Source organism: Mucilaginibacter aquaedulcis (assembly GCF_030409325.1).
Taxonomy (GTDB): domain Bacteria; phylum Bacteroidota; class Bacteroidia; order Sphingobacteriales; family Sphingobacteriaceae; genus Mucilaginibacter; species Mucilaginibacter aquaedulcis.
Window position 1 is genome coordinate 115,343 of record NZ_JAUFPR010000004.1, and the last position, 115,343, is coordinate 230,685.

Sequence of the window (115,343 nt, forward strand, 5' to 3'; positions counted from 1 at the left end):
TCCGTATTTTTTCCAGTTAATAAGGTCGGTAGATGTAGCTATGAGCAAACGGGCAACCTTGCCATCAAAAGCAGTATAGGTCATGTAATAAGTTCCCTTATCATCCTGCACTACACGTGGATCTTCGCAACCACCCTGCCATTCCAACTTTTTAAAATCGTCGTTATCGGGATATAAAACCGGTGTTGGCTTACGTACAAAATGCATGGCATCGGTACTTACGGCCAAACCAATACGCGATGTGCCGTCGGGTTTTCCGGTTTTATCCTGGGCGCGATAAAGCATCCATATTTTACCGCCCCGGTTCACTATAGCCGGGTTAAAAACATCTTTAGCTTCCCACAAAACCTGTGTTTTCAGAATGGGGTCAATAAACTTACCTCTCCCAGGCCCTAAAATAGGGTTAACACTGTCAATCTTGGTAAATGGCAAAATAGCCCAGTTATTGGCAGTATCCTTTAATGAATCGGCCTTAGCATTTGCATTGTTTTGATTGCCTTTGCAACCGCTAACCGTTGCGGCAATAGCAAAAGCGAGAGGAAAGATAAAGTTCAATTTCATGGCAGGGTACTTTATAGGGTGATTATTTCTTCATGACCAATTTTATAGCGATGGAATCGCCGACAATTTTACCATAATGGTTTGATACGATGCAGGAATTATGAAAGTGTATACCTCCATAAAACCGGGCCCAAACATTTTCATTGGCAGCTGCCCGGAACGATTTATACGAGCGGTTTTTCACCCCAAACTCCAGCTCAGATGTATCGGTATAAGCTACATTATCACCAAGCGCGCTGGTGAGCGCTTCGGCAGCGGCAGCAGATATGGTACAATGGCCACAAGTATATTCAGGGAAGGGCGGTGTTTGCAGATGCGGCCTCCACTCGGCATCAATATATTTGTTGATCACGGTTTCGGGGCGGGCGGTATCATAGGTATATTTGGCTGTCCATGATTCAATAAAGGCATCAAACAAGGCTATAGCGGTTTTGGCATAGGCATAAACGGTGGTATTAAAATCGGCCTTTACCTGTTTAGCACCGATACCTACAATACTTAGCCAGTGCCCCGGCGGTGAAAACTTTTTGGTAATAAACTGTACGTGCCCGCTTACATTGAGCTTGCCGGGGTTGTCATCCCAGAAATCGGCCATGTGAGCCTGGTCATGGGTAAGGCTATCAACCGCGTTTTTGATGTACATGACCTCTTTGTAATATTTGCTGTTCTTATCGGTCACGTTAAATGGCGGCGGCGGCGGTATGCTGTATTCTTTAGCGTCATGCATCACCATGGTACGGATCTCGCCCCAGTGAGGTTCTACGGCTTCGCCATACAGCGGGGGTGTTGGTGTCCACCGGCCGGGTACATCATTAATGGCAAACTTGGTGGCGCTGCGGGTTTTAAGGTACTTATCCTTTTTGCTCCAGGCCATGATAGAACCGGCCACGGCTTTAGCAAAAGCTTCTGAATTACTGATCTCTTCGGCGGGCATACCATGCTGTGTGGCTATGTTGTGCAAACTATCGGTATAGTATTTCAAGCTGCCTTCGGGAAAGGTAACTGCCTCGCCCACTTTACAAAAAGCCAGCAGTGCAGCATATTCATAATCGATGACTTTATCAGCAGGTGCCTTGGCTACCGTTTTTAGCCCATTTAATTGTCCAACTAACGAGTTATATTGTTTAGGATATCCGGCAGCTATCACCTCATAGGCTGCTACAGAAGCATAGGCATAATTACGAGAGGCTACCACCGGCGAAAAATTATTGCCCATTACTACGCGGTTAAGCTCATAAACCGTACTGCTGTATAAAGCCGGGTTATGCAGTATGGTTTTATAATCTGATTTTTTGCAGGAGGTGAAAAGTAATAAAGCAGTGGCAAAAATCAGTAAAGGTTTCATAGGTGTAATTTAGCAAGTTAGATGATATGTATTATAAAGAATGTCATTTCGACGAATCATTGATTGAGCATAGTCTGAGGGGAAACCTTATATAATTTGCATCTGCTAATTTCGCTCGTACAAGATTTCTCTTCGCTCCTATTCGCATTCCCTTACCGGCTCATCGAAATGACATCATTTTTGTTTAATTTATATTATTTTACAACATAAGTCTTTTTATCAACACCTACGCCGGTAATAGTTAATGATTTCCAGTTTTTGGGCAATTTACTTTTAAGTTGAGTTATACCTTCAGGTGTTATATCCAAACCGCCAAAACCCATTAGTAAACTTTGAATGATCCCTCCCGCCCCAGTAGCGAAATAAGGATTGGTACCGCCTTTGGTTTCGGCAATAACCCGGAAAGGAGGCAGCAGGTTTGGCTCATACGCATCCTTAAAAAAGTGATAAGCCTTATCACCATTACCTAAACGAGCATACAACAGGGTGAATATCCCTTGGGTCATGGCTGGTGTTCCTTCGTTGGGGACACGGGTTTCGTAATATTCCAGGTCTTTTTTTATTTGTGCCGGATCAGTTATGGTTTTCAGCGGATAGGCCAGCAAATTTACATCGGCCTGTTTAATACCTTCACCTTTGTACGTTGCAAACTCACGGGTTACCCCATCCGGAAATTTTAATATCGGGATATTCTGCTCTACCACCTGCCAGTCGGGATCAGCAGTTAAGCCTAAAATTTTCGCGGTGGCAATGGCATTTTGCAGGTTTGCCTTTGCTGCGGCATTGGTAAAGGCATTGTTATCCACGTTCTCGGCCCATTCATCGGCAGCTACTACATCCTTAATATCATAATGACCATCGCCGTTGCGTTCTACACGACTTGCCCAAAAATCGGCAGTGGCCGATAGTATGGGCCAGCCTTTCTCCAACAGCCATTGTTTATCCTGTGTAACACAGTAATAGCTCCACGCTGCCAAAGCAACATCGGCAGTAATGTGATGTTCAAAGGGGCCGCTCAATGCCCAAACAGGGGTTTCTTCTACTCCGCTATCGGCACTTTCCCAAGGGAACATTGCCCCTTTGTAGCCATGCGAAAACGCATTCTGTTTTGCGGCTGTTAAGCGCTGAAACCTGTACTCTACCAATGATTTGGCTATCTCAGGGTGTAACACTAAAAGCGCCGGATACATCCAGATATCAGCGTCCCAAAAAACGTGCCCGTTATAACCCAAACCAGATAAGCCCATCGGCGATGGTGAGTAAGCCGTACCCGCCCTTGAAAATGAGTACAGATGATACAACATGCTATGCACATCCTGCTGGGCCTGGGCATCGCCTTCAATTTTGATGTCGCTTTTCCATAGTTCATCCCAGGCTTGTTCGTGATATTTTATCAGGCGGTCGCGGCCTTCCAGCTTGGCAAACATGGTGAGGCGTTCGGCCTGGTTCAGCGGATCGGCATCATGGGCCGAGGTAATGGATGAGCCGGCTAAAGCATAGCTGTAGGTTTGTCCGGCAGCCAGGGCTTTGCTAAATTTCATGAGGTGCATGTTGTTATCCCACATCTCATGAATTACTCTTGGTTCCTGGCCATGCCGCTCGTTAAATAAAAAAGTATTGGAGGCGCAAAGCTGCAACTTGCCAGTAGGGCTTTTGGCTGTAGATGTAAGCAGACTGATGGTTACGTGGGGCCTGTCAATCTCGTTATAATAATTCTGTACGTCTTTTAATGCATCAGGAGCTTCCATTACGCTGGCCGCAGTAATGTTGATGGCTTTTTTAGCTGTGATGCTAATGTCCATTAACACGGTGAAAGGCAGCTGCCTTAACGAGTAATAAGTATATTTAATAGATGCTGCATCGCCATAATCAAATGTGGTGGTAAAGGCAGCGTGCTGCATATCAAGCTCCTGTTTAAAGTTGCTGATATTTTTGGCCTCAATACGCTTTCCTCCTATTTCCAGATAGCTGTTAAGCAGGTTAAAACTATTTAAAAAGTTACTCACCCGGCCGCGGCCATACAGATCATAAGCACCGGCAAGCACCACGTTTTTTACCTTAAAAGGCTCTGGCGATGATACAATACCGATCATGCCGTTGGCTACCGTGATGCCGTAATAGTTGGCGGCATCAATTTTATCGGCTTTTATTTGCCAGGCGTTTTGTGCCTGCAGCGTGCTGCCCCAAAAACACAGGCCAGTTAACAACGTGCATACTTTGTTCATATCAATTATTTAATTTAAAAAACCTGATCGGTTTATTATTGAAAGCTACAGCATAAATTACCCCTGTGGCGGTTTTAATTGTTTTGATATCCCTCACTTGTCCGCGTAACAAAAACCCGGATGATACCGGCGAAATGCTTTTCAAATTCCTGTTGTTATCCAGCAACATCATATCACCATAGTCGGCATCATACTTGCCCTCGTAAGGCAGTACACCATTAAAGTTACCGCCACTCAGAATACCCTTGTTATTCCCAGCCGAAAATATATTTAAACCAAAAAGCGGAGCCATTTGTGCCGATGCAGGAAATGCCCTGAACTCGAAATTACCTTCTCCTTTATTATAAAATACACCCGACTGAAATGACGCGGCCTTTAATGGTTTATTATCGTTTAACGAATCGCCAAATAACTGTTCAACAGTTTTACCGGCAAAGTCATGATAATATAGAAATTTCTTTTTAATAAGCGGAACCTGGCGCTCAATATCGCCCTTGCCCAAAAATGTATAATATTCTTTGTTAACACAATATGCCACTATAGGATCAATGGTACCGTTCTTGTCCAGATCGGCCAGGTACAGTTTCAGCGGGGCATCAATAGTTGGTTTAAGTTTTGAATTACAGCCATAATTGCCTGCCAGTATATCTGTTTTACCATCACCATCTACATCGGCCAGTACTATACGCTGCCACCATCCACTTAGTTTATCCATGGAGTTTTGCTGCCGCGTTACTAATTTGCCTTTTTTGTTCAAAAAAAGCTTTACAGGCATCCACTCGCCGGCCACTACGAGATCGGGCCATCCGTCGTTATCCAAATCGGCAAAAGCGGCAGAGCGCAGCATACCTGCATGTTTCAGCTCTTCGGGGATAGCTGCCTGATGGTACACACCATGACCATCATTCATTAATAAATATGATTCAGGAATTTTGCCAAATGCCAGATTATCCGGCGCGCCGCCTACAAAAATATCGGGATAGCCATCATGGTTAATATCAGCAACGGCAACTGCAGATTTATTTGACCTGATGACCGGAATATTGGCCGACCGGGTAAAGTTGCCCTTACCATCGTTCATGTACAGCCTGTCGGCCAAATCAGGTTCGCCGTTTCTCAATTCGTTACCACCGCTTGCCACGTATAGGTCGGGAAAACCATCATGATTGGCATCAAGGAAAACAGCGTCTACATCTTCACTGGCCGAATCGGTTACAAAAGCCGGCTGAGCAGATGGCTTAAAATCGCCTGATTGGGTTTGGATGAAAAGCGCACCGGGCTGGTTGCGTGCACCGCAAACATACAGGTCTTCCAAACCGTCGTGATTTACATCGGCAACTGCCATTCGTGGGCCTTCGGCCGATAGCATATGCGGGATAAGTGGCTGCTGGTTAAAATCTACGAAATCATTTTCCCGGTGTTTCCAGTTGATGTGTATATCACTGGTGATCTCTTTAACAAGCGGTTTTGCCGCAGGGAAAAATTGCTGGTAGTTGAATTTGCCGCCCGCATTCCGTTGATCGATAGTTAATTGTTGATTTACCTTTACGTTTTTTAATACCTGGTACTTTTGGTTGGGCCAAACAATAAGTACGCTATCTATTTGCTGCTTTTTATCTAAACCAAAATGCAGCCGCGGTTCCACCGATGATTGAAAGCCACGGGTCAGCATCAACTGTTCGTACTGTAGTTGTCCGCCGCAAAAAACGTAAGCCTTGGTACCAATGCCAAAACCATTATCCTCATGCCCCGTAAATTTGAGGGTTAAGTAATTAGTTTTAGGAGAGTTATTTTTGTAGATGCCGGCTTCATGGTTTACGTTATTGGTTACCAGATCAAGCCGGCCATCGTTATTCAGATCAGCATAAACTGCGCCATTGGCCAGGTTGGTATTACCAAAGCCCCAGTCAGCGCTTTTATCGGTAAATTTTTCGCTGGCATTGCCTTTAAATAAATAGCTGTGCACATCGCCCAAAGGCATTTTATCAAGTACGGTACTGTCATACCCTGCTCCGCTATTCAGCATACCCTGTACCCTATCGTTTGATACATAAACCACATAGTCCATATCCAAGGCCCTGCGTTTAATGCCGTTGGCTATGAATAGATCTTTGATACCGTCGTTATCAAAATCGGCCAGTAAGGGGCTCCAGCTCCAATCGGTAGCAGCAACGCCATCCATCAGGGCTACATCGCTGAAAGCCTCGCCATTACCCAGGTTTTTTTGCAGAGCATTGCGCGAGTACTGATCCTGAAAACCGTTACGGGTTATTTTAAATTTATACTGATCATATGATTCATCCCCTCCATAACTTTTAAGTGTGGTTTCCTCGCCCGGTAACATATCGGCAGTTACAACATCCAGCTGACCGTCATTATTAAAATCGGCCATATCGTTACCCATACTAAAGCGGCTGTAATGGTTGAAATGTTTAATACCCGATTCGGTAAATGTGCCGTTATGATTGTTGATGTAGTAATAATCGTTTTCATGAAAATCATTCCCCACATAAATATCTTCCCAACCATCGTTATTTACATCACCAACCGCCACACCAAGGCCATAACCCAGCGCGCTGCTATAAATACCTGCTTGTTTGGTTACTTCGGTAAAATGATTGTTTTTGTTGATATAGAGCCTGCTGCCTGCCAGCTTGTTATCCGTTTTGCGCATAACGGTATCGCCGTAAACTGCCACGGAATGGTCTGACTGGTTAAGCAGGAAACAATCCAGTTTGCCATCATGGTCATAATCAAAAAATACAGCCTGGGTAGAGTAGCCCGAAAAGTTAAGCCCATACTCGGCAGACCGTTCTGTGAATGTACCATTATGATTGTTGATATAGAGCATATTATGCCCTTTCAGATTGAGCTTTCCGGCCACTGCACATACGTAAATATCCAGGTAACCATCATTATTAACATCGGCCATGGTTACTCCGGTGCTCCAATCGGCGGTACCGGCAATACCTGCTTTGGATGTAATATCCTCAAACTGATAATTGCCTTTGTTGAGGTAAAGTTTATTGCAGCCCTTTTGATTGGCGGTAAAAAACAGATCGGGCAGGCCATCATTGTTAATATCGCCAACGGCTACGCCCCCTCCGTTATAATAATACAGGTAATCCAAAATACCTGGACGATCTTTATCACTGATCCGGTTTACAAAATGGATGTTGGTTTTTGCTGAAGGTAGTTGCTCAAAAAGCGGTGGTACAACAGTTTTTTGCTTACATGAAGTTATGCCTAAAAACAGTATTCCTAAGGCGGCGAATAGTTTGTGCTGCATTTGATAAGCTGTATTAAAGTACGGGGTAATTGATCTGCATATTTACTGAATCTGTGTCGCTTGCCGGTATCCTGTTATCGAGGTACCGTTCAAACGGAGCTATCTGCTTTGACAGGGAATGATCCTGAATATATTTTTCCATAGCGTTGTAAAGTTTTTGCCTGTCGCTGTATTTCCCATTAAAATCACCTACCAGCATTTTACCACCGGGCATACGCATACAAGTAATGTTAGCAGTGGGCTGTATTTGTTTGTTTACGGGAATACCGACCAATACCTGTACGGAATCGGCCTGATGCGGATAATAAGAACAGGATAAGGGATGAATGGCTTTGGCATTGTTTTGCGCTATAAAAGAATTCAAATCTTTTACAGCCCTATTGATTTCCGGAAATTTATTTTGGATAGGAACTGTTTCCTTTTTAACGGCGATGTAATTTTCGGCAACATCTTTTTCAATGATGTTAAAACCATAATATATACGTGCATTCTCCATAAAAGCTTTCAGGTTCAGGACCAGCGCGTCGGGTTTTACAGATGGTTGTACCTGAGAGATAAGCCATTTAAATACATTGGTTGGGGCGTCAATAGCAATGATGGCATAATTATTTTTGATGCCGGGAGCAACCGTGTAGAAACAATTATAACTCATGGGGCCACAGATTGTAGCTGCACTAAAAACATTCGCGCTAATAGCAGTAATATTAAAATCTTTGCCAGGATTGAATTTTGGAGTTTTCGTTTGATTGCCACCAGCCAATTGCTGGCATACATCAAAGTAGTTTGATTTGATATCAACACTGTTGTGTTGTTGAAATGGGATAAAGCCTATAATTATGAATAATATGAAAACAATTATTGCTTTTTTCATGGTGTAACTAAGAACTGAAATTTTATTAGGTTATAAATATTTGATTACTTGCATTGCCCACATTAAACAAAAAACAATGGAACAGTTATTAGCTGTTCCATTGTCCTTAATTGGTTTATATCAAATATATTAATTAATAACCCGGATTCTGTTTTAACAGAGGGTTAGCAATAATTTGCAGATTAGGAATAGGGAATATAAAAGTATGGGTATCCGGATCCTGAGTTTTACCCGGTAAGCGGGCACCAGTCCAATATTTAGTTCCGGTTGCTACCTCAAACCTGATTAAATCATTTCTTCTCCAACCTTCCCAAGCCATTTCGCGGCCACGTTCAGCTAATAAATTATCGAAGGTCAAATCAGCTGAAGTCCATTCAGGCACTCCGGCTCTTCTTCTGATAGCATTAACCAGCGTAAGTGCAGTATTGGTGTTGCCAAGATGCATATCAGCTTCAGCCTTCATTAAATAAGCATCGCCCAAACGGAACCTTACGCCATCATTACTTGAATTTGGAAATGAACCAGCCTCTGGCGCATATTTAATGCTACGTGCTCCAGCAAACTTAAAGCTATCGGCAGGGTTTGATAATTCGTTAATATACGGGCTCAGGAAAACTTTCAAGCCGGTTCCTTTATCTGTTAAAGGTGCCCCTGCCGAACTATACTGCTGCCCTACAATGAACATTTTTTTACGTGCATCAGCATCTGTGAATGAAGTATAGAATGCCCTTGGAGCAGAAAAGCCATTATAAGGCTGGCCTAAAAGGTCAAAGGTAAACTGGCTGTTGTAGTTTAATGAATAAGCTTCTATCTGGTTACCGGTGATATTAACCTTATCAAAAGGAATAACAAAGATATTTTCAACCGATCCTTCATTAACAACTGCAAAGTTATCCAGAAAGCTTGGTTGTAAACTGTACAGACCTGAACTAATTACAGAATCGGCCGCAGCGCTTGCATTTGCCCAATCAGCTGTGCCTGTGTAAACCTGCGCATTCAGGTAAAGCTTGGCTAACAACATAAAACCACCATGTCTGGTCATGTGACCATAATTGCTGGCTGCTTTTACTGACAAAAGCGGAACATTTGCTTTTAAATCATTTATCAAAAATGTATATACATCTTTACGTGCAACTGTGGTTACTTTGCTCGGGTCGGTATTAAAATCGGTTACCAAAGGCACATTGCCATACATATCCATTAAATAAAACAGATAATAATCGCGCATTACCTTAACCTCGGCATTGATATTATCAATATTGGCCGGCTTGGTAGGTAAACCATTTAATATGTTTAATATGAAGTTAGCTTTACTTATACCTGCGCTCAGGTTACCCCATGCATCGTTGAAGGTTAGCACATCAGCAGTAAAGGAGTGTTTCCATAAGGCCTGCCATTTGCCGCCATCAAACCAGTCGCCACCACGTGTCGGAACAATCATTTCATCAGACGAGGCTTCATTTGCCTGAAAAACACCTTCGGTTTGCAACGGTGTTAACGCGGTATATACCGGCGCCACACCTGCTGCTATCTGAGCTGGCGTTTGATAAAAGTTACTTGTCGGAACATCATTATATACGTTTTTTTCGAGTTTCTTACACGAAACTATAACGCTGCCCATAGCAATCATGGACATCGTAAATATTAAAGATCTATTTCTTTTCATCTCTTTTAAAGTTTTAATTACAAACAGTTTTTAACTATTTGAATGAAACATTAGTTCCAAAAGTAAATATGCGCGTTTTTGGATAGTAGCCATTACCGTTGTAGTTGGCATCAATATATGCCAGGCTACTGCCAGCAACAGTAACTTCAGGGTCAAGACCACGGTATTTGGTTATCACAAATACGTTATTTGCGGCAACATATACCTTTATGGCACTAAAGCCCTTTACATTTTTAAAGCTGTATCCTAACGATGCATTATCAAGACGCAGGAACGATGCACCCTCTAACCATCTGTCTGATGATACCGGAGCATCTGTTACACCGTTTGTTAAAGCCTGCTTGGTTGTATTTGTTCCGGGCAGGCGGGTTACGGTTTCAAAGTTCAACAAGGTGTTGTTAAATATTTTTTGGCCGTATTTACCTCTGAAAAAGAAACTTAAATTCCAGTTTTTGTAAGTAAAGTTGTTACTCAAACCATAATCAAACTTATTACTCGGATCAATATAGTACTTTTTAGGTGTACCGTTTTGAGCTAAAGTTTGTCCGTCAAACAATTGATTTCCGGCGGCATCATGTCCTGTATAATGTGTTAAGTAGAATAAGTTTGGTGCATAGCCCGGCCTTAAGTATGTAATAGGATCGGCACTTAAACCACGGCCTTGTGCATAACCAACCGGAATTTGATCAGTTGTGATTTGGTTACCATTATAAGTTCCGGATAAGCTGGTAATTTTGGTTTTGATGAATGCAATATTACCATTGGCTGTCCAGTTTAAGCCGCTACCAGTAAGTATTTGTGCAGTAAGAGCAATTTCAAGTCCTTTATTAGATAATGAACCTACGTTAGCTAAAGTAGTATTGTATACGTTTGGTGGCGTAGGCACTGCATAGCTGTACAAAAGGTTTTTAGTTTTATCATTATAATAGTTGATATCACCTGTTAAACGATCGTTAAAGAGCGAAAAATCAATCCCGATATTTCTACCATGTCTTTCTTCCCATCTCAAATCATTATTTGGATTTTGAATAGGAGAGTAACTTAACGGATAAGTTTTAGTTACCGGATCATAATAGTGTGTAGGGGTACCTCCTGGCGTTTGCGAGTTAACCAAACCTAATGTAGAATATGGTGAAATACCATCAGAGTTACCTACAACACCGTAGCCTCCTCTTAATTTTAAATCATTTATCCATTCAACATCCTGCAGGAAATCCTTTTTTACGCGCCATGAAAACGCAAATGAAGGGAAATAACCTACCTGGTTATTTGAACCAAATTTATTTGACTCATCTCGGCGAATAGAGGCTGTTAAGTAATACCTGCCATCGTAATTGTAATTGACACGAGCCAGATTTGATCTTAGTTTGTATTCACTTTTGTATGAACCAATATTGTTAAAAGCCGATATACCGCTGCCTAAGTTATTATCAAGGTTTTCAGGCACCAAAAACTGCTGGCCACCTGCCGAGAAATTACTGTAAAGGAAATCGTTATACTCACCAACTAATGTTGCTGATAAAGAGTGCTTACCAAAGGTTTTATCATAGTTAATATGCACATCACCTTTGTAAGAGTTGGTATTATAGTTGGTATCAGTTGCTAAGCTCACGTTGCCCTCATCTGGAAACTGCGGTTTGAAGTAGTGCGCCTGAACATTATTACGTGATGTTGCACCAAATACACCTATTTTAAGGCCTGGGGCTAAAGTATAATTGATACTTGCGTTTATCAGTGTAAGGTATTCATTTTTAGTATTCAGTATTTGGGTTAGGTGTTCAACCGGGTTGGCCTGGTTAAAACCGGTAAATGTGTAAAATGATCCGTCATCTTTATATACCGGGTAAGTTGGTGGTGCGTTAAACACATATCCAATACTGGTATAGTCAGTTAATTTACGAGTAGTATTTACGTTTGAAATACCGAATTGAATATCAAGCTTATCATTCAGTGCTTTTTGCTCAGCGCTAAAACGTACGCCAAGTTGTTTTTTGCCGCTGTTGATAATTACACCATCCTGGTTTTGATAGTTTAAAGATGCTCTGTAATTGAATCCGCCGGTGCCTCCTGATACAGCCAGATTATGGCTTTGTGTATAAGCTGTGCGGGTAATTGCCCTTTGCCAATCTGTATTGCCACCGCCTTCCAAGCTTGGTTGAAAAGTAGGTAAGGCCCTAACGTCCGCTGCGCTTAGCAAATCAAAATATTTGCTTTGTTTGGCCACACTTCCATAACCATTATAGTCAACCTGTGCTTTACCGGCGCTACCTTTTTTAGTAGTTACTATAATTACACCGTTTGCACCTCTTGAACCGTATATAGCTGTTGCTGATGCATCTTTCAAGATGTCATAAGTTGCTATATCACCCGGAGGAATATTTTGAAACTGGGCCGGATCATCTAACTGGATACCATCAACCACAAATAACGGCGATTGGTTTCCTGAAAGCGATGTTTGACCGCGCAAGCGTACAGTAGCAGTTTGGTTGGGGTCACCACCACCCTGGGTGATAACCACACCAGCTACTTTACCCTGAATCTGATCTAATGGGTTGATAATAGTACCCTGGTTAAAGTCCTTGGCCGAAATGTTTGAAACGGCACCTGTGAGGTCCTTTTTACGTGTAGAACCGTAACCAACGCTTACTATCTGCACTTCACTAAGTGCGGTAGCACTACCTACCAGTGAAATGTTTACTAAGGTTTTCCCGGTTATATCTACCTCTTGCTTGGCATAGCCAATAAATGATACTACTAATGTGGTTGTTGAAGCTGGTACCGATAATTTATAATCACCATTAGGCCCTGTATTAGTACCAACAGTTGAGCCTTTAACAACGACTGATACACCCGGCATTGGTGTACCATCGTGCGAGTCTGTAACTTTACCAGTCACTACTTTGTTTTGAGCCATAACGGGCACAACAAAGAAGCAGAAAATGGCAAAACAGCTTACTTTAAGTAAATTTTTTAGCTGCATAAATTTAGTTTTAGTGTTTACTTGGTTTGAATAAATGTACTTAATTAATTTATAATAATAAAATATTAATTATTATATCTCATTAACTATAAATTTAACATACTGGTAGTTAACCAATAGTTATTATAAAAGGTTTGATTTAAGGCGAATTGTAAGTATTTGTATATTTCAAATTCATATTTAGGTTATTTATTTCTCAAAAATTCATCACGCACAGGGCATTATTATGCTGTAGCAGCAAATACTTTCAAAACAAAAGATCAACTTCTTTTGCTATGTCAACGCAGCCAACAGGCGGCCTGCACGAAAATTTTATTATTAAGGGTTTATACGTTTGTGTTGGTATCGGTCATTAATCATGGTCAATAAACAATCTATTAACCTTGGTTTAGCATGATTATCTACAAAGTAATATGTAGTACGGGATATTACCTATTTTTTTTTACAAAATATAAATTTTTATAGGTTTTTAAAAATTCAAATAACTAAAAATCAGATAGTTAAAAAACAAACAAAGCTAAAAAATATAAATCAAATTTAACCCTTTTTAAGGCGTTTAATTTAAGCTGAATCATATTTTAGCCTTTTGCCGATTTTCATTCGGCTTTATTCAGAACGTCGATAGCTTTTATAGCCATTATCTTTTGGTCAAACTGATCACTTGAAAGTACAGATTTTGCCTTAATGCGCATCTTATACACGTATATGGTATTAACTGAGTATTCTAAGATATTGGCGATAGTTTCATTATCATTTATCCCCATTCTGATCAGGGCAAATATCCGCAGATCGGTGTTAAGCACTTCATGGTCCTTGGGCCATATCTGATCTTCTTCCTTAAACAATGAATTAAAAACGGTAATGAAATTGGGAAATATTTTCAGGAATATGTGGTCAAACGTGTAGAATAATAATTCGCGTTCCTTTTTTATGTTTATTTCATTAACTGATACCTGTATCTCGTCATATTTTTTGACTATGAGTCTTCTTTCTATGTTTCTTTTCAGTTTTTCCAGCTTTAAAATATATCCCGATATTACATTGAAGAAATAACCTATATACTCTTCTTTAATGCGCGTATCTTCAATCAACTTCTCATTGATGCTTTCTAACTCGAGGTTTTTTTCTTCAATGATCTTTTCCTTAACTTTTAGTCGTTTAAGCTGATTAAATATGATGAATGAAACCAACAATGCTAATATGGAAACGGCGGTTATTGATAATAAATAAACCAGGAATCTATTTTTCTCCTTTTCCATCAATATCAGTTTTTGGGCGGCTATAACGGGCAAAACAGCCGCGATCTTTATCTTCCGGAGCCGCGCACCATAATATTCAGCATCATTCATGGCCTGGTTTACAAATATGTAGGCATCAATCATATTACCAGATTTATACAGCTGTTCACCAAGCCTGAAACTTGCCGTCGTTTCTTTGGTTGATGATCTGATATCATTAATGGCGCCCTCTATTAGCAGATTAATGCGTTCCTCAGCTTGCGAGGGGTTTAAATAAAAAAAACTAAGACCGGTAGCCACCATAGCGCGCTGATGAGTGGTTAGTTCCTTACTTTTTAACAGCTGAATAAAATATTCTGAGGGTTTTCGGGTATCACCTGTTCTAAGTTGTTTATTGCCTTTCTGCATTAAAAAGTCAAAAGAACCAGACTTGCTGAGCATAATTGCCGAATCAAGATATTTGCTTGATTCGGCATTATCTAAAGGTGTATAATAGGCGTTATTATCATATTCGGCCAAATCAGAATAAGCCCGCCCTTTAAGGGCATAGTATTCAATTTTTAAATTTGTATTTAAAAGTTGTACGTTAATATCATTTAAACAATCAAAAGTCTCTTTAAACATTCCGGCCGAAAGTAAAATGAAACCAAGTTTCACTTTACACTCGTTTTGCTTAGCCCCATCCTTAAGTGTATTACTTATACCCTCCATTTTATGGATATACACATAAGCCGAATCAAATTGATATACCTTATATTCTTCGTAAAGATTGCTGCTGAGCTGGTATTTTGAATTATAATTTGATGCTGGTAATGCTGCCAGTGAGGCTTTCAGCTTTTTTATACGGGCCTCTTTCTGATCATCATACACATTTTTCCTGGCAAGTTCCCTTTTAAGGTCATTAAGCAAACTATCTGTTTTTGACGATGCTGAAGCTCTGTATCCAAAAATTACTAATAATAAAACAGGTAAAAAAAATCTCATAGTAAACCAATTAACTTTTGATGAGGCACTGCAACTCCTTAAATCTATCAAAAAGATACTTGTTGCACTTCAACTTCATCAGCAGTAAAAGAATAAAATTGTTTCAAATAAATGTTATAACTGATCAACCTGGTAATGGTTAAGAAGATGGAGAAGCACACCATTAGTCCATCCAAAGCCATCCTGCAGAGGATACTCTCCCCCTCCGGCTTTTACTTCCGTATCTAACACATTATATTTTTCCATAAGCTTTCCTGTGGCATCAAAAACACGGATATTGGTACGGATCCATGCTTCGGCTACAGATTTGGCCAAACCGTCCTGATGATAATTTTTTAAACCATCAATAGCCATGTATTGCAAAGGCGCCCAGGCGTTGGGGCTATCCCATTGCTGGCCCGATCTGTTAAATGTTGTAACCAAACCTCCCGGCTTCAAAAATTTAATCTTTAATTGTTGAGCCATTATCGCAGCTTGTTTGGCGCTGGCTATTTTAAATTCAAGTGCAAATACACCGGCAAGGGTTTGGTGCGGTGTAATATGTTTTTGCTGCCAGTTATAATCCATAAACCAGCCTGTGGCATCACTCCAGCTATATTTTTGAATTGCCTTTTTACGCTGCTGTGCCTTAGCTAAATAAATATTGTATTGCTTGCTATTATTTTGTAGCTGGTAAGAGCGTGCTATAGAAAGCTCCAGGTAATATAGCAAGCAATTTAAATCAACCGGAACTATGTTTGTTGTTTGAATGGTCGACAGCTTACCCGAGGTGTCAAACCACCGGGTACTAAAATCCCAGCCAGATTCTGCCGCCGCGCGAATGTTCCGGTAAAAATCAGCAGGCATTTGCTGGGTTTCCTTTGCTGCTTCAACGTCCTTTTTAAATGATTCTTCACGCGGTTTATCAGAGTCGTCCCAATACCGGTTCATTAGTTCGCCACCGGACATGCGCACAGCCATACGATGAACCTCACCTGGTTTTAACTTATCTGAGCCCTCCATCCAAAACTTGTACTCTTTAATAAGCTGCGGCTGATATTTGATCAGCACACTATCACCCTTCTCTTTCGCCAACAGGTTAAGCATCAAGGAGAAAAAAGGAGGCTGCGACCGGGTTAAGTAATATGTTCGGGTACCATTGGGTATAAAGCCATATTTATCAATCAGATAAACAAAATTATCAATCATGTTCTCAATAACCTGTATTTTATGGCTCTCCCGCAAACCAAGCATGGTAAAGTATGAATCCCAATAGTAAGTTTCGCGAAAACGGCCTCCGGGAACTATAAAATCATGCGGTAATGGTAATAGTGAAGAGTATTTTGAAACCGTATCATGCCTGCGGTATAGCACCTGCCAAAGGGTATCTATATGTTTTCGTATACCCTTTGATATATCACTTTTAAAAACATCGTTGTGTGTACCCGGAATAAGAAAGTTAGCATCTATAAATTGTTTCAGATCAAATTCAGGAGTATTTTTCTGTGTGTCATAATCCTTCATGATCTCCTCCGGGCTACGCTTTGGTACAGCGTCAACAAATACTTTATTATCCGGAAAAATATTGGATAGTTGTACAGCCTCAAACAAGCCAGGGTATAATTGTCTTGGTGTTAGGGTTTGAGCGTAAACAAATAAAAAAACAAATAACAGTAAAAATGTTAAAAATGCTTTTCTCATAATAAAGGTTAACAGTTAAAATAACGGAATCATGAAGATAAAGAAAAAGCTTATAATATGATTAAAAAGGCCAATAATTAGCATTTTACTATACAAGCAAACAATTATTAGCGCGCCTGATTAAAAACATGCTCACATTACTGCAAATACGTTAAGTATCATGAAGCTTTCGGGAAGATTCTGGCTTTTATAATAAAACGATGATCAATTCATACATAGCCAAACAAGCCATTAATAGTAAATTGCTGTTCCGTTTTGTACAATTCTGTGTTTTGCCGGCATGTTATTTTTGATGATTGAACTTCAACAAAATCAGAACACATGAATATTGCAAGTAAACAATTTAAAGCCCTGCATCAACAAACAGAACCTTTGTTATTGGGTAATGTATGGGATGTAAAAAGCGCTGTTATTTTTGAAAAACAACAATATAAAGCCATTGCAACATCAAGCATGGCCTTAGCAGAAACATTAGGTTATCAGGATGGTGAACAAATGCCTTTTGATGAGTACCTGCTGATCATTAAAAGGATCAAGGCCTCTACGTCAATTCCTCTGTCTGTAGATTTAGAGGCCGGTTACAGCGAAACTGAAGAGGCTATAGTTAAAAACATTAAACAGCTTCATGATTTAGATATCGCAGGCATCAATATTGAAGATTCCGTAGTAAATTCTTCCGGCCGCGCTATTCTTAATGCAGAAGCCTTTGCCCAAAAACTGAAAGGTATTACAACCAGGTTAAAGGCTATTGGCATTGATATTTTTATCAATGTACGCTGCGATGCCTTTTTACTCGGCCTCCCCAACGCCTGTGATGAGGCTGTTAGCAGGATCAAGCTTTATGAAAAATCAGGTGCTAACGGTATATTTTTACCCTGTATTACAGCAATTCCCGATATAAAAACCACTGTAAATTGCACCGGACTACCCGTAAATGTAATGTGCATGCCCGGCCTCCCCGATTTTGAAGTGTTAAGTTCATTGGGGGTAAAAAGAATAAGCATGGGTAGCTTTTTCAGCGGCGCGGTTTTTAAGAGAGCCGAAACGCTTGCACAAAACATCAGCAGGGAAAAAAATTTTTCAAGTCTGTTTTAAATCAGATTTCTCATAGCATTACCAAACAGGTAAACATTATTATTGCAAAAATGATGATAAGTTAGGCTAACATCATTTTTGCAATATATTTTGGTATCAATTGCATATTATATCCATCTTTAAAGTTGAGTACTCAATCAGTAATTATGGATAAGCAGCAAATCATATTAAATGCCTCTTTAAAACTATTTGTAGCACATGGCATTCAAGGCACTGCTACCAGCAAAATAGCTAAAGAAGCCGGTGTTGCCCATGGATCTGTTTTCACTTATTTTAAAACAAAGGATGAGCTGATCATAGCCCTTTATAACTATACCAAAAAACATTTTCGCGCCTATCTGGCCGAGCATGTTAAGCCTGTTCAAAATATTAAGGAGCGCTTTTTTGAGTTGTATTATCACTCCGTACAGTGGTCGCTCAAATACCAGGACGAGTATATGTTTACCCAGCAGTTCCAGTACTCGCCATTGTATAATTTACCTGAGGTAGGCGAACCTTCAAAACAACTAAGTCCCCTCGTTAACTTATATAATGAAGGCCTGCAAGCGGGCGAGCTCAAAACCGTTCCGGTTGATATGATCAGGGCTTTATTCATGAGCCAGATGAGCGGTACATACAATTATATCATACAGGCAGGCATACCCGCAAAAAAACAAAAAGAGATTATAAGCGATACCTTTGAAATGCTATGGACAATGCTGGCACGCTAATAATGCACAAACCAGATCTTTTGCAAGCATAACATTTAATTTTCAACCCACCCTGAAATTGCATTTTGTTCAATTAAGTGTCAGTTATTTTTTACATTATTGAGTGACTACTCACTCAATAATGTATTACTTTTGTATTGTTAAATAAAGCAACAAATAGATTATGGACTTACAACTTAAAGGAAAAAGAGCCCTAATAACCGGATCATCATCTGGTTTGGGCGAAGCAATAGCACACTTACTTGCGGCAGAAGGTGCATCGGTAATTATTCATGGCCGTAACCAGGAGCGTGCAAACGCCGTGGCCAACGCGATCAGGGCTAACGGAGGTGTAGCAGATGTTGCCATAGGCGATCTGGCAACGGATGCGGGTGCTGATGCCGTAGCATTAGCCGCGCTTGAAGGTGGTGCTATTGATATACTTGTTAATAACGCAGGCGCCTATCATCATATGCACTGGATGGAGGCTACTCCTGAAACATGGATGGAAACCTATCAATTAAACGTATTATCAGGTGTACGTATGATACACCGCATTTTGCCGCAGATGCGTACGCTGGGCTGGGGCCGTATTATTCAGATAGGCGGAGGCTTAGCCATACAACCAATAGCCATGCAGCCGGATTATAATGCCTCACTGGCTGCCCGCCATAACCTTGCCTTATCACTCGCCCGTGAATTAAAAGATACAGGGATAACCTCCAATGTGGTTTCGCCCGGGGCCATACTGGTACCTGCGGTTAAACAACTTTTGTTGGATATTGCACCGCGCTTTGGTTGGGGCGAAAGTTGGGAAGATATTGAAAAGGGTGCAGCACGGGATCTTGTACCAAATGATATAGGCCGATTGGGCAGGCCCGAAGAAATTGCCGGTGCTGTGGCTTACTTATCAAGTCCGTTTGCCAATTATATTAGCGGGGCTATTTTACGGGTAGATGGCGGTACTATAAGGTCTGTTTAAATAGCTTTGTAAAAAAGACTCTAATATTAATCCCCATTTTTGGGGATTTTTTGTTTAGGCATATTCAGTCTCTCTGTATTGTAAAAGGTGATGAGCTACACATGTAGTAACTGTCACCAACTACTAAACAATAAAGAAAGTTGACCATGAGCATTTTACATTCTTTCCATCATAAATTTCAGTTATTGATTCTTATCTATATTTACGATTTTTAACAATGTTGTTTAATGTTAACCGCCGCTCCCATTTTCTTATAATATTATTAAGAAGTGGGAGTTTAAACAATATAAGCCAATAGCCAATTTAAATCCTAATTCTATGAACTTTAAGGTAAAAACAATCATCCTTTCCTTGGGGATTATCACTGCAATTACAGAAGTTAACGCTCAGGACACGCCCGATAATGGGCTCATCAAAAATCAGGCACCTGTAACCAATGCCCTGAATTATATCAACAAGCTTAAACCTATCACCTATGAATTTAATCGTGATAAGTTCAGCCGGGCCAACCTGCCTGCCGGAAATCAGTTTGGTTTTGGTGCCGAAGATTTAAAAAATGTTTTGCCAGGCGCTGTGAGTACCCATAATAAATGGTATAGCACTGGTAAAAATAACCTAAAAGCAATTGAAACAAATATCGTTGATATGCAACAACTGGTACCGCTGCTGGTTGGAGCTATAAAAGATCAGCATGCAGAAATTCAACAACTAAAAGCGCGCATAACCCAGCTTGAAGAAAGCAGTATATCAAAATGAATTAGTAATAAGTTTAGCTAATTGTTAAACGCGACCTTTGCAAGGCCGCGTTTTTGCTTTTAGTTCTTTTAAAGACTCAACATAAGCTGAGCATGAGTGTGATTATCTCCTGAATGAGCCCAAGCTAACTTTCACACTGCAATGCCTCTTGGCTTATTATTTTATTTACACCAATACAAGGAGCAGTCATCTGATTAAATAAGCATATCGTCGAGACGTAGAAACTCATTTCAGCTTGAGGGTGGATGGTACAAAAAGCCCCGGAAAAATACATCTCCCGAGGCTTACAATAAGGGTAAATTAAAACAGAACCGGAACGGTTATGTCGGCGCGTGATATTTAAATCAGGAGCACGAAACTTTTCCGGTGCATATATCTATCAAGGGGTCATTGAATTGCTACTTTTTTAGAGGCTGATTGTCCGCCCGATTTGTTATACTGAAACAGCCAGCCAAATTTGGGTTGCTGAACCGACAGGTATTTTAAACCCAGCGGAAAGCACAAACCAAACAGCGTATTAAATACAATGTGTACTAAAGCATTATCAATATGCAGTATTTTCTGTAAAAAGATTCTGAAGCCCGCGGTAAAAAGCACATGCGTTAAAAATATGATCATTGAGTTTTCGCCCAGAAAATTCATTACCGTTTTTGATTGGGTTTTCACCGCATAAAAAGATATCTGCATAACCAGTAAAGTACCCAACAATTGTGTATCTAAACGGTTAAACCAGGTCCATCTTCCATAAACGAAATATAGATACTCCGCCCCAATGAATAGCACAAAAGTTATAAGGATGATGATTTTACTCTCCAACAGATATCTGAGGTAATTCAGATGACGAGCCAGTAAAATTCCGAAATTAAAATATATAAGGTTTTGGAAGGTTTTATCAAACGATCCTAAATTAGGTTTAAGTATTAAAACTATAAGCCACACCAGGCATGACAACAGCAAGCCATATTTTCTTGATATACGATAAAGGCCTACATTAATAACATTAATGAAAAACAAAGCAAATAGAAACCAGTAAACAGACCGTGGTATATAAAGGCAAGTATATAAAGCCTTAGCCGACAGGCCTGTATTTGTTTGACCGGAAAAAAGAACCTCAAATGCAGTTTGTATGAGCGACCATATAACAAATGGATAAAGAATAGTTTGCAGTTTATTGATCAGGAATTTCTTTTCATGATGCTTATCTAAGCTCTTTTCAAAAAAGAAACCTGATAAAGCAAAGAACAACGACATGTGAAAACTGTAAATAAAGGTAAACAGCGGGTTAATGATATTTAAGTTTACCGGCAGATGCGCCTCCCTTGCACCAATAATGGCGTGTCCTAACACGACAAGAATAATTCCCAGGCCTTTTGCATAATCAATCCAATCTACTCTTATATTTTCTGATCTCATTTGTTGTACTTTTTACGCTAACACTTATGTATAACTATATAATATTCCGGCTTATTTCTTACGCCTGTTAACATGGCATAAATTTAAAAACGAATGGTCTTATATGTTAATAAATAACGGTTAGTTTTAGCTTATTACAGCTATATAATTGTTGCTAATTATACTTAATAAACCTGTTGGGAAGATGGTAAAACACAGGCAGAGATTTATAGGAATCGGGACTTACTATCAAATTAAAAGGGGACGCATTTTTCATACGTCCCCTTGTTAAATTTTAAGGCACATAACTCTCACATCTGTACCTTAATTATGAAAAAATAAACTTCACATAAACTTATACGTATAACATTTTCAAATGTTATACGCACATTAAAATAAATAATAAGATTTTATGACTTAAGCTTATAAATTGATTTTATATACGAATGTAGTATTTATTTACAAAACAATAAAGATTTAATAATAATTGACTCAAAAATGTGGCAATTTGTACCAAAATGGGAAAAATCACGACATTAATACTAATTATAACAATTACCCAGGTAAAATTCTCTTATTAAAAAATAGCCGATTTCTTACCTCAAGGAATAAAAAAAGGGCAAAAAGCTATAATGCTTAATGCCCTTTTTATTTTCAACTATTAGTCCCTTTTTTATCAGCCGTTAAGGAACCAATATTTTACTTTCCCAAACTTGTCCTGCTGTTCTTTTGGCTGTATTATGAAATATTTGATATTGCTCTCTGCTATAAACATTAAGTGTAATATTCTGATCTACTTCAGGAGTGATCTTAATGTCTAAATCATATTTAGATTGATAACGGAACACATAAGTTGCCATTGTGCCGTCAACATCAAAATCATTTATCTTATCAATATCGCCGAAAGTAACATGGCATTTCTTTTCGCAGTCAACGGTTAATTTTCCGTAGCCGTAAAAGCTAACGTCATCTACCTGGGCAGCACTATTCTTTTTACAGCCCGATAAAGAGGACAGTGAAAGTATAGCAACAGCTAATAAAAAATAGCGTTTGGTAACTGATGAGCACTTAAGTAATCTGATTGGTCCTAAGTGCGCGAGTGAGGAGTAAGTTCTGTTCATGACGGTGTTTTTTTAAATTGTTAATATTTGATTTCAATAAAGTTTAGCAAAGCATTCCCGGGCCAACAGGTTGACAGCGCCAATAACTATTTATGATAGTTTTAAAAGGCAATACCAATTTGTGTTACCAGGGGTTGTAGTCCAATAAATTGTGAGGCAGAGTTTTTATTGATTATTGTGTAATTGATATCCTAATTACACAGCAATTTTAGAAGTATATAAAAATGCGGCTTGTTCAATCAGATCATCCGAATTAACGATGAGCTGAGCTGGCTGATTTAGTATAAACAAACAATGATGATAACCTAAAATTTGAGCTAAATTTTTGATTTTGTTAAACAATACGCTTTCCCTGCTTTCATGCAACTTGATATAAACAATAAGCGAGAGCAGCCCTTTGCCTGCATTTTCGTTCCTTTTTATCAAAAAGAAGTGTTCAACAGAGGTTAGCATCTTTTCCGGAAATTGTTTTATCATTGGTTCTTGTTCACACAGCTCATAAATTGTTTCGCATTTTTTCAATTGAACCTGAAGTTGATCTTGCAGATTTAGCAATTGTTGTTTTGAAGCGACAAAATTTTCGTGAGCCGACAAAACTGATAAAAACATAATCAGATCCTTTTTACCGGCATAAACATTATTAAGCTCGGTTAGCAACAATTGTTTAAAGTGGCTATCCTCAATGGTTAAGTTTGATGTGTTCGGAAAGGCTAAGTTTGTTTTCATGTCAGGATGAATTAGATAAACTACATTTCAATAAGGTTTACTTTTAAATTGAACATGAGCTTCAATGCCTGTTCAATGTGATAAAGATGTGATTATTAGAGAAATAGTGGGAACCTGTACAGGCTCACTTTTTGGCTACAGAGGCCCATGTTTAAATACACCTATTAATACTTCGTTACCTTAGAGTTATATTTTTATTAAGCAATAAATTGAATAATTACTTATTAAGCATTAAATCTGAGTTATTACTCATTATTTGCATCGAAGCATCAATCAGTATTTAGCTATATTTCAGGCTCTATCAAAATCGGGACAGATCTTCCCAGGTTCAACTTAACATTTCGAATAGTCTACTATTTTGATCGGGTTTAAGTTCTTTTAAGATTGAAAATTTGTTAGGAAAGCAAAATTTCGATCGCTAATTATAGATTAAAATTTCACAACTCCTATTTAAATAAATTCACTCCCTGTAAATTTAAAAGCAAAAAAACATGTTTTTTAAGCATTTCTACCAAATATAACTTAGGCCAAAAACCTGGCATTGCCGTTTCCTATAGGTTAACACTATTTCCCGTTTTGCTGACAGTTACATGTGTTGTTAAAATAAATTAGCATTTTTGGGTGTTTAACACATATCAGCATAGCTGAAATTTGTTAAAAGGGTGAACTAATGTTGGCTATCAGCAAAAGTAGAGCTGGTGAATTGCAATCGAATTCATGGTATATTATATGGCCAAATTAGTATTCATAGTTAATAATAAAATATCATAATTGAAATCAGGCAAGAGGTTTTACACCAATAATAACAACATTTTTACAAAGGTAAAACCTGGAGGAATAACTCAAAATTGATGAATCTGGCTTTTTTTATAAAGAAAAAGGCAATTTTTTTTCAAATAAAGTGTGGCTGATTTTTTTTGAATGTAAACAGCTTAGGAACAGTACTTTTAGCTGATACAAACATTAATTTTTTTTGTTCTTTGAAAGGCTTTTTTTGCGAAATTTTCATTTTAACGCCCAATCCAATACAACTTTTTTATATTAATTAGCGTTTAGTTAATCTAAATGTAGATTTTTTTAACTTTTAAACAACCCCCTTAAGTAATTATTTATGAAACTTTACAAAAAAATAATCCTGGCAAACTCATTATTATTAGTATTTTTTTCATGCAAAAAAGAAAATAATATAGAGCCTGCTCCTTCGGCTGCAGCGGACGTGCAGACGGTGGATGCTACAGCGACTAACAGCGTTGTAGCAGCAGCAGTTATTACAAATTTAAAATCTGGCACCTCTAAAACTTACAATCAAACAACATTAGCTACTAACGTAGTTTATTACACAGACAGAACTTACAAAGTAACTTCTGTTCCTTCAGCTTTATCAGGCGGCTTGTTAATCAGAACAGCTTGCGATGATAAAACAAACACATCTTCAAATCTTACTTTTACATTAACACAAGCCGCAACAGTTTATGTTGCTTATGATTCCCGTGCAAATTCCTTGCCAAGCTGGCTTAATAGCTGGACTAAAACAAGCTCTACTATAGGTATAAGTGATGCCGATGTATCTAAATTTAATGTTTACAGCAAAAGCTATGCTGCTGGCTCTGTATCATTAGGTGCAAATATGGCTGCACCGGCAAGCGATGTTCATTGCAACTATGTAGTTGTAGTTAAAACAGGAGCTGCTACAACTGATCCGGGCGATGCAACTGCTCCAGTTTCTGGCAGCTTCATGTTAGGATTAAACATGCACTCTATGGGTAATTCAGCTTATTCGCCGGTAAGCATGACCAATCAAATGGCTATGCTGAAAAAAATGGGTATGAAAGTAGCCCGTCAAAATTTCACTATCAATAGTGATGGCTCTGTAGCAAACCAATCAAGCTTTATTCAATTGATGAATGCCGGAACTGCAAGTGGCATAACCACACTGGCAATGATCAACGTTACTAAAATCAATTACAGCGCTTCCGAAAGCACAAACTACAATGCTGGTAAAGCTTTTGGTGCAAACATCGGTGCTAAAAACGCTAAGTATTTTACTTACTACGAATTAGGTAACGAACTTGATAATAAAGCAATAAACTCTGGCGATGGTGATGTTGCATCAAACTATAACAGTACTAAATTAAAGACAACTGCGGCCTATTTAAAGGGCTTGGACGAAGGTATCAAATCAAAACAACCCGGAGCCAAAACCATGATTGATGGTAGCTGGAAACACTTCTACTTTTTACAATACATGCAATCATACGGTGTTAAATTTGATATCGTTGCATGGCACTGGTATTCAGACATGGAGAGCGCTACTGCTAAATCAATGCCTGATATCACTAAAAAACTGTCAAGCCTGTTTACTAAACCTATCTGGTTTACTGAAGTTGGTCAACGCTGGAAAAACGTAAGCAACATTGATCAAATTCAAAGCACATTTACCAATGCTTTCATCAAAAAAATGAAAGCTAACAGCCAGGTGAAAGCCGGCTTATTCTACGAGCTTTTTGATGAACCTGCCAGAACCGGTGCAGAAGGACATTATGGTTTTGTAAAATGGACAAAACCTTACAGCTCTTGGGCTTACAAAACTGTAGCTACAAGCTTATTTGTTAACTAAATCACTCTAATTCTTACAGTTCAAAAAAAATCTTCATAGGACAAGAAGCCGCCCCCAAAAAGGGCGGCTTTTTGTTTTTAACTAAAGTTGCAACAAAAAGTGCCCATCATTTTACATTTATGACCCATTAAAATAAATTTCTATCCAACAATGAGTACAAACACTTATATTAGCTTTGTTTAGAGTGAAATAGCAAAATTCACCATCGTATTACAAGTAACAAACGGTTGCCTGAATACGGGTGTAAGTATCGGTTACCATAATACCAACTTATGTTATTAAAAAGAACTATAACATGTACCTGCCTTTTAATTTTATTATCAGCAGGCGTGTCAAAAGCCCAGGAATCCTTTCGCTGGGGCATAAACGGGCATCCGCTCACCCAATTTGATTACAATAAAAACACCTGGGACCAGCAGATCTCCTTTTTAAAAGATCTTAAACTAAACACCTATAGAATTGATGTTCCGCTGAACGCGCAGGGCCTTCCTAAAAGCGAAGCGGCATTTCAAAACATACTTGATAAACTAAACTCCAATTCCATTACTCCATTTCCTGTATTGATAGTTAGCGGCCTATCGGGCTTAAATGCCGATCAGGTTTACGCGCTGTGCAACAATCAGGGAAAAGCTTTTGGTTTAAAATACGGCAAAAATCTTCCTTATGTTGAAGTTGGGAATGAAGAGGATAATAAAATAATTGTTTCTGGAAACGGCACTAAAGCCGATGATTTTGATGCTGATAAAGCTTCGAGGGTTATAGCAAAGCTTAAAGGGTTTATTGATGGTTTAAAATCGGTACAGCCGGACATTAAAGTTAGCCTATCATTTAGCTGGGTGCATTTTTACTACCTAGAAATGCTAAAGCAAAATAATGTGAATTATGATATAGTAGGTTGTCATTGGTATTCGAATATGGGAGGGGGCGACATAACGAATGCAAGTCAGTTTGGTAATGTTTTAAAAACGGTTAAAGACCGCTTTAATAAAGATATCTGGATAACCGAATTTAATTACTGGAAAGGAACCAAAAACGGTGATTATACTAAACAAGCAGATTATTTAGGCAAAAGCCTTAAAACCATTATAGCGTCAAACCAAGTCAAGGGCTTTTTTATCTATGAGTTGTTTGACCAAAATTTTATAAGCCAACGCTCACAAGACGAGGCTAATTACGGTATTCTGAGCAAAAGCGCATCTTCTGCCGATTATCAAAAAAAGGATGTTTACCTGGTTTATAAAAACTTCATAAACGCGAACGTAAACGCCAATAGCAGATAAATAACAAAGCCTGATTATTATTATTTAGGGATAAACGGGCTTTACATTTTCAATGTAGTAAACGTTATCCTGATAATCGTAATTACTGCCCGATTGGCCCAAAAAGTCGCCTCCAATGATATAACTATTCGGAATTTCCTTTCCTTCTAAATCCATCGCTTTCCATATTCTGAAGGCGATCTTATTTTTAAAATTTTTCTTTCTATCGGTGTTGGATGTTCCCATTAACAAACCAAATTCTTGTTGAGGATCAAATGATGTAAAGCTGATATTTGGGCCGCTAAACATTTTGGGCAATAATATTTGATTGGCACTCGGATCATTATAAAACAATTTTGTTACCTGGGTATTGTCTTTATAATAATATCCAAGGGTATCCCCTTCCTTACGTGAATTGCGCGAATGATAAGCCGCAAGTTGTCTTATTTTTACAGGACTATTTAAATCGGCTTTTTGAAAATAAGATGCTGCTATTTCATCAGTATTTGGAATAAGTGCTTCGCCTTCAGATCGGTTGTCATAATACTTAAACCCAATATTCGTACTGAAGTTAAGCGTGTTCAGCATTTTTTGCAAATCTGGCTCCCAATCTCCCTCTGCCCTGTATTGCCATAAGCCGTTTAAATAAACTTTCTTAATTGGCTGAGCCCTGTCATTGGTGTAAAGATAAAGCTCGTCATTCACCCTTAAACAGCTGCTCTGCAACGGCCATTGATAATTCATTGATTTGGCAAAACGTAGTATTTTAAACTGCATGTTAAACAATGCGGCCCACCAAACAGTCTCAGTTCTTTTTTCAATGGCTGCAGCGGTAAAAGTAACCGTAACATCGGCACTGTCATTGGCGTTTATAATTACCGGGAATGCGCTCTTATCAACGTGAAGCTTGTTTATCTTGCTTATCTTCCATAACCCACTGGTTGAAAAAACCGCTTTATTGATGGTTAGCTTATCGTTGCTGTTGTTTTTAATACGCAGCGTAACCTGGTCATGATCCTGTTCGTTCTGTTTCTTTAAACCCAGGTTTGCTACCGCTTTCCACTTATTGCCAAGATGGGTAAAAACCAAATGATCATTACTCAAAAAATCATCTCTGTTCTCGATCACAACATGCTCACCAGCAGATACCACATGAGGTGCATGGTTAGATGCCAGATAGAAATTGCTTTTTTGCCTTTGATTGGTTACTTCGATATTTTTCTTTTGGCTCAGTGACAAATTATAGCTGATCTTTAATGCACAACCTAATATCAGGTTAAACAGGATACAAACCACCAAAATGATTTTACGGGCAATTACTTTCTTAACAAAGAAGAATATAATTACAACTACAATCAATAAACCTATACCAATAATAACTGGTAATAAAACATTCAACAATGCGCCAAGCCCGTCCAAATTTAAATTAACGGACGTTGATATAGCCTCAGCAGCTATAATGCTTAGCAACAGAAATAATAATAACAAACCAACGGGAAGCTTCTTCATAGTTTTAAAACTGAACGGATAAAAAATTGACAATTGAAAAAGTTCTTCTCATAATTTCAAAAGGCAATTAATTGATTGTGGAGGCTACGGAGTGGTTGATCCGAATTTATAGCCAAGAGTAAATCGTAATGTATTAGCCAGGGGGCTTTTGTCCTGGCTTGCTGCCAGGTAAGAAAAATCAATGTTAAGGTTATTGGTCACCAGCCCGAAACCCAGTGTAACATAACTCCTGTTGCCTTTATTGGGGTTTTCATAAAAATACCCCGCTCTTAAAGCAAAACGGTTGTTATACCAGTATTCGAGCCCGGTTGAATAGTTAATTTCCTGAAGTTCTTCTTTCAGGCCTCCGGGGGCATCTGAAAATGAGCCAAGGATACCTGAAACAACCGACCGGCTATCATCCCGGCCCTTAATTATATTACCTACACTATCTCTGATAGGCGGCGTTGGTACCAGAAATTTATTCAGATCAAGTGCAAACGTTACTTTGTTTACATCATCTAAAAATAGCGTATTCGCGATACCTACCTTTAAATTAGCAGGCAAAAACAACTGCGGACCACCTTTTGAATAATTAACCTTTGTACCAATGTTAGATATATTGGCACCGAAGGAGAATGTGGCATCCTTATCAAACTGCACTGTATTGTGGGTTGAGTACAAGGAAACATCGGCAGACACAGCGTTTACAGGATTAGATTGCGCGCTGGTTAACCCGAAGCCGCTGTATAAACCCGAATGAATGTAGCGTAATGTTAAACCCAATGAAAGCTCATCGCCAAATTTGCGGGCAAAAGTTCCGTCAATTGAAAATTCGCTGGGATTGTAGGTTCCCTGCGATACCAGGTTATCATCAACCAGATCAATAGTTCCTAAGTTGAAATACCTGAGCGAAAAGCCTATGCTGTTTCTATCTGTGAGCTTTTGGGCACAACTTAAGTAAGCCAGATTAATATCAGAAACAAGCTTTCTTAACCATGGCGAGTATGACAGGCTTACAACGGAATTTGTTTCCAGAAACGGAAGTTTAGCCGGATTCCAATAAATAGAATTGGCATCTGGTGATATAGCCACACCGGCCTCTCCCATGGCCCCTGAACGGGCATCGGGCGAAATGGTTAAAAAAGGCACTGCTGTTGGCAGAGCTGTATTATTGCTGCCATTGGTATTAAACACTACCTGAGCTTTAACACTTTGGCAGCAAATACCATAGCTTACAATAAGTAAGACACATAATTTAAAACCAGAAAATCTCATAATCTACGGTTAAGGCATAAAAAACTTCACGCCGGGGTGTGATAAGGTAAGCTTAGGTAGCTGTAAGTGCGGAATACTTAATAAGCGTTTGTTTCGCCTTTAAATATGTTATAAATGGTCATGAATACGATTTTTATATCAAGTTTTAACGACCAGTTTTCTAAATACCAAATGTCGTGTTCAACACGTTTTTCCATCAACTCGGTGTTTTTGGTTTCTCCTCTAAAGCCATTTACCTGGGCCCATCCGGTAATGCCTGATTTTAAGAAGTGACGCACCATGTATTGATGAATGATTTCGCCATATTGTTCGGTCATTGATAAAATGTGCGGCCTTGGGCCAATTACACTCATATCGCCAAACAACACGTTGATAAATTGAGGCAGCTCATCGATGCTGGTTTTACGAATAAACCGGCCTATGGGCGTAACCCTTGAATCGTTTTTAGTGGCTTGTATAAATTTACCATCATCCTGTATCTGCATACTTCTGAATTTATAGCAGATAAAAGGTTGATTATCTTTCCCGCTGCGCAATTGTTTGTATAAAATTGGCCCCGGGCTTTGCAGTTTAATGATCAAACCCAAAATTGGATAAAGCCAGCTTAATATAAAAATTAACACCAAAGAGCTGAATACAATATCGAACAGACGTTTTACAAACCTGTTTTCCATCTCTTCAAGAGGTTCTTGCCTCAGGCTCAGGATCGGGAAGTCATCCATGTAGTTTACTTTAAAGGATGCTTTAAAGTAGGTATCCCAATCAGGTACAAATTTTAAACGTACACAGTGTTTTTCGGCAACTTCCATTAAATAATTTGCATCGGCAATTTTATCAATGGGCATGGTAACGTAAACCTCATTAACACCATTTGCGGCGGCGTTCAGGATATATTTTGTTACCGATTCATGGCTGGGATGTTCACTGTCTTCTGCGGATCCGTCATCTTTGTTTAAGAAACCTTTGAACGAAAAGTGATTTTCGGCGTTTTCAAAAAACATTGCCAGCCTTAAGCCCATGCTGTTGTTACCCAGCACAGCAACCGATTTGTTAACGTTGAAAAAGCGTTTGATAATAAATTCAATCAATGTGCCTAAAAAGCGGCTTACAATTAGCCCAATGAAGATGAGGTTAAAGTAAATAACTGTAAACTTTACTGTTTTGGTAAAGTCTTTTGCAATTACTACGAATGACAGGAAGAAAATAGCGAATAATATAAATGTTTTTATTGAGCCATTATAGATTTTAATATGTTTTTGAGTGATGCTTCCTTTATATACGCCGCAAATTGAGGCGGCCAAAATCCACATATAATTACTTACAAACAAAAAGTTTATATAATCTTCAAATGGAGAGTTTAGTATTTTGAAAGCAGCAATGAAACATAAATTAATTAAAATCAAATCTGTAACCCTCAAAACAAAATATAGCAGGTATAGGTATTGTGTTTTCATATAATTGTGATTTATAAAAAATAAAAAGTGAGGATCATTATTTTTTAACTAATCATTTAAACCATTTTAACTTAATACCCTGGCGCTGTAAACAATCACAACATAGTGTATATTAAGTTATCAGAAGTTAGAATGAAGTATTGATTGGAGGCATCGATTATCATTTCTTGAACTAAAATTTTCAATTAGAATATCAAGTTTAAAAAGTGCTTATTGGTGCTTACGACATGCCTTAATCTTCAATATAAAATTTAGGCTCTTTTGCACAGGCGTACAATTTATCGCGGTTTTTATCCAGCAAATTTTTCCACCAGAACAAATATTTACGCGGGTATTTCAGGTGGCTGTAATGATCGGCCCGTGAAAGACCTTCCAAAGCCAGTAACTTATACATTACCCTGCGCGAATGATCAACCACCGAGTGTGATTGTATGGTATAACCATACTCAATACTAATGCGGCGATTTGTTTTATCCAGCAGTATTTGATTAAATATTTCAATGTGGAAGGTGGAGAAACCCTTTGTTTTCAGGAAGGGTTTGTTTTTACATAATTTCAACTGCATAACTTTAAGTTTTAGTAGTCCATGAAAATTGATTTATTACTTATTTCGATGAGTCATGCCCATAGGTATTGGCATGGCTGGTAACATTTGCTAAAGGGCGGCCTATACTGTTATAATAAAAACCTAACTGCTCCATTGACGCTACATCATACAGGTTGCGGCCATCAAAAATCACTTTGTTTTTTAAGCGTTCCTGCATTTCATTAAAGTCAGGATTTCTGAAAACAGCCCATTCGGTCAGGATCAATAAGGCATCGGCGCCATCAAGCACCTCATACGGGTTTTGTCCGTAACTTACAGGCAGGTTGGTATAATTATCAAAATTATTGATGGCTTCCGGGTCAAATGCTGTTACTGTTGCACCTGCAGCTAAAAGCTCTCTGATCACGGTGATTGCCGGTGCTTCCCGGATGTCGTCTGTTTCTGGTTTAAAAGCCAGGCCCCAAACGGCGAACTTCAATCCTGAAAGATCATTTTTAAAATAGTTTTTTGCTTTTTGTACGATGATGGATTTTTGTTTTTCATTAACATCCATAACAGCGTTCAATATTTTAAAATCGTACTCATTTTCGTTAGCCGACTTTGACAAGGCCTGAACATCCTTAGGGAAGCAGCTGCCGCCGTAACCGATACCTGAAAATAAGAAGCGTTTGCCGATCCTGTCATCAGTACCTATGCCTAAACGCACCATATCAACATCGGCGCCTACCTTTTCGCACAGGTTAGCAATTTCGTTCATGAAGGTGATTTTTGTTGCCAAGAATGAGTTAGCGGCATATTTAGTTAGTTCAGATGATCGCTGATCCATAAATATGATCGGGTTACCCTGCCTTACGTATGGTTGATATAAGCGGCTCAATAACACTTTAACTTTATCGCTTTCGGTGCCGATAACAATCCTGTCTGGGCGCATAAAATCCTCAACGGCAACACCTTCGCGTAAAAACTCAGGATTTGAAACTACATCAACTTCTATTGAGGTATTGGCTTCAAACACCTCCTTAACCATATCGGCAGTACCAACCGGAACGGTTGATTTGGTGATGATCACCTTGTAATCTGTAATTAAACGGGCAATATCTGCCGATGCATTTAATATATAGGTCAGGTCTGCAGAGCCGTCTGCTCCCGGAGGAGTTGGCAGCGCCATGAAAATAATTTCGGCATCTGATATAGCTTCTTCAAGCTTGGTAGTAAAGTGTAAACGATCCTGAATAATGTTGCGGTGAAAAAGTTGCTCAAGACCTGGTTCATAAATTGGCAGGTGGCCTTCTTGCATCATTTTCACTTTTTGTTGATTAATGTCAACGCAAACAACTCTGTTTCCTGTTTCCGCTAAACATGTACCTGTAACAAGGCCTACATAACCAGTACCTACAACTGCAATATTCATAAAGGATAAATAAGGTTAAATGATTAATAATTAATTATTTAAATGATGGGGTATTAAATTTCTGTTTGTTACACACGTGATGGTGTTTTGCCTTTCCTAACCAGGAACTTTTCATAAGCGGTAACTATTGAAAGGTAGTACCGTAATTGAAAAACGGTTAGCTTTTGTAATAAGCTCAGATCCTTGCCTCTTGAGTTGATAAGCGTGATACTTTTAACCGGAGGCCGCAGGTCGTAAATAAATCGGGTAATGGTTTTCAGTAAACTATCCTTACCATCGGCCGAAAATTTGGCCTGACCTCCGCCTACTCGTTTAGCTTTTGTTACCAGCTCATCCAGATTGTAACGCGCAGGGTGGTTAACAATAGCAGTATCCACATAATGGATAGGGATACCCGCTTTTTGTGCCCTTACCGACCATTCATAGTCGCCGCCCGACATTAGATTTTCATTAAACAGGCCGGCTACATCAAATGACTTTTTATAAGTGAAAATATTTGCTGTTACGGCTGTAGCATCGTTTTTAACGTAGAGCTCCTGGTTAAAGGCATATATCTTTTCGTACAACTCAACATTCACCAATTTGGGCGAGCGGTAAAATAAGTCTATCCTTCCGGCAATCCGTCCAATTTGTGGGTTGGAAAGCATATATGCTACGCCTTCAATCAGCCAGTTTTTATCAGGGATACAGTCCGAATCTGTAAATGCAATAATTTCACCTTTAGCAATATTGATCCCGGCATTGCGCGATGCATATGAACCCGGTTTAGCTTCGTCAATTATTTTACAGTTATCAGGTACCCTAAACCCTGCAGGGGGTACGGAGCCAGGTTTGTTATTAACTACAATAATCTCAAACAGCTCATGCGGGTATGATTGAACTGACAAAGCATCAAGACAAAGAGAAAGACAATCCCAATCGTTATACGTTGGTATGATAACGGTTACAAATGTATTAGGCATGAAACTTATCAGTTATAGTGTGTGAAAGATCTTTTTGTTACTAAGCAATTTTAAGAGGCTTTAAGTAGCGTTTTAGCTGGGTTTTAAAAACCTTCCCTTTTGATATATCAAGCAAATTATTTTTCAGATAATCATTTGCAAATTCAGGAATATCATCAAGCCTGGTCATCAGCTCCATATAGATGTAGGTATCTATCATCCGGTTGAGCTTTGGCGTAAGCAGATCGTTTTTTTCCAGATATGCTTTGATATTTTTACGCAGGTCTATCCGGTTGGTAATTATCTCTTCAAGCCGTTTTTTGTTCGTACTTTTTGATATGGAGCTTTCTGCCTTGTATATATTAGTTAGCAGTGAAGGTTCGTAAGCAAATTTGGCACCGCTCTTTAGCAACCTGAACAGCAGATCATACTCCTGCGATGATGTTTTTAGCGTATCCCAGCCATTCACTTTTATCAGGCTTTCCTTTTTCCAAAGGTTTGAACTGGTGATGCCTAAGTTTGAGTTGATGAGCCCCTCCCATGGTTTAGGGTTGGCATATTTAGTATGTGTCTTGATCTTATTGTTAATAGAATAAACCAAAACATGATTGCCAATTATTACATCGGCCTGCATGCGTTCGGCCATTAAATACTGTAATTCAAGTTTTGTTGGTTTAAGCTCGTCATCAGCATCCAAAAACTGGATATACTCTCCTTTAGCCTCTGCAATACCCTTGTTCCTGGCAGCGGGTGCTCCTTTGGTAAGCTCGCTCAATACAGTAATAACTTTCGGATTACTTTTTTGAAGATCAAGCAATTTGGAAAAAGTATTATCGGTAGAGTTATTATCAACCAGTATTATTTCATACTCCTTCAGTGTTTGATTTAAAACGCTTGAAACCGCTCTCTCTATAAACTCAGCACAATTGTAGCAGGGTATTATTACTGAAATTTTCATAAGCAAAATCTTGAAAAGAGATTAATTTGAACCCTTAAGTAACTTGAATATTGCCTTGAGCTCCGTGTTCATTAACCAGAATACAACCAGGAAATAGGTAATGAACAGCGCTATACCCCCACTTAGGTAATGTAAATGCGCTACGGCAAACGCATAACCAACGGCACATGAAACAAGTGATGCTACCAGCGGGCCTTTAATGGCCTTTAACATATCAAGTACCCTGATCTTAACTGCTGAGATCTTGGTAAAGCTATACTGCGCAACTACCACTACTACAAACTTGTTAAATAATATAGCCCATGCAGCGCCTACAATGCCGTTATATTTAATACCAAATGCAAGGGTTGGTAAAAAAATCAGGGCCTTTACAATTTGCAATTTCATTTCCAAACCCGGGCGGCCAACTCCGCGTAATAAGGCTGTGTTACCGCTAACCAGGATGTGCAGCATAACCGAACCGGCTAAGATCTGCAGCGGAACAACGGCATCCTGCCATTTAAGTCCGAATACATTTTCAACAAACGGTTTACCTAACACAATAAAGAAAACCATGATCGGGAAAACTACAATACAGTTAAATTGCACCACTTTCAGATAATATCCTTTCAAGGCCAAAGCATCATTCTGTTTGCGGCCGTAAACAGGATACATCACGTTATTGATAACGGCCATGATGCGGCTCCTGAAGGTATCGGTAAGTACAAATGCAAGTGTATAGATACCTAAGACAGATGCGCCCAATAGTTTACCTATAAGCAGGTAATCAATATTGTTATACATGTAGTTCAATATGTTTGAACCGGTTGTATAAGCGCCAAAGCCAAAAATATCTTTGAAAGCTTGCTTGCTCCACATAAACTTGGGTAGCCAGCCGGTTGCTTTAAAATAAAGCGGCATTGATATTACCACAATGGCTACCGAGTTAAATACCAGTGCCCAAACACCTGCACCCCAAAAAGCCAGCGCCAATGCTATTATTCCAGCAGCTATGTTTGATGCATTATCAATAAATGCTATCTTTTTAAAATCCATGCTTTTGGTAAGCTGCGCCTTATGAACCAGGTTAACCGGGCTAAATAAAATGGCTAAGCTTAACACCGGTATAATGGTAACCAGCATAGGTTGGTTATAAAACATGGCTGCTAATGGGCCTACAGCAAAACTCATAATGAGGTATAACCCTACCGACCAGGTAACCCCTGTCCAGAAAGCGGTGTGGAAGTGCTCTTCAAACAAATGTTTGTCTTTACGCTGAACCAGTGCCGCACCTACACCTAAATCATTAAGTACCTGAACAAAGCCGGTAAATATGGTAGCCATACCTATTAAACCAAACTGTACAGGGAACAGCAGCTTTGCTAAAACCAGTTTGATAATAAAAGCAAATGATTGGTTTACAACCATTTGTATACAGTTCCATAAAATACCTTGTGCTACAAGTTTTTTATCAGATTTTGCTTGATAATCTATCATTTATATGAGAGGTAAAAGTAAGTTAGAATGTCCGGTGCAGTTAAAAGGCCGGTAAGTTGAGGTTAACAAACAAACTGAAAGCCCGTGTTGGTTGAGTTGTAATTTGGGGCCTTGTATTCTTTAAATACAAGTAAAATTAAAAGGCCCGCTGTGTTTGTGAATTGCGCATAGCTACCCGAGTTATACGCTATAAGAATTTTTAATTTCATTGTAAATGGTTTGATAACCTTCTACATATTGACGTTGATCAAAGCGTTTGGCGCTGGCAAGGCAATGTGCTTTTTTCTGTTCGATGCTTTGCGGATTGTTGGCAATGTATTCAACCAATGTGCTTAGGTACGTTTCCTGCGGGGTATAAAGCCAGGTACTGATCTCATCATGCAGTTCTGTTAAACCTCCGCTGTTCGATATACAAACAGGCACTTCAAATGATAAAGCTTCAATAACAGTGCGCCCAAATGGCTCGGGCCATAACGAAGGCACGATCAGCACTTTTATATATTGATAAAATACTTCAGGCTTAAGCACTCCGGCAAATTCAATTTCAAAACCATTAGCGATACTTTTCAGATAATCTATGTAATCTGCATCGCCCCGGCCTGCCAGCAGCAGTTTAAATTTGGCCTTTGTTTGTTCGGTGCAGGCGGCCAGCTCTTTTATCATGTATTCAACTCCCTTATCCGGAGCTATACGACCCATGTAGCCAAATGTGAGTTTATCTGAGTGATGAATACCTTTTGCCCCGCCATTAACACTAACTCCGTTGTATACCACAGCCCTTGGCTTTTCATTATCTATCAGCGAATTGTGTTTGTTAAGGATATAGTTACTTATACCAACAAAATAATCCGGGTAGTTCATAAAATTACTCTTCAGGGCATGGGTAATTTTACAGTCTTTACACAGATGCTCACATGAGTGATTGTTGTTGAACATGTTGGTTCGGTGACACATCAGGTAGTAATCGCGCATGGTGTGTACAATTGGCACCTTCCTTAACCTGATAAGCGCCCACAGGCTTGGCGAAAAACCCATGATGTTATTGGTATGTATAACTTCGGGCTTTATCCGTTTAACCAGCGAGTAAATGAAAAACACGTATAGCGGATTAAAGGAATCAACTATGTGCCACATTGTTTTGGCCAGTTTGGAGTGCTTTTCGTTATTAAAGCTTGAATAAATATTCCGTTGCTTAATTCTGATCACTATAACCCCGTTAATCCGGTCAATGCTAAACTTATCGCCAAAAGTTATCACAAATATCTGATTACCTTTCTTCACCAGTCCCTCTGCCAAAAGCTGAACTGATACCTCGGCCCCTCCCACAAATTTGGGAAAGTAAAAAGTATTAAATATCAAAATGCGCACGGTGATAGGTTTTAAAGTTCGTTTACAATTACAGACTTGTTTTGATGTGAAATGAATTTTTCTCCAACAAAATCTCTGATCTTTTTTACAAAGCAGGTATCATCAAAAGTTTCCGCGTGTTGTCTTATAAATTGAGGATCGAAGTTTGAAACCTCAAAAGTTTCAATAGCATGTTTTAAAGCATCGGTATTTTGCTTAGGGAATAATACCGCGGTGGCTTTTGATGCATCATCTTTAAGCGGGATCATGGTATCCAGCACCCCTCCTTTGCCGTATGCTATAACCGGCCGACCCGACGCGTTGGCTTCAAGCGGAGTTATGCCATAGTCTTCTAACTGCGGGAATATGAATGCTTTACAATTAGCGTATAAATCGGCCAGTTCTTTTGCGCTTTGACCACTCAGGAAGGTTACGTTTTCACCAGCCAGCTCCTTCAGTTCTTTCTCGCGCGAACCTTTACCAACAACTATCAGTTTTTTATCAGGCATTAAATTAAATGTCTCGATAACCAGGTCAACCTTTTTGTAGTATTCAAATCTTGAAACCACCAGGTAGTAATCACCTACCTTATCAGAAACATAAAAATTATCGCATTTAACAGATGGGTTAATAACCGTAACTCCCATTGGTGGCTGATAAGCCTCTTCTATACGCGGAACAACCGTTTTTGAATTAGTAAGAAAGTAATCTGTTCTTAAGGCAGATTGCTTATCAAAAATTTTAAGCCGGTTGATCACCAGGTTAACCAGTTTCCTTTTTAAGGAATTGCTATTTGAAATTTCCGCATATGAATCCGGGTTCCAAACCAGCCTGAAAGGCGTATGGCAATAAGTAATTACTATGGTATTAGGATCTGTTTTAATATACTTTGCACAGTGTGTAGTTGACTGCAGTATAACATCAAATCCCTTTAAGTAAAGCTGCTTCATCGCTAAAATTCCAAATGGAAAGAAAAAGCGCTTTAAGTTTTTTTCACTTTTAATATACTTACCAAACCAACTTGTTTTAATATTACAAAGTTTAAATTCGGGATATGAAGTTTCAGGATTGTAGTTCAGGGTATAAATAGGCGCATCAGGAAATGCATTATGAAAGCTTAAAACAACTTGTTCGGCCCCGCCCCTTCTTACAATTTCATCTTGAACTATAGCTATATTCATATTAGTAAATTAATTTTGGTTTGAGTGACCTTGTTTCAAAAGCGGCACTTTGAAGCTTTATAATAGTATTTGGAGCGATAGATTCTGTTACTACACAATTGGGGCCTACAATACAATTTTCGCCAATCCTGACAGGGCCTATTATTTTTGCCCCAGCCCCTAATACACAGTTACGTTGTATGATCGGGAAGCCATCGTCTGGCGGTATTTTTAATCCTTGTTTTTTACGCCCAAGTGTTACGCAGTGATAAATGGTGGTGTTTGACCTCACAATTGCACCCTGACCAATTACAACACCTACCCCGTGAATAATTACTATACCACCTTCCAGAATTGCCTTGTAATCAATATCAATTGCGTAAAGTATTTGTATTACACGGGTTAACAATAGTGGCAGCAGCGGTATTTTCTTGGTGTATAAATAGTGTGAAATGCGATAGTTAATAAGTGCATGAACCCCTCTGTTTGCCAGCAGCGCCATAGCGTTCCCTGCCCCAAACTCTGTACGTAACCGATACAGGTCAAACTTGATATCTTTAATTACGCTCATGCCTTAGTTTATGAATTAGTTTAACCAGCTGATTACATGACATTTCCCAATCGTAGTTAAAACTGAATTGGTAATTATTGATGATCAGCGACTTTAGCTCTGTATCTGTTTTTTTCAGGAAATTATTCAGCGCTATCTTAAGTGTTGATAATGAATTGGGATTAAAGTAGTTGGCTTTCTTCTGAGCAACCTCAACAAATGCCGGGATCTCTGAAATAATTAACGGGCAACCGCTTGCCATGGCCTCTACAACCGGTAAACCAAATCCCTCATAAAACGAGCTGTTGATCAATGCCCTGGCGCGTTTATAATAATCGGCAAGCATCAGATCGTCGCAATTGGTTACAAAGCTGATGTTACCGGTTGCGCTGTAATCTTCATTATGAAACGAGTTTGATGAAGCACCTATAACAACCAATTTAAGCGAACAGTACTCTTTCAGGGAGAAGGCTTTGATCAGTAGCTGGATATTTTTCCGGGGATCATGTGAGCCAACAAACAGAAAAAAATCATCTTTCTGAAAAACCAACGAATCAAGACCTGGAGCAACAAATTTTCCTGATGGAGCATTGTTAATAACCGTAACCTTTGATTTCTGTACCCCAAGCGTTTCGCATATCTGCTTTTTTGAAAACTCACTTACCGTAACTATGTGTAATGATTTTTTTGCCAGCAGCGGTATTAAAACTTTGTAATAGCTTGAAAAGCTTTTTGAAAACCATTTTGGGTTATAATGATATGACATATCATGTATGCAAACAATGTGGTTTTTTAATAAAACCGGCCCTGTATTGCAAAAGCTTATCAGCAGTGCGTTTTTTTTCCGTTTTAGGTGTATACTTAAATCAATCTGCTCCCATAATGTGGTATTCTTGAAAACACCGGCTTTTATAAAAACGTGTTCGGGAAATTCAAAGGCACTTATATCAACGTATTTGGGTACTATGATCTTTACCTCCAGCTCCGATCTCAGAAGCAAGTTGGTAAGTTCATATGCATAACGCTGAACACCGGTTCTTCTCTGGAGTAAAAACTTGCCATTGATAATGATCATCCTGAGTACTGTAAATTATTTTAGGTTTATGATTGGGCTGCCAAAAACTGCAACTAATTATGCTGGGTTGTTGGCCAGCAATGGTTGATACGGCCTCATATTTGTATCGGGCTGAACAGAAGAAATCACTTTCTTAGGAACCGCAGATAAAACATAAGCCAATCCTAAAAATATCCAAAGACTTGGGTAGGCAAACTCGGGCACGGTGGTCATTAATATGAAGTATAATAACACCAGTGCAATTTTGTAAGTGAATTGTACCTGCTCGGGCTTTATTTTATATGACAGTTTGTTATAAAAGAATGATGTAAACATGATAAGGCCAAGTACTCCGTTATTAACCATAACAGTACTAAAAAAATCTGTCGAACGTACATAACCAAATCCTACGCCAACTATCTCGTTGTAAATATTCATGTTCGACCAAAAAGTAAGGTGCTCCTGAAAATGCTCCATCCTGTCACGTGATGATGAAGCAGAGCCACTCATCTTGCTGGCAAAAACTATTTTATAAATACTGTCAAATACATGGCTAAACATATCCAGCTGTAAAACAAAGCAGAAACCAGCCAGTGCTATCAGCGAATAAAATATTAACTGAAACTCTTTTTTATAAACCATCCAAAAACCCAGGAATATTACAATGGCCAGGTAAGCTGTGGTTGAAAAAGTGAAAAGCAAGCAGCCTAAAATCAAGAACATATCAAACTTGCGTTTTAAACCTACCGCCAATACCCAGAAAGGGAAAGCGGTGAATACAAACATGGAAGGCTCACCGGTATAGCTCGTCATACGGATCACGCTGATACCTCCCATGTTCATGGTTTGAAACTGCGATGCTGTTCTGTTGTCATAACCGAAAGTACGGTTTACGATAAAGTCGCCATTTGTATGGAATACCAGGTAAAAAAGCAATTCATAAATGCCATAAAAACATAACAGCCTTACTCCCCAGAAAATATACGTGATAGTTTTTTTATCAGCAAAGTACTTGATATATAAATAGATGGTAAAACCAACCATTAAATTCAAGGTTTGGGTTAAGTGCGATAGCCGGTAAAAATTCTGTGTATAATTTTTAAGGGTAAGCAAAAAGATGTCATTAGGCAATTTAAGATCGCTCAGCAGGTTTACCATTTGCGAGCATATACTTAAAACTATTATGATGCTCGAAAAGATCATAAGCTCCCTGACAAACTTTTCTTTGGTTACACCCAATGGCATAATGAAAATAATAATGCATAGTATACCCGCAAAAAATGTAATTATGGTTGTTCCGGGAATTGACGGAATTACCAGGAATGAAATTACAGGGAAAACCAGCATTAACAGATTAACATACTGTTTAACAAATTTCAGCTTGGAATTCTGTACTAATTCTACAGGTTGTTGTGCTATGTACATTTTAAATATGCAATTAAAATCAATGGTGTTCGCTAAGTGTTATCAGGCAGCTTTTTGATTTAGCTTTCGTTACCGTAGCCTAAGCCATAACCATAACCAAAGTATCCGGCTTTGGCAAAATCAACATCGTTGATAACCAGGTACATGTTCTCGATATTATCTTTTGATTTCAGCTGGTTTACCAAGTTAATCTGCTCGGTATTGGTATAATTATGCCTGCATATGTAAATAGTCATATCTGCAAATTTTTCCAGGATCAAGGCATCAGATACCAGCCCCATTGGCGAGCTGTCAATAATGATATAATCAAACTGCTCTTTCAGTGTGTCCAGCATAAACTTGGTTTTCTTGTTCAGTAACAGCTCGCTGGCATTTGAAACCACCGGACCAGAAGAAATCAGGAACAGGTTTTCGTTTAACTCTGTACGTTTGATGATATCATCCAGCTCTAAAGTGCCCTGCATATAATCAGAGAAACCGGCTATTGAGCTATCCTGGTTAAGTATTTCAGATAATTTAGGTTTACGCAGGTCAAGTTCCATCAGCAATACCTTTTTATCGGTTTTTGCCAGTATGTTGGCCAGGTTAGCACTTATAAAGGTTTTACCTTCGCCGTTAACGCTGGAGGTTACCATGATGATCTGCGTTTCGTCGGAGTTCAGGATGTTCTGGATCTTGGTTCGTAACGTACGGAAGCTTTCGGTAACGGCAGATTTGGCTGAATCTTCAATCATCACACGGTTAGAGAGGGTGCTATGACCAATTTTACCAATGATAGAAACGTCTGTATGATCTTGAATATCCTGCTCAGAGCTGATAATTACATGCGGTTGTGTTTTGTTATTTACATAACCAAACGGTACAATAAAGCCTAATAAAGCAGATAACAGGTAAATAACCGGTTTTAAAGGCTTAGCAGGATCCTTTGTACTTTTTGCATTATCAATGATATGCGAAGTAGGGATATTTGATGTTTTAGCAAGAGCAGTTTCTTCTCTCTTTTGCAACAAGTAAATGTATAATTGCTGTTTCAGTTCTTGCTGACGGCCATAATCATTCAATGAGCGTTGTTTTGTTGGTACAGATTTCAGTGTGCCTTTAGCCAAACTGCTTTGATCGCCAAGCTTAGCGCTTTTAGCTTCCATGGCTTGTTTATAGCTCTTGATGTTCTGTAACAGGTTTTCGCGCGAGATAGCCAGCTGCTCATCAATATTTACCACCAACGGGCTTTCTTCTGTGTATGATAACAGCTTCTTTTGTCTTTGAATAATTAATCCATTATAATCATTCAACGCAGCAGTAAACGAGCCATCCTGAATATTTAAGGCACCAGGGATGATCTGTTTGTTTGAAGGATCTTTCAGGAATTTTTCTAACTGATAGATCACAGTTAACTGTACCTGTTGGTTATTGTATTGGTTTTGATAATCATTAGCATTACCCACCAAAACCCTTGATTGCTCATTGATATCAGCAATACTGTTATCAGCTTTATATTGCTCATAATTTCCTTCAATACCTGATAGCTCTTTTTCAACCAAGGCTATACGGTTATTGATAAATGTTAGCATGCTATCAATTTTGGCTTTTTTGGTAGATATGTTATCTTTTAAATACTGACGCATTAAATGATCAACTATCAATTCGCCTCTTTTTGCATTTGGATAATACAGGGTAATATCAACAGCCGAGGTTGTTTTGTCTGAAAACTCAGCGTCATAATTTTTCAGCAGGGTAGCAATAGCTTCATCTTCTGAAGTAATTTGAACCGAATAAACAGACTGTACTATAGGCGCATGAGGTTTAGGTTGAATAACAAGATCATACTGAGGCAGCTTAACAGCTTTACCAAACTGACCGTTAACTTCCAGATCGTCATCATCATTTGATAAATGAAAGCTTTCTCTGTTGATCACTTCAATTTTATAGATCTTTCTTTTCAGTGTATCAACTTTTTGGTTGCTTATAGAAGCTTCAAACGGTGATTCGTCATAGATCTGCTGAGCCAGTAATCCTGAGCCAGAAAATATGTTAACGTTAAGGTGCAGCGTTTTAACTGTTTCCTGTATCAAATTACGGGTACGCAAAACATCCCCTTCATTTTTTAAATTTTCAGCTGGAGTTATGGTTGATAATCCACCAGCGAAAGCTGATGAAGGACTTGCTTGAGCAGCCTGAGCTTCAACAACAAGCGCGCTACTGATCAAGTATTGTGGAGTAGCCACCATAAGGTATGCCTTACCCAATGCTATGAATACAACCATACTAAATAAAAATAGCTTCCAATGGTTTAAAAGCATCTTTCTGAAGTTTTTTAAACCATTGCTTTTTTGAGGTTCCAATTCTATTGTCATGTTTGCTGTATTTTTCAGTAATTAATTTTGGTGTATTGAGGGTAAGTTTTGTTAAAGGCTATAGCGGTGTAATAACACAATAGCGGTAAGTACGGTGGCCGCAACAGTAATGTATTTAAGCACTGTATTTTCGGTGTTGGTATCTTGTCTGGCGCGGCGTGGTTCTACATAAACCACATCATTTTGTTTCAGATAGTAAAAAGGTGAGTTAACTACATCCTTTTTAGTCATATCCAGTGTTATTGATTGATTTTTGCCGTCGCTGGTTTTTCTCATGATCAGCACATTGGTTCTTTTACCATAAATGGTCATATCACCAGCGTAGCCAATAGCATCAAGTACTGTAACCTGTTGGTTGGGAAGTACGTAAGAAGCAGGACGGTTAACCTCGCCTAAAACGGTTACTTTAAAGTTTGAAAAGCGAACATCAACTATTGGGTCTTTGAAATATTTTTTTGCAGCGGTTCTTACAACCTCTTTGGCTTTAGTTGTGGTTAAACCGGCCAGCTGAACTTTACCAAGGATCGGGATCTCTACAAATCCGTCTTTGTCTACCAGGTAGCCTGAGCTAACACCGACTGATCCGGTTGAGCTGTTAATGCCTGCTACCAGATTGACACCGTTACGGGCGTTGATGATCTGGCCGGCATCAGCCTCGGTTGTATTAACGTTAATTGACAAGATGTCATCGGGTTGTACAACCGGCTCAGTGAAATGAGAATCGCCAAGGTTTGTCAGTTGGTTATTCTCAGGCAGATCCTGGAAGTATTTTAATTTTTTTGCAGTGGTGCAAGCGTTCAATAAAATAACGATGATAAGAAATGGGAAGCACATACCCATTTTCAGGTTTGATTTTTTGATCATGACTTTATTAGTGAAGTGGTTTATGGATTTATGTTACATGATTAACTACACACAGTTAACCGGACAATGAACAATGATGTGGAGTTTTTTAGTTAAGAAAGTTGAGGGTTTTCATATACATTAACGAGCTTCGCTCTCTCACTAACATAGTGACTGTATATTGGGTGACTTTTATAATGTGGTTATGGATAACTATAACCACATACAAATATTAAAAATATATTATGGATAAAAAGCCCCAAACCCAGTTTGACAACTTATTGTGTAATAGCGTGAAATACTGTAGATATTTTACACATATTGATTGTGCCATACCACTTCAATATGGCACAACCGAAAGTTTTATTATTATATTAGTAAATAATAAAACATATCCAAGCCAAAAATTTAACTAATACTATATAATCCCAGGAAATAGGCGTGAATTATTTAACCTTGCCTGTCTTGTCCTTCATTGCATAAGTTTGTGGCATTTCATGCACCTTGAGCAAGGTAATTTGCGATATAAGGTTGGGGTTATTATTCCAGTTAAATTCACTGATGTACAGGTTCCCGTTTATAGGATCCTCTACCAGGTCAAGAGGGTTTGCAAATCCCGACATACCGATCAGCCCTATGTTGGCCGAACCGCGTGCGCTGTTAACAATATCATATATCTTATCACCGCCTTTGGCCGGTAACGTTTTGGCTTTTACCATTGACCCTGGTTCAAGTACCATAATATCGCCCCCGCCGCTAAATCTGCACACTAACAGTTTACCCTTTAAGGCACCGCCAAAGGCATTGCTCTTGTATTCAATTACACCGTTAGGTGAGTGGTTCAATCCAAAATCAAAAGCAGCTCCACGATAATTTATGTCGGTATTTATGCTTTTATCGTATAGCGGATTATCGATATTACCCCTGTTAACCACATACTCGCCGCGCAATGGGTTGGGATGGCCATAGTATCCTATACCTTTTGCTAATGGATTTACCCTAAACAACCAATCATGCTGTACCTGTACAGATTTAGTTGCCGGCACATGTTGCCCGCTGTAAAAGCTGCCATCGGGTTTGCGTGTACCGTTTACAGATTCTGGCGAGTTGCCGCCGCCGCCAGATCCATTGGCAGGCAGGTACAGTTGACCGTTACTGTGCCAAACCAGGTCATAAGCATTACGTATGCCCGAAGCATAAATAGTTAACGGCGATTTTGTACTGTAAGGGTTGTACTTACCATCGCCCATTTTAATATTATCTACCGGAGCTTTATTGATTAGCTTTTGATCGGGGCTTGTTTCTACATCAAGCGGCAAAGGCACTTTAGCCAGCTTGTGCAAATCTAATCTGAGTATGGCACCGGCAAGCAGAGTTTCCTCGCGCTGCCAGCCTTTATCAAAAGCACCCGCCGAGCTATTACTACCCTGGCAAATATACAATGCGCCATCGGGCCCAAAGGCCAGGCTGTTAACCATATGATCCCGGGTTGAACGAGGCAGCCTTTTAACTACTAATTCTTCAATTGACAGGTCAGGTCCGGCCAAACGTGAAATGTTGCCATCAAATGCCGGTGCGCTTGAAAGCCCACCCGAGCAATGTGATACCCATGCAATTAAATTATCAGTGGTTGATGATGGGTCAAAGGTTAAACCAATTGCTGTACGCTCACCGTATTTCCCTTTGAGTGTATTGATCATGGTTTGCTTGCTCAGCGTGCCATCTTCATGATTAACCTCGTAGCGTTCAATTACACCATCCATACGCAGAGCATAAAACCTGCCATCGGGGCCAAATGTAAGCGTGGTATAGTTTTTATTCTGCGTTCCTGGAATGGCTATCTTAATAAAATCAGCATTATATATCTTACTTGAATCAACTGGTAAGGTACCTGTTGAGAAATTACTTTCAAAACCTTCTATCGGAGCACCGGAGTATGATTTTACTCCGCTGGTGATTAAAAATTTATAATGCGTATTTGGCGTAAGTGCCGCGGTTGGTGAAAAGCTTATGGCATCGCCACCGCCTGTACCCTGCACAACTCCTTTTACATTAACGTAAGTACCATTAATTTCCTTTAAAAGCTTTACCGTTTTATTGGTGATGGATGAATTATCAATACCACCCTTAACCCCCTCTACCAAAGGCACAGAAAGGTTATTTGCCGCGATATTTGAGGTATTGATACTTACCGAGGTTGAACCATTAGCCGGGTTTGCAGCCACAACGTATGGCATTGAATCATCCACAACCCGCAATTGGTAAAGCGCCTGTTGTGAGTTATAACCCGGAGCTGTTACAGTTACCTTTACAATGTAAATTCCCGATGCAAAGCTTTTACCTGCCGAGTAATCAAAAGTTAGGTTGTTGTCCTTTTTAGCTTTGTCGGCAATTAAATGCAGCCAACCTGGTGCACCCTTTAAATAATCTATGTGCAAGCCATAATTAATGGTTTTACCTTCCGGATTAATTAAATTCAGGTGAAGCAAATGACTTCCAGTATCATGTTTGGCAACCAACAGGTTGGGGCTAAACTTTTCTAAAAAGAAGTAAGGGTCAAGCTTAACAGGAGTAATCTGTATGTTGTTGATCTTGGTATTGATACCGCCATCGGCATTAACAGTTAAAAGACCATCGCTAACCTTTACCCTGATCTTGGCTGTTTTAAACCTGCCAAAACTACCCTCCTTACCATAAGGAATAAAATCTTTGATGGCTTTTTTACCTTCAATATTGATACATTCCTTTTCTTTAGCCTTGCCCACAAAGCCATCGCCGGATGTAACAACAACATCATAGTATCCGTTCAGCACCTTTATTTCCCAGTAACCTTCTGTTCTGATACCCTTGTAAGGACCATAACGCAAACCAATATCATTTGATTGCATGTGTATAAGCCCTTCAAGCAAAACATCATCAGGGTTATTCCTGTTGCGGCTGTTGCTTACAAAATTTATAGGCGTTCCGTCATCTCTCTTTTTCCATCCGTATTGTAAGCTACCCAATTCAAACACACCAGGTTTTACGCCAAATGGTAAACCATAATCCTTAATCCAGCCAACAGGAGTTGTTACTGCCGAATCCTGAAAGTTTATTTTTAGTGTTGCCATTGATGGCTTGGTAAACTCCACAACAGGCTCTTCTGGTAAAGCATCGGGCTGCCTGGCATTTGCAAGTGTAGGTAAGTAGCTTAATAAATGTCCGGGTAAAAAAACAACTCCAACAAGTACTAAAAAAACGGCAACTGATAAAAACAAAGCTTTTTTCATAAAAGAAAAACTTTAAATGATTAATATACAACAATATATGATTAAAAAATAAATCCTTATTTCTGAAGCATGACCTTTGCTTCCTTACTGCCCGAAGGGCTAACTGCTCTGATTATAAAATAAGAGGTACTGACCACCTTAGGCATTTGTATGGCCGTGTTGCAGTTTCCCTGCAGATCAGAGGTTAGATCAACAGATTTCAACTTAATACCCATAATATCAAATAACGCTACATTCACTTTTTCAAGCTTTTTGTAATTTGAAAGTTGAATATGCAGCACCTCTCCGAGGTTTGGATTTGGATAAACAGTTAATGAACTACCGGCCTTTTTATTAAGGGTATTAATATTAAACTGAAGACTATCAGCACTGCTGCTTCCGGTTGAGTCTGGCTGTAGCTTTAATTCTACCTCTTTCACTGAATCTTCCACACTGGTTACCCTGAGTTTAACACTTTGATTAGTAGATAAATTTGCAGGGGCGCTCACCATGAATGATAACGAAGCATTCTTTTTCAATGTTAAAAGACTGTCTTTAGTTGGCAGTGGTATGCCCTGAATATTAAAGTTTGCAGCATCACGGCCCGTTAACCTGATATCTTTTATTTTCAGATCGCCATCACCCTTGTTGGCAACGGCTACATCATAGTTTTTATAGGTTATTAAACCATGAATATCTGAAGCTTTACCGGCAGATAAACTTAACAACCCGGTTGCAGCATTAGGGCTGTTATTTACTTTCAACAATGTAATCTGAGTTACCAGATTGGCATTGGCATTCCAGTTATATTCAATTACATATAAATTCCCATTGGTAGGGTCTTCAACAAGGTTTATCGGGTTAGCAAAGCCAGACATGCCTACCAAACCGAAATTTCCGGAGCCGGTAGTAACCTCTGTAATATCATAAATATGATCATCACTGTTGGCATTGTTTATTGACCCTACCTTAACCAACGATCCTGGTTTCAGAACCATGATATCGCCACCACCACTAAACCGGCAAACCAGGATCTTATTCTTCAAGGCCCCATTGAAGGTATTACTCTTATATTCAATAACTCCATTAGGTGAATGGTTTAAGCCAAAATTATAGGCGGCCCCGCGATAGTTAGCATCGGGTACCACATTTACCGGATAAAGTGGGTTATCAGTATAACCACGGTTTTCTACATATTCGCCACGCAAAGGATTAGGGTGACCAAAGTATCCCACTGCTTTTAAAGGATTTACCCTGAATAACCAATCTACTTGTACCTGTACATCAGTAGTTGCCGGAATAGCTGGCCCTTGGTAAGTGGTTCCGTTTGGCCTGCGGGTACCGTTAACAGAGGCTGGTGAATTACCGCCACCACCCGATCCATTTGTCGGGATATATAACTGCCCGTTACTGTGCCATAACAGATCATAAGCGTTTCTGACACCAGATGCATAAATTGTTACCGGCGAGACTGTGCTGTATGGATTATATGTACCATCACTCATAGTTCTGGAAGCAGCAGGTGCAGCGTTTATAACACTTTGTGTAGCCGTGGTTTGTACATTTAACGGCAATGTCACAGCGTTTAACTTCTGCATATCAATACGCAGTATGGTGCCAGAAAGTAAGCTTTCGGCACGTTGCCAATCGGCATCAAAGGCACCGGCAGAACTGTTACTGCCTTGCGACAGGTACATGGCACCATCGGGCCCAAACTGCAGACTGTTTGACATGTGATCGCGTGTTGAGCGAGGCAGTTTTGTGATCATCAGTGTTTCTGTTTGCAGATCAGCACCGGTTAACTTTGATATATTACCATCAAAAGATGGTGAATTAATTAACCCTGAGGATGAATGTGTAACATAACAAATCAAGTTAGCAGCTGTAGAGGCTGGGTCAAAAACCAACCCTATTGCTGACCTGTTGCCATATTTGGTAATCAGCGTATTGATAATTTGCTGATTGCTCAGCATGCCGGTACTGTGGTTTACTGTGTACCGTTCAATAGCACCATCAAGCCTTAAGGCATAAAATTTATCATCGGGACCAAAACGTAAAGTGGTGTACTTTTTATTTGAAGTACCCGGCATAGTTACTTTGGTAAACTGTGCATTTAAAATTTTGGTTGTGGAGTCTGTCCTGGCCGAGTCTGTAACAAATGTGGATGTATAAGGCGTAAATGCGGCTCCGCTGTATGATTTTACACCATTGGTAATGTTAAACCTATAAGTGGTATTAGGATCAAGCGCAAATTTGGGTGAAAAACTGATAGCATCTCCACCACCCGTTCCTTGTACTACGCCTTGTACTTCGGTAGCCACATTATCAATAAGTTTATATAGTTTAACTGTGGTACTGGTAATAGTGCTATTATCTACCCCACCTTTAAAGCCGGTTACGGCAGGTACCGAGAGGTGGTTAGCCGCAACACTAACTGTGTTAGGACTTACCTTAACCGCCGCGTTTTCTGGTGATGATGAAATAACATATGGATTATTACCATCAACTACCCGCAAATAAACATTAGTATAGGTACTTGAATAACCTGTTGCAGAAGCCCTGACAGCTACACTGTATGAGCCAATTGGTAATGCAGCCGCAGCGGTGTAATTAAAGGTTACTACAGGCATTACTCCAGTTTGTGAAGCATTCATGCTCAGCCAGCCAGGCGTCCCTGTATTATAGGTTGATGATAAAGCGTAATTAAGCGATTTATTATCGGAGTTACCTACCATTAATGAAAAGGTTTTGGTGCCAGTGCTGCCTTTGGCCACTAAAATATTCACCACTCCGTCTGACCAACCCAGGAAAGGTGAAATACTTACAGGAGAGATATTTGCATAATTAATTTTGGTATTGGTACCGCCATCGGCTGTAATGGTAACGTGTTCGTCTTTAACTGCAACCCTCACTGTGGCTTGTTTAAACCGGGTTATTGCTCCGGGGAGCCCACTTGGTACAAAACCGGTAATTGCCTTTACACCTTCTACAGTTAAATTATCACTTTCAGGGTTGCCATCTCCTACACCATCGCCGGCAGAAACTGATACATCATAGGTTCCGTTAGGTACCTTTATTTCCCAGAATGCCTCCGTTTTTGTCCCTGAAAAAGTGCCACTTATATTATTAGCCTGCATATATATCAAGGTTGAAAGCGTAACATCTTCAGGCTCATTCCGGTTAAATCCATTAGAAGTAATGTTGATAGGGGTTGAGTCTGATTTCTTTTTCCATCCAAACTGCAAGCCTGATGACTGGTAAGGCGCTGTTCTGAAAGCGTAAGCCTGGCCAAAATCCCGGATCCAGTTGCTTGGTGGAATGGATGCGGCATCCTGGAAATTCACATTGGTTGAAGTAAGAAAGACGCCATCCACCACAATGATCCTGATGCCTAAAGTATCAGGTTGGTAACCTGAAGCCTGCGCCACTACCGAACCCTTGTAGGTACCCGGTGCTAAGTCAGAACTTATATTGGCAGGTCCAAAAGTAACTGTACCTACAGCAGCAGATGGAAGGTGAAGCCATGTGGCGTTGAGCGCCTTAAAAGTAACCGTTGGTGTTGCTCCGCCAGCTGATAATGTAACTGATTGAGATTTCACGGCTCCTCCTCTGAATATAGTGTAGGTTAAACTATCAGATGAAAATTTTAAAGAAGAGCCTGGATTAACAGGCACATCATTTTTCACACTGAAATCATCAAACGTATAAGTAACAGCCGTTGTGGCATTACGATGTGTGGCATAAATGGCAGCATAAGCAGTGGCATTGGTTAACCCCATACCGCTTATGTTTATTAACGGTGTTGGATAAGCTGCCCCAGTACTGATATAGGTAGCCCCCCCATCTGTTGAGTAAAAGCCTTCGGCGATTTGCGAGGCTGCATCTATGGATAACCTTAGCCTAACCGTTTTGGTATTCAGGTTGGAGATAACCGCTGTTATGCGTTGGTCAGGATTGGTTGTTCCCGATACCGTGCTTGATACATCGTTAAGCTCCCTACGTAACTCTACTTTATTACCGCTGATATCTAACTTGATGGATGTATGATCATTTAATCCATACCAAACCCCCGCCTGTTGAGATGATGTGCCATTCAAAGGATTGATCACTGATGCCTCTATGTTTATTTTACCAGTTTGCTGCACCTGCACTCCCAGGATGTTTATCGCATTGTTATTAGCCTGATAATCGATACCCTTATTGGTTACCACAGATAAACGCCCGCCGGTTAAGGTAAGCTTTGATGGTTCATAACCTGGTGCGTCTGTATCTGAAGGTGTACCATCCACAGCTAAACGTGTTCCTGAATAAGGCAATGCCATAGTAAAGCCTACCCCTGCTCCATTTTTATCAACTAATGTATTATTAACCGCGGCATCAAATGACAATGAATAAGGCAAGGCAACCTGTATGTTTGCACAAGGCAATGTGCTAAAGGGTGGGCAGGGTGTGTTTGATGAACTGCTACCCGCATCGCTTTTTACGCTGAAATCATCAAAGGTATACGTAACCGGTGTTGTTGCATTACGGTGTGTGGCATAAATGGCGGCATATGCCTGAGCATTGGTAAGCCCCATTCCGCTTATATTTATTGATGCTGTTGGATACGCGGCTCCTGTACTAACATAAGTGGTGCCCCCATCTACCGAATAAAAGCCCTGCGCTGTTTGAGTAGTGGCATCAATAGTAAGCCTCAACCTCACCGTTTTTGTGTTCAGATTAGCGATAACCGCTGTTATACGCTGATCTGGATTACTGGCCCCAACCACATTGCTTGATACATCATTAAGCTCCCGGCGTAACTCTACTTTGTTACCGCTTATATCCAGCTTTATACTTGTATGATCATTTAAGCCATACCAAACTCCGGCTTGTTGAGCCTGCGTACTATTGAGTGGATTGATGACCGATGCTTCTATATTTATTTTCCCACTCTGCTGAATCTGAACACCCAAGATGTTTACTCCATTATTGTTTGTAAGATAATCGATACCCTTGTTTGTAACCAGTGATAAACGCCCTCCTGTTACTGTAAGTTTTGACGGTTCATAACCTGGCGCATCCGGCACTGACGACGCGCCATCTACAGCCAGGCGTGCTCCTGAATTGGGTATTGCCATGGTAAAACCCATTCCCGCACCATTCTTATCAGCCAATGTACCGTTAACCGCGGCATTAAATGATAGTGAATAGGGCAAGGCAACCTGAATACCCGTACACGGCAACGTACTATAAGGCGAACAGGGTGCATCCAGGTTGTTTACACTGTCTGGGTTAAAGTTTTTATTGCTTGCAAAAACCCCAATATTTTGCAGCAAAAAATAAAACAGCGGTAGTAGAAAATATCTGTTCATGATTTCCGAAATAAGAGTGAACTAATTGGTTTCTAACTAAATCTGTAATTCGGCGGGGGTAACTATTCCTTTGTTTTTAACTTTTGCAAGCTAATAACCAGATGAGCAGCCCTTTCAATCAGTAATAAGTTTAGTTTTTCATTGCTGATCAGGCATACTGACAGAAGCGACATGGTAAAAAAATAGTGCCGTATACAACTTAAGATATCTTGAGTTAAAGTGGTTTTTACAACCAGGTATTTTTGCTGAACTAATGAACCTATTTCCTGTCCATTAAGTGTTAGCTGTGTAAATCCGTAGGCATCCTGAACAAGCTGGGTGTTACTGTAGCCGCCGGTATTTGATTTGGGAGGTGCCGAGTTTTTAAAAAGATCTGTAATATCATACCAGTACAGGTACCTGTTAATTTTCATCCCAATGCTGAGATACCAGTTTAATACCCCTCCATTTTTTCCTAATGCATCTAATTGCAGGATATCTACTTCACTTCTTTCATTTTTTATAATATCAAGTGATTTATAAAAAATGCGCGAACCGATATTATTGGCAGCTAACTGATGATTGATGATGATGTTGCGTAAATAAACACTCTGTCCTTCAACTTCAAAGATCACGAATCCCGTAAGCTGATTGGAATCGTTATCACAAGTGTAAAATATGTAAACATCCGGACTATCAACTATACTACACAGGTAGGTTTTAAAATTTGAATCACGATAGATAAAAAAATTTGATAAAGCAGGGTTATATGCATTTTTAAGCACATCACACATAATATCTATAACTTGATCGTTCGGATCCGTTAAACGGGAGAATAGTTGCATGGTAGGCATGCTCATAATGACGGTTAAATATAGCGGAGCCCTCTAACTTACGGGAAGTAAGCTTAAAAAGGCCAGACTACTGATTAGATGATAGTGGAATTTTAAACAATAGTAGGATAATATTTATTTGTTTAAAATAAAATTTATTTATTGTGTGAAATGCGAGAAAATGCGAGTAAGTGCTACAATATTTTTAACTGTCCATACTTTTTTCTGCTTAAAATCAGGCTTTTCCCCAATTAATTACATAGTGAATATTATTCTTATTATGTGTAAATAATACTTTTCACACATGTGTGCATAATTTCACAAATCGCTGCACATAATGAACAGCTGGCACTGTAGGCCAGATAATTATCCTTAAATTATGACTGATTTCTGATTAATAAATGCTTAAAACGTATTGAATTTCGGAACAAAAATTTGTATGGATTCACATTTTAACAACATATAAAAAATTATTATGTAGAAAACATTTACCGAATACAGATAAAATTAAATAACTCTCAATTTAAATTTTATGACAAACTTCACACCAACACAAACCGAGGTTACTGACCTCAACAAGCCTAAATGGATTGTGGTTTATACCAAATCCAGATGGGAAAAAAAAGTAGACAAACTTCTCAAAACACAGAATATAAATTCATTCTGTCCTACTATTAAAACCAAACACCGATGGGTTGACCGAACCAAGATCGTTGAACTTCCTTTATTTTCTTCGTACTTATTTGTGAGGGCCGACCTCAAAGATCAGCTTAAAGTGAGGCAAACAATGGGTGTTGTAAACTTTGTTAATCATTGCGGCAAACCTGCATCGGTTAATAACTCAGAAATAGAGCGAATAAAAAAGCTGATTGAAAATTACGATAATGTAGAGGCTGTAAGCCTCCCCAGGATCAAAGTTGGAGATACAATGAAAATAGAAGACGGTGTTCTTCTTGACTGGCAGGGTGAGGTACTTAAGATCAAAGGAAAATCTGTTGTAATGTTTATGAAGCAGCTTAACTGCGCATTGGTAGTTAACACAGAAAAAACAGCAGTGAGCCTGGTGTAAACAATTGCCAATTCACATAAATAACAGAAAGTAATATCTTAAATCACTCATTTTCTAAAACATATAAAACAAATTTTCATGGAAGAGCACTATGGACATATTGTGGAGATGCTGGTTAGAAAAAAAGGTTATAGCATCAGCGAAATTGCACGCCTAACCCATGTTAACCGGAGATCGGTGTATAACTGGTTTAACCAAAAATATCTAAAAACAGAAATAATTTACCGGATAGGATGTATCCTGAAACATGACTTTTCAGTAGAGTTCCCCAATTTATTTACCAAGGAGGAATTTCAGGAAGTTCATAATTATAAAGAACCTGATAGCGACGATCCGATTTTTTGGGAATTGCCTACTCATCATGTATGGAAAGACCGTTATATCGCATTGTTGGAAGAGTACAATAAATTACTTTTAAACTATACAAAAATCAACGAATATTTTGATCAGCAAAAAGTTGAAGTAGTAAACGATAACCAATAATGCAGCGTGTAAAATAAACCGCATTCTGATTATCCATATCGGTATTCTTTTAGATTTTAAGTAAGGTTAACTTTTTTGATTATAAAATTCACACTAAACAAGGGTGTCCGGCTAAGTTCCGGGCGCACTTTTTACAATATTGCCCCATAAAACCCAACTTATAAGATTAAATTACAGACAAGGCATTTTAACACAATTGCATTACAGTTTAATTCATGAAAATTAATAAGCCAACGTAACTTCAGGCCAATTCAGGAGTCAAAAACTATCATGCATCAATCAACATAAAAATGATTAAAGTATTCATCATAGACGATAATCCTCTTGAACATATTATTGTTGATAAGATGCTGGTTAAGTATACTTATCCATTAGAAACCGTGCATAGCATTGATGGCCGGTTGGCAATAAAACTGCTGCAGGAAAACAAAGAAAATGCCCTTGCCCTTCCTGATCTTATACTTTTAGATTTAAACATGCCCAAATTTAGTGGCTGGGATTTTTTGGAAAGTTTCAGCACTCTTGAGCACTCGCTGATTAAACATGTTGATGTTTTTATATTAACATCTTCCCTTAACAAGCACGATATTAACCGGTCTACAAAGTATCCTTGTGTTAAATCTTACTTTGTTAAACCCATAACCCAAAAAATAATTCAGGATATTTTTTCCAATCAGGTGACTTGATCATTTAAGACCAGGCGTGAAAGCCTGAAAAATAAAAAATTGGAAAAATTAAAAAATGCGGTTAATCAATATGGTTTAAACCGAGTGAAGTTTAAATTTCTTTTTATTGATTGAAAGATCTGTTTAAACCAACTTCATTAAAATGAACATGATTAACCGCTTTGAGAGTGAAGTTTATTTACAAATTATTGTTTCTTTATCTTATTGTGATATTATAAAGATAATTGTAACAAACCTCAAACATAACCTGTTAGCGCCCATACTTTAGCTGTTAAAGCCCAAACAATTAATCATCAATTAGCGTAATCTGATGAAATCAAATTCCAAATTGGAGTAAGCATAGCCAGTAAGAAAACCAGCGAAGCAAAGTCAAACTTCAGGTTAATTGAGTTATTCTTTAACCGTTTATAACAAGCCGTAAAATTGTACGGATTAGAGAAATTAAATATGGTTGCCAACTCTCCTATCCGATACTTTTTCTCTTTTAAATATTGCTCAGCAATATCCATCTGAAGTTTCCTGTAATATATAAATGGACTTACACCGTAAGCAAGCTTAAAATCGCGTTTCAATTTAGAAACCGACATACAGTGTGTTTCGGCAATTAAAGCCAGGCCCGGAAAGTCCATAAGTACTATCAACTTCAAATATTCAGCAACTTTTTGAATTTGGGGATCAATTGCCTCTTCCACCGGTTTTACAGTATCTTCTACTTTTTCGGCAGATGCTGGAGCGTTCAGAATATTGTTGAATTGATTAATGGCCATCATCAGCTCCGGATCAAGCAAATCAACTTCTTGCTTTTCTAAAACCTGAAGATAAAACCCAACTATTTGTTTATCTTTCTTATCCGGATAATATGTAATAATACAAGAGTGAAGACCCTTAAAGTGCGAATTCATGTTTTGTTCAAAAACCTTAGGCTTACCATCCATCACAGAGTTAAGGTATGGCAAATGATTTTCAAATAAAGGCCCTAATAATTCTTCCAGATGCAACTCCCCAATACAATTTTTATCCAAAATTTTAAACCGCTCTAAAAAATCAATAGAGGCGTATCTTAAAACTCTTTTTTTATCCCAAAATGAGACCATAAATTACCTGTTAAATTTGACACCAATTTTTTCTACATCCCTTATAATATCATCGTTTCAGCAAAAAATTTCCTGGCTTTTTTAAATGTTAACCAGTAGTCGCAGAATCATTTAACTAAAATTATATATAATACTACTAAAAAAAAACAATCAATACAAATCCCGTAAAAATTTACACGAGTTAATGGAAATTGTTTACGAAATGAAACTATTTCATGTTAAGTTAACATTTATTAATATATATATGATTTTAAACTTAAATCATTGCAATACAATACTTCAAAACCTAATATTTGTTTTAGAAATATTTATTATAAATAAACGAATTATTGATGCAAATGGATTTTAGAATAAGATCAAAACCTCGTAATTCAGCCAACACTACTTTATATTAATCACTGCATTTCAGCGTGTTACAAAACAAAAAGGCTGAGACCTCTCGATAGATCCCAGCCTTTGAAGCTTATCCTTTTAAACTTTTTAGGAATACGAATTACGGATTTTTGCAACCTTTAAGTTGATGTCGTGCTCATCTTCAAAATCATTAATGGCATAATTAAGCTGCTCCATTTTAAACTCTGACCAGTAATCAATTAATAAATTCAACTTTCTATCAGTAAGTAAAAGGTTGTCAAGTACAAAGGTGGAGCTGGTATCTTGTTTTTTAATTTCAAGGGCTACCTGATCAAAAGGTCTGAAGTTTTCTATTCTGTAGATAAAATCCATTTGTATGGCAATCCGTTCTTTTAAAGTTAGGCGGGGAATTTCAACGATATTTGTACTGTTAATTAAAACATTATCGTTTTTGGTGACTACAAAAAGCTCACTCTGTTGTTTATCGTAGTAATATTTTGCTTCATTATAATTTTCGGGAAGGGTAATGGCTTTACTTAACCACTGATTTAATGACTCCGTCATATATAATAAATTGTTTATTTCAAAGCTCACAGCCGAATCCACATCATTTTGCATTTTCATCTCTTAAAAAATAAAATAAATTAAGGTTAAGGCCAGGGTATGTCGATGTCAAATCATTTGATATTTGGCAATTATACAAAAGCTTGATTAAGTATACGTGAAGATTTATCAGAATGTTCCAAGCTTTACTTAAAAACAACAAAATGTTAAAACATTTTGTTAGCTGAAATGTCAACAGGGATTTTAGGCGTAAATGATTGTCATCTCAGTTAAAATAATTGGACTTTTATGCAGCCTGGATATTACATACATATATATAAGCTATTTAAATAAAAAATCCAGCTCACAAATAATGTGAAGCTGGATTGGCAGGAGGCTAAAATATTTTAACTTTTATCTTTTATTAGTTGTGAATGATTAGTTTACTACATAAAGTGGTTACTCAAATATTGGCTATTGCCCCCCATCAACCATGAGTTTTGATACCAGGTTTCCCGATGAGCTTTGAGCACTTATAATGTAAACACCTTTGGTTAGCGCGTTATTTAATGCTACGTGTACACTGGCGCCACCTAATGCATCGGCCACAAAACTTTCCGTTTGCAGTAACCTGCCCGACATGTTGGTTATCAATATGGTAACCTTTTCATTTTTAGCAAAATTGCTTGCATTCACGAAGAATGAGTTACCCACATTCGGGTTAGGATAAACGGTTATTTTTTTCTCTGTTGATAATGATTCTGGAGCTAATCTGAGCGCGCTCAACTGTTGCGTAGTGTCAGCTGCCACCAGCGATGAAACATTTTGTACCTGGAATATTTCCATAGCTGCAATTCCTAAGCGGTTTGCTGTTGGGTCAAACCTGAAGGTCATAGCACCATCGGTTACAGATACTGCTACATCTTTTACCAATGCTGATCTGTAACCAACTTCCGAAAATATATCAAAACTTGGCAAAGCAAGGTTATTCTCTATGTAAGTATTAAATACCCTTGATCCTACTGCGTTCCAATAATTTTCAACAAAGTGCATACGTACCAGATAGTTACCATTAGCAATTGGAATACTGTATCTTGTTTCTGCAAGATCTGCTGCTGCAGATAAATAAGTTTGATAGAGTATATCATTATCCGTACAGGCCACAGGTCCTTTTACTACCTGCATATCAAGCTTAATTGATCCGCTTCGGTAACTTTTATCAGACTCAAATACAGTTCCATCTGCTGACGTTAAGTTAGCATCTGCCCCACCTTTTATCCGTTTTATTACATTAACCGTTGCGGTATTTGAATTACCTATGCCATAAAGCGGTATCCTGAGTGGGCCTGCCGAGCTGTTATATTTAACCATCAAAGCCGCGTTTTTAATGCCGACCGTGCTTGGGTTAAATTTAACGGTTAAAGTAGTTGTACCCTGTACCGCGAGGTTAGTTGTTGTTAAAGCGCTTACCGAAAACTCGCTGGAATTAGGGCCAACTATCTGTAAACCTTGTAAAGTAATTGGCGAGTCGCTTGAACCATCAGGGTATGTTTGTCCGTTATTTTTCAATGTCAGAATAAACGACCCGGATGAAGCAGTTTTAACAGGACCTAAATCAATCGCTGTTTTTGGAAGAGATACCAGCTCAGAATAATGTTCAGAGCCTGCATCGGGTTTGATGTTTTCAATGTAATAAATATTATCCTGGTAATCATAGTTGGTGAATTGAGTTCCAAGGTAATCGCAATCTAGGAAATAAGCATTCGGAATGATATTGCCTTTAGGATCCATGGCTTTCAGTATCCGCATGCCTATTAATCCGTTAAAGTTTTGTGTTCTGTCTGACGAAGCAGACCCCACTTTTAATCCAAATGAACCTGTTACATTAAAGGTATTGGTTGCCGGTAACGTAGTGCTACCGATAAGCCTTGGAAGCACCGACTGACCATCCAAATTATTGTGTGTGAAGATTAATGAGGATGAGCTTGATCCCTTTTTGAAATACCTGATAGATTCAATTGCAGAACAACAACCATGATAAGCTGCAACCTGATGTACCGTTATCGGTCTTGTAGGATCTGCCTGAATAAAGTACGATGCAACCACCTCACTGGAATTTGGAACCTTTGCTGTACCATTTATATCACCATCATCATGCCCGTAACCCGTTGTTGAGGTAAAACCGGCTGCCGTTATAATCTGCTGGGCATATGGTTCATTTGTACTTTCGCCGGCAAGCTGCGATATGCCGGTGAGTTTTACACGTTTTGTGGGGAAGGCACTATCGTTGCTGGTTATGGTTAAAGAATCGGTAAATATTTTAATTCTTGTGCCTGCATCTTTGGTTATAAACTGAATAGTTACGTCAACAAAGGCTTCAGAATTTACACTGAATGGTACCTTTGCCGTTAAATCGCTCCCTACAGATATTACTTTCCAGGCAGTGGTATTTGACACCTGCAAATTAGTTACTGTAAGTTTATTTACCCCCCGGTTATTGATCCTGAGTTTTATTTTATCATGATTGGCATTAAAAGGCGTTGTATCCGGACTGGTGCGTCTCCATGGAGTTTTGATAAGCGAAAATAATAAGCGATCATCTGCAGGGAAACCATCAGGGTTCTTTAACACCATGTAAACACCAGCAGTGCCGGTAGCACTACCTGACCCTATGCTAAAAGCTGAGGCCGGGCTCGTTTTTTTGTTATTATTAGCATCAACGGCTTTGGCTACAATGCTATAGCTTCCAGCTGCAGTTATGGTAAGCGGAGTAGTGTAGTTAACAAATGCGGCATTGTTTATTGAATATTTAAGCGAGTCCATACCAGCGCCGCCATCGTCTGTTCCTGATAAAAACACTTGTACCGGGCCACTGTAAACGCCTGGTGAGCTTATGGCGCCGGCTATTCTTAAGCCTACTGTTGGTACGGTAGTATCCGTTACCTGGCTGGCTGGCGCAATGGTTACATAATTTATTTTACTGTTAACACCACCATTGGCATCAATAGTAAGCTTTCCGTCTGAAACCGTAACTACACCAATGGCAATTTTATGCTTGGCTGTAGTTGAGGTTGTAAGGTCTGCAATAATGGGTAATCCCTCCGCATTTATCTGGTGGGTACTATCAAAATAGCCCTCATCACCAGCGCCTATAGTAACCCGGTAAGTGCCATTAGCTACAGCACATTCCCAGGTACCGGGTAATTGTCCTTTATCGCTGGCCTGCATTTGAACCACACCCAAAAGCTGCTTTGCGCTTGTGCCGGTACGGATACGCATATTAGCTGTCATATCCTGAGGCGCCTTTGTTATCGGGTTTACCCAACCAAAGCCACGCGCGTCTGTATAAGCAAGGCCATTATCAGGTGTGTAACCGGCAGGGGCGGTTGAGGTTGATGGTAAAAAAGCAATAGTTTTTGTAGTAGTTCCTGTTGCCTGGCCACCACCAGATATAGTGAAACTACTTGCCGTGCTAATTTTTTCATTGTTATTAGCATCAATGGCTTTTAATGTTATACTATAAGTATTAGGGGCTGTTATTGTAATCGGGCTTGTATAATTAACGTATGCTGCGTTATTGATGGAGTACTGTAAGGATTTAATACCTGCGGCTCCTCCATCTGTTGCGGTACCAAAAACTTGTACAGAACCGGTATAAACACCTGCAGATTGAAGACTGCCTGCAAGCCTGATGCTTGCTGTTGGCACTGTGGTGTCTGTTACCGGGTCGGCATTAGCAATACTGATGTAATTGATCTTGCTGTTAATCCCACCTGTAGCATCAATGGTAAGCTTACCATCGGTAACTGTAACCACGCCTATTGCTACTTTATGCTTAGCAGCAGTTGTGGTGATCAGATCGGTAATAATAGGTAAGCCCTCCGCGTTTATTTGATGGTCGCTATCAAAATAAGCCTCATCGCCTGCGCCAATAGTTACCCGGTAGGTGCCGTTAGGAATAGTGTATTCCCAGGTACCTGGTAATTGCCCCTTGTCACTGGCCTGCATCTGAACTACTCCTAAAAGCTGCTTGGCACTTGAGCCCGTGCGGATACGCATATTAGCAGTCATATCCTGAGGCGCTTTGGTTGTTGGATTTACCCAACCGAAGCCACGGGCATCACTGTAAGCCAAACCATTATCGGCGGTATAACCCGCAGGTGCCGCTGTTGTTGACGGAACAAATGCTATATTGACTGTTGCCGGAATTGTAAATTCATTTACTGCAGATTTAGCAGCGTTTGATCGATTCGGTTTAAGATAGATTGATCGATTTTTGTTTGAAGAATTTAAAGAAAAAGCAAATAGAGGTAAAACCGCTAATAATAAAAAAGAAGTTTTGCTCAAATAAAACAAGCCATTGTTTATTTTACTATTTGTAATCATTGGAATCATATATATTAATTAACTAACACGTTTCATTATTCATAATACATAGCAATCCTTTTATATCAATATTACGCAATTTCTGAGGGAGAGGTGGCCTCATAAAAACGCATGTGACCAAAACGTATAATAGTGTGAATGAGACACATCCTGCCTCTCATAGGGAATAAAAATCGGATACTTATTATCATGAAAAAACGCTGTTATTCAAAATATTAACTTTTTCCAGTGATTACAAGGGTATCTTATTTTAACTTGATTTGTGCACAAATTGAACTTACCCGCGGTTTGGATAAAGCAACAATAAAATTGGTTTTGAGATTCGTGACGGCTCGACTTTGACAATATATTAATTATTCAAATCGTATATTTGTATCATAAAAATAATAGAATGCTTAATTTAGAATGGCTTAGAACTTTTAAGGCTATATATGAGACCGGAACGCTATCTGCTGCTGCGCAGCAGCTTTTCATTTCACAACCCGGAGTTAGTTTACATTTAAATTCATTGGAGGCTTACACCGGATATAAATTGTTTGACAGAGCGGCCCGGAAAATGGTGCCTACTGAACGGGGAAAGATATTCTATAACTTTGTTTTAGAACCTTTATCAAAACTGGAAAGTGCCGAACAACTGTTTCATAGAACCTCCAAAGCCGACAGATCAACCATTAGCGTGGGTATGTGTTTTGAAACCTTTCAATACACGTTAGAAGAGCACGTTGCTCAATTACCCTTTAATTTGATCATTAAATTTGGTGAATATCCTCAAATGCAACAAGACCTTGATAATGGGTTGCTTGATCTGATCATTACATCACAAAAAGGGCATCAGCCTAACCTGGAATACAGGCCGTTTTCAAAAGAACGGATTGTGCTCGTTGCCGGGGCAAAATCAGATACCAGCCACCTGAAACAACTATTGCTTTCCAAAAACCTGGTCGAAAGCGAAGAATGGCTAAAACATCAGCTCTGGTACAGCACAGCTGCCGATATGGAACACCTCAAGAATTTTTGGGTAAAAAACTTTGGCAACCACCCCGACTTTAAGCCAAATTTTATTGTTCCAAACATGAGCTCCATTATCCGGTGCCTGAGTAATGGAGAAGGTTTTTCGGTTGTGCCCGATTTTCTTTGCCGAAAAGAAATTGAAGCAGGCAATATTCAATTGGTTTGGGAGGGCGAACTTCATTTGGAAAACATACTTCATTTTGGCACTCGTAAAAAAACCATTTATGCTGCTGAAATTGAAGAATTGCAAAAAATACTCATCCAAAAGTGGATGTAAGGCTACTTTTAACGAAACAGGTCGATCCAATTAATTTTGTTACATGGAAGACGGTATAGGTGAAAAACATATTTTAGTAAACCGAATGACTTAATAGGCCTGCTATAATAATATCTCATACGATACCATAAATGCATCAAAGGGTTAAATATCTTATTTACATACTGCTTGTTATTTGCGTGGCTTGTACACAGAAAAAACAATCTAACTTAAATGCAAAGCAGCAATTAGTATCGCAAAAAAAGGGTAGTAAGATATGCTGTGAATCAAACATACCTGCAAGATTTGCCAGTTTGGAAACTCAGAGGGCAAATTCGCTAAGCGTTTCATCTGCCAACAAAGGCTCACATGAAGGAATGGTATGGATAAATACAGGAACATTCATGATGGGCGCTGATAACAAACAAGCTGCCGATGATGAATACCCCAAACACAAGGTTACGGTATCTGGTTTTTGGATAGATGCTACCGAAGTTACCAATGCACAGTTCGCTCAGTTTGTTAAAGCCACAGGATACATTACTACCGCCGAAAAAAAGCCCGACTGGAATGAACTTAAAAAACAGCTCCCTCCAGGTACTCCTAAACCTGATGATAAACTTTTAGTACCTGCGTCGCTGGTATTCACATCGCCCAAACAAGCAGTTGATTTAAATGATTATGGACAATGGTGGTCATGGCAATCCGGTGCCAGCTGGAAACATCCGCATGGCCCCGGAAGCGATTTGAAGGGAAAAGCCAATTACCCGGTAGTACAGGTTTCCTGGTACGATGCGCAGGCATACTGCAAATGGGCCGGAAAAAGATTGCCCCGTGAAGCTGAGTGGGAATGGGCCGCCCGTGGTGACTTAAACAATAATATTTATCCATGGGGGAATGAAGGCGTAGACGCTGGTAAACCTAAGGCAAATACGTGGCAAGGCAACTTCCCTTACAAAAACCTGCTTACAGACAAGTTTTACTTTGCGGCCCCCGTTAAAACATTTGCCCCCAATGGATATGGATTGTACGATATGGCCGGCAACGTTTGGGAATGGTGCAACGATCTTTATAATAACAAATATTACAGCACTATAAGCCAGCCTGCGGGTATATCAAACCCCGGGGGCCCTGCAACCAGCTTCGACCCCGACGAGCCTAATGCCCAAAAACGAGTGATCAGAGGAGGGTCTTATTTATGCAACGATAGCTACTGCTCAGGCTACAGGGTAGCCCGCCGCATGAAAAGCACGGAAGATAGCGGTATGGAGCATTTAGGCTTCCGTTGTGTTCAGGATAAATAAAATCAAAGAGTAAAGATTAGCAGGTGGCCTACGAGTCGAAACTTAACAGCTCAAAATTTCATATTATAAACAGATCGTGAGGCCTTGACAGCTTACATCAAATTATATATATTTTTAGCGTATTCGACAGAATTAAATTCAAGCCAATAATATGCCCCCTACTGAAGTTCATCTTTTCTTAAAGAAAAACATTCGCATCATTTATTATTGTAAATGAGCTATTTATATTAGCAAAACTGATACAAAACTTTACAAAATGATAGCAGTTCTCCTATATATATTTATAACTATTTGAATTAAAATAGAAAGTATTTAATTTAATAAAATATTTCAGCTTTTATATTTCAACCGCGTTTGAAATCTTAGATACTACCATCACAAAAAGTATTTCAAGTTTAATAAGGCTCTGTTCATTATCGATTTTGATACCAATAAAATCCATAGATCATTACCAAAAACAGGTAATACAAAATGATCATGGTACTGCCACCAAAAATAAACTAATTTTCAATTTTTACCTAAACAACCTGCAAGATGAAAAAAAATTGATGCCGATTTTTGGCTGTACCTTTTTGTTTTTTTTGATGCTGTCAATTGATTGTAAAGCACAAACAATCTATCACTTATACTTAACCCAGGCACAAATGGGGCGCTTATTAACTAAAGCAACAGATTGGGTCATTACTTTTCAATATTATCACAATTCTTCAAATGAATTAACACTTTATGCATGGCCGAAAAAAATTAACATGAATAATAATCATTTTAATGACGGTGAAATCCTTAAAGTTAATAAAGCATACAAAGATTTAACTGGTCAGAAGGTGCTTTTAGCCAGTTTTCATTTAAGCAATGATCGTTTCAAAACACTTTTGGATTCCAACCGTACCGGACACTACAAATTTTATCAATTTCATGCCAAAATTAAATCTGTAGGACTGTTTGGAGTGGGATCATATGTTTATTATGAAATTTGGGGAGCAGATAAAGATAATAAGATAATTTCAGCAGCCAAAATAACTGACACTCCAAATCCCTCACCTCCTCGGTAGTAATTTAGCAATGAATAAGATCATAAGGCTATTCTTTGACTGGTCTGAGGTATGGGCTCTATTCATACCTCTTTTGGTTTGGCTATTTCATAAAAAACAACCCTCTTTTTTAAATTCAGTGGTGATATACTTATGGATTGCGCTTGCGCTTAATTTGTTTGGGGATATCATCGGCGATTTTAAAAAATCGCTTCACTTTCCATTATTCCTTCAAAGTAATAACCCGGTTTATAATATTCACTCTGTTATCCGATTTGTTTGCTTTAGCTATTTTTTTCTTTCCGTTCAACAACATCAATATAAAAGATTAAAAAATATCATCATCGTTATTTTTATTTTGTTCCTGGCAATAGACTTCCTTTTTTTCGAGAAATTTTTCCTGCCTGATCATTTAAGTGGTAACCTATTTTCGGCAGAGGCTTACCTTTTATTGATCTTTTGTATGCTTTATTATTTAACCGTGCTAAATGATGAGGAAGAAGCAGCATTTAAAAGCCCTGTTTTTTGGGTTGTAACCGGGTTAAGCATATATGTTGTAGTCAACTTCTTCGTGTTTTTATTCTACGTTCCCATGATCACACAAAATCCCGATCTGGCAAACAATATCTGGGACATTCACAATGTGTCATATATCATTCTATGTCTGTTTATAACGAGAGGTTTTTACACAAATTCTGAAGAATATGCAATTGTTGGAAATTGATATAGAATACAGGGTTTTATTTGGTATATCAGGCATGGTACTGCTTTTTACCAGCTTCCTGATCGTTTTTATTATCAGCCAGCGAAAAAAACTTCAGTATCACCGGGACCTTCATGATCTGCACGAAGAGCAAAAGCAAAGCCTTATTGAGCAAAATTTATTGTTGGAGCAACGTGTTGAAGAAAGAACCAAAGAATTACGATTTCAAACGAAGGAATTACAGAAATCGCTCCATGAGCTTAAACTAACACAGTTACAATTGATAGAAAAAGAAAAAATGGCTTCGCTTGGGGAAATGACAGCCGGAATTGCGCATGAAATACAAAACCCGCTGAATTTTGTAAATAACTTCTCGGAAATAAACATGGAGTTGATCAACGAGCTGAAACAAGGATTAGAAGATGGGAATCTGGAAGATGTGGCAGGCCTTGCAGATGACCTTCAGCAAAATTTGGAAATGATCAATAACCATGGCAAACGTGCTGATAGTATCGTGAAGGGAATGTTAGAACATTCGAAAGGCGTCACCGGGCAAAAAGAACCAACAGACCTCAACAAACTGGCCAATGAGGCATTACAAATAAGCTACAAAAGTTTTAATCAAAAAGATGCCGGTTTTAGCACATCTGTAAACACTTTTTTTGATGACAGTATTAGCAAAGTCCCCCTTATTCCCCAGTCGATGCAAAAAGTTTTCTTAAACCTGTTTAGCAACGCTTTTTACGCAGTTAACGAGAAAAAAAATAATTTAGGCGCAAGTTACTCGCCCATGGTTTCCTTGACCACAAAAAAAAATGGCGGTAATATTCAAATTACCATAAGCGATAATGGTACAGGCATTTCGCAAACGATAATTAGTAAGATATTTCATCCTTTTTTCACAACCAAGCCTACGGGTCAGGGAACAGGACTGGGACTATCTTTAAGTTATGATATTATAAAGGCCCATGGTGGAGAGATACACGCAGAATCTGCAGAGGAGGGCCATACTACATTTATAATTAATTTACCCGAACTAATTTAGAATATTTAATAGAAGTTGAATTATTCTGCTTAATCCGAAAATAAGAAAGGCTCCAACACATCCTGAAAAAACAAAAAGCCTTACTTTTCAGTAAGGCTTTCACACTTTAGCGGAATGGACGGGACTCGAACCATGTCCTTATATCGTTGAATTACAATGTTTTTGATTCCTAAAAACCTGGTGCTCACCAGATGCTCACCTATTTTTTGCAACTAATTGAATGCAAATGGATTTCATCAAAGTTATGAAAAAATATTATTTGATGAAATCTGGGTCATTAGATATGGCCGTGAAAAAGTACGTGGGGAAAAGTATAAAGGGGCTCGTCTCGATTGAAAATAAGTTATAATCGGTTGAAATTCAGTTTTTCTAAAATATATTTGTTTGGTATTATTTCATTCATGTGATTATAATCCGATATATTTACTTTTTTAGTTTAACCTGACCTTCAACCTCCTAATCATTAATGTTTTCAGAAGACTGGTCCACACATATCAAAATCGATCGTCAGTTGATCAAAGATCAGCTGGAAGAGCAGTTTGTTGAGATCGATCATAAAATCACTTTACGCTTTTATACTATAAAACCTTCGGGTACACAGTTGCTCGTGAATGGAATATGCGAAGTTTTGCACCGCTCATTGGCTTATTTTGTTTATGGGTCGGATGAGATCGAGAAAGATCCGGTTTGGGCAGGAGTCAATGCCGGTCAGCGCTTCGGCTTTAAAGATCCGCAAACTGATGGTAAATATGGCGAACTATTGCTTTTCGTGTTGGTAGAAAGCGTATTAGGTTGTAAGATGGTTGCCCATAAGCTTTCTTCTTTGAGTAATTTTAATGACCAGGTAAAGGGAGGTGATGGAGTTTTTGTCGGAGACTATGTAATAGATGGCAAATCACATCCTGCTTTTTTGATCGGTGAATCGAAAGTAATAGGAGGTCTAGCAGCTGGCTTAACGGACGCTTTCAAGTCGTTAGCTCGGTATTATAATGAGGATGGTGGTCCTAAATTTTTAGACCAGGAGTTAATTGTCGCCCAACAATTTATCAGTACGACACATCATTCGATAGATGAACTTTATAACCGACTAACGCCAACCAAGTCGGAATTTCATGAGCAAGTTTTGATCCATCCTGTGATGATCATGTACAGTAGTGCTTACGATAAATTGGAATTAGCGGCCGCATCGCCAGCTGATTTATCTGCTGCTATTCGTAAAAGACTTCAAGGAAACGAGAAAAAATATTTGGAGAAGGTACAGGCCCAATACGAAAAGCATCCCAATGTCGGGAAGGTGTATTTAGATTTTTTTGTTTTACCCTGCCGGTCGGTCGATGAGTTTCGTGATGCAATGTATCAGCGAATCCACCACGCCCCTTTTCAAAGGAGTTAATCATGGAGGGTAACGAGGAACTGTTGAATGAAATTGCGCTACACCCGGTTTTAAACCAAGTGATCGATGATCTGACGTACAATCAATTTTTTTATCGCGTATTAGGACAGCCGCAAAAGCCAATTATGTTCGACGACCTGCGTAAAGCGATTTGGCTGGCATCCATTTTAGCGCAGAGCCGCCATGATGATCAGCGTAATAAAGCGCAACTAATCTCCTCGCTTATCTATTTGAACAATGTGGATAGTTTGGATTATATGCGAGTTGCTTATGTGTTGTTTTCACGACTCGGTAACTTAACGGGGGCCAAGTTACTACGTAACAATCAAATCAATTTGGGTTCGCGCATGCTTTCTGTGGATCGCCCGACTAAAGTATTTGACCCTGCTTTAACCATGGAAATGGAGATTGAGCGATTTGATAGTTCTATATTAACAAGCGACAATTTGATCGCGGCCACGCGTTTTCAACGTTCGTTATGGGATAAACTGGAAGCAAATAACCACCTGGCCATTTCGGGGCCAACTTCTTCTGGTAAGTCATTTGTGATCAAAAAGTTCATCAGTGCCAAACTGTCCTCCGTAGAAGAATATTCGGCCGTTTATATTGTACCTTCCCGTGCACTCATCAATCAGGTGAGTGAAGACCTACGTAACGAGGTCGATTTGAGCACGGTATCAATAAAAACCGTTTTTATCCAGGACGATGTGGAGACACCGCGTCGGGAGATCTTTATTCTCACACCGGAGCGATGCCTGCGCTTATTAAAAATGCGCTGGCTGACTGATTTCAAGATCGATTTTATATTCGTCGACGAAATTCAGAATGTGGAAGATACTCAGGGTCGGGGTTCCTTATTCGAGTTTGTTTTTAATGAACTGGCGGTGCTTTTTCCAAACGCGAAAGTGGTAGCAGCTGGCCCGAATATTGATGCGCCGGCCGCACTTTACGGCTCGGTTTTTGGCCCGAATGGGCAAATCGTGGAAACGACTGTTTCACCGGTATTCCAGATCAAAACAACTGTTAAACCCTTAAAAAATAATTTAGAAGTATCCATCAGCAGCACACTGAATAGATTCCAAACCCGAACAATTGCTACAACCTCTAATTTTGCGGAGCGGTTCCGCAAAAATGTCGGTGACGGGTTGCAAGCGTTGATCGGCTTATGCAGCAAGGAGGGTGATCAAAATATTATTTATTGCCCGAAAGGTAACCTGGCCACGGATTGGGCAAAATTGTTTGCAGCATCCCGAGCTAAATCCGACGATATCGACCCCGGCTTGCGGGAATTGATTGAATTTGTAGAAGACGAAATTCATCCGCTTTATCAATTGATCCCGTGTCTTTATAATCAAACGGCTTATCACCATGGCAACCTGCCCGAAATTATCCGCAAAGAAATCGAGGATTGTTTTTTGGATGGCTCCATCAAAAACCTGTTTTGTACCACTACTTTATTGCAGGGCGTAAATTTACCGGCCAATAACCTTTTCATTCCCGACCCCCATAAGCGCAATATTAAATTAAGCCCGTTTGATTTCGGCAACTTAATTGGCCGCGCTGGGCGAATCAAAGATTCGCTTTATGGGACAATCTATTGCATCGAGCGCGGTGAAAACGAATGGTCCCAAGAATTATATCACTCGCCTGCCAAGAAGGTAGTGAAAACGGCGGGCGAAATAGCGCTGGAGAAACCGGATGAATTGTTATTTGAAATCAATCGCGAGACGGCTACGATCAGTCATAAGCAGCAGCGCAGCGCGGCCGTATTTTTTCTGCAAAAATATTTGCGCAGTCCAGAAGAATTAAACGCCTACTTAACAGCTAAGAATTTAAGCCAAACCGAGATTGAACGGCTGGAGGCCGCTTTGCAAAAGCAGACAGCCGACATCGAAATACCTCGCGAGTTGCTTAAATTAAATCCGACCATCGATCCTTTGCTTCAAGATGAGTTATTCCGGCAAATCCTGCAGGATGGTGTCGAACATTGGGTGATCTATTCAGCGACAGAAAACAAAAACTTCCATGATTACATAGAACCGGAAGACAAGGCGCTTTGGCCTTATTCGGAATGGACGTTCTATTTGCAACTGGAGAGTGTGATCGTCAGATTGAACGAGATTTTTAAGATGACCAGTGAATCCTATTGGAAATACGGTATTGGCATGAGCGCGCGCCAGTTGGCCTTGAACGCTTATCATTGGCTGCAAAATAAAAGCATTCACGAGATCATCGAGCGTGACCTCGAATTTCATAAAACGCACCGTATACCCGAAGAACGCATCGACCCGAGTGACCCCAAAGATGTGAATAAACGCATCGGCATCGTGATCAAAACAAATTCGGTAGTTGTTACCCATATTTTGGTGAAATACCTGAAACTATTGAACGATTTGCTGGAGCCCCAGATGAGCGATGAGCAAAAAGTACGCTTCAAATTTTCGCTGGCATTACCGACCATGTTAGAATTAGGCACTACCCAAAATGTGGTTATCGCTTTGATATCCCGTGGGGTATCAAGGAGCATTGCGCTCAAGGTTTTTGCAGAATACGAAAAGGAACGCCACCCCGAGGGGGAAGATGTATTTACCTGGCTGGCCACCAAAGACCGTCTCCCGCTCAAACCTATTTACAACCGTTATTTGAAACGCATGCGATTGCTACGTTATGAGAAACCTAAACAGATCACCGATGAACCTTGATATTTATAAAGACGTTAGCTGGAATGGCTCCAGTTTTTGGCATGGTACTTCCACTATTTTTTTGGACTCAATTCGTAAAACCGGCTTGGGAACAATCAGCCCGGCTAAAGATTATAAATTGCTGGCAATGCTAACCTTCCTCTATCAGCATATTCAGCAACAAAATATCTGGCACCCGATTTTAGATATTAACCGCACCTCCATAGAAGCCGCAATCGCGCAAAGCGATATGCTATATGAAGGTCGTTTATTAAATTATCGTCACGACGGTGTTTATGTTTCAGCGAGCGCACTGCGCGCCGCCTATTATGCTTGTTTGAATAAGGTCGGGAGTGAGTTACTGGAAAAATGTTTGATCTTGCTGAGCGTATTGATTAATGACGGTTGTGAACCCGAGTTTCCCGAAGGCTTAGACGTTATGGGTATTCGGCAACATTTAGAAAAGCCGGCCAAGCCCATCATGATCGAAGTGATGGCCGTACTGGATAGCGCGCTGTTACTAGAAGATGGTGGAGATGCAACGGCTATGCTAGATCGTATGCGTAAAACATTGCCGAAACGATCGCAACACGAGCAATTCGAACAATTGCAATTCTGCAATTTTTGCATCGTTATGCCAGTGCCCAACCAACACTTGCGTTTTTATGAAGTCGATTTTAGCGGCAATCCTAAAAATAAAGATTTTGAATATTATTTAACACGCCTCTAATGGACATCGATAAAATCATTGCCGCAAACGCCCATAAACAACCCGTTTGGGACCGCCAATTCGATGAGTACCTGCAAATGCAATTTGAACCAAGCAGTATCAGCCGCGAAGAAAATGAGCGGATCTTTTTTCAGAGCAACGAGTTGCTCATGGACATTGCCGCGAACTTTTTTAGTTACGGCAATTTCAAGGATAAGTGGGATACCTCAAAATGCCACCTCAACTTTGCCGGCCAAGTGCTCTTGCTGAAATCCGAAAAAATGGATATGACCTTTTATTGGGGTACGAACGAAGATAACTTCTATTTAGAAACCTATATCTACCATGGGCACAACCTGCGCTTTATGACAGATGAATTTTGGACAATGATTCTTGAGCTAAAACGCTACGGCGAATTTGAATTTTCGGGCATGGGGAGGTTAAGTGCCTCAGAAAAGCCTTATTTCGAAAATAAGACCAGTATGGTGTTTCAAATGCTGAGAACTTTTATGTTATACCAGGTCGAAAAAATGAACCAGAGCAATTATCAGCAACCTGATTTTATGGAAATCGGCCATTTCACTATCAAATGGAACTTTCATACCGATTGGGATACGCTATTGGAGCAAGCGTGCAAAACCTTCAAATTGCTTTACAACATTAATTATCAGCTTTGGAAGATCAGTGATTTAGCCAATAAAAAAATGAAAAAATGAACGAGGAAGTTGACGACCTATTTTACCAATGTTGTTTCAGGCTATTCCGCGAAGATATCGAAGCTTTCAATGCCGCTGATAATGGCCCGATCAACAATGTAATGGCGGGGATAGATAAACATTGCCTCGGTGTTAACCTGGAGAAAGACATCAAGGGCCTCATCGTCAGTATGTTTTTTATAGATGGGCAGAAAGAATTAAAAGGCGACCTCATCGAATTAAGAATTGCTGATCCAAATTATTATGGCCTATTGTTACGGTTTTGCGTACTGATCGCTAGGGATTACGAAGAAATTGAACCGGTCGATGCTTTCAATACCTACCAAAAAAAATTAAGAGGCTTTTTAGAAAAGGATGGGTATTTTACCGTCACGAATTTTGAATTAGAGCCATTCGCGGGTAAGGATGCTGTGATGTTTGCACCAACGCAGAAAGGAATTATTAAAGTTGAGTTCATTGATAAAGTAATATTTTACCGTGATTTCTTCCAAAATAACCATCAAACGTCCTCCGAGGGTTCGTCATTTGTATACTTGATGATCAACACCGACACTTCGTGTTTTAAAATAGGTTTCAGTAAAAATCCTGCTTATCGGGAACGTACCTTACATTCAAAAGAACCGTGCGTTCATTTGGTGGCTAAATGGCCATGCCCCAACACGGTTGAAAAAGAACTTCACCAGTTATATAAAGCCAAACGCGTTCGCGGAGAGTGGTTTAATTTGAATTTTAAAGACCTCACCGAAATCGAGCAATTCATGAATAATCTTGTTGCCCAATGAAATGTATCAACAAAATCAAACTCAAGAATTTTAAAAGGTTCGACGATTTTAGTTGCCCATTCGACCCGGATTTGAATTTGCTGATCGGCGATAATGAAGCTGGAAAAAGTTCGATATTAACCGCTATTGATATCGTGTTTAGCGGAAGCCGCAGTAAAATTGACACCTTGGGTTTGGATTGTTTGTTTAATCAGGAGGTGATCGATGAATTTTTAGCATCCGATAAAGCTTATGCCAAGCTGCCAGAGATGTTTGTTGAACTCTACCTCAACGAGCAGGGGAACATGGATTTGGAAGGGGAAGTGAATTCTGAAGAGCGCAATCATATCGGCCTGCGCATGTTGTGCGAGCCTGATCATGAATATAGCAAAGAAATACGAGAAATTTTGAAGCAACCAGAAGCAAACTTCCCTTATGAGTTTTATGCAGTGACCTTCAAAACTTTTTCAGGGCTGCCTTATTCAGGCTACCGAAAATATATCAAACATCTTTTGATAGACAATTCCCAGATCAGCAACGAATATGCAACGAAAGAGTTTGTCAAATCGATGTACGGGAGTAATGCTAATAATGCGGAGAAAAGTAAACATCACAATGAGTACCGCAAACACAAGGATGCTTTCAAAGAGTCAATATTGCAAGACCTTAACGACAAACTAACGGATTACGCGTTTGCCATCCGCAATAATTCCAAAGCAAACTTGGAGACTGACCTGACCTTAAAAGAAGACAATATCTATATTGAAAACAAAGGCAAAGGCCGGCAGTGTTTTATCAAAACAGATTTCGCAATCAATAAAAAGAATAGTAAACTCGATATAGTTCTAATCGAAGAGCCGGAAAATCATTTGAGCCACCAGCACATGAAAAGGCTCATTCAAAAGATAAGGGATACCGAGCAAAAACAAGTTTTCATTACTACACACAATACGATGGTCAGTACCCGCCTGGATTTGCGTAAAGCCATCCTACTGAACCATAACTCTCACAACGTCGTTTTACTTGATAAGCTGAGCCTGCCCACGGCAAGATTTTTCATGAAAGCCCCGGACAATAACATCATGGAATTTATCCTATCCAAAAAGGTGGTGTTGGTCGAAGGTGATGCCGAGTTTATGTTGATGGAAGCATTTTATAAAAGAGTTTGTAATTCGGTGCCCGAAGCCGATTTTGTTCATGTGATTTCCATCGGCGGAACAAGTTTTAAACGTTATTTAGAACTTGCGAAGTTGCTCAGCATCAAAACCGCTGTCATCCGCGATAACGATCACGATTATCAATTGTACTGCGTAGACCGCTACAAAAATTTCACTAGTGAAATTATCCATGTTTTTGGCGATACCGATAATGCCCGTCATACTTTCGAGGTTTGTCTTTACGAGGATAACAAGGACACTTGCGAAGAATTATTTGCCGCCGAACGAACTACATTAAGTGTTCAAGATTATATGACCAAAAATAAAACTGATGCGGCGTTCGAACTGCTGGACAAAAAAAGCAGCGATATTAAGGTACCTAACTATATAAAACAAGCGATCGAATGGATAAGAAAGTGATGTTTGCCGTAGCCGGTGCCGGTAAGACCACCTATATTTTAAATCAGCTAAATTTAGAAAGCAGGGCAATCATCCTGACGTACACGATCAGTAATTTTAATAATTTGCAAGACGGTTTACTGCACAAGTTCGGCCACTATCCGCAAAACATCAAAGTTTATACCTACTTCAATTTTTTATATCAATTTTGTTATCGCCCGTTTTTATCCTACAAACTAAAAGCAAAAGGCATCAACTGGAAACCGAACCCCAATCTCTACGCCCAAAATGACGCTCGTTACCTCGACAGTTATCAACGCTTATATAGCAATAGGATTGCCAAATTATTGGAAGAAAAGGATGTTGCAGAACGAGTGCGCCAGCGCCTGGTTAAATACTTTGATGTTTTATTCATCGATGAAATACAGGATTTTGCCGGCCACGATTTTAATTTTTTAAAACAGCTGGCAGCCGCTCAAATTCAAATCTTGTTCGTGGGAGACTTTTATCAGCACACCTTCGACACCAGCCGCGATGGCAGCGTAAATAAAAGCCTGCATGATGATTACGCCAAATACCAGGCCCAATTTAAAAGCATGGGTATCACAACTGATTCAACCACGCTAATCAAAAGCCATCGTTGCAGTCCCTCGATCTGCGATTTTATCACCTCGCAAATAGGCATTCAAATTGGGTCGCACCGAACCGATCAAAAAATCGTAACAATTGTAAGCGACGAACAAACAGCCATTGCGCTATATAATGACGTCCAAATCGTTAAGCTTTTCTATCAGGAACATCACAAATACAACTGCTATTCTAAAAATTGGGGTGACTGTAAAGGCGAAGACAAGTATAACGACGTTTGTGTCGTTCTTAATGGAAAGACCTGGAGCCATTTGCAAACTAACAAAATCCAGGAACTACCCACCCAAACCCGCAACAAACTTTACGTTGCCTGCTCCCGCGCAAAAGGTAATTTGACCTTAGTATCCGATCAGCATTTCAAAAAATTCAAACAGCCGGTTTAAGGAAGTAATTATCAAGGGCTTCCTTTAGTTTTTTGTTCCCCATATCTTTTACCTTTTGCCGGATTTCTTTCGGGCCAAAATAACTGATCTTGTTTTTCCGGTAAGAGGAAACCGCGTCGTCTAGCATTTCGGTCGCATCAGCGTCAAAGCCACCAGTTGACCAATATTCAAATTCTAAACGCTTCTTTTTATAAATTTCCTGTCTATCCACCCAAGCCCTAAAAGCAGGAATGGCACGGGTAAGCCAATCTTCGATATCCTCTTCCTCAACTTCTGACTTTTTGCCCTTGCATTCTGCAATCACAATACGGTCACTGTAAACCGCTAAAACATCCATTTCGTGTTTCGTTCCAGACTGATCAAGTATTTCCCGACCAATCTCCATGCTTTGGCAATCCAATACATGAATGTGGCCCACCGCATATTCAAAAAGCGTACCCCGAATATTGCCTAAGAGGCCTTCATTATAGGTTTTTAACTGCTTAATCAAGTCCAAATACTTTTCGGGATCGGCTTTTAAGCTGGCGGCGGCATTGTTCAAAATCGTCAAAAGCTCTTTAAGTGTTTCGGCATATTTCGCACCGAATAATTCGCCAATAAAGCCCACGACGATCCCTTTTTGTTTCAGTAACTCCAAGGCTTCCTTATCCAGATCATCGACTATAAGAAATGGTAATAAGCGAGGCGCCCGTTTAAAACTTTTGATATGCTCCAATTTAGCGATAAAAAAAAGAACGTCCTGTTTGTAGATCGGGACCCCCAGCAGAATATCAGCCAGCAAATAGCCAAAATTATTCTCGTTGTTACGCAACCCGACTATCGGAGATAAGCCCTTAAAACACCAATTGAATTTGCCGTATTCTGCAAACAACTCACCGCTATTATAACTAATCAATCCAGTATTTTTGGTGATGTTGTGAAAACTATCTAGCACATATGCCTTTACGGTTTCCAATGCTTTATTCATCATCCCATTGCGTGGCCCTCCTTGTAGCTTTGGTGAGAGTATATATTCATCACCATTAAACACCACGATATTTTGGGCAACAAATTTTTGCATCACGATTTTAAAGGGCAAATGGCCCTTTAAAGGGATCACAGGGTAATTGGTATAACAGGTCAAGTATTTCTGGCTAATGATGCCTTGATGTAGTTGTAGAGCATTTAAGGTATACCAATACTTCAATCCATGCTCATACATAAGCTTTGCCAAAATTGGGTACACCAGATCTTCGTCGGCATGTGCCTGCAAATAGATCAACGACTGATTGCTCTTAAAAAAACCTTTGATTTTGAGTACCTCTTTCGCCCGCGATATATTTTGACTAGCTGTGTTCACGCTCATATCTCCAGCTTTTGCTAATAACTGCGCCAGTTCGCTACTGATCAGCGGACCTTTTCTTTTTAAGATGCGTTCGATGGTTGTCATATGACACTATATATAAAAAACTCGTTAGAGTTTTGTCACTATATTTTTTTTTAATTTTTTAGGCTTTTCCTTTATTTTTGAGCTGTTTTATTTTTCAAAAATAAGATTTTTTGCTGTCATATCAGTTTTTGCACCTTGCGAGTAAGGCGAACAAACACTGGCTTATATAAGATGCAGATAAACTTAGCTGCTGCTCAGTGAGCCTTATTTTAAGCTGCAAAATACAGAGTTGGAAATCATTCAATATAAAGCACCAATGCATAAATTCCTGGAAAATTGCCTTAACATCAGTACCTGATGTTGCGATGTTTAAACGCCAACGGATATTAGAACAATTACACCCCTTGGCGACAATCGCAAAAGAGTAATGGCTTTGAATTTTTATTCATCAAGTAAGGTCTTCATATCTCGGGATTTGGTAGACGGATAAAGGGAAAAAACTGGCAGTCATTTCCTGGGAACATTGAATAAGTGAGAAGCGGGCGATGTTGGAATCGTATTTATCCATATAGTCTTCTATGGGCAAATCTTCGACTAATGTAGAAGATATCGCCAGGAGGTAATTGATGTTCTTTTTGAAAAGACGTTTGAATTTACTGAGGGTAAGATCATTATAATCACGGCCAGAATTGATCAATTTGTCGTAGAAATGATCTAAAAAGCTGCTATTATTGCCATTAATAGCTTCTTTTAATCTCCTAGCAGAAATCTGTATTTGATTAGTTAATTCTCGTACTTTAGAATTGAAGCCTGCTTTAACATGGCATAAATAAAGGTTTTTCTTGTCATAGTACATCACATCGCATAATTCTACACCGTCAACGATCAGCGCGTCACAAACGATGTAATCGGGTTCTGTATCATACAAAATGTTATATTCCCTTTCCTGGGCTAATTCATCCCTATTCCACGGGAACTTTAATATTTCCGGCCTGGCGCGGTAAGTGCGGAAAATATGTTGGGCGTTGGTAATCAAATCGGTGATGAACTGTTCTTTAAGGAAATACCATTTGGTGTCAATCAAAAATACAGGGCTGTTTTTATAAGAAAGCTCAGCACCAAAATGAAACATAAATCCAGAACTCGTAGTTACTTTGTCGCCTTTAAGTGCGGCGATATGGACACCCCAGAGGTAATCGCTGAATTTGTATTCACTGTTCATCCCCACTGTTTCAACTGCCCGATCCATCACGCAGTGGAAAATATCTTCGCGATTGTCTAAGGTTGCAAAAAGCTTATAGCCACCCTCTTCGGTCTTTTCTTTTATTTGATAGGTCTCTGCCTCGTAAAAAAGATCAATGCGGTTAGGATTACAAAAATCGAAATCGAATCGGTCACTGGCTAAGCGGCTACCATTGTAAATTACGGCGAGGTTATTATAGAGTTTATGAATCAACAGTTTTCGCAATTCATGAATTTCTTCATTATCATTTATCGGTTGGTAAGAACTTAGGTATTCTTTCGGCGGATGTGTTGCAACGATCGTTAAGTCTTCAATTAATTGGTGTAAACCATCGAAATCCAGGTTTTTACCAATTCTGAAGCCCGCGCCGACCGTCAATTGCAGCCTCTCTCGCTCTTTATTCTTTAAGCGCGGAAAATATATATCTGTCGATTCACGGCATAGCTTAACATGAATCTCTTTAGGTAATTTACCGAACCTTGTAAAATTGATCATTCGGTATTCATTCCTAAATTGTTCATTCATACCGATGCGTTGTCCAGTGATACCCCGTGTTCGGATAGATGTTAATTCGTCTTTGTCCGGTTCGACAATCCGGTCATAAGCGGTGATACCAAAAGCATGATCGATATATGGAATAATCAACGTGTAAGCACTACCACCTACCACAACGTAAAGTTGGAATTCAGTTTCAATGAAAAGTAACAGCGATAATTTCTGTTGTGTAAAATCATTGTCTGCCGTAAGCTGTTCAGGCAAAAACTCGGACCAATCCGACTCATGCTCCGAAGTGTTCATCAAAAATAAATGATAAGTGAAATCTTCACGCTGAAAAGTCGACAAATCATTTTCATCAAAGGCTTTGTCAAATTGGAGTTTTAATCTTCCTCTATTAACAATGTGTTCGATGATTTCCAAAGTGGTGAACCCGGTTAATTCATGATGTTCCTTGTGGATCTGATAAACGTTCGGGGTGATAGGCATAAGATTGGTTGAATCAATAAATAGCTAATATATAAATATTATGAATTGATATTTTATGGATTAATATTCATCTTTAGCCTACAACTTATCACGTATGCCTTATTTACCTGACCGGGTCTCACAAAATCATCAGTTTATTCCGAAATATTTTCGTGATCTATCTGCTGCGAAGCCGAAAATGCTGGCAAACTGGAAGGTAATTATGGTGCTATTGATAACGTTACTCCATTGCGCTCAACTTTAAATCACTTCCTACACCTATTATTAAAATTCGTTTATGGCTTCTAAAGTGTCTATTTATTATGATAACCTATTTAGCTCATTTGCAGATGCGTTAGTCATTCCGGTTTCCACTGCCGGGACGGTGGCAGATGGTATCAGGCGCGAGGTGTTGGAGGTTTTAAAAATAGCTTTACCTGAAAAGTTGCCTGGACGTCCATTAGGTACGGTGGAAAGTTCGCATCACACAAATCTTCGTGCGAATAACCTCAAACCACAGTTTTTTATTTTAATGGCGACTTGTGTCGACGGTGGTACGAGTAGTTATGATGCGATTGCTGACATTGCGGCAGAAATTGCAAAATTTACCCGTCAAAATAAGGAGGTGCGGGAAGTAGCGACACCTTTGCTTGGTACAGGCGCTGGCCGACTTGACGCCTTGCGCGTATACCAAATTCTGCGTGATGAATTTCAAAAAAATGGTTTCGAAGAGGGGCGGCTGGATATCTACGTCAATGATGAAGCCAGTTATGCGAGAATAAAAGAAATGGAGGACGTATCTCCTCAACAACCATCAGTCAGGAAAACCATTGAGGCTGATCTCAACAAATATTTGGACGGCCAAGATTTTTATTTAGTGGGGTCTAACTGGATGGAGGGTGACCAGGCAAGCCGCTTTTTCAAAGAAGGTATTTGGGAGAGCGGCCGGGATGATAAATTCACTAACGTGGTTAGCGGGGTCAAAACCGGGAGTATCCTGCTGTTGAAATCTACTTATGCGACCAAAAAGAAATCAAGTTATTTTAGGTTGAAGGGTGCCGGTATTGTGCTGGAAAATCCGCAAAACGGCCTGTCGTTAATCGTCGATTGGCGCGTAAAGAACCGTAAAGATGACATCGCCGATAAAAGCGGCTACCGAAGCACGATTGTCAAAGTTGATCAGAAAACCTTTTCGGAAATTATTCTTTCGGTAAAAGATTGGGAAACGCTCATACGGCAGTTATTGTTGCAGCGTCCCATGTTCCAGGAAGAGACTTATGTGCCGGCATCAAAAATCGCTTCGTTGATCAGCGATGTGGATAATGGGGTCGATCAATTAGACATCCGCCGCGACGTGATGGCTTTTTCCAAATTGATGGCTGCGAAAAGCTTTCGCCCACCGCTTGCCATAGCGCTTTTCGGCAAATGGGGTTCGGGGAAAAGCTTTTTTATGCGGAAACTCATGGACAGGGTCAGCCAGTTCGCGGAAAGCGGCAATGAACTATATTGTGGTGGCATTGCCCAAATCCATTTTAATGCCTGGTCTTATTTGGATGCCAATCTATGGGCCAGCATGGTCAGCCGTATTTTTGACCAGTTAAACGACTATATCAAAAATGATCACTCCAGTGAAGCTGATAAGAAAGCGATTCATGCGGAATTATCCAGTAAGCTACGCGTGGTCAATGAAGAGGTCGCTTTGATTGAAAAACAGAAAGGCGAAATTCAACAAAAGGTGAAGGAGCTGGAAGCTAATAAAACTTCCTTAAAGAAACAGCTTGACGAAAAGAAAGCATCGATTGGCAAAGCCTCGCTCAAAGAGGTATTGAACAAAGTCGACGAAAAATTTGATGTCAAAAAGGAAATTGAAAAAGCGATCACCGAAAACAAGTCGATAGCCTGGAACAAAGAGCAGTTAGAAAAAATTGTTCCCAAAGCGTATCTAGATGACCCTGAAAAAGCCTATCGTGAAGCGAAATCAGTCATTGCATTTTTGAAAGCTTTTTTTGATAAAGAGAAAATTGTCAGGAATACCATTTGGCTATTGATCGTTGTATTGCTAATCATCATTGTGCCCCTTGCACTGGAGAAATTTACGACTTGGTTAAAGGGCTTTGATTTTGCTATTCCGTCGCTACAATGGATCGCCGCCTTGTGTACGCTGGGGATACCGGTTTGGCAGCGTTTCAAAACCACATATAATAAATGGATGCCGGTTGTCGCTGCCTTCTGGAAAATAAAAACAGACTACGATAAAGAATTACAAAAGGCAATTTCCGAACAGGCACAACAGGAAAAGCAATTAACACTGGATATACAGATCGCGCAAAAAGAAATCGTGGCCATCGATCAAAATCTACAACAATCAGTTAAGATCATTACCGAACTGGAGTTTAAAATGAAACACGCCATAGCAACTGAAGCGCTCTACGGATTTATCGAAAAACGTTGTAAAAGCGAAGATTACCGTAAGCATCTCGGTATCGTTTCGGTCATTCGCGACGACTTCGACACTTTGAGTAAGTATTTCGTTGGCCACCAAGAAGAAACACAAGCTTTCCGTGATAAATTCAACCGGCCGCTGGAACGGATCATCTTATACATTGACGACCTTGACCGTTGCCCGGAGGAACGCGTGGTTGAAGTACTTGAAGCGGTTAATCTGCTTATGGCCTTTCCATTGTTTATCGTTGTAGTAGGCGTCGATCCGCGCTGGGTTAAAAATGCGTTACTCAAGAAGTATCATGTCCAATTTTCAAAAGACAGTGAAATCGAGCAGTATGAAAAAATAGAGGCCTCTGATTATTTAGAGAAAATATTCCAGGTACCCTTTCACTTGCAGCCCGCGTCCGATCAAAGTGTTAAACATATGATCGCAGGTTTACTACCGACGGAAGTAACTGCTCCAACGAATGTCACAGCAGTATTAACAGTCGAAGACGAAGGAGATGAAGAAGAAAATACCAGCGACACCGATGCATCGTCTGATTTATCCCCTGCTCCGGCTGAGGAAAACGAGTATTTGGTATTGTCGAAACGTGAGCGGGAATTGATGCAAGATATGTCCAGCGTAGTCGGTAACAATCCAAGGGCAATCAAGCGGTTCGTGAACATTTATCAAATCGCGCGTGCTCATGAAGATTTTAACTATATGAAATCCAATGAAGACCGCGAACTTTTAGTAGTGTTGTTCTTACTGGCACTTTACAACGGCCAATATCGCAGGTTAGTTAAGCTATTTGTCGACTACATGCATGGTTACCATAATGATACCAAAACGCTAGCCAGTTTTCTACAAGATAAATTGTCGGAGGAGGAATCTATCATCTTATTACAAAATCAACTCGATGTAGTGCTGACAGACCATCCTAGCTATCGACTATTACAGAACGAAGTGATGGCCACTTTTAACCACCATCATGAATTTATACAGCGATTTACTTTCGACGAAATTTAAAAAAGATGAGCCTCGACCATTATTTACCTGCCGGAAGCTATCCCACGATCTGCGATCTTTTTAAAGCGGGGGCGGATGACACCTGGAACCGTATTGCTTTTTCCAGAACGACACCTCGCTTAAAAATTCATGAAACTACGATCACACAGAACCTAGTTTACGAGATGAATTTGTTGCAGACAAAATATCCCCTGCTCGGCTTCACCCTTTACGAATCCCGTCTGGAAAAAACGAACGGGGATGACCTGGAACTTTGCGTCCTACACGATGATGGCAATACTTATACTTACGCAATACAGGCCAAAATCATTTATCATCCATCGCAGAAAAAGCCACCATTTCTTCAAAAAGGACATTACCCACAAATGAAGCATTATGTGGGCAAAAAGCGTAAAAATCAGGTGGAACTATTGATCAATTATGCCAAACGCCCAGCTCATGGTTATGTGCCACTTTATCTGCTATATAATTGTATTTATAAGTCTTTCCGACAAATGGGTTATCGTAAGTCAGCTTACGGTTGTACGGTAGTATCGGCCTATTATTTGAAGCGAAAACATGGCCTTGCTGATGGTAACCTATCCGATAAGGTCACTTTCGCCAATCTACATCCTGGTGCAGCTACACCTTGGGAAAGCTTGATCTGCGAATTGATTTCCACAGATACCGCAGGTCTTGCAACGCGTTTCGAATTACCGCCGGATCATCCATTATCAAAACGCCCTGTAACCGAAATCCTAAGCGATCCAAACTGGCTGCTTTTCACTACAGATCAGGAAACCGGTAAAATCAATGTGCCTTCGCCAGCATATAGGGAGGAACAGATCGATAAGGTGATGAGTAAAGAAAAACTGAATAGGCAGGGATTCAGGCCTAAGTTTAGAATCGTAATTGGAACAAGTACTGAGTTCACTGACCAAAATCAAATTCAATAGCATTCTGCCAAAGCCCGAAGATGCTGCCGCACGTCCGGAGACACCTTGTGCCTCCGGGCGTGCCTTTAACAATTTCCCGAAGTGCATACCGCAAACATAATCTTTCCCTAAGAGCTGTTTGCTTTGCCGGACGGAGAAAATTCACGAATAGCGGGTTTGGTGTTGAGGGATAAAGAGGTGCGGATGCCAGCTGTGGATACTGCAGATTTGTTCACAAAAATACAAAGTATAGAAGTACATTAGTCACTTGAGATTTCAAAGAATTGACGATATAAGACATATTTAATCCTGGTATAAGTAGAGTTTAGGTCAACAGAGGATAACTGAACATTATCTTAAGGTCAGTTAATTTGACCATAACGGCGACAGATCACAAGGAGACCTGGCTATGCCAATGAATTGTCCGGAATGCGCCTTTAAAATGGTGCCAAACAGCTAGCACAACCCCATGGCCAGGTACTAGGAATTTTTGATTTTCATTTTCTATTGTTACCAGGTGGATTAATGAACCCAAAAGCCTTGAATATATTCAATTAGCGTACTTGCGCATTTAAAGCCATCTTGTTTTCTGATCTCCTTAGGAATACTGAAAATTCTGAACCATAAAAGTATTGCAGATGTATACTCAGTTAAGAAGCTAATTATTAAGCATCTAAGTTATCATATTAGAAACTCTTGGGTAAAATTGTCTTGATCTCCAATTTATCAATTGAAAATTCAATATGGCTTTCTTCGATAATTCGACCAATTATTAAACTGTCCAATCAAAGTGGTAGATTTCATATTCGGATAATGCAGCTCCACATAATTCTTAAAAGAACTAATCGTTTCAATATTATCCCATTCCATCGCAGTAATGCAAAGGATCGGTCAACTTTTAGTGTGCATCATAAAGCTATACAACTGCAAATAAGGGGGAGCTTTTTCAATGGCTTGCTCAATAAGTTCAGAATACAAAGATTTCTTAAGTGTTTTTTTGAATTCCATTACGAGATCATAAGTCACGAGATGCAATGTCCCCCACTTTATTAATTCCGCCATGGCAGGTAATTCCTTGTCATCGAAGAATAAATACAGATAAGTAATAAAGTCGAATTCTGTAGCATCACATAGGTCTGTACTAAAGTAGGTGTAAAGTTTTTTAAACGTTTCCAATGAAAAGCCATCTTGAAGCTTGTCTATTACAAAACGGATAACTTCATTTTCCTTTTCAATTATTTGCTTCAGGGCTGGGCCTTTAACTTTGCCATCCGCAAGTTGCATAGCATACCTCGGTTTAGAGAACAATTCAAAATAATAGCTTTTAAAAAAAATAGTTTTCCGCTCATAAGTTACCTGTACGTAGAGTGGATGGGTAAGTTGTCCATGAAAATCCACCTGTTTAAGCCGGTCATTTAGGTAGGTCTTGAAGCTTATTTTCATTTTATTAAAAAAATATTTTTAATAGAATTCTACTGAATTTGATCAAGTTCAACTGCAATAGCAGGGCTATAATAAGTCAAATCTCATCAAAAGTCGCCAAATCTATTTATGTCAATTGCTGAATTAATAATTCAAAGATAATCATTTGTTTTGACATATTTTAATTTATCAAAACATTGCTCTACATTTGTTTTGATATTAATCAACTGTGGTGCAGTTAAAGGGGATCGATTCCACAAATAGCTACACAAATGGATGATAATTATGAAATATTAACAATTAATTTATTGATAATGACAGCAATTGAGTTGATTACAAAAGAAGATCTGAAGGCGTTTAAGAAAGAATTACTGGAAGATATAAAGGCTATTGTTCATCCGGGAAAAGAACAACAAAAGCAATGGTTAAAAAGCAATGAGGTAAGAAAACTACTAAACATTTCACCTGGGACACTCCAAAATCTTCGTGTTAATGGCACCCTTTGTTATACTAAAATCGGTGGCATGATGTATTACAAGTTAGAGGACATTTATAAAATTCTGGAAGGAGGTGGGCATTGAAGTCGATTATCAAAAATAAGGAGTTAGCGATTTATGCCGAGAGGGTTAAGCTTATGGGTAGTAATCAGAATTTATACGCCTCCCACGTAAGCCTTTTTACCGCAGTGTTTGTTAGCTGGCAGCGAAGTGAATTTAATAGTCCGTTCTCAGTCAGTCGTCGACAGCTAATGTTGTACAGCCGGATTGCATCATTTGCTACTTATCACAAATGCATAAAGGAGTTAGTTGCTTATGGGTATATCCATTATAAGCCTTCGTATCATCCAATAGAAGGAAGTTTGATGTATTGGCCGGAGAACATGCCTTAGTAAGTTGTAGATCTGTATGACCCTATATACAACTCGCAAAGTAACAGTATAACTAAGCATCAGTAGAACTTAATATCGAAGTAACGGTGTAATTTAATAACAAGGCGAGATGAATCGAGTTCATAAATGGCAGCAAAGTTCCGACATCTAATAATGCACATAAACAGCTATCTGTATATACCAATATATTGTCCGGTTGTTTAAAGCAAGCCATGTTTCGGGCCTCCCGAAACGCTTGCCGGGACACCCGGACCCGTTATACTTCACTTCGTTCAGCATAAAATTTATGGGAAGACCAGAGTTATCAAAGGAGGAAAAAAGGTCAGAAAGGATCACCTTAAAGCTGACAAAAGAAGAAAAGAAAAAGATAGATAAAGCCGCATCAATTTGCGGTTTACCGCCAGTAGTGCTTGTAAGAGAGAAGCTCTTTAAGGGAAGGTTTCCGGAGGCAAAAATTCCAAAGGTTGATATGGACACCTACGTGGAATTAAAAAAAATTGGGGTAAATATTAACCAGCAAACCAGGCAGCTGAATGCAGGTAAATTACCTATCGGCTTACTTTCACTTTTGAATAAATTAAAAGCGCAGGAGGAAAAAATTATTAAGGGATTATTTTATGATAGCCAGTCAGAAAATAGGTAAAAGCTTTTTAGGAGCATTAAACTACAATCTTAAAAAGCTTTACCATCCTGATCAAAATAAGAGAGCAGAATTATTGGACAGCAGTTTCGCGTCTATTGACTTCAGGATGATCCAACAGGAACTCAGATTAATCAAAAGCTTAAAGCCTAACCTTAGTCGCTATGTTTACCATACCAGCCTTAATTTTTCTATTGAAGATGAATTGGACAATAATAAGTTATTGTCAATTGCCCATGATTATTTAAAGGAAAGTGGATATACGAATAATCAGTATATGATCTTTCGCCATCACGATGCCCCTCATCCTCATATACACCTATTGGTAAACCGAATTTCTTTTGACGGAACAGTAGTTTCAGACAGTAACAATTTTAAACGCAGTGAAGATATTATAAGGAAACTGGAACGAAGGTATAATCTAAAGACGGTACAATCGAGTAAGGAAACCTTGTTAAAAGCAGCTAAAATCGGCGAAATTGAACAAACACTAAGAACAGGCAAGCCCTCGGATAAATTAATACTGCAAAATAAACTAATTAACATCCTCAATCAGGGAAATCTTTCAATCAAAGAATTAATAGAAAAATGCGAGCGACAAGGAATTCATTTTCTTTTCAACCAGGCATCGACCGGTAACATATCAGGCATTACCTATTTTCATAATGGATTTAAGATAAAAGGACAGGCTTTAGGGAACAGGTTTAAATGGGCAGAACTGATTAAACAAATCAACTATGAGCAAATTAGAGATAGCAAAGCAATTAGCGAAGCAAACAGCAGAACGAAAGCAAACTGTGGAGATCAATCATGGCCAAACGGAGAACTCGACTCAGGCCAGCGTGGACGAAAGAGAAGTAATGAATTTTATACAAGCAGTTCAACTGAATCTTACTTTGACGAGGGAGATTCAAGACAGGCAGATAAAATTGGAGAAGAAGGTCGATCAAAATCACAAAGAGATTTTGAGGCAGGTGAGGATGTTTATATTCCTCATGATGATTCCCCTAATAATCGCAATTATGGCCATTATGGTTCTTACGGCTTCGAAATAAGCGATGAAGTAGATGATGAAGCAATACATGGGAGAAGGAGAAAGAAAAGTCAAAGTAGAAGTATTGGCCGTTGAAGTTCTCGGATGATGTAACCACCTTATTCACCACTGCCGCAAAGGTAGCCCAAGCCGGAATAAAAAATCAAGGGTACACCAGCGAGCCGCATCGTAAGCTTTCAGCGGCTGGCTCGCCCTTGACATTTTATCCGGCTTTGCTTTTAGTTGCTTACATGGTGATTAAGGTAGTATCGTTCATAGCTGTCAAAAAAAGAAAACTTAACTCCGCCAGTTCTTCGGGATAAACAGATGTTTGTCGAATGAATAATACAAAGAACAATAAATCTACCGCCTTTCTTTTTAAACAGGCCCTCGACAAAAAACTCACATCGGATATTAGTAAACAGCATAAAGACAGCCTGCGATATGTTTACAATCATTTCATGGCTTTTTTGGGCGAAGATGGTCGCGAGACTTCAATCAAAAAAATAAAAACAGCTCAAATTGAAGAATTCCTCCAGCGATACAATTCATCTGCTACAAGCTATATGAATAAAAGGCGCGACTTAAGCGTGCTTTTTAATACTGCCACAAGGTTAATAGACGAAAATCTAATGACGATCAAAAAGACAGAAGTAAAGAGAATAAAAGCTACGCTTCATTTGGCTTATGAAAAAGAACAATTACAACCTGTACTTGATTTTTTAAAAGGGAATCACATCAATCTATATCGCTGTTGCCTGATGACCTATGGTTGTTTATTACGCCCTCATGAAGAGATACGATTGCTTACAAAAAAGCATTTTAAAAACGGCAACACAGAAATTCATTTAGCGGGAAATGAAAATAAGGGCGGAAGAGTAAGAGTCGCTTTTGTTCCGGATTATGTAAGAGAAGAACTTGAGCCGGTGCTAGCCCAACTAAAAAGAGACGACAATATATTCAGCTTAACTAAAGAGCCCTTCAATTATACCTATTTTGCTAAACAATGGTCGCGGGAAAGAAAGAAACTTCTGAGTCATGGCCTGGTCTATCCAAAACAAACATTGTATTCCTTTCGGCATACTGCCGCAATTAATGTATTTCGACGAACGAAAGATGTTTATATAGTTCAGAAAATGATGGCACATTCCTCGGTAGTTGTGACACTTAAATATTTGAGGAGCCTTGGTGAATTTAATACTGATGAATTAAGAGCAGCAGCACCCGTACTATGATTAGGCTTACCCGTGAAGAGATCTATAACATGGTATGGGAGTTGCCTATGACTGAGATCGCCAAGAAGTATATTATATCTGACGTTGGGTTTCGTAAATTGTGTCTTCGATTAAATATTCCTATTCCCAAAAGTGGGGATTGGTCTAAAGTAAAAGCCGGCCATAAACTTAGGAAGCCTAAATTATCTACAGTATGGAAAGGGAAGGCATTCGCCGAACTTGATGAACGCCCACCAGATCAACAAGTCAAGAAAATTTCCGAATTAGATCGGCTTGTTAAGCAAGTGGCGTTAGAAAAACTTCCTTTTAAAGTTCCTGACCGCCTAACAAAACCACACATTTTAACTATTGCTGCAAAAGAAAGCTTGTCTAAACTTACTGATGTTAATCATCCTGGAATGGTTGTGACATCCAAAGGCCAATTGGATATACGTATAGCCCCATCAAACACCGGTCGTGCGCTTCGCTTTATGGATACGCTAATTAAATGCGTACGTGCAAGGGGCTATTTTTACGAGGTAAATAACGACGGTAATTTCGTTGTTATAAATGATGTAAAGCTTCGAGTCAATTTTCGAGAGCAGACAAATAAATTTAAGGTGCATAATAAGCCATATCAAGATTTTGAATGGCGTCCTAATGGCAAACTTGCTTTTCGGCTTGATAGCAGATTAAAGGCAGAATGGAGAGACTTAAAAACTCCGTTACTTGAGGAGCAGCTACCCAAGATATTAGCAAAGCTGGAATTAGCCGCTAAGCAAGAAAAAGAATATTTAGAAAAAGCACGCCTGTGGCAGGAAAACTGGGAAAGACAAAGGAAAGTACAGGCAGAGCGAGAAATGCGTCAGCGGCAGGAACAAAAAGAATTCCACGAACTAATGCTCAAAGCAAAGCGTCGGAAACAGGCTCAGTTGCTTCGTGAATATCTTACAGCTATACCAAATGTTACCCATGAATGGCTTTCCTGGGCAAATCATAAAGCAGATTGGATCGATCCGATTACTAACGCTTATGATGAATGGCTAACAGAAAAAGATCTGGAGGGGGTTTAAAGCAGATTGCGACTAGCGTGTACTAATGCAACTTTATATCTGTATAGCTATATATCTGGCTATATAGCTACACAGATATATTGTCAGTTTTAATCTCCGCAAATTTGCGGAGATTATAGCTATAATTCTCCGCATAAGTTTAAAACTGGCGAGATATACTATCTTTTATAACCACCTCTATTAGGACCGATATCTTCAGAATTATCATCGTCCCGATTAAATTCTTGATTTTGCCGCTCCCTATCATGTTTTGCTATGGCATCGTTGATGCTCGCTCTTACGTGCTGCCATCTTAAGCTTTTATCTTTAAGAATTACAGGAACGTTAAAATCAATATCATTGTGGTAAAGAAGCGAATTACGAGCTTGACTCCGATCCACATTAGGATATTTGTTACAGTAGAACTCCAGTATGTCATTATATTCAAATTCCTGAAGTAGATAATGAATATCAATAAAGTCTTTAATTCGTTGCCCGCTATGAACTATTGCATTTATTTTCATTGCGGCGATATCTTCTAAAGACATCATTCGAATTCCTTGAATGGTTTCGATTTGTTTAACCACCGGGTATTTATGACTGATCAGGTCAAAATCCACATCAAAAATACTTCCACTGACGTAGTTACTTTTTTGCCTTCTGATTAATGCGTTGTATTGTTTTTCAAGATGCCCCGCTAATTTTTCGGCATCAAAATCCCCGGTATTGAAAAGATCTATATCAATGGATTCTCTATGGCCTAGCTTTAATGCTAAAGCTGTTCCGCCAACAAGATAAAAAAATTGAAAATGCTGATCACGCATCAGCTTGTAGATTAGATCCAGTGTCCCTGGTTTAACTGTTTCTTCGTGTAACATTTGAGCTCAGTTTTGCTCAATTGAAAATATTCACAAACAGCTTCTACAGTCATATCGGTTAAATAGTTGATTTCTTCCTTTAAAGCGTGGATCAGATTATCCTGGCCATAAAATCGTATTATTTCTTTCCAATCTGATTGGTCGCCCTTATTAAGCACCCGCTCAATAATAGTCAGTCTTGACCGTCTCCAATCAATTTTTTCAAACTCAAAGTCCCAGAATAATACAGGCGATAGACTAGGTCTGCTGATTTTTTGTATTAGCGGCTGCCGTTCTATTTTAACCTCGTCATTTTCGAATGGGATCTTTTTTTTAGAAAGATAATTATTAAGGGTATGATAATTAAAATCCGGGTAGCTATCGCAAAAACCTTTCAGACTTGAAAATACATCAATATCTATTCCTGCAAAACGTTTCCATTGTACCAAAACAACTCTTTTATTGATTTCTTTTATCATACCCAAATTTAACCAATAACCATATAAAATGCCTAATATTTGTGAATATTTGTCAATTGAAGGTTAGTGGTTAGTTAATTGATAATAACTTGATCTTAAGTGTAGCCATATCGGAACTGATCTTATGATCCATTACTTTGGCATAAATCTGAGTGGTTTTAATACTGGTGTGCCCCATCATCTTCGCCACACTCTCTATCGGAACACCGTTATTAAGCGTTACAGTTGTCGCAAACGTATGCCTTGCAATATGGAAAGTCAATAATTTGGAAATGCCACACAAGTCGGCAATTTCCTTTAAATAGGCATTCATTTTTTGATTGCTCATTACCGGTAGCAATAGATCATCGACAATACATTGCGGATTATCTTCGTATCGTTCAATAACCTTTAATGCAGCCGGCAAAATGGGAATGCGGGATAATGTATCTGTTTTCTGGCGGTTAGTATAAATCCACAGATCACCATCGATCCCCTTAACCATTTCAGAACGTTTAAGCTTCTTAACATCAACGTAGGCTAGACCAGTATAACAGCTAAACAGAAAAATATCCCTAACCAATTGTAGTCTTTCTACGGGAAATTGCTTATCCGCAATCGCTCTCAATTCTTCTCTTGTCAATACTACCCGATGAACTTTCTTTGTTTTGGGTTTATAATTCAGATAGGGGTCAACAGTAAGCCAGCCATTTCCTAAACAGATACGGACAATCTTGCCCAAGTTTTTAATATACTTGATCGCCGAATTATTTGCACACCTGCGCACACTCCGCAGGTAGTATTCAAAGTCATTTAGGAACTCAAAATTGATTTTATTGATAGGTATATCAGATACGTTGTGCTGCCATTGCATAAAATCTTTGGTATGCATTAAGGCTGTTTCATAACGCTGAAGAGTGCTCTTTTCAAATTCCTGCCCTACCAGGCTGCGCATCTTTTGATTATGATCTTCAAACACGCTAATTAATGTGCGTACCTTTTCTGTTTTACCAATAAAGCGATTTTTGAGATTTTCGGCGGTAACCATTTCGTCATTAGCAGTCATCCATCGATGAATCTCCTGGGCTTTGGCGTGTAAAGTGTCGAGATAAGAGTTTAGCGTGCGAACGTCTTCTTTGGTGCCGATAGCACGGCCTGCTTGTGTATTCCAACGGGATGGGTCACAAGTTTTGCCAGTTGAGGCTTCAGCTCTTTGGCCATCAACGGTAAACCGCAGATAAATGGCTACAGGGCCATTCTTGTAGGTAGAGCGCTTCTTTAAATAAAAAAGCAAATTGATGTTAGTTCTCATTACAAATGAATTAAATAGTGAAACAAAATTGATTATTCCATCATTTGCAATCAAGATGTTCACTCGCTGAACATCTTCTAAATCAGTTACTTATGGTGTTTCTGGTGAGCATTTTTTTAGCTTTAATATGCTCACCGAATTGCTCACCTTTTTTATGCTAAAACATGCATAATTTGATGTTTTCGAGTAAACAAAAAAGCCTGTAAATCGATGATTTACAGGCTTTTAGGCAATTTTGACATTGTTTTTAGCGGAATGGACGGGACTCGAACCCGCGACCCCATGCGTGACAGGCATGTATTCTAACCAGCTGAACTACCACTCCGTTTAGTTCCGTTTTTTTCGGTGTGCAAATATACGCAGCTTTTTGTATTACGCAAATCGTTTTTTGAAAAAAGACACTTTTTATTGTTTAAAAAGCACTTTTAATGTTCAAAAATAGCTTCAAGATCAAATCTTTTAAACACTTAATTAGCTCAATATCAATTTCAAAAACCAATAAATCCGTCACCAAAAATTATTTTTAATTTTTTTTCAAAAATTTCATTTACCTCACGTCAAAGCTGAAATATTGACTTCCAACTTCGCCATTTCGGGTAATTCCTTGTACCAAACCTACGTATTTGCCCTTTTCATCGGAGGTATAAAAAGAAAGTTGTCCTTTACCGCTTATGTTTAAATTAACATTTGGCTGCCAATACAGTAAGTTTCTAAAATCAGGGATCCGGCTTTTTACGGCATCTTCTGTATCATAAACCGGCGAATAAAACTCTCTTTGCAATTGCAATCCTTCGTAATCAAGCACTACTGCGTGAGGGTCTACTTCAACTCCGCCAAGGTCGCCTTTATAGGTGGTGTAACTTAATATGCCCTCCTGCACAGATGGGCCATAAAAATACCTTTCCCGCATTACTTCAAGTTTTCTGACTTTTAAAGGATCAATAGCTATCACCTTGTCCATATTAAATACAGGTACGTCATCCAACATTACCAATGGGTCGCCCTGTAAAAATCCATTATCATTGAGCACTTTTATATGATATCTTTTTTGCGACCTTACTACATTTACCTCCCTGATATACTCACGCAATACTTCTTCCATGGTAGTAAAACGTGTATAATTATCTAACAGATAAGTTTTATATGGCTTCCCATAAAATCCGGAACTATCCACTCCCGGATCATAAAACTGTTTTATTTTATTACCGGCGTATACATTTTGTACCTGCATACCTAAACTGTGTTCTTCTATGGCATTTCGCATGCCTGAGGTTAAATCAAATTTTGATTCGGTATGTTTAGCGTATTGCTCTGAGAAAGGACTCAAAACATCTATCCGGTAGGCCGTATCACGTTCTGAATTTGTTTGCACAATAATTTCACCCGGACCAAATAGCTGTTTGGTATTAAATACCAGTCGCCCCAAAGAATCGCTCTTAGCTGCGTACAACTGCACTCTTTTTCCCGGAACACTTAAATAGGTTACTAAATCAGTAGCAGGTAAGCCAGTAGCTCCATTAACCACCTTAGCGGTTATCAGATGGTCATTATACTCTGGTAAGAAATTAAATGCAGGCTTTGTGTTTTTAAGAACATCATTCCATTGAAACCGTCTCCATCCTTGTGAAAGCATCAGATTATCAATAGCTGCATCTGTTTCTGCATTAGTATTTTTAAAATAATAATCAGGCGATTCAATATTACCCCGCAAATCAGATTTTAGCCACAGGTAATTAACAATATCTTCTGCATCTGTATGCTGCAGCGAATCAATACGATAAACAGATAAAGATAAATTGGCTGGTAAATAACTGCTTGCAGCATTTTTAACCCCAATATTCATACTGACTTTTTTGCGCGTAGCATACTGCGGCTGATCTGCCGAGGCTTCAATAAATAGTTGCTGTTTGGGGCGTTTAAAGTATAGCCGTTCACAAACCGGTTGCCTGGCGCCATTAAAAATAGTAATGTGCGATATGCCTTCGCCCAGTTTTGCTTTATCAATGGTAAAATGCGCTTCTCCTGAATTTAAATATGCATTCTGTGACACTTTAACTATTTGCCTGGTATGGGCAAACAGATATACTTCTCCCGATATTTTATTAGTACTTTTTATTGCAATTTCCAGTTGATCTCCTCCGTTGTCTTTCAACTGCATTACATAACCCTCACTGTTGGTGGCAGGCAGGTCTTTTACCGCTATGGTAACTTTCCCCCCTTTAATAATAGCCTTATAAGCATTGTTTGCCAACGGGGTGAACACGAAGCTGCCCATACCAAATTTTAATGGCTCAAACCGAGCTACAGTATCGTTATGCTGATCAATTATAGCGCCTTTATATGTAGTTAAGCCCTGGCCTTTAAAATTGGTTACTTTAAATGCCACCTTACTTGCAATACCCGCCACTAAATTTCCTCCTTCAGGAAAAAATTGCACATCATAGTTAGCAAGTTGTTCTTTGGCTTGTGGTTCGGGCGATTTAAACGTATTAACTATGGTTATCTGTTTCTCAAAATAATAATCGGGGCTAAAGTTCTTCATACAGCTGGTGTAGGCCCTCAGCTTATAATTTCCACTAATTACTGATACCGGAATATATAACGATCCGGAACCCGAACCATCATTCATTGAAATTTTAGCCTGCATTACGGCATTCTGATTGCCATCAAGCACATCCACATAAACAACTTTGCTCAGGTTAAGTGGCTTGTGAAAGCTGGCGTCAACACAGTAAATCTTAAACCAGATAATTTCTCCGGGTAAATACACGCTTTTATCTGAATGAACAAAAACTTTTTCCTGTAGTGTTAGTTTCTGATTTTGATCAAAATTGTTTTTTATTTGATTTGTTTCCTGTGCCAAACATGCAGTTTGCAATTGCAACAAAGTCAAAACTGATAAGACTATAATTCTAACGGCTCGTGTAATTTTTTTCATAGCCAAAACATGATTGTTTGCATCATTTTATTGCGGGTAGTACGGTTAACTATTTATCTGTCCAGAACGTAGGTTGTTTAGTTCGACCTCTTATAGTACAATCCACACAGGATGGTGATGAATAAAGATAGCCTTCAATACTACTGTTGCCAAAAGCATTAACAGGTACTCCGGTTCCGTTAATAAGCTGGCCCAGAACTTCATTTAGCCCAGAAAGAGGGTTATGAAAATAAGCACTATCCAAGGTCCCGCAGTCATAAGGATACTCCAAATTCCAATCTTTCGGCAATTGACTTTTATTTATATAAACTCTTTTGGATTGTACATTTGTAACACTTATATAACCTATAACGGGTTCGGCTGGGTCTTTTAAATTGTGAATATTTCCTTGAAGTTGTGTTGGCTGGGCATCAAAAATACTACCCAGTTGTTCTGTATTTTTTCTTAAGCTTTCCCAAAACTGATAACCATCCTTGGTTAATGCATATTGTTTTAACAATATGGTATACCTTATACCTATTTTTTCTGAGGTACTTTGTATAGTTGTAATGGGTCCTTGGGATATAATATCCTCTGCAAGTTTTTCAGAGGATGCTAAAATAATGTTACTTGAATTATCGCTTCCAAAACATACATGTATATCCTCACCTTCGCGTCTGGGTCTTATAGATTTGGTAGGAGCATCAACTATAAAATTTGACTGATACTTGCTTTGAAATTTCCAGGCTTCTGAATAATCCCAACGATAATAACGCGTATTATTTGTTGAATTATGCGTATTCACATATAATTGGAGGTCGCCATTTTTGGGAGAAAATCCGATACTATCAATTGATGGGTTTTGCCTAACCTCTACATAATCTGAAGCATATTCTTTACCTGCAGGATCTTTAAGATGCAAACGATATTTTTTTGAAGGGTCAAGATTCATTGGGCCAATATCATATTTGCCATTTCCTTCTGATTTTAAGGTGTAATTATTTCCTTGTGCATCTTCAACAATTACACTAAAATTACTTACTGCCTGTGTGCCCACACCTTCAGATAATTTAACCGTTCTGCTCAGGCTGACCATCGTTGAATCATTGCCGCTATTTATTACCCCCTCAACCACTAAATAATGATTGTCGCTACTTACTACAGGTGGATTATATGGTTTTTTACAACTCGATATAATAATCATCACGACCAATAAGTATCCTATATTATTAATCTTCATCATGTTAAACAAATTGGTTTGCTACCCGGAATCATTAAGATTCCAGTGATATTTTTATGTGTTATTAAAGTATTCCTATATTGATCATCCTTAAATTTCATAACCATTAAAACCTAATATTATAATTGATAAATGGTATTGGTTTAGCAAATATGGAAAGCTTAAATCCGTTTATTACGCCACCTTGTTGTGTAAAATAAGTTGAATAAGCATTTTGCCGCCCGGTAAGGTTATATACCCCTATAGTAAACGAGTTGTGCGTTAACTGGTGTACTTTATGATTACCTTCTATATTCATCGAAAAGTCGGATCTGAAATAATCAGGTATGCGATATTCGTTTCTGTCAGAATAGTAAACACGTTCCGAACCTCCGTAATAATACTTGGCAATAGGCAAGGTAATTGGCCTGCCTGTACTATAAGTTACGTTTAAGGATATACTAAACCTGTGCGAAAACCTGTAATTACCGATGAAATTAAAATCATGTGGCTTATCAAAATTTGCCGGATAATAGGCCCCGCCATTGATCAGTTCGCCAGCATTAGGATCATCTTGTTTTAAAAATGTGCGCGAATAAGTATAGCTTATCCATCCGTTTGCTTTACCTGTTGTTTTTTTAACCAAAAACTCTATCCCGTAAGCTTTACCATCGGTGCCCAAAACATCATTCTCAATATGATGATTAAGTATCAGGTTGGCTCCACTCCGATAATCGAGATAATCTCTCAATCTTTTATAATATACCTCAACCGAAGTTTCGATAGTATTGGATTTTAGGTTACGGTAGATTCCTAAAGATACCTGGTCGCCATATTGTGGTTTAATATTAGGATCGCTAAGTTGCCAAACATCCGTTGGGGCTATGGCTGTAGTATTTGAAAGCAGATGGATATATTGCCTTAGCGTATTATATCCGGCTTTTAAAGATGCGTTATCACCCAGATTATATCGGGCCGAAAGTCTGAACTCGGGGCCTGAGTATGTTTTAATTACTTTGTTTTTTGAATAGCTTGTGCTATCAATAAGGTTTGTGCTCGTTTTTGGCAGGTTAGGAGCATAATTATAAACTGTTTGAGGCCCGAGATAGTTATATAATGAATACCTGATACCGGCACTTAAAGACAGGTCGTCAGTAATATCATACTTATCCCCTACGTAAGCAGCGCTTTCTAATGCCTGTTGTGCAGGTACAGCATCGGGTACTACTAATGATTTCACATTGTTGGGCTGCAGATTGCCGGGATGCAATTTGTAATAAATAGAACTTACACCAAAATTAATTGTGTTTTTACGATTAAGATAATAGGTAAAATCTGCCTTGAGGTTTGTTTGGTTAATATCAAAGTTTAGCTTGTAGGCATTCACTGCATTATCAAAGCTTGCAATATCATATTGATAATGATCTATACCTGTTGTAATAACACTAAACAACTTATCATTAAAGTTATGCTTCCATTTGATATTGATGTTCTTATTGCTGTAACTGTAGGCGGTATCACTGTTCAGCTTAAATTTATCCTTACTCAGGTAACTTGTAATGTAGAGATTATTTTTTTCGTTGAACTGATGGCTTATATCGAGGTTAAAATCATAAAACGATGCCTGGCTATGTTTGTATGCTTCAGGAAGCAATTTGAGCAGCCAGTCAGAATAAGTTACGCGGCCGCCAAATATAAATGAGGTTTTATCTTTAATAATTGGGCCCTCAACATTAAGCCTGCTGGTAAGTAATCCAATACCGGCAGATCCGGTAAACTTCTTTTTGTTGCCTTCTCTGTCTGTTATGTCAAGCACCGACGACAAGCGCCCTCCAAATTTTTCCGGGATACTGCTTTTATATAGCTCAATATCTTTTACTATGTCAGGGTTAAATGCAGAGAAAAAACCAAAAAAGTGCGATGGGTTATAAATGGTAGCATCATTCAGCAATATCAGGTTTTGATCTGCCGAACCTCCGCGTACATTGAACCCTGTTGATGCCTCCCCTACAGTTTGTACACCAGGAAGTGTCAGTACCACCCTCAATACATCCGCCTCACCAAAAACCGTGGGTACCTGCTTAATACTTTTAATATCGAGGTGATTAACCCCTAATTGTACATTACGCACGTTGGCAACCTTTTCGGCCGATATTTTTACCTCCTTTAAACTGGTCACCTGCTCCTGCATTTCAATATTCAACTTTCCATCAGAATACAGGATGATCTGCCTGCGGGTATCACGCATACCAATACCGCGGATGCTTAATATCTGCCTGCCTTTTGGTAGTGCAATGGTAAAATATCCAAATTGATCGGTAGCCACACCGCTTTTAGTATTTGTAACGTAAATGCTGGCACCAACCACCGATTCGCCTGATTTCCCTTCACGTACATAACCAGACAGCGTAGCTTTGCCAGGCTCAATAGTATTTGTTTTTATCCCTATTTCGTAAAGCTTGTTTTCAGTCGTGGCTTCCGGAACTTTTGTTTCTTTTTCATCCGTATAATTAGCCGTAGGGACACTCATAACTACATTAGGTGATTCTTTGTCGCCCGGCTTTTTTCCAAAAAAATCAGCGGCGAGCCTGGTTTGAATCTCGCGCCCGCGTGTAAGAAATACTTGTTGGCCGGTGGTTATCGCATAATGAAAATTTGTATTTTTAAAAGCCATTTCCAAAACAGCCTCAAGCGGCTTATTATTTAACTGAATAGTAACCTTTAAGCTATCAAACTGCGCCGGGTTGTAATAAAAATGATAGCCGGTTTTAGCTTCTAACTCTGTAACAACCTGGTTTATACCAGCCTGTTGAAAGTTTACCGTTACTAACAGCTCCATTTTTTGCTGCGCATAGGTTAACCCACACAGCATCAGGAAACAAAAACTCAAAAAGTAGATTTTTTTCATTAGCAATTTATTTTTCTACTGTATACTCTGCAAAAAATTGCATTGAGTAATCAATACAGCGTATTACCTTATTATAAAGCGCAAATATTTACTTTGATAACTCATCGTATCGGGTAGCTATAGCAACTATGGCGTCCTCCGGAGTTTTCTTAAATTTGATTTTATTGGCCTTTATGTATTGAAGCAACTCTTTCTTTTTATCCTTCAAAATGTTTAATAAAGCATTTTGACTACCGATACCATAATAATTATTGTCTTTTTTCAGATAAAAACTATGGCTGGTAGCTGAAAAATAAGTTTCAAGTGTAATTGTGCCGGAGGTACTTAGGATGGACTTTGATCGTTTCGCCAAAACCTCAAGCCCCGATTTATAAACCTGATCATAAAATCCATCGTTTATTCCTGCATTGGTATTTAATGAATCTACCCTGACATGAATAAAATGATGATTCAATATATCAAAGCTTTGTAACCTTTCACTAAGCAGAATATATTTTGAAAACTTGTTGTATAACCGGGCCACAACGAGGTTTCTGTTAATGTCATAGATGATTGGTACATCTTTATAAAATATACCATCATAAATAACTGAACCTGATACAAAGTCATCTTTATCCAGGAAGTTGGCATTCCCTTTTATCACCGGATTGTATACATCATACTCGGGTCCGTTATATAATCGTGATTGCTCACCTATGGCCGTGTTATAAACATCTTTTATATGATTTAATGCAATTTGCTGTGTAGATGTATCACCATACTCAGTTTGCCCCCAGGCAGAATTACCCACGAGTACAAAGGATATTAGAATAAGATGTAGGTTTATTTTTTTTATCATTAAATGATCTATAAAAATGGAATTTACATCTCTTTGGCTGAAAATCAAACAATAAAAACAGACTGTACGTAAATTAATTGAAATGTATTAATTATGTTACAATAATACATATTGAACCCTTCAAAAAGTGCTTATTGCTAACAAAACTATTTTACTGCTACACCTGTTAACAGCTAAATTGAACATCATGAGTAATGCCTACGAAAATATTCCCGATCAGTACGAAGGAGAAGTTAGCGATGTGATACATTTTGCCGATGCCGGCACACAGCAAAGTGCTCATCAATTATTTTTATTAGCTAAAGAGCGTTTAAAAGATGTTTCAAACTGGCACCAGTTGAGCGGGCCGGGATCTTCAAAGTTTTCCCTTACCGATGCTCAGGGAAACGAACTTTACCGCATGGCCGAAAAGGGCGATCATTTTTATATTGATTTACCAGCGCCAGGAACAATAGCCGGCCGTGGGCTTGATTGGGTTATTATTGAGGATATTGATGAATTAGACGACGCCAATGCAGAAAGCGAGTATATAACCATGCGCGTAAGACCTGTGGTGAATCCTGAAAATCCGGATGCTCCTATCGCTCACTTCTTAACTCACAACTCAACAAATACATTTATTGTTGAACGCTACCTTAATCACGTAAGTGCAGCTGTACATGGGCGTAACGAGGTTCCTAATAATAAAGATACCGGGCTGTATGACAGTGTACGCAATACCATAATAGCACTGGGCGCACGCAAAGGTTTATCCGGCCCACAATGGAAAGCACTTGTTGTTGGCTTGTTAAAAACAGAATAATTAAATATTACGGCCGACTAAACCCGAGCGGTAAGGTTTAGTCTATTACTATAACAAACTATAATATAATTTATAAATAACTATTTTATGAAAGCTCTAAAAGTAATAGCTGTTGCCTTAGTAGCAACATTTGCCTGCACCGCTGCAAACGCTCAAACACATCGTTATCATCGTGTGCACCACCGCCATCATCATCCTGTTGTACATCACCATAAAAAGTAAAATAAAAAAGGCCCTTATCCAGGGCCTTTTTTATTTGATATGATGTTAGTAAAGCTATTACAACTTACGTTTCACCTCTACATTTTCGTAAGCTTCAACTATATCGCCTACTTCAATGTTATTAAAGTTCTGGATGTTTAAACCGCACTCATAACCTGTTGCTACTTCTTTAACGTCATCTTTAAAGCGTTTTAATGAAGCCAGTTCACCAGTGTAAATTACCACACCATCACGTATTATACGTATTTTGCTGTTACGGTTAATTTTACCATCAAGTACCATACAACCTGCAATAGTACCAACTTTGCTGATCTTGAAGGTTTCACGTATCTCAACGTTCGCAACAATCTTCTCTTCAAAGGTTGGCGCAAGCATACCTTCCATCGCGGCTTTGATCTCATTGATCGCATCGTAAATGATAGAGTATAACCTGATATCTATTTGCTCAGCCTCGGCCAGTTTACGGGCACTTCCTGACGGACGAACCTGGAAACCGATGATGATCGCATCTGAAGCAGATGCCAGCAATACATCAGATTCAGAGATCTGACCAACTGCTTTAGATATGATGTTAACCTGTATCTGCTCGGTTGATAATTTAAGTAATGAATCAGATAATGCTTCGATAGATCCATCCACGTCACCCTTAACAATAATATTAAGTTCCTTAAAGTTACCAACTGCCAAACGACGGCCAATTTCATCAAGTGTAATGTGTTTCTGAGTACGTAAACCTTGCTCACGTTGTAATTGTAAACGCTTGTTGGCAATTTCACGTGCTTCAGGTTCGCTTTCCAGGGCGTTGAACTTATCACCCGCTGTAGGCGCGCCCTGCATACCTAACACCTGTACCGGTGTTGATGGCCCTGCAGATTCAACCCTTTGACCACGCTCGTTAGTTAATGCCTTAACACGGCCGCTATAACAGCCTGCCAGTATAGGGTCACCAACTTTTAATCTGCCGGCCTGTACCAATATGGTAGTTACTATACCACGGCCTTTATCCAAGGCGGCTTCAATAACAGTACCTACAGCACGTTTTTTAGGGTTGGCTTTTAGTTCAAGCAATTCGGCTTCCAGTAATACTTTTTCTAAAAGCAAGTCAACATTTAAACCTGTTTTAGCTGATATTTCCTGGGTTTGATATTTACCGCCCCATTCTTCAACCAGGATATTCATAGCTGATAGCTGTTCACGAATCTTATCGGCATTAGCTCCGGGCCTGTCAATTTTATTAAAGGCGAAGATGATAGGAGCTCCTGCTGCCTGCGCGTGGTTTATGGCCTCGCGGGTTTGCGGCATCACGCTATCATCAGCGGCTATTACTATAATTACAATATCTGTAACTTGTGCACCCCTTGCACGCATTGCGGTAAACGCTTCGTGACCCGGAGTATCAAGGAATGTAATTTTACCTTTATCACCTGGCAGAGTAACCTCATAAGCACCAATGTGCTGGGTAATACCACCGGCCTCGCCGCCTATTACGTTAGTTTTACGTATAAAGTCAAGCAATGATGTTTTACCGTGGTCAACGTGACCCATAATGGTTACAATTGGCGCACGTGGTATCAGATCTGCCGGATCATCAGGCTGGTCAAGGTTAGCTTCCTCATCCTGTGGTTTTACAAACTCAATCTGGTAACCAAACTCATCAGCAACAATGCTTAGGGTTTCGGCATCAAGCCTTTGGTTAATAGATACAAACATGCCCAGGCTCATACAGGTAGATATGATCTGCGTTACAGATACATCCATCATTAAAGCCAGCTCGTTTGCAGTTACAAACTCTGTAACCTTTAACACTTTTGACTGTAATTCCTGCTCCAGTGCAAGTTCTTCTGCCGATGAGGCCACGTCATCACGTTTTTGACGACGGAATTTGGCCCTCTGAGCAAACTTACCTGATTTACCTGCACCACTTAAGCGGGCAAGAGTAGCCTTAATCTGGTCTTGTATATCTTTTTCTGATGGCTCCTCCTTAGGAGTATTATTCTGAGGGGCATTACGGTTCCTGAAATCAGGACGATTGCCGCCTCCATGGTTAGGGCCACCTGCATTTGGATTATTGCCACGGTTCCTGAAATCAGGGCGGTTAGGATTAATTGCACCCGCCGGAGGCTGATGCGTACCACCCTGCTGCTGTGGATGATGAGGGTGATTGTTGCCACCACCGCCTTGTCCGCCTTGCTGAGGATTGCCCTGGTTATCTTTACGTTTTCTTTTACGTTTATGATCGGCGTTGTTTGCGTTTGATGAAGATGCAATAGGGTTGCGCTTAGGCGCATTAACCGGTAATTGAATCTTACCAATCACGTTAGGACCCGTCAAACGTTCGGCCTTAGCCCTGATCACATCAGGTTCCTGGGTATGTTGCTCTTCTGCAACCGGTTCAGGAGCAGGTGCAGCAACAGGAGCTTGCGGAGCAGCCGGTGCTTTTGGTTCTTCGGCTTTAGGCGCTTCAACAACAACTGGTTTCGGTTCTTCAGCCTTAGGCATTTCCACTTTGGGGGCTTCTATCACTTTTGGCGTTTCAACCACCGTTTCTTTTGGTGCTTCTGCTTTAGGCTCCGGTTTTGGCTCTGGTGCTACTGTTTCGGCTGGCTTAACAACTTCAACAGGTTTAACCTCTGCTGGTTTTTCAGCAGGTGCCTGCGGTTTTGCATTTAAGTTATTAAGGTCAATTTTACCAACTATCTTAACACCCGGCAAAACGTCGTTACGATCTTCAGTTTTTTCTGGAGCAACAGGTTCAACCGGTTTTGGTTTTTCTGCCTGCGGCGAAGTATATTGACCAGCATTCTTGATCAGTATCTCTTCGTTCTCAAAATCTCTTGAGCGGCGGTTATCAACCGGTTTTTCCGGAAGCGGAGCAGGTTCTTCTTTTCGTATCTTGCCGATACTGATCTGCTTGGCTTCCTCCTTAATACTTTTGTCCACAGCAAACTCCTTCAACAATGCGGTATACATGTCGTTATCCAGCTTGGCCATGGGTTGCTTATCAACTTTATAGCCTTTAGTAGCCAAAAAATCGACAATGGTACCCATACCAATGTTGAGTTCTTTTACTGCTTTAATTAATTTTATTGATTTGTCTTCTGACATTTATTAAATTTTCTCTGCTAATTATCGCAAAAATACGATTTTAATTTTGGTTATTATGCTTATTCAAACTCAGCATTCAATATTGATAACACTTCTTTTACAGTTTCTTCTTCCAAATCTGTACGTTTTACCAATTCTCCTACTGTTAAAGCAAGTACCGACTTAGCCGTATCTAAACCAATTCGTTTAAATTCATCGATGATCCAGCTATCAATTTCATCTGAAAACTCTTCGATATCCACGTCCTCATCATGCTCATCTGCCTCACGGTAAACATCTATTTCGTAGCCGGTTAACTTGCCTGCAAGTTTAATATTGTGCCCGCCACGACCGATAGCCAATGACACCTGATCGGGCTTTAAATATACGGCAGCGGTCTTTTTCTCATCATCAAGCTTAATTGATGTGATTTTGGCCGGTGATAATGCACGCTGAATATATAACTGAATATTGTTGGTAAAGTTAATTACGTCGATATTCTCATTCTTTAATTCGCGAACTATACCATGTATACGTGATCCTTTCATACCCACGCAGGCACCTACCGGATCAATACGGTCATCGTATGATTCAACGGCCACCTTTGCTCTTTCGCCCGGCTCACGCACAATTTTTTTAATTGTGATCAATCCGTCAAATATTTCTGGTACTTCCAGCTCAAATAAACGCTGTAAAAACTCAGGAGCGGTACGTGATATGATAATTTTAGGGTTGCTGTTCAGCATATCCACCTTGTAAACCACCGCTTTTACGCTATCACCTTTCTTGAAGTAATCAGCCGGTATCTGTTCAGTTTTTGGAAGTAATAGTTCATTACCCTCATCATCAAGCACTAAGGTTTCTTTTTTCCAAACCTGGTAAACCTCGCCGGTAACAATTTCACCAACACGGTCTTTATATTTTTTAAATATTTCGTCTTTCTCCAGTTCAAGAATTTTTGAAACAAGGGTTTGGCGGGCCGCTAAAATAGCACGGCGACCAAAGCTTTCCAGCGTGATCTGCTCTATCTGCTCGTCACCTACTTCCAGGTCGGCGTCAAAAAGTTTAGCTTCTGCCAGTTCCACTTCCAGGTCATCATCCTCGCTAAAGCCATCCTCAACCACCTGGCGGGTACGCCATATCTCCAAGTCACCATTATCCGTATTAACAATTACGTCACAATTTTCGTCGGTGCCAAACTTTTTTCTGATCATGCTTCTGAAAACGTCTTCCAGAACGCTCATCATGGTTGGGCGGTCAATGTTCTTGAAATCTTTAAATTCCTGAAAAGAATCAATTAAATTAATATTGCTCATTTTCTAATTGAATGATATTAAAACTTTTGTTTCTGTTATTTGATCAATAGGGATAATGCTTTCAACAGTTTCAGCTTTTTTTCCCTTTTCCTTAACTTTTTCTTCAATGATAACAGCATCTTCTGTTATAGCTGTTAACACCCCTTCTCTTTTGGCCCCATCGGCCATTTTAATGCCTAAGTTGCGCCCTATATTTTTGGCGTATTGCCTTGGCGATGATAGCGGAAAATCAATTCCGGGCGATGATACTTCCAGATTATACGCAGTTTCAATCACATTTTCCTCTTCCAGATGGAAGCCAACATGCCTGCTTACCTGTACACAATCATCAATCCCTACACCGTTATCACCATCAATCAGCACAATAAGTTTTCCGTTCGAGTGCATTTTAACATCTACTAAAAACAAATTGGGCTTATCGGCAATCTTCTCTTCAACCAGCTCTTTTACCCTTTTTTCAATATTCATTATCCTTCGATATTTTTGATTGATAATTTTAATCGATAAAATAAAAGAGGGGACTAATTGCCCCCTCTTTTATTTTATCAGGTGCAAATATACATAATTATATTTGATTTTCAAGCAATTCAGCTCAGTTTATTACTTAAACTCCAAATCAGAATAATGTAAACTACCCGGCCTGTTACGCCCCGTAACAAAATCAGTTACCTGGGTACCTGTATCAAATTTATAATACCGCACAAAATACTTTTGATGTGCTGCAAATGGTGTATCTGGTACAAAAATAACGGCATTATCTTTAACATGGTATGCTCCGGGCTGCACCGGCTGATAATTTTTTAAATCGGTATCTGCCGGCATTCGGTATACCGGTATTAATGCCTGCCAGCCTGCACCTGCAGAATCTCTACTGATCTCTTGTGTAATAGCATTATCTAAGCCGGTGATTTTTACTGCCTTTCTACTATCAACCATGTTAACATTAATTACGGATACTTGAGATTTACCGATACAGCCTGTGCAGAAAAAAAATAAAAATATCCCTATGCTCCAAAAAGTAAAATCCCGGTAAGTTTCTTTTACAAATGGGCTTTTGAACATAGGTGAAGACTCACCCCACCTTCGCTCCGCTTGCCGACCCTCTCTTTGGCTTCGCCATAAAGCGGGTGATAAAATTTCTTTCCCACTAAGCAAGCCCTCTTTGCGCCAAAGGCGGAGAGAGGGCGATCCAGCGTAGCGCAGATCGGGTGAGTTTATTCGTTTTATATTTAAACCATCCATCACTTTTTAAGTGTTTGTTCAAACAGTTTAAATATGCGCTTGTACTCATCAGTCCAGCTGCTGGGTTGTTCAAAGCCGTGATCTTCTACCGGGTACGAAGCCAATTCCCAATTCTCTTTATGCAACTCAATCAGTTTTTGGGTAAGCCTGATGATGTCCTGGTAATTCACGTTTTGGTCAATCATACCGTGCAGCATCAGCAGGTTACCTTTTAAGCCACCAGCAAAATATATAGGAGAACTTTTACGATAAGCCTGCTCATCTGTAAAAGGCTCATTTAAAATATTTGAAGTATAACCATGATTATAATGAGCCCAATCTGTTACCGAGCGGATGGCGCCACCTGCAGCAAAAACATTTGGTTCAGTAAACATGCCCATTAAGGTAATGAAACCACCGTATGATCCGCCGTATAAACCAACATGCTTAGGGTTTACACCAAACTTTTCAACCAGGTATTTTACACCGTCTACCTGATCGGTTAGGTCTTTACCTCCCATGTGGCGGTAAATTCCGGTACGCCAGTCGCGGCCATAGCCTGCGCTTGCGGTATAATCAATATCCAATACGGTATAACCATTATCGGCCAGCATATTGTTAAACATATACTCGCGGAAATAATAGCTCCATGAGTAAGTTACCTCCTGCAAATATCCTGCGCCATGCACAAAAACAACCGCGGGTTTTGCCGGATCGGCATTTTTAGGCAGATATTGGCGTGCATAAACATCATTACCATAACGGTTTTTAAAGGTGATGATCTCCGGATCGCGCCATGGGTATGACGTAAACTCAGGCGAAACAGAATGAGTTACCTGTACAGCTTTTGCTCCCGGTTTATTGGGCTGTATGTAAAGCTCCCAGGGTTTATTGGAGTATGAATAACGGATAGCCAGCCATTTTTCATCGGGCGATAGCGTTACCTCATTACCTCCTTTCATACTTGTTATTTTAACCGGTGTACCTCCGCTAACAGGGATGCTGTAAAAACCGGTAACACCCGGATGATCAATATTGGCCGTAAAGTAAAATGTTTTTTTATCGTTTGATAGCTGCAGCGTTTGCACCTCCCATTTACCACTGGTGAGTTGTTTTTTTGCTCCGTTTAATACATCAACTAAATAAATGTGCGAATAGCCGCTGGCCTCGCTCTGGAAATAAAAATGTGTATCATCAACAAAACCTATATTACCCGCCTCAGAGTTGTCTATCCCAGGCCCTCCTATCCAGGCTTCATCGCGTTGGCGGTCAAGCAAAGTTAATTTGCCGGTTACCGGGTCAAGGCGCATGATCCACCGGTCTTTGTTATCCTGCGAGCTGACTACCACAACCGCGTTTTTGCTATCAGCACTCCAAAACGGCCCGGCTACAGTTACCTGCCTGTCAGTGTTTAGCTTTTTCTTTTCAGTCAGTTCATTGGGGTAGTCTTTCAGGTAATCAGGCAGATCTTTTATGCCCGGAATATCATTGGTTAAAACCGGATACACGGATTGGCGGCGCGTATCAAAAATAAACATCTGGGAGGTTGATGACGGCCGACCTACTTTTGACCGGTTAGGAATATCCTCCGTAAACCCGGAAGCTGTTACATAATTAGGCACAATGGCATCCTTTACTCCAGAAGCTTGTTTAGTAAGCCTGTAGGTTACGTACTTAGTATCCGGGCTTATTTCAAGGGCATTTACCTTATCGTTACCCATCACCAGTTCTTTTAGCTTTTGAGGTTCTAAAGCGGCGGCTTTGGTTGAGTCAAGTTTCTCGTCCTTTGCTTCTTTTTTAATAATATCAAAAAGCTCAAGCTGTTGTTTTTTAAGCCACAATTGCTGGCTATTTAATGACTCCTCAACACTTTTTTTTGCGGTGTGTACAAAGTTGGTCAATTGTTTAAGTTGCCCGCTGTTAAGTTTCAGACCAAATAAATTGCTGCTCTGCTTATAGATAACCTCAGACCCATCTAAATTCAAAACGGGTGCGGTTTCAGACTGTTCTGTGTTGGTTAATTGAATGGTATTACCCGTTTTAATATTAGCCAAAAACAGATCGCCGTTTTTTTCGTACACTTTTTGGGTGTGGCTCTTATTCCAATCACCATCAGAGGCACTTAAACCGCGTTGTTCAGCTATACTTACCTTTTGAGGTTTTGTATTCCCGGTCGAAATATTGTACAGTTCTTCCTCTCCGCTTTGATCCGCGTTCCAGTTAAAATAGATCTTTTTACTATTATCACTCCACCGGATATTTGACGGCGATATTCCTATCCATTTAGGATCGCGCATGATCTTTTCGATGGTAAGTGTATCCAGTTTTTGGGCAAATGTACCTGTGGCACTAAGGGCAAACAGTAGGGTAAACAGTTTTTTCATGAATTAATGGTTGGCTAAGGCCAATAATATGTTTGCAATTTAGCAGTTTCGGCAATCATTGCTATTTTTAAACGTTTTATTGTTACAATATGGAACTTCACGGAACGGGCTTTATTTTGAGGGGATGGTTTGATGGCGACGAGGAGTCACTACAAAAACATGCCGACAATCCTAAGGTATCTACTTATTTGTTAGACCGTTTCCCCTATCCTTATACCATAAACGATGCCGATAAATGGGTTACTTATATGCAGCATCAAAAAATACAAACCAACTTTGCCATTGTTATTGATGGCCAGGTTTGTGGCGGCATAGCAGTTGACCTCATGATTGACGCCAATAGTAAAGCCGGCGAGATAGGTTACTGGCTTGGTGAGCCGTACTGGGGCCAGGGTATTATAACCGAAGCTGTTAAACTCCTTACCAATTATGCCTTTAAAAATTTAGATATCATACGCATACAGGCGGGTGTGTTTAGCCAAAACACGGCATCAATGCGGGTGCTGGAAAAGGCTGGCTATGTTAAAGAAGGTATATTGCGCAATGCCATCATCAAAAACGGCAATGTAATGGATAAACACATGTATGCCATACTGAGGCCTGAATAATTAACCGAAACCTGTTAATTTACCATTCTGCCGCTAAGGTCAACCGTGCGGGCAAAGGGGTTTAAGTATTTGTTGGTCAAAATTGCAAACTCGCGCCGGGTAACCGGCCGGTTCATATCAAAATCAGAAGTAAACTTGTATTGGGCCTTCCATGCTTTTTGCATACCGATCTGCAGGGTTTTAGGATCGGTCAGGGTAATTTCGCTGATGAACGATAACAAGTTGCCCTGGGTAAATTTTTCGCCTGGCTTTTCTTTGTTAAACCACAAAAAAGCACGCGTATAAATTTCTTTGAAAGATGGTTCAACCTCGGCGGTGCTTACTACAGAATCGGGCATAAAAAGTAACTGTGCGGTGTTTCCATTTACTTTTTGAATGCCCTTAAGCAAACCAGTAGCACCAACCTGCTGCATTGACCTGAAATAAGGATCACTTTGTTTAATATCTGAAAAAGGCAAAAGGTAAGCTTTAAAATCAAGCAGTTCACCCTGTATAATGCGTACGTTCAGCTTTTTGGTAGTAGTTTTAAAAAATGCGCAAAAAGCAGCGATTGCGCCCGCACCCTGCCCTACTGTCATTTGTACCGATGGGTACATACTGCTGGCGTTAACCAGGTGCGATACCGACATGGCTTTTTCTGTAACCAGCAAATTATCCATGTCCTTTAAAACAATAGCGCCAAGCGGTATGCTGTAGGCCATAAACGGCGGGTAATTGATATGGGGAGCAGTCCCCTCGCCATAGTGCTGCCCTGGCGATGCATCACCAACCGCTATAGCCGTACGGTACAAATTAGTAGGGCGGTCATAAGGTTTATAAACATCATTAAGCGTCATACGCAGTACGCCCCTGGTACGTTCCGCTTCGCGGATATAGGGGATAAAAGGCAAATGATCAGGCGTTGGGAATTCATCATCTAAACCCAGGTTTTTAAAACCCAGTTCGGTTTGTAAATAATAAATAAGCCCAAGGGTGTGTAATCGTGCTTTAGCATAAAAAGCATCACGATGGGCCGGCTTAAGATCATCAACCGTGGTTGGGTACTGATTACCGCAACCTGCCCATTTGATCATGAACTTATCATTGGGCAGCCTGCCGTCATCAAGCATCTTACTGATATTTTTCCCTTTTAAACAGGCGTATTCATTGGCATCATATCCTTGTGGCTTGGCAATGGTTTTATCTTCCTTTTTGCCAAAATCCTTTAGTAGGGCTATCCAGGTGATATCCTGAATACGGGGCAATGTCGTTTGAGGGGCCAGTTCTTCGCCAGTATCCTGGGCGCTCTCAAAACCCGAAACAAATGTTTCACCCGCTTTGGCAGCCACATCGCCGGTTTCGGTAGCATCGATAACAACTTTGGCCTTTACAGTAGTATTTTTATGATCAATAATAATGGTTACCTGCCAGCTTGTACCATCTTTTTCAATAGCAGTCCACGGAGTATTTAGCTTTACGGTAAGGTTTTTTACGGTATCGACTATTTTTTTGAGGATAGCAGCCCCGGTGTATGGTTCAAAGCGAAGCGTGGCATTTACGGTTGTATCATAACCCAGCCTGTTTTTATAAAAGTCCCTTACATGGCTACGAAATTCGCCCCAAATGCCTGATGGTAAATTCCGGTTCCCTTCAATCACACACATGCCGCCGGCAGTCATACCTCCCCCAAGCCAGGGGCCAGGTTCAACAAGCATGGTTTTTAATTTACTGCGCGCTCCCTGTATAGCTGCAGCCGTACCGCTTGCGCCGCCGCCAATTACTAAAATATCTGTTTTAATAGTTTGTGCATATGAATATGAGATATTTAGGAGAAACAGCAGTAAAAATATCTTTTTAACCATCGGTTTAAGTAAGTAGGTACTAAACGCTAAATTATAGCAAAGCTTGCGGTAGTTTTAAATTATCCCTAAATTAATTTTTTTTTAACCATGACAGACGAACAGATGAAATTCCCGATAGGGAAATTTGCTCCGCCGGCATCTTATACCAATGAGGATATACGCGGATGGATAGAGGATCTTAAAACTTTACCGGGTAAAGTGAGGCATGCTATAAATGGTTTAAACTACCAGGAGCTGGATACACCCTACCGTACCGGAGGCTGGTCGCTGAGGCAGGTGATCCATCATTTGGCCGATAGCCATATGAATTCCATTACACGGTTTAAGCTGGCATTAACAGAAAATAACCCTACCATAAAACCATACGAGGAAGCCAGCTGGGCCCTGCTACCTGATTATCGCTTACCCGTAGAGCCCTCATTAAAAATGCTGGAAGGTATACATCAGCGCTTTGTTGCCCTGTTGGAAAGTTTTACCGAGAATGAATGGGCCCGTACCTTTGTTCATCCAGAATCGGGCGATTCCATATCGCTTGTGAGGGCATTGGCTATGTATTCTTGGCATGGCAGACATCACCTTGCTCATATTACAGAAACCGTGAAGAAATTCGCTGTTAAAGCGTAAAGCTAAATGCCGAGGGTCTAAAGCTTCACTACAGTTGCTTTGGGCCTTTCACTTTAAGCTTTCAGCCTAAGTGGTGGCTGGAAAGCTGAGGTAAAATGAAGTGCCGCTGCCAATCGTTGTTTCAAACCAGATTTTGCCATTGGCATTTTCAATGGAGTTTTTAACAAACGCGAGCCCTAAGCCCGTTCCGGAGCTTTTGGTAGTAAAGTTGGGTTCAAATATTTTTTCGCGCATGTTTTCAGGTATCCCGTTACCATTATCCTTTATGGTAAGCAAAACGTTTTTACTGGTTACCAGATAATTGATCTCGATTATTCCCTGCCTGTCTGGTGGGGTTGCTTCAATAGCATTTTTAAGCAGGTTATTGAAACAACGCAGTAACTGGTCGCGGTCGGCACTGATCATGAATGGTGTTTCGGGCGGCTGATAAGCGATGTGGATGTTATCCATCTGCTTAAATATGGTAACCGCCTGGCCCAGCATCTCAAAAACATTGATCTGCTCAATACGGGTATCAGGCATCTTGGCAAAGGCTGAAAACTCAGATG

Annotated in this window: 80 protein-coding genes and 1 tRNA gene (2 of these 81 running past the window's edge); 30 read left to right on the forward strand and 51 right to left on the reverse strand. The window is 39.4% G+C overall.

Annotation, left to right across the window (positions count from 1 at the left end; genetic code table 11):
* From QWZ01_RS18815 to treA, 9 genes are all read right to left on the reverse strand, one after another.
* Window positions 1-561, reverse strand: the beginning of a protein-coding gene (locus QWZ01_RS18815) for a glycoside hydrolase family 130 protein (RefSeq protein WP_290326009.1). Its footprint begins 621 nt before the window's first position; only the first 561 of its 1,182 coding nucleotides appear in the window; the start codon lies at window positions 559-561; its stop codon lies off the left edge, out of view.
* Between the two features lie 22 nt (window positions 562-583).
* Window positions 584-1,906, reverse strand: a complete 1,323-nt coding sequence (locus QWZ01_RS18820) for a vanadium-dependent haloperoxidase (protein WP_290326011.1) — start codon at window positions 1,904-1,906, stop codon at window positions 584-586.
* Window positions 1,907-2,100: 194 nt separating this feature from the next.
* Window positions 2,101-4,131: a kojibiose hydrolase gene (locus QWZ01_RS18825; protein WP_290326013.1), complete on the reverse strand. Its 2,031-nt coding sequence runs from the start codon at window positions 4,129-4,131 to the stop codon at window positions 2,101-2,103.
* A 1-nt stretch (window position 4,132) separates the two neighbouring features.
* A complete protein-coding gene (locus QWZ01_RS18830; protein ID WP_290326014.1) occupies window positions 4,133-7,420 on the reverse strand; it encodes a VCBS repeat-containing protein in 3,288 nt (1,095 codons plus the stop codon).
* 13 nt (window positions 7,421-7,433) lie between these two features.
* Window positions 7,434-8,291: a GyrI-like domain-containing protein gene (locus tag QWZ01_RS18835; RefSeq protein ID WP_290326015.1), complete on the reverse strand. Its 858-nt coding sequence runs from the start codon at window positions 8,289-8,291 to the stop codon at window positions 7,434-7,436.
* A gap of 133 nt (window positions 8,292-8,424) precedes the next feature.
* A complete protein-coding gene (locus QWZ01_RS18840; protein WP_290326018.1) occupies window positions 8,425-9,957 on the reverse strand; it encodes a RagB/SusD family nutrient uptake outer membrane protein in 1,533 nt (510 codons plus the stop codon).
* 34 nt (window positions 9,958-9,991) lie between these two features.
* Entirely contained in the window at window positions 9,992-12,937 is a 2,946-nt protein-coding gene (locus QWZ01_RS18845; RefSeq protein ID WP_290326019.1) for a SusC/RagA family TonB-linked outer membrane protein, read from the reverse strand.
* Between the two features lie 596 nt (window positions 12,938-13,533).
* The gene (susR, locus tag QWZ01_RS18850) at window positions 13,534-15,159 is read right to left on the reverse strand and encodes a SusR family glycan utilization regulator (protein WP_290326021.1); all 1,626 of its coding nucleotides are present in this window, start codon (window positions 15,157-15,159) and stop codon (window positions 13,534-13,536) included.
* Window positions 15,160-15,273: 114 nt separating this feature from the next.
* Window positions 15,274-16,839 (reverse strand): alpha,alpha-trehalase TreA, encoded by a 1,566-nt coding sequence (gene treA / locus QWZ01_RS18855; protein WP_290326023.1) that lies wholly within the window; start codon window positions 16,837-16,839, stop codon window positions 15,274-15,276.
* Between the two features lie 321 nt (window positions 16,840-17,160).
* Here treA and QWZ01_RS18860 point away from each other — a divergent pair, with 321 nt between their 5' ends.
* The 4 genes from QWZ01_RS18860 (at window position 17,161) to QWZ01_RS18875 (ending at window position 20,361) form a co-directional block, all read left to right on the forward strand.
* Window positions 17,161-17,934, forward strand: coding sequence for an isocitrate lyase/PEP mutase family protein (locus QWZ01_RS18860; RefSeq protein WP_290326025.1), 774 nt, complete (start codon window positions 17,161-17,163; stop codon window positions 17,932-17,934).
* Window positions 17,935-18,080: 146 nt separating this feature from the next.
* On the forward strand, window positions 18,081-18,644 hold the full coding sequence (locus tag QWZ01_RS18865) for a TetR/AcrR family transcriptional regulator (RefSeq protein WP_290326027.1): 564 nt from the start codon (window positions 18,081-18,083) through the stop codon (window positions 18,642-18,644).
* 163 nt (window positions 18,645-18,807) lie between these two features.
* A complete protein-coding gene (locus QWZ01_RS18870; protein WP_290326030.1) occupies window positions 18,808-19,605 on the forward strand; it encodes an SDR family NAD(P)-dependent oxidoreductase in 798 nt (265 codons plus the stop codon).
* 318 nt (window positions 19,606-19,923) lie between these two features.
* The gene (locus tag QWZ01_RS18875; RefSeq protein WP_290326031.1) at window positions 19,924-20,361 is read left to right on the forward strand and encodes a tail fiber domain-containing protein; all 438 of its coding nucleotides are present in this window, start codon (window positions 19,924-19,926) and stop codon (window positions 20,359-20,361) included.
* A gap of 387 nt (window positions 20,362-20,748) precedes the next feature.
* On the opposite strand, the gene QWZ01_RS18880 is transcribed toward QWZ01_RS18875, so the two are convergent.
* The 3 genes from QWZ01_RS18880 to QWZ01_RS18890 form a co-directional block, all read right to left on the reverse strand.
* Window positions 20,749-21,774 carry an acyltransferase family protein gene (locus QWZ01_RS18880; RefSeq protein ID WP_290326032.1) on the reverse strand — a complete coding sequence of 342 codons (1,026 nt, stop codon included), beginning with the start codon at window positions 21,772-21,774 and terminating at the stop codon, window positions 20,749-20,751.
* Between the two features lie 662 nt (window positions 21,775-22,436).
* A complete protein-coding gene (locus QWZ01_RS18885; protein WP_290326034.1) occupies window positions 22,437-22,874 on the reverse strand; it encodes a hypothetical protein in 438 nt (145 codons plus the stop codon).
* A gap of 195 nt (window positions 22,875-23,069) precedes the next feature.
* Window positions 23,070-23,534 carry a hypothetical protein gene (locus tag QWZ01_RS18890; RefSeq protein WP_290326036.1) on the reverse strand — a complete coding sequence of 155 codons (465 nt, stop codon included), beginning with the start codon at window positions 23,532-23,534 and terminating at the stop codon, window positions 23,070-23,072.
* Window positions 23,535-24,711: 1,177 nt separating this feature from the next.
* Here QWZ01_RS18890 and QWZ01_RS18895 point away from each other — a divergent pair.
* Entirely contained in the window at window positions 24,712-26,217 is a 1,506-nt protein-coding gene (locus QWZ01_RS18895; RefSeq protein ID WP_290326038.1) for a glycosyl hydrolase, read from the forward strand.
* A 272-nt stretch (window positions 26,218-26,489) separates the two neighbouring features.
* The gene (locus tag QWZ01_RS18900) at window positions 26,490-27,497 is read left to right on the forward strand and encodes a glycosyl hydrolase (RefSeq protein ID WP_290326040.1); all 1,008 of its coding nucleotides are present in this window, start codon (window positions 26,490-26,492) and stop codon (window positions 27,495-27,497) included.
* Between the two features lie 24 nt (window positions 27,498-27,521).
* Here the strand turns inward: QWZ01_RS18900 and QWZ01_RS18905 are convergent, their stop codons facing one another.
* The 18 genes from QWZ01_RS18905 to QWZ01_RS18990 form a co-directional block, all read right to left on the reverse strand.
* Window positions 27,522-28,985 carry a hypothetical protein gene (locus tag QWZ01_RS18905; protein ID WP_290326042.1) on the reverse strand — a complete coding sequence of 488 codons (1,464 nt, stop codon included), beginning with the start codon at window positions 28,983-28,985 and terminating at the stop codon, window positions 27,522-27,524.
* Between the two features lie 84 nt (window positions 28,986-29,069).
* Window positions 29,070-30,242, reverse strand: coding sequence for a type IX secretion system outer membrane channel protein PorV (gene porV, locus QWZ01_RS18910; RefSeq protein ID WP_290326044.1), 1,173 nt, complete (start codon window positions 30,240-30,242; stop codon window positions 29,070-29,072).
* A 77-nt stretch (window positions 30,243-30,319) separates the two neighbouring features.
* A complete protein-coding gene (locus QWZ01_RS18915) occupies window positions 30,320-31,696 on the reverse strand; it encodes an undecaprenyl-phosphate glucose phosphotransferase (protein ID WP_290326045.1) in 1,377 nt (458 codons plus the stop codon).
* Between the two features lie 232 nt (window positions 31,697-31,928).
* Window positions 31,929-32,261 (reverse strand): hypothetical protein, encoded by a 333-nt coding sequence (locus tag QWZ01_RS18920; protein ID WP_290326046.1) that lies wholly within the window; start codon window positions 32,259-32,261, stop codon window positions 31,929-31,931.
* Window positions 32,262-32,301: 40 nt separating this feature from the next.
* Complete coding sequence (locus QWZ01_RS18925) at window positions 32,302-33,654, reverse strand: UDP-glucose dehydrogenase family protein (RefSeq protein WP_290326048.1); 1,353 nt, start codon at window positions 33,652-33,654, stop codon at window positions 32,302-32,304.
* Between the two features lie 68 nt (window positions 33,655-33,722).
* Window positions 33,723-34,616 carry a glycosyltransferase family 2 protein gene (locus QWZ01_RS18930; RefSeq protein ID WP_290326050.1) on the reverse strand — a complete coding sequence of 298 codons (894 nt, stop codon included), beginning with the start codon at window positions 34,614-34,616 and terminating at the stop codon, window positions 33,723-33,725.
* A gap of 40 nt (window positions 34,617-34,656) precedes the next feature.
* Window positions 34,657-35,553, reverse strand: coding sequence for a glycosyltransferase family 2 protein (locus QWZ01_RS18935; RefSeq protein WP_290326052.1), 897 nt, complete (start codon window positions 35,551-35,553; stop codon window positions 34,657-34,659).
* Between the two features lie 21 nt (window positions 35,554-35,574).
* The gene (locus QWZ01_RS18940; protein ID WP_290326055.1) at window positions 35,575-37,029 is read right to left on the reverse strand and encodes a lipopolysaccharide biosynthesis protein; all 1,455 of its coding nucleotides are present in this window, start codon (window positions 37,027-37,029) and stop codon (window positions 35,575-35,577) included.
* Between the two features lie 180 nt (window positions 37,030-37,209).
* Entirely contained in the window at window positions 37,210-38,397 is a 1,188-nt protein-coding gene (locus QWZ01_RS18945; RefSeq protein ID WP_290326057.1) for a glycosyltransferase family 4 protein, read from the reverse strand.
* A gap of 11 nt (window positions 38,398-38,408) precedes the next feature.
* Window positions 38,409-39,557, reverse strand: coding sequence for a glycosyltransferase (locus QWZ01_RS18950; RefSeq protein ID WP_290326059.1), 1,149 nt, complete (start codon window positions 39,555-39,557; stop codon window positions 38,409-38,411).
* A gap of 1 nt (window position 39,558) precedes the next feature.
* Complete coding sequence (locus QWZ01_RS18955; protein WP_290326061.1) at window positions 39,559-40,107, reverse strand: serine O-acetyltransferase; 549 nt, start codon at window positions 40,105-40,107, stop codon at window positions 39,559-39,561.
* Entirely contained in the window at window positions 40,094-41,161 is a 1,068-nt protein-coding gene (locus QWZ01_RS18960; protein WP_290326063.1) for a glycosyltransferase family 4 protein, read from the reverse strand. Before QWZ01_RS18960 ends, QWZ01_RS18955 begins: the two co-directional genes overlap by 14 nt.
* Window positions 41,162-41,218: 57 nt before the next feature.
* Window positions 41,219-42,565: a hypothetical protein gene (locus QWZ01_RS18965; RefSeq protein WP_290326066.1), complete on the reverse strand. Its 1,347-nt coding sequence runs from the start codon at window positions 42,563-42,565 to the stop codon at window positions 41,219-41,221.
* A 59-nt stretch (window positions 42,566-42,624) separates the two neighbouring features.
* Entirely contained in the window at window positions 42,625-44,919 is a 2,295-nt protein-coding gene (locus tag QWZ01_RS18970) for an exopolysaccharide transport family protein (RefSeq protein ID WP_290326069.1), read from the reverse strand.
* A 51-nt stretch (window positions 44,920-44,970) separates the two neighbouring features.
* Entirely contained in the window at window positions 44,971-45,783 is an 813-nt protein-coding gene (locus QWZ01_RS18975; RefSeq protein WP_290326071.1) for a polysaccharide biosynthesis/export family protein, read from the reverse strand.
* 425 nt (window positions 45,784-46,208) lie between these two features.
* On the reverse strand, window positions 46,209-49,031 hold the full coding sequence (locus tag QWZ01_RS18980; RefSeq protein WP_290326072.1) for a PQQ-dependent sugar dehydrogenase: 2,823 nt from the start codon (window positions 49,029-49,031) through the stop codon (window positions 46,209-46,211).
* 56 nt (window positions 49,032-49,087) lie between these two features.
* Window positions 49,088-54,364, reverse strand: a complete 5,277-nt coding sequence (locus tag QWZ01_RS18985; RefSeq protein ID WP_290326073.1) for a PQQ-dependent sugar dehydrogenase — start codon at window positions 54,362-54,364, stop codon at window positions 49,088-49,090.
* A gap of 62 nt (window positions 54,365-54,426) precedes the next feature.
* Window positions 54,427-55,203: a hypothetical protein gene (locus QWZ01_RS18990; protein ID WP_290326075.1), complete on the reverse strand. Its 777-nt coding sequence runs from the start codon at window positions 55,201-55,203 to the stop codon at window positions 54,427-54,429.
* 505 nt (window positions 55,204-55,708) lie between these two features.
* Between QWZ01_RS18990 and QWZ01_RS18995 the strand changes: the two genes are divergently transcribed.
* From QWZ01_RS18995 to QWZ01_RS19005, 3 genes are all read left to right on the forward strand, one after another.
* Window positions 55,709-56,245, forward strand: coding sequence for a UpxY family transcription antiterminator (locus QWZ01_RS18995; RefSeq protein WP_290326077.1), 537 nt, complete (start codon window positions 55,709-55,711; stop codon window positions 56,243-56,245).
* Window positions 56,246-56,323: 78 nt separating this feature from the next.
* Entirely contained in the window at window positions 56,324-56,728 is a 405-nt protein-coding gene (locus QWZ01_RS19000) for a helix-turn-helix domain-containing protein (RefSeq protein WP_290326079.1), read from the forward strand.
* Between the two features lie 290 nt (window positions 56,729-57,018).
* Complete coding sequence (locus QWZ01_RS19005) at window positions 57,019-57,414, forward strand: response regulator (protein ID WP_290326080.1); 396 nt, start codon at window positions 57,019-57,021, stop codon at window positions 57,412-57,414.
* Between the two features lie 293 nt (window positions 57,415-57,707).
* Here QWZ01_RS19005 and QWZ01_RS19010 read toward each other — a convergent pair whose 3' ends face one another.
* From QWZ01_RS19010 to QWZ01_RS19020, 3 genes are all read right to left on the reverse strand, one after another.
* Window positions 57,708-58,508 (reverse strand): helix-turn-helix domain-containing protein, encoded by an 801-nt coding sequence (locus QWZ01_RS19010; RefSeq protein WP_290326082.1) that lies wholly within the window; start codon window positions 58,506-58,508, stop codon window positions 57,708-57,710.
* 480 nt (window positions 58,509-58,988) lie between these two features.
* Window positions 58,989-59,486 (reverse strand): hypothetical protein, encoded by a 498-nt coding sequence (locus QWZ01_RS19015; RefSeq protein WP_290326084.1) that lies wholly within the window; start codon window positions 59,484-59,486, stop codon window positions 58,989-58,991.
* Between the two features lie 393 nt (window positions 59,487-59,879).
* Window positions 59,880-63,791, reverse strand: a complete 3,912-nt coding sequence (locus QWZ01_RS19020; RefSeq protein WP_290326086.1) for a malectin domain-containing carbohydrate-binding protein — start codon at window positions 63,789-63,791, stop codon at window positions 59,880-59,882.
* A 391-nt stretch (window positions 63,792-64,182) separates the two neighbouring features.
* Between QWZ01_RS19020 and QWZ01_RS19025 the strand changes: the two genes are divergently transcribed.
* From QWZ01_RS19025 to QWZ01_RS19075, 11 genes are all read left to right on the forward strand, one after another.
* Entirely contained in the window at window positions 64,183-65,079 is an 897-nt protein-coding gene (locus QWZ01_RS19025; RefSeq protein ID WP_290326087.1) for a LysR family transcriptional regulator, read from the forward strand.
* Between the two features lie 131 nt (window positions 65,080-65,210).
* Complete coding sequence (locus tag QWZ01_RS19030) at window positions 65,211-66,362, forward strand: formylglycine-generating enzyme family protein (RefSeq protein WP_290326089.1); 1,152 nt, start codon at window positions 65,211-65,213, stop codon at window positions 66,360-66,362.
* 422 nt (window positions 66,363-66,784) lie between these two features.
* Window positions 66,785-67,414, forward strand: a complete 630-nt coding sequence (locus QWZ01_RS19035) for a hypothetical protein (protein WP_290326090.1) — start codon at window positions 66,785-66,787, stop codon at window positions 67,412-67,414.
* A gap of 683 nt (window positions 67,415-68,097) precedes the next feature.
* Window positions 68,098-69,141 (forward strand): sensor histidine kinase, encoded by a 1,044-nt coding sequence (locus QWZ01_RS19040; RefSeq protein ID WP_290326091.1) that lies wholly within the window; start codon window positions 68,098-68,100, stop codon window positions 69,139-69,141.
* A gap of 466 nt (window positions 69,142-69,607) precedes the next feature.
* Window positions 69,608-70,534, forward strand: a complete 927-nt coding sequence (locus QWZ01_RS19045) for a Hachiman antiphage defense system protein HamA (RefSeq protein ID WP_290326092.1) — start codon at window positions 69,608-69,610, stop codon at window positions 70,532-70,534.
* A 2-nt stretch (window positions 70,535-70,536) separates the two neighbouring features.
* Window positions 70,537-73,236 carry a DEAD/DEAH box helicase gene (locus QWZ01_RS19050; protein ID WP_290326093.1) on the forward strand — a complete coding sequence of 900 codons (2,700 nt, stop codon included), beginning with the start codon at window positions 70,537-70,539 and terminating at the stop codon, window positions 73,234-73,236.
* Window positions 73,226-73,945 carry a hypothetical protein gene (locus tag QWZ01_RS19055; RefSeq protein WP_290326094.1) on the forward strand — a complete coding sequence of 240 codons (720 nt, stop codon included), beginning with the start codon at window positions 73,226-73,228 and terminating at the stop codon, window positions 73,943-73,945. Before QWZ01_RS19050 ends, QWZ01_RS19055 begins: the two co-directional genes overlap by 11 nt.
* Entirely contained in the window at window positions 73,945-74,640 is a 696-nt protein-coding gene (locus QWZ01_RS19060; RefSeq protein ID WP_290326095.1) for a hypothetical protein, read from the forward strand. The genes QWZ01_RS19055 and QWZ01_RS19060 overlap by 1 nt, the downstream gene beginning before the upstream one ends.
* Complete coding sequence (locus tag QWZ01_RS19065) at window positions 74,637-75,422, forward strand: GIY-YIG nuclease family protein (RefSeq protein ID WP_290326096.1); 786 nt, start codon at window positions 74,637-74,639, stop codon at window positions 75,420-75,422. The genes QWZ01_RS19060 and QWZ01_RS19065 overlap by 4 nt, the downstream gene beginning before the upstream one ends.
* Window positions 75,419-76,978 (forward strand): ATP-dependent nuclease, encoded by a 1,560-nt coding sequence (locus QWZ01_RS19070; protein WP_290326097.1) that lies wholly within the window; start codon window positions 75,419-75,421, stop codon window positions 76,976-76,978. The genes QWZ01_RS19065 and QWZ01_RS19070 overlap by 4 nt, the downstream gene beginning before the upstream one ends.
* Window positions 76,963-77,988, forward strand: coding sequence for a UvrD-helicase domain-containing protein (locus QWZ01_RS19075; RefSeq protein WP_290326098.1), 1,026 nt, complete (start codon window positions 76,963-76,965; stop codon window positions 77,986-77,988). Before QWZ01_RS19070 ends, QWZ01_RS19075 begins: the two co-directional genes overlap by 16 nt.
* On the opposite strand, the gene QWZ01_RS19080 is transcribed toward QWZ01_RS19075, so the two are convergent.
* Both QWZ01_RS19080 and QWZ01_RS19085 read right to left on the reverse strand, forming a co-directional pair.
* Entirely contained in the window at window positions 77,972-79,417 is a 1,446-nt protein-coding gene (locus tag QWZ01_RS19080; RefSeq protein WP_290326099.1) for a hypothetical protein, read from the reverse strand. The two genes, QWZ01_RS19075 and QWZ01_RS19080, sit on opposite strands and share 17 nt — an antisense overlap.
* Window positions 79,418-79,805: 388 nt before the next feature.
* Window positions 79,806-81,584 (reverse strand): DUF6119 family protein, encoded by a 1,779-nt coding sequence (locus QWZ01_RS19085; RefSeq protein WP_290326100.1) that lies wholly within the window; start codon window positions 81,582-81,584, stop codon window positions 79,806-79,808.
* A 277-nt stretch (window positions 81,585-81,861) separates the two neighbouring features.
* Here QWZ01_RS19085 and QWZ01_RS19090 point away from each other — a divergent pair, with 277 nt between their 5' ends.
* Together QWZ01_RS19090 and QWZ01_RS19095 are read left to right on the forward strand one after the other, a co-directional pair.
* Window positions 81,862-85,020, forward strand: a complete 3,159-nt coding sequence (locus QWZ01_RS19090) for a P-loop NTPase fold protein (RefSeq protein WP_290326101.1) — start codon at window positions 81,862-81,864, stop codon at window positions 85,018-85,020.
* A gap of 5 nt (window positions 85,021-85,025) precedes the next feature.
* Entirely contained in the window at window positions 85,026-85,955 is a 930-nt protein-coding gene (locus QWZ01_RS19095; protein WP_290326102.1) for a DUF6615 family protein, read from the forward strand.
* Window positions 85,956-86,825: 870 nt separating this feature from the next.
* Here QWZ01_RS19095 and QWZ01_RS19100 read toward each other — a convergent pair.
* Entirely contained in the window at window positions 86,826-87,377 is a 552-nt protein-coding gene (locus QWZ01_RS19100; protein WP_290326103.1) for a hypothetical protein, read from the reverse strand.
* Between the two features lie 251 nt (window positions 87,378-87,628).
* Here QWZ01_RS19100 and QWZ01_RS19105 point away from each other — a divergent pair, with 251 nt between their 5' ends.
* From QWZ01_RS19105 to QWZ01_RS19125, 5 genes are all read left to right on the forward strand, one after another.
* Entirely contained in the window at window positions 87,629-87,937 is a 309-nt protein-coding gene (locus QWZ01_RS19105) for a helix-turn-helix domain-containing protein (RefSeq protein WP_290326104.1), read from the forward strand.
* A 594-nt stretch (window positions 87,938-88,531) separates the two neighbouring features.
* Window positions 88,532-88,888, forward strand: a complete 357-nt coding sequence (locus tag QWZ01_RS19110; protein ID WP_290326105.1) for a plasmid mobilization protein — start codon at window positions 88,532-88,534, stop codon at window positions 88,886-88,888.
* The gene (locus QWZ01_RS19115) at window positions 88,863-90,014 is read left to right on the forward strand and encodes a relaxase/mobilization nuclease domain-containing protein (protein ID WP_290326106.1); all 1,152 of its coding nucleotides are present in this window, start codon (window positions 88,863-88,865) and stop codon (window positions 90,012-90,014) included. Before QWZ01_RS19110 ends, QWZ01_RS19115 begins: the two co-directional genes overlap by 26 nt.
* 242 nt (window positions 90,015-90,256) lie before the next feature.
* Entirely contained in the window at window positions 90,257-91,153 is an 897-nt protein-coding gene (locus QWZ01_RS19120) for a tyrosine-type recombinase/integrase (RefSeq protein WP_290326107.1), read from the forward strand.
* Window positions 91,150-92,205 carry a hypothetical protein gene (locus QWZ01_RS19125; RefSeq protein ID WP_290326108.1) on the forward strand — a complete coding sequence of 352 codons (1,056 nt, stop codon included), beginning with the start codon at window positions 91,150-91,152 and terminating at the stop codon, window positions 92,203-92,205. Before QWZ01_RS19120 ends, QWZ01_RS19125 begins: the two co-directional genes overlap by 4 nt.
* A gap of 158 nt (window positions 92,206-92,363) precedes the next feature.
* Here QWZ01_RS19125 and QWZ01_RS19130 read toward each other — a convergent pair whose 3' ends face one another.
* From QWZ01_RS19130 to QWZ01_RS19165, 8 genes are all read right to left on the reverse strand, one after another.
* Entirely contained in the window at window positions 92,364-93,062 is a 699-nt protein-coding gene (locus QWZ01_RS19130) for a nucleotidyl transferase AbiEii/AbiGii toxin family protein (protein ID WP_290326109.1), read from the reverse strand.
* The gene (locus tag QWZ01_RS19135) at window positions 93,020-93,520 is read right to left on the reverse strand and encodes a DUF6922 domain-containing protein (protein WP_290326110.1); all 501 of its coding nucleotides are present in this window, start codon (window positions 93,518-93,520) and stop codon (window positions 93,020-93,022) included. The genes QWZ01_RS19130 and QWZ01_RS19135 overlap by 43 nt, the downstream gene beginning before the upstream one ends.
* A gap of 70 nt (window positions 93,521-93,590) precedes the next feature.
* Window positions 93,591-94,811, reverse strand: a complete 1,221-nt coding sequence (locus QWZ01_RS19140) for a site-specific integrase (protein WP_290326111.1) — start codon at window positions 94,809-94,811, stop codon at window positions 93,591-93,593.
* A 251-nt stretch (window positions 94,812-95,062) separates the two neighbouring features.
* Window positions 95,063-95,136, reverse strand: a tRNA-Asp gene (locus tag QWZ01_RS19145).
* Window positions 95,137-95,358: 222 nt separating this feature from the next.
* Window positions 95,359-97,674: an MG2 domain-containing protein gene (locus QWZ01_RS19150; RefSeq protein WP_290326112.1), complete on the reverse strand. Its 2,316-nt coding sequence runs from the start codon at window positions 97,672-97,674 to the stop codon at window positions 95,359-95,361.
* 124 nt (window positions 97,675-97,798) lie between these two features.
* The gene (locus QWZ01_RS19155; protein ID WP_290326114.1) at window positions 97,799-98,971 is read right to left on the reverse strand and encodes a DUF4249 domain-containing protein; all 1,173 of its coding nucleotides are present in this window, start codon (window positions 98,969-98,971) and stop codon (window positions 97,799-97,801) included.
* Between the two features lie 103 nt (window positions 98,972-99,074).
* Window positions 99,075-101,855 carry a TonB-dependent receptor gene (locus QWZ01_RS19160; RefSeq protein WP_290326116.1) on the reverse strand — a complete coding sequence of 927 codons (2,781 nt, stop codon included), beginning with the start codon at window positions 101,853-101,855 and terminating at the stop codon, window positions 99,075-99,077.
* An 88-nt stretch (window positions 101,856-101,943) separates the two neighbouring features.
* Window positions 101,944-102,693: a hypothetical protein gene (locus QWZ01_RS19165; protein ID WP_290326118.1), complete on the reverse strand. Its 750-nt coding sequence runs from the start codon at window positions 102,691-102,693 to the stop codon at window positions 101,944-101,946.
* Window positions 102,694-102,880: 187 nt separating this feature from the next.
* On the opposite strand from QWZ01_RS19165, the gene QWZ01_RS19170 reads away from it, so the two are divergent.
* Window positions 102,881-103,495 carry a hypothetical protein gene (locus QWZ01_RS19170; RefSeq protein WP_290326120.1) on the forward strand — a complete coding sequence of 205 codons (615 nt, stop codon included), beginning with the start codon at window positions 102,881-102,883 and terminating at the stop codon, window positions 103,493-103,495.
* Between the two features lie 279 nt (window positions 103,496-103,774).
* Here the strand turns inward: QWZ01_RS19170 and infB are convergent, their stop codons facing one another.
* The 5 genes from infB to QWZ01_RS19195 form a co-directional block, all read right to left on the reverse strand.
* Window positions 103,775-106,822 carry a translation initiation factor IF-2 gene (gene infB / locus QWZ01_RS19175; RefSeq protein WP_290326122.1) on the reverse strand — a complete coding sequence of 1,016 codons (3,048 nt, stop codon included), beginning with the start codon at window positions 106,820-106,822 and terminating at the stop codon, window positions 103,775-103,777.
* A 59-nt stretch (window positions 106,823-106,881) separates the two neighbouring features.
* The gene (gene nusA, locus QWZ01_RS19180; protein ID WP_290326123.1) at window positions 106,882-108,117 is read right to left on the reverse strand and encodes a transcription termination factor NusA; all 1,236 of its coding nucleotides are present in this window, start codon (window positions 108,115-108,117) and stop codon (window positions 106,882-106,884) included.
* A 3-nt stretch (window positions 108,118-108,120) separates the two neighbouring features.
* Window positions 108,121-108,585 (reverse strand): ribosome assembly cofactor RimP, encoded by a 465-nt coding sequence (gene rimP / locus QWZ01_RS19185; RefSeq protein WP_290326125.1) that lies wholly within the window; start codon window positions 108,583-108,585, stop codon window positions 108,121-108,123.
* A gap of 132 nt (window positions 108,586-108,717) precedes the next feature.
* Window positions 108,718-109,359 (reverse strand): hypothetical protein, encoded by a 642-nt coding sequence (locus QWZ01_RS19190; RefSeq protein ID WP_290326127.1) that lies wholly within the window; start codon window positions 109,357-109,359, stop codon window positions 108,718-108,720.
* Window positions 109,359-111,722: a prolyl oligopeptidase family serine peptidase gene (locus QWZ01_RS19195; RefSeq protein WP_290326129.1), complete on the reverse strand. Its 2,364-nt coding sequence runs from the start codon at window positions 111,720-111,722 to the stop codon at window positions 109,359-109,361. The genes QWZ01_RS19190 and QWZ01_RS19195 overlap by 1 nt, the downstream gene beginning before the upstream one ends.
* A gap of 89 nt (window positions 111,723-111,811) precedes the next feature.
* Here QWZ01_RS19195 and QWZ01_RS19200 point away from each other — a divergent pair, with 89 nt between their 5' ends.
* The gene (locus QWZ01_RS19200; protein ID WP_290326131.1) at window positions 111,812-112,330 is read left to right on the forward strand and encodes a GNAT family N-acetyltransferase; all 519 of its coding nucleotides are present in this window, start codon (window positions 111,812-111,814) and stop codon (window positions 112,328-112,330) included.
* 14 nt (window positions 112,331-112,344) lie between these two features.
* Here the strand turns inward: QWZ01_RS19200 and QWZ01_RS19205 are convergent, their stop codons facing one another.
* Window positions 112,345-114,171, reverse strand: a complete 1,827-nt coding sequence (locus tag QWZ01_RS19205; RefSeq protein ID WP_290326134.1) for an FAD-dependent oxidoreductase — start codon at window positions 114,169-114,171, stop codon at window positions 112,345-112,347.
* 87 nt (window positions 114,172-114,258) lie between these two features.
* Here QWZ01_RS19205 and QWZ01_RS19210 point away from each other — a divergent pair, with 87 nt between their 5' ends.
* Window positions 114,259-114,795: a YfiT family bacillithiol transferase gene (locus tag QWZ01_RS19210; RefSeq protein WP_290326136.1), complete on the forward strand. Its 537-nt coding sequence runs from the start codon at window positions 114,259-114,261 to the stop codon at window positions 114,793-114,795.
* A 66-nt stretch (window positions 114,796-114,861) separates the two neighbouring features.
* On the opposite strand, the gene QWZ01_RS19215 is transcribed toward QWZ01_RS19210, so the two are convergent.
* A protein-coding gene (locus tag QWZ01_RS19215) for a sensor histidine kinase (protein ID WP_290326138.1) crosses the window boundary here: on the reverse strand, window positions 114,862-115,343 show its end. It continues 3,250 nt past the right edge of the window; 482 of the gene's 3,732 nt are visible here — the last part of the coding sequence; the start codon falls outside the window, past its right edge; its stop codon occupies window positions 114,862-114,864.

Bases quoted from the DNA above. Each gene is read 5' to 3' on its own strand.
- QWZ01_RS19135 (WP_290326110.1), bottom strand. From the start codon at position 93,520: ATGATAAAAGAAATCAATAAAAGAGTTGTTTTGGTACAATGGAAACGT.
- QWZ01_RS19210 (WP_290326136.1), top strand. From the start codon at position 114,259: ATGACAGACGAACAGATGAAATTCCCGATAGGGAAATTTGCTCCGCCG.
- QWZ01_RS19070 (WP_290326097.1), top strand. From the start codon at position 75,419: ATGAAATGTATCAACAAAATCAAACTCAAGAATTTTAAAAGGTTCGAC.
- QWZ01_RS18880 (WP_290326032.1), bottom strand. From the start codon at position 21,774: ATGAGATCAGAAAATATAAGAGTAGATTGGATTGATTATGCAAAAGGC.
- QWZ01_RS19075 (WP_290326098.1), top strand. From the start codon at position 76,963: ATGGATAAGAAAGTGATGTTTGCCGTAGCCGGTGCCGGTAAGACCACC.
- QWZ01_RS18970 (WP_290326069.1), bottom strand. From the start codon at position 44,919: ATGACAATAGAATTGGAACCTCAAAAAAGCAATGGTTTAAAAAACTTC.
- QWZ01_RS18845 (WP_290326019.1), bottom strand. From the start codon at position 12,937: ATGCAGCTAAAAAATTTACTTAAAGTAAGCTGTTTTGCCATTTTCTGC.
- QWZ01_RS19200 (WP_290326131.1), top strand. From the start codon at position 111,812: ATGGAACTTCACGGAACGGGCTTTATTTTGAGGGGATGGTTTGATGGC.
- QWZ01_RS19125 (WP_290326108.1), top strand. From the start codon at position 91,150: ATGATTAGGCTTACCCGTGAAGAGATCTATAACATGGTATGGGAGTTG.
- QWZ01_RS19040 (WP_290326091.1), top strand. From the start codon at position 68,098: ATGCAATTGTTGGAAATTGATATAGAATACAGGGTTTTATTTGGTATA.
- QWZ01_RS19155 (WP_290326114.1), bottom strand. From the start codon at position 98,971: ATGATGAAGATTAATAATATAGGATACTTATTGGTCGTGATGATTATT.
- QWZ01_RS19050 (WP_290326093.1), top strand. From the start codon at position 70,537: ATGGAGGGTAACGAGGAACTGTTGAATGAAATTGCGCTACACCCGGTT.
- QWZ01_RS19065 (WP_290326096.1), top strand. From the start codon at position 74,637: ATGAACGAGGAAGTTGACGACCTATTTTACCAATGTTGTTTCAGGCTA.
- QWZ01_RS19195 (WP_290326129.1), bottom strand. From the start codon at position 111,722: ATGAAAAAACTGTTTACCCTACTGTTTGCCCTTAGTGCCACAGGTACA.
- QWZ01_RS19025 (WP_290326087.1), top strand. From the start codon at position 64,183: ATGCTTAATTTAGAATGGCTTAGAACTTTTAAGGCTATATATGAGACC.
- QWZ01_RS18950 (WP_290326059.1), bottom strand. From the start codon at position 39,557: ATGAATATAGCTATAGTTCAAGATGAAATTGTAAGAAGGGGCGGGGCC.
- nusA (WP_290326123.1), bottom strand. From the start codon at position 108,117: ATGAGCAATATTAATTTAATTGATTCTTTTCAGGAATTTAAAGATTTC.
- QWZ01_RS18875 (WP_290326031.1), top strand. From the start codon at position 19,924: ATGAACTTTAAGGTAAAAACAATCATCCTTTCCTTGGGGATTATCACT.
- QWZ01_RS19095 (WP_290326102.1), top strand. From the start codon at position 85,026: ATGAGCCTCGACCATTATTTACCTGCCGGAAGCTATCCCACGATCTGC.
- QWZ01_RS18840 (WP_290326018.1), bottom strand. From the start codon at position 9,957: ATGAAAAGAAATAGATCTTTAATATTTACGATGTCCATGATTGCTATG.
- QWZ01_RS18900 (WP_290326040.1), top strand. From the start codon at position 26,490: ATGTTATTAAAAAGAACTATAACATGTACCTGCCTTTTAATTTTATTA.
- QWZ01_RS19100 (WP_290326103.1), bottom strand. From the start codon at position 87,377: ATGAAAATAAGCTTCAAGACCTACCTAAATGACCGGCTTAAACAGGTG.
- QWZ01_RS18860 (WP_290326025.1), top strand. From the start codon at position 17,161: ATGAATATTGCAAGTAAACAATTTAAAGCCCTGCATCAACAAACAGAA.
- QWZ01_RS18965 (WP_290326066.1), bottom strand. From the start codon at position 42,565: ATGTACATAGCACAACAACCTGTAGAATTAGTACAGAATTCCAAGCTG.
- QWZ01_RS19120 (WP_290326107.1), top strand. From the start codon at position 90,257: ATGAATAATACAAAGAACAATAAATCTACCGCCTTTCTTTTTAAACAG.
- QWZ01_RS18980 (WP_290326072.1), bottom strand. From the start codon at position 49,031: ATGAAAAAAGCTTTGTTTTTATCAGTTGCCGTTTTTTTAGTACTTGTT.
- QWZ01_RS18935 (WP_290326052.1), bottom strand. From the start codon at position 35,553: ATGAAAATTTCAGTAATAATACCCTGCTACAATTGTGCTGAGTTTATA.
- rimP (WP_290326125.1), bottom strand. From the start codon at position 108,585: ATGAATATTGAAAAAAGGGTAAAAGAGCTGGTTGAAGAGAAGATTGCC.
- QWZ01_RS19030 (WP_290326089.1), top strand. From the start codon at position 65,211: ATGCATCAAAGGGTTAAATATCTTATTTACATACTGCTTGTTATTTGC.
- QWZ01_RS19000 (WP_290326079.1), top strand. From the start codon at position 56,324: ATGGAAGAGCACTATGGACATATTGTGGAGATGCTGGTTAGAAAAAAA.
- QWZ01_RS19080 (WP_290326099.1), bottom strand. From the start codon at position 79,417: ATGACAACCATCGAACGCATCTTAAAAAGAAAAGGTCCGCTGATCAGT.
- QWZ01_RS18990 (WP_290326075.1), bottom strand. From the start codon at position 55,203: ATGAGCATGCCTACCATGCAACTATTCTCCCGTTTAACGGATCCGAAC.
- QWZ01_RS19170 (WP_290326120.1), top strand. From the start codon at position 102,881: ATGAGTAATGCCTACGAAAATATTCCCGATCAGTACGAAGGAGAAGTT.
- QWZ01_RS18960 (WP_290326063.1), bottom strand. From the start codon at position 41,161: ATGATCATTATCAATGGCAAGTTTTTACTCCAGAGAAGAACCGGTGTT.
- infB (WP_290326122.1), bottom strand. From the start codon at position 106,822: ATGTCAGAAGACAAATCAATAAAATTAATTAAAGCAGTAAAAGAACTC.
- QWZ01_RS18955 (WP_290326061.1), bottom strand. From the start codon at position 40,107: ATGAGCGTAATTAAAGATATCAAGTTTGACCTGTATCGGTTACGTACA.
- QWZ01_RS19055 (WP_290326094.1), top strand. From the start codon at position 73,226: ATGAACCTTGATATTTATAAAGACGTTAGCTGGAATGGCTCCAGTTTT.
- QWZ01_RS19105 (WP_290326104.1), top strand. From the start codon at position 87,629: ATGGATGATAATTATGAAATATTAACAATTAATTTATTGATAATGACA.
- QWZ01_RS19205 (WP_290326134.1), bottom strand. From the start codon at position 114,171: ATGGTTAAAAAGATATTTTTACTGCTGTTTCTCCTAAATATCTCATAT.
- QWZ01_RS19190 (WP_290326127.1), bottom strand. From the start codon at position 109,359: ATGGATGGTTTAAATATAAAACGAATAAACTCACCCGATCTGCGCTAC.
- QWZ01_RS19160 (WP_290326116.1), bottom strand. From the start codon at position 101,855: ATGAAAAAAATCTACTTTTTGAGTTTTTGTTTCCTGATGCTGTGTGGG.
- QWZ01_RS18930 (WP_290326050.1), bottom strand. From the start codon at position 34,616: ATGCCTAATACATTTGTAACCGTTATCATACCAACGTATAACGATTGG.
- QWZ01_RS19115 (WP_290326106.1), top strand. From the start codon at position 88,863: ATGATAGCCAGTCAGAAAATAGGTAAAAGCTTTTTAGGAGCATTAAAC.
- QWZ01_RS18925 (WP_290326048.1), bottom strand. From the start codon at position 33,654: ATGAATATTGCAGTTGTAGGTACTGGTTATGTAGGCCTTGTTACAGGT.
- QWZ01_RS19140 (WP_290326111.1), bottom strand. From the start codon at position 94,811: ATGAGAACTAACATCAATTTGCTTTTTTATTTAAAGAAGCGCTCTACC.
- QWZ01_RS18865 (WP_290326027.1), top strand. From the start codon at position 18,081: ATGGATAAGCAGCAAATCATATTAAATGCCTCTTTAAAACTATTTGTA.
- QWZ01_RS19060 (WP_290326095.1), top strand. From the start codon at position 73,945: ATGGACATCGATAAAATCATTGCCGCAAACGCCCATAAACAACCCGTT.
- QWZ01_RS19020 (WP_290326086.1), bottom strand. From the start codon at position 63,791: ATGATTACAAATAGTAAAATAAACAATGGCTTGTTTTATTTGAGCAAA.
- QWZ01_RS19010 (WP_290326082.1), bottom strand. From the start codon at position 58,508: ATGGTCTCATTTTGGGATAAAAAAAGAGTTTTAAGATACGCCTCTATT.
- QWZ01_RS19015 (WP_290326084.1), bottom strand. From the start codon at position 59,486: ATGAAAATGCAAAATGATGTGGATTCGGCTGTGAGCTTTGAAATAAAC.
- QWZ01_RS18820 (WP_290326011.1), bottom strand. From the start codon at position 1,906: ATGAAACCTTTACTGATTTTTGCCACTGCTTTATTACTTTTCACCTCC.
- QWZ01_RS18995 (WP_290326077.1), top strand. From the start codon at position 55,709: ATGACAAACTTCACACCAACACAAACCGAGGTTACTGACCTCAACAAG.
- QWZ01_RS18825 (WP_290326013.1), bottom strand. From the start codon at position 4,131: ATGAACAAAGTATGCACGTTGTTAACTGGCCTGTGTTTTTGGGGCAGC.
- QWZ01_RS18915 (WP_290326045.1), bottom strand. From the start codon at position 31,696: ATGAAAACACAATACCTATACCTGCTATATTTTGTTTTGAGGGTTACA.
- QWZ01_RS18905 (WP_290326042.1), bottom strand. From the start codon at position 28,985: ATGAAGAAGCTTCCCGTTGGTTTGTTATTATTATTTCTGTTGCTAAGC.
- QWZ01_RS18895 (WP_290326038.1), top strand. From the start codon at position 24,712: ATGAAACTTTACAAAAAAATAATCCTGGCAAACTCATTATTATTAGTA.
- QWZ01_RS19165 (WP_290326118.1), bottom strand. From the start codon at position 102,693: ATGATAAAAAAAATAAACCTACATCTTATTCTAATATCCTTTGTACTC.
- QWZ01_RS18870 (WP_290326030.1), top strand. From the start codon at position 18,808: ATGGACTTACAACTTAAAGGAAAAAGAGCCCTAATAACCGGATCATCA.
- QWZ01_RS19085 (WP_290326100.1), bottom strand. From the start codon at position 81,584: ATGCCTATCACCCCGAACGTTTATCAGATCCACAAGGAACATCATGAA.
- porV (WP_290326044.1), bottom strand. From the start codon at position 30,242: ATGAGATTTTCTGGTTTTAAATTATGTGTCTTACTTATTGTAAGCTAT.
- QWZ01_RS18940 (WP_290326055.1), bottom strand. From the start codon at position 37,029: ATGATAGATTATCAAGCAAAATCTGATAAAAAACTTGTAGCACAAGGT.
- QWZ01_RS18985 (WP_290326073.1), bottom strand. From the start codon at position 54,364: ATGAACAGATATTTTCTACTACCGCTGTTTTATTTTTTGCTGCAAAAT.
- QWZ01_RS19005 (WP_290326080.1), top strand. From the start codon at position 57,019: ATGATTAAAGTATTCATCATAGACGATAATCCTCTTGAACATATTATT.
- QWZ01_RS18830 (WP_290326014.1), bottom strand. From the start codon at position 7,420: ATGCAGCACAAACTATTCGCCGCCTTAGGAATACTGTTTTTAGGCATA.
- QWZ01_RS19130 (WP_290326109.1), bottom strand. From the start codon at position 93,062: ATGTTACACGAAGAAACAGTTAAACCAGGGACACTGGATCTAATCTAC.
- QWZ01_RS19110 (WP_290326105.1), top strand. From the start codon at position 88,532: ATGGGAAGACCAGAGTTATCAAAGGAGGAAAAAAGGTCAGAAAGGATC.
- QWZ01_RS18885 (WP_290326034.1), bottom strand. From the start codon at position 22,874: ATGAACAGAACTTACTCCTCACTCGCGCACTTAGGACCAATCAGATTA.
- treA (WP_290326023.1), bottom strand. From the start codon at position 16,839: ATGAGAAAAGCATTTTTAACATTTTTACTGTTATTTGTTTTTTTATTT.
- QWZ01_RS19045 (WP_290326092.1), top strand. From the start codon at position 69,608: ATGTTTTCAGAAGACTGGTCCACACATATCAAAATCGATCGTCAGTTG.
- QWZ01_RS18920 (WP_290326046.1), bottom strand. From the start codon at position 32,261: ATGCAGTTGAAATTATGTAAAAACAAACCCTTCCTGAAAACAAAGGGT.
- QWZ01_RS19090 (WP_290326101.1), top strand. From the start codon at position 81,862: ATGGCTTCTAAAGTGTCTATTTATTATGATAACCTATTTAGCTCATTT.
- QWZ01_RS18975 (WP_290326071.1), bottom strand. From the start codon at position 45,783: ATGATCAAAAAATCAAACCTGAAAATGGGTATGTGCTTCCCATTTCTT.
- susR (WP_290326021.1), bottom strand. From the start codon at position 15,159: ATGAGATTTTTTTTACCTGTTTTATTATTAGTAATTTTTGGATACAGA.
- QWZ01_RS18835 (WP_290326015.1), bottom strand. From the start codon at position 8,291: ATGAAAAAAGCAATAATTGTTTTCATATTATTCATAATTATAGGCTTT.